The 115,343-nt window shown below is 71.3% G+C and carries 86 protein-coding genes (2 of these 86 running past the window's edge); 42 read left to right on the top strand and 44 right to left on the bottom strand.

Annotated elements, in window-relative coordinates:
* The 4 genes in view from LPC04_RS23195 to LPC04_RS23180 are tightly spaced (at most 16 nt apart) and all read right to left on the bottom strand, a layout consistent with a single transcriptional unit that may run on beyond the window.
* On the bottom strand, nt 1-732 hold the 5' portion of the coding sequence (locus tag LPC04_RS23195) for a peptide MFS transporter (RefSeq protein ID WP_275684677.1). Its footprint begins 555 nt before the window's first position; the window shows 732 of its 1,287 coding nt (coding positions 1-732); the start codon lies at nt 730-732; the stop codon falls past the left edge of the window.
* Between the two features lie 16 nt (nt 733-748).
* Entirely contained in the window at nt 749-2,752 is a 2,004-nt protein-coding gene (locus LPC04_RS23190; RefSeq protein WP_275684676.1) for a serine hydrolase domain-containing protein, read from the bottom strand.
* Between the two features lie 8 nt (nt 2,753-2,760).
* Entirely contained in the window at nt 2,761-3,924 is a 1,164-nt protein-coding gene (locus LPC04_RS23185; protein ID WP_275684675.1) for an NAD(P)/FAD-dependent oxidoreductase, read from the bottom strand.
* 14 nt (nt 3,925-3,938) lie between these two features.
* On the bottom strand, nt 3,939-4,910 hold the full coding sequence (locus LPC04_RS23180) for a dipeptidase (protein WP_275684674.1): 972 nt from the start codon (nt 4,908-4,910) through the stop codon (nt 3,939-3,941).
* Nucleotides 4,911-5,270: 360 nt separating this feature from the next.
* On the opposite strand from LPC04_RS23180, the gene LPC04_RS23175 reads away from it, so the two are divergent.
* The 4 genes from LPC04_RS23175 to LPC04_RS23160 all read left to right on the top strand — a co-directional run bounded on the left by LPC04_RS23175 (nt 5,271) and on the right by LPC04_RS23160 (nt 13,729).
* Complete coding sequence (locus LPC04_RS23175) at nt 5,271-7,496, top strand: TonB-dependent receptor (protein WP_275684673.1); 2,226 nt, start codon at nt 5,271-5,273, stop codon at nt 7,494-7,496.
* A 1-nt stretch (nt 7,497) separates the two neighbouring features.
* Nucleotides 7,498-8,790: an MFS transporter gene (locus LPC04_RS23170; protein ID WP_275684672.1), complete on the top strand. Its 1,293-nt coding sequence runs from the start codon at nt 7,498-7,500 to the stop codon at nt 8,788-8,790.
* Between the two features lies 1 nt (nt 8,791).
* Complete coding sequence (locus LPC04_RS23165) at nt 8,792-10,276, top strand: M81 family metallopeptidase (RefSeq protein WP_275684671.1); 1,485 nt, start codon at nt 8,792-8,794, stop codon at nt 10,274-10,276.
* 354 nt (nt 10,277-10,630) lie between these two features.
* Nucleotides 10,631-13,729, top strand: a complete 3,099-nt coding sequence (locus tag LPC04_RS23160) for a ligand-binding sensor domain-containing diguanylate cyclase (RefSeq protein ID WP_275684670.1) — start codon at nt 10,631-10,633, stop codon at nt 13,727-13,729.
* Between the two features lie 62 nt (nt 13,730-13,791).
* On the opposite strand, the gene LPC04_RS23155 is transcribed toward LPC04_RS23160, so the two are convergent.
* The 4 genes from LPC04_RS23155 to LPC04_RS23140 all read right to left on the bottom strand — a co-directional run bounded on the left by LPC04_RS23155 (nt 13,792) and on the right by LPC04_RS23140 (nt 18,742).
* Nucleotides 13,792-14,514 (bottom strand): ABC transporter ATP-binding protein, encoded by a 723-nt coding sequence (locus LPC04_RS23155; protein ID WP_275684669.1) that lies wholly within the window; start codon nt 14,512-14,514, stop codon nt 13,792-13,794.
* Between the two features lie 11 nt (nt 14,515-14,525).
* Nucleotides 14,526-16,484 carry a branched-chain amino acid ABC transporter ATP-binding protein/permease gene (locus LPC04_RS23150; RefSeq protein ID WP_275684738.1) on the bottom strand — a complete coding sequence of 653 codons (1,959 nt, stop codon included), beginning with the start codon at nt 16,482-16,484 and terminating at the stop codon, nt 14,526-14,528.
* A 76-nt stretch (nt 16,485-16,560) separates the two neighbouring features.
* Nucleotides 16,561-17,436 (bottom strand): branched-chain amino acid ABC transporter permease, encoded by an 876-nt coding sequence (locus tag LPC04_RS23145; RefSeq protein ID WP_275684668.1) that lies wholly within the window; start codon nt 17,434-17,436, stop codon nt 16,561-16,563.
* A gap of 82 nt (nt 17,437-17,518) precedes the next feature.
* On the bottom strand, nt 17,519-18,742 hold the full coding sequence (locus tag LPC04_RS23140; protein WP_275684667.1) for an ABC transporter substrate-binding protein: 1,224 nt from the start codon (nt 18,740-18,742) through the stop codon (nt 17,519-17,521).
* A gap of 263 nt (nt 18,743-19,005) precedes the next feature.
* On the opposite strand from LPC04_RS23140, the gene LPC04_RS23135 reads away from it, so the two are divergent.
* Together LPC04_RS23135 and LPC04_RS23130 are read left to right on the top strand one after the other, a co-directional pair.
* The gene (locus LPC04_RS23135) at nt 19,006-20,385 is read left to right on the top strand and encodes an FUSC family protein (protein WP_275684666.1); all 1,380 of its coding nucleotides are present in this window, start codon (nt 19,006-19,008) and stop codon (nt 20,383-20,385) included.
* 252 nt (nt 20,386-20,637) lie between these two features.
* Nucleotides 20,638-23,199 carry a diguanylate cyclase gene (locus LPC04_RS23130; RefSeq protein WP_275684665.1) on the top strand — a complete coding sequence of 854 codons (2,562 nt, stop codon included), beginning with the start codon at nt 20,638-20,640 and terminating at the stop codon, nt 23,197-23,199.
* A 36-nt stretch (nt 23,200-23,235) separates the two neighbouring features.
* Here LPC04_RS23130 and LPC04_RS23125 read toward each other — a convergent pair whose 3' ends face one another.
* The 4 genes from LPC04_RS23125 to LPC04_RS23110 form a co-directional block, all read right to left on the bottom strand.
* The gene (locus LPC04_RS23125; RefSeq protein ID WP_275684664.1) at nt 23,236-25,371 is read right to left on the bottom strand and encodes a 3-hydroxyacyl-CoA dehydrogenase NAD-binding domain-containing protein; all 2,136 of its coding nucleotides are present in this window, start codon (nt 25,369-25,371) and stop codon (nt 23,236-23,238) included.
* Nucleotide 25,372: 1 nt separating this feature from the next.
* Complete coding sequence (locus tag LPC04_RS23120; protein ID WP_275684663.1) at nt 25,373-26,578, bottom strand: acetyl-CoA C-acetyltransferase; 1,206 nt, start codon at nt 26,576-26,578, stop codon at nt 25,373-25,375.
* A gap of 135 nt (nt 26,579-26,713) precedes the next feature.
* Nucleotides 26,714-27,163 carry a MerR family transcriptional regulator gene (locus tag LPC04_RS23115; RefSeq protein WP_275684662.1) on the bottom strand — a complete coding sequence of 150 codons (450 nt, stop codon included), beginning with the start codon at nt 27,161-27,163 and terminating at the stop codon, nt 26,714-26,716.
* 7 nt (nt 27,164-27,170) lie between these two features.
* Nucleotides 27,171-27,470: an SCP2 sterol-binding domain-containing protein gene (locus LPC04_RS23110; protein ID WP_275684661.1), complete on the bottom strand. Its 300-nt coding sequence runs from the start codon at nt 27,468-27,470 to the stop codon at nt 27,171-27,173.
* A gap of 198 nt (nt 27,471-27,668) precedes the next feature.
* Between LPC04_RS23110 and LPC04_RS23105 the strand changes: the two genes are divergently transcribed.
* The 7 genes from LPC04_RS23105 to LPC04_RS23075 all read left to right on the top strand — a co-directional run bounded on the left by LPC04_RS23105 (nt 27,669) and on the right by LPC04_RS23075 (nt 35,575).
* Nucleotides 27,669-28,595, top strand: a complete 927-nt coding sequence (locus tag LPC04_RS23105) for an SDR family oxidoreductase (RefSeq protein WP_275684660.1) — start codon at nt 27,669-27,671, stop codon at nt 28,593-28,595.
* Nucleotides 28,595-30,205 carry an acyl-CoA carboxylase subunit beta gene (locus tag LPC04_RS23100; protein WP_275684659.1) on the top strand — a complete coding sequence of 537 codons (1,611 nt, stop codon included), beginning with the start codon at nt 28,595-28,597 and terminating at the stop codon, nt 30,203-30,205. The genes LPC04_RS23105 and LPC04_RS23100 overlap by 1 nt, the downstream gene beginning before the upstream one ends.
* 20 nt (nt 30,206-30,225) lie before the next feature.
* Nucleotides 30,226-31,380, top strand: a complete 1,155-nt coding sequence (locus LPC04_RS23095; RefSeq protein ID WP_275684658.1) for an acyl-CoA dehydrogenase family protein — start codon at nt 30,226-30,228, stop codon at nt 31,378-31,380.
* Nucleotides 31,380-32,180, top strand: coding sequence for an enoyl-CoA hydratase/isomerase family protein (locus tag LPC04_RS23090; RefSeq protein ID WP_275684657.1), 801 nt, complete (start codon nt 31,380-31,382; stop codon nt 32,178-32,180). The genes LPC04_RS23095 and LPC04_RS23090 overlap by 1 nt, the downstream gene beginning before the upstream one ends.
* A complete protein-coding gene (locus LPC04_RS23085; RefSeq protein WP_275684656.1) occupies nt 32,177-34,135 on the top strand; it encodes an acetyl/propionyl/methylcrotonyl-CoA carboxylase subunit alpha in 1,959 nt (652 codons plus the stop codon). Before LPC04_RS23090 ends, LPC04_RS23085 begins: the two co-directional genes overlap by 4 nt.
* Nucleotides 34,132-35,007, top strand: coding sequence for a beta-keto acid cleavage family enzyme (locus LPC04_RS23080; RefSeq protein WP_275684655.1), 876 nt, complete (start codon nt 34,132-34,134; stop codon nt 35,005-35,007). Before LPC04_RS23085 ends, LPC04_RS23080 begins: the two co-directional genes overlap by 4 nt.
* Before the next feature lie 88 nt (nt 35,008-35,095).
* A complete protein-coding gene (locus LPC04_RS23075) occupies nt 35,096-35,575 on the top strand; it encodes a VOC family protein (protein WP_275684654.1) in 480 nt (159 codons plus the stop codon).
* Between the two features lie 19 nt (nt 35,576-35,594).
* Here LPC04_RS23075 and LPC04_RS23070 read toward each other — a convergent pair whose 3' ends face one another.
* The gene (locus LPC04_RS23070; protein WP_275684653.1) at nt 35,595-37,106 is read right to left on the bottom strand and encodes an extracellular catalytic domain type 2 short-chain-length polyhydroxyalkanoate depolymerase; all 1,512 of its coding nucleotides are present in this window, start codon (nt 37,104-37,106) and stop codon (nt 35,595-35,597) included.
* Between the two features lie 342 nt (nt 37,107-37,448).
* Here LPC04_RS23070 and LPC04_RS23065 point away from each other — a divergent pair, with 342 nt between their 5' ends.
* Nucleotides 37,449-37,838, top strand: coding sequence for a hypothetical protein (locus LPC04_RS23065; protein WP_275684652.1), 390 nt, complete (start codon nt 37,449-37,451; stop codon nt 37,836-37,838).
* Between the two features lie 139 nt (nt 37,839-37,977).
* Nucleotides 37,978-39,453: a 3-hydroxybutyrate oligomer hydrolase family protein gene (locus tag LPC04_RS23060; RefSeq protein WP_275684651.1), complete on the top strand. Its 1,476-nt coding sequence runs from the start codon at nt 37,978-37,980 to the stop codon at nt 39,451-39,453.
* 46 nt (nt 39,454-39,499) lie between these two features.
* Here LPC04_RS23060 and LPC04_RS23055 read toward each other — a convergent pair whose 3' ends face one another.
* Both LPC04_RS23055 and LPC04_RS23050 read right to left on the bottom strand, forming a co-directional pair.
* Entirely contained in the window at nt 39,500-39,937 is a 438-nt protein-coding gene (locus tag LPC04_RS23055; protein ID WP_275684650.1) for a PilZ domain-containing protein, read from the bottom strand.
* A gap of 18 nt (nt 39,938-39,955) precedes the next feature.
* A complete protein-coding gene (locus LPC04_RS23050) occupies nt 39,956-41,809 on the bottom strand; it encodes an ABC transporter transmembrane domain-containing protein (RefSeq protein ID WP_275684649.1) in 1,854 nt (617 codons plus the stop codon).
* Between the two features lie 132 nt (nt 41,810-41,941).
* Here LPC04_RS23050 and LPC04_RS23045 point away from each other — a divergent pair, with 132 nt between their 5' ends.
* The 4 genes from LPC04_RS23045 to LPC04_RS23030 are packed head-to-tail and all read left to right on the top strand — an operon-like array spanning nt 41,942 to nt 46,990.
* Entirely contained in the window at nt 41,942-42,457 is a 516-nt protein-coding gene (locus LPC04_RS23045) for a MarR family winged helix-turn-helix transcriptional regulator (protein WP_275684648.1), read from the top strand.
* A 9-nt stretch (nt 42,458-42,466) separates the two neighbouring features.
* Nucleotides 42,467-44,083 (top strand): efflux transporter outer membrane subunit, encoded by a 1,617-nt coding sequence (locus tag LPC04_RS23040; protein ID WP_275684647.1) that lies wholly within the window; start codon nt 42,467-42,469, stop codon nt 44,081-44,083.
* 4 nt (nt 44,084-44,087) lie between these two features.
* Entirely contained in the window at nt 44,088-45,425 is a 1,338-nt protein-coding gene (locus LPC04_RS23035) for an HlyD/EmrA/EmrK family protein (RefSeq protein ID WP_275684646.1), read from the top strand.
* Nucleotides 45,422-46,990, top strand: coding sequence for a DHA2 family efflux MFS transporter permease subunit (locus LPC04_RS23030; protein WP_275684645.1), 1,569 nt, complete (start codon nt 45,422-45,424; stop codon nt 46,988-46,990). The genes LPC04_RS23035 and LPC04_RS23030 overlap by 4 nt, the downstream gene beginning before the upstream one ends.
* A gap of 97 nt (nt 46,991-47,087) precedes the next feature.
* Here LPC04_RS23030 and LPC04_RS23025 read toward each other — a convergent pair whose 3' ends face one another.
* On the bottom strand, nt 47,088-49,109 hold the full coding sequence (locus tag LPC04_RS23025) for a GGDEF domain-containing protein (RefSeq protein WP_275684644.1): 2,022 nt from the start codon (nt 49,107-49,109) through the stop codon (nt 47,088-47,090).
* 150 nt (nt 49,110-49,259) lie between these two features.
* Entirely contained in the window at nt 49,260-50,318 is a 1,059-nt protein-coding gene (gene selD / locus LPC04_RS23020; protein ID WP_275684643.1) for a selenide, water dikinase SelD, read from the bottom strand.
* Between the two features lie 85 nt (nt 50,319-50,403).
* Between selD and LPC04_RS23015 the strand changes: the two genes are divergently transcribed.
* The 17 genes from LPC04_RS23015 (at nt 50,404) to LPC04_RS22935 (ending at nt 66,981) form a co-directional block, all read left to right on the top strand.
* Nucleotides 50,404-51,309, top strand: coding sequence for a putative selenate ABC transporter substrate-binding protein (locus LPC04_RS23015; protein ID WP_275684642.1), 906 nt, complete (start codon nt 50,404-50,406; stop codon nt 51,307-51,309).
* Between the two features lie 6 nt (nt 51,310-51,315).
* Nucleotides 51,316-52,122, top strand: coding sequence for a phosphonate ABC transporter ATP-binding protein (locus LPC04_RS23010; protein ID WP_275684641.1), 807 nt, complete (start codon nt 51,316-51,318; stop codon nt 52,120-52,122).
* Nucleotides 52,119-52,946 carry a PhnE/PtxC family ABC transporter permease gene (locus LPC04_RS23005; protein WP_275684640.1) on the top strand — a complete coding sequence of 276 codons (828 nt, stop codon included), beginning with the start codon at nt 52,119-52,121 and terminating at the stop codon, nt 52,944-52,946. The genes LPC04_RS23010 and LPC04_RS23005 overlap by 4 nt, the downstream gene beginning before the upstream one ends.
* Nucleotides 52,943-53,731 carry a phosphonate ABC transporter, permease protein PhnE gene (gene phnE / locus LPC04_RS23000; protein WP_275684639.1) on the top strand — a complete coding sequence of 263 codons (789 nt, stop codon included), beginning with the start codon at nt 52,943-52,945 and terminating at the stop codon, nt 53,729-53,731. Before LPC04_RS23005 ends, phnE begins: the two co-directional genes overlap by 4 nt.
* A gap of 16 nt (nt 53,732-53,747) precedes the next feature.
* Complete coding sequence (mnmH, locus tag LPC04_RS22995) at nt 53,748-54,827, top strand: tRNA 2-selenouridine(34) synthase MnmH (RefSeq protein ID WP_275684638.1); 1,080 nt, start codon at nt 53,748-53,750, stop codon at nt 54,825-54,827.
* Nucleotides 54,828-54,830: 3 nt separating this feature from the next.
* Nucleotides 54,831-55,088 carry a hypothetical protein gene (locus LPC04_RS22990; RefSeq protein WP_275684637.1) on the top strand — a complete coding sequence of 86 codons (258 nt, stop codon included), beginning with the start codon at nt 54,831-54,833 and terminating at the stop codon, nt 55,086-55,088.
* Nucleotides 55,089-55,098: 10 nt separating this feature from the next.
* Complete coding sequence (locus tag LPC04_RS22985) at nt 55,099-56,238, top strand: CaiB/BaiF CoA transferase family protein (protein WP_275684636.1); 1,140 nt, start codon at nt 55,099-55,101, stop codon at nt 56,236-56,238.
* 212 nt (nt 56,239-56,450) lie between these two features.
* Entirely contained in the window at nt 56,451-57,266 is an 816-nt protein-coding gene (gene pepA, locus LPC04_RS22980) for a flocculation-associated PEP-CTERM protein PepA (RefSeq protein ID WP_275684635.1), read from the top strand.
* Nucleotides 57,267-57,429: 163 nt separating this feature from the next.
* On the top strand, nt 57,430-58,635 hold the full coding sequence (locus LPC04_RS22975; protein WP_275684634.1) for an ROK family protein: 1,206 nt from the start codon (nt 57,430-57,432) through the stop codon (nt 58,633-58,635).
* Nucleotides 58,636-58,696: 61 nt separating this feature from the next.
* Nucleotides 58,697-60,193, top strand: coding sequence for a sugar ABC transporter ATP-binding protein (locus LPC04_RS22970; RefSeq protein ID WP_275684633.1), 1,497 nt, complete (start codon nt 58,697-58,699; stop codon nt 60,191-60,193).
* Nucleotides 60,168-61,181 (top strand): ABC transporter permease, encoded by a 1,014-nt coding sequence (locus LPC04_RS22965; protein WP_420854761.1) that lies wholly within the window; start codon nt 60,168-60,170, stop codon nt 61,179-61,181. The genes LPC04_RS22970 and LPC04_RS22965 overlap by 26 nt, the downstream gene beginning before the upstream one ends.
* Before the next feature lie 113 nt (nt 61,182-61,294).
* Nucleotides 61,295-62,209: a substrate-binding domain-containing protein gene (locus LPC04_RS22960; RefSeq protein ID WP_275684736.1), complete on the top strand. Its 915-nt coding sequence runs from the start codon at nt 61,295-61,297 to the stop codon at nt 62,207-62,209.
* Nucleotides 62,210-62,222: 13 nt separating this feature from the next.
* Complete coding sequence (locus LPC04_RS22955; protein ID WP_275684632.1) at nt 62,223-63,254, top strand: sugar phosphate isomerase/epimerase family protein; 1,032 nt, start codon at nt 62,223-62,225, stop codon at nt 63,252-63,254.
* Nucleotides 63,251-64,408, top strand: coding sequence for a Gfo/Idh/MocA family protein (locus LPC04_RS22950; RefSeq protein WP_275684631.1), 1,158 nt, complete (start codon nt 63,251-63,253; stop codon nt 64,406-64,408). The genes LPC04_RS22955 and LPC04_RS22950 overlap by 4 nt, the downstream gene beginning before the upstream one ends.
* Nucleotides 64,409-64,459: 51 nt before the next feature.
* Nucleotides 64,460-64,939, top strand: coding sequence for a hypothetical protein (locus tag LPC04_RS22945; protein WP_275684630.1), 480 nt, complete (start codon nt 64,460-64,462; stop codon nt 64,937-64,939).
* Between the two features lie 89 nt (nt 64,940-65,028).
* A complete protein-coding gene (locus tag LPC04_RS22940; RefSeq protein ID WP_275684629.1) occupies nt 65,029-65,988 on the top strand; it encodes a Gfo/Idh/MocA family protein in 960 nt (319 codons plus the stop codon).
* Between the two features lie 171 nt (nt 65,989-66,159).
* Nucleotides 66,160-66,981, top strand: a complete 822-nt coding sequence (locus LPC04_RS22935) for an alpha/beta fold hydrolase (protein ID WP_275684628.1) — start codon at nt 66,160-66,162, stop codon at nt 66,979-66,981.
* A 42-nt stretch (nt 66,982-67,023) separates the two neighbouring features.
* On the opposite strand, the gene LPC04_RS22930 is transcribed toward LPC04_RS22935, so the two are convergent.
* From LPC04_RS22930 to LPC04_RS22915, 4 genes are all read right to left on the bottom strand, one after another.
* Nucleotides 67,024-69,279 carry a putative bifunctional diguanylate cyclase/phosphodiesterase gene (locus LPC04_RS22930; protein ID WP_275684627.1) on the bottom strand — a complete coding sequence of 752 codons (2,256 nt, stop codon included), beginning with the start codon at nt 69,277-69,279 and terminating at the stop codon, nt 67,024-67,026.
* Nucleotides 69,279-69,758, bottom strand: a complete 480-nt coding sequence (locus LPC04_RS22925; protein WP_275684626.1) for a type IV pilin protein — start codon at nt 69,756-69,758, stop codon at nt 69,279-69,281. The genes LPC04_RS22930 and LPC04_RS22925 overlap by 1 nt, the downstream gene beginning before the upstream one ends.
* 152 nt (nt 69,759-69,910) lie before the next feature.
* Nucleotides 69,911-70,954: a GNAT family N-acetyltransferase gene (locus LPC04_RS22920; protein WP_275684625.1), complete on the bottom strand. Its 1,044-nt coding sequence runs from the start codon at nt 70,952-70,954 to the stop codon at nt 69,911-69,913.
* A 150-nt stretch (nt 70,955-71,104) separates the two neighbouring features.
* Nucleotides 71,105-72,022 (bottom strand): class I SAM-dependent methyltransferase, encoded by a 918-nt coding sequence (locus tag LPC04_RS22915; protein ID WP_275684624.1) that lies wholly within the window; start codon nt 72,020-72,022, stop codon nt 71,105-71,107.
* Between the two features lie 129 nt (nt 72,023-72,151).
* Here LPC04_RS22915 and LPC04_RS22910 point away from each other — a divergent pair, with 129 nt between their 5' ends.
* From LPC04_RS22910 to LPC04_RS22900, 3 genes are all read left to right on the top strand, one after another.
* Complete coding sequence (locus LPC04_RS22910; RefSeq protein ID WP_275684623.1) at nt 72,152-76,609, top strand: DNA glycosylase AlkZ-like family protein; 4,458 nt, start codon at nt 72,152-72,154, stop codon at nt 76,607-76,609.
* A 154-nt stretch (nt 76,610-76,763) separates the two neighbouring features.
* Nucleotides 76,764-77,753 carry a dienelactone hydrolase family protein gene (locus LPC04_RS22905; RefSeq protein WP_275684622.1) on the top strand — a complete coding sequence of 330 codons (990 nt, stop codon included), beginning with the start codon at nt 76,764-76,766 and terminating at the stop codon, nt 77,751-77,753.
* Nucleotides 77,754-77,874: 121 nt separating this feature from the next.
* Nucleotides 77,875-79,434, top strand: a complete 1,560-nt coding sequence (locus tag LPC04_RS22900) for a methyl-accepting chemotaxis protein (RefSeq protein ID WP_275684621.1) — start codon at nt 77,875-77,877, stop codon at nt 79,432-79,434.
* Nucleotides 79,435-79,446: 12 nt separating this feature from the next.
* On the opposite strand, the gene LPC04_RS22895 is transcribed toward LPC04_RS22900, so the two are convergent.
* Nucleotides 79,447-80,130, bottom strand: coding sequence for a dienelactone hydrolase family protein (locus LPC04_RS22895; protein WP_420854762.1), 684 nt, complete (start codon nt 80,128-80,130; stop codon nt 79,447-79,449).
* A gap of 158 nt (nt 80,131-80,288) precedes the next feature.
* Between LPC04_RS22895 and LPC04_RS22890 the strand changes: the two genes are divergently transcribed.
* Nucleotides 80,289-82,373, top strand: a complete 2,085-nt coding sequence (locus LPC04_RS22890; protein WP_275684619.1) for a gluconolaconase — start codon at nt 80,289-80,291, stop codon at nt 82,371-82,373.
* Here the strand turns inward: LPC04_RS22890 and LPC04_RS22885 are convergent.
* The 3 genes from LPC04_RS22885 to LPC04_RS22875 are packed head-to-tail and all read right to left on the bottom strand — an operon-like array spanning nt 82,370 to nt 83,623.
* A complete protein-coding gene (locus LPC04_RS22885) occupies nt 82,370-82,777 on the bottom strand; it encodes a GFA family protein (RefSeq protein WP_275684618.1) in 408 nt (135 codons plus the stop codon). The two genes, LPC04_RS22890 and LPC04_RS22885, sit on opposite strands and share 4 nt — an antisense overlap.
* Nucleotides 82,774-83,241, bottom strand: coding sequence for an SRPBCC family protein (locus LPC04_RS22880; protein WP_275684617.1), 468 nt, complete (start codon nt 83,239-83,241; stop codon nt 82,774-82,776). The genes LPC04_RS22885 and LPC04_RS22880 overlap by 4 nt, the downstream gene beginning before the upstream one ends.
* A gap of 16 nt (nt 83,242-83,257) precedes the next feature.
* On the bottom strand, nt 83,258-83,623 hold the full coding sequence (locus tag LPC04_RS22875) for an ArsR/SmtB family transcription factor (RefSeq protein WP_275684616.1): 366 nt from the start codon (nt 83,621-83,623) through the stop codon (nt 83,258-83,260).
* A 180-nt stretch (nt 83,624-83,803) separates the two neighbouring features.
* Between LPC04_RS22875 and LPC04_RS22870 the strand changes: the two genes are divergently transcribed.
* Nucleotides 83,804-85,303, top strand: coding sequence for a peptide MFS transporter (locus tag LPC04_RS22870; RefSeq protein WP_275684615.1), 1,500 nt, complete (start codon nt 83,804-83,806; stop codon nt 85,301-85,303).
* Between the two features lie 48 nt (nt 85,304-85,351).
* Here LPC04_RS22870 and LPC04_RS22865 read toward each other — a convergent pair whose 3' ends face one another.
* From LPC04_RS22865 to LPC04_RS22855, 3 genes are all read right to left on the bottom strand, one after another.
* Nucleotides 85,352-85,906 (bottom strand): ECF-type sigma factor, encoded by a 555-nt coding sequence (locus LPC04_RS22865; RefSeq protein WP_275684614.1) that lies wholly within the window; start codon nt 85,904-85,906, stop codon nt 85,352-85,354.
* An 88-nt stretch (nt 85,907-85,994) separates the two neighbouring features.
* Complete coding sequence (locus tag LPC04_RS22860; RefSeq protein WP_275684613.1) at nt 85,995-86,147, bottom strand: hypothetical protein; 153 nt, start codon at nt 86,145-86,147, stop codon at nt 85,995-85,997.
* Between the two features lie 109 nt (nt 86,148-86,256).
* On the bottom strand, nt 86,257-88,044 hold the full coding sequence (locus LPC04_RS22855; RefSeq protein ID WP_275684612.1) for a zinc-ribbon domain-containing protein: 1,788 nt from the start codon (nt 88,042-88,044) through the stop codon (nt 86,257-86,259).
* Nucleotides 88,045-88,321: 277 nt separating this feature from the next.
* On the opposite strand from LPC04_RS22855, the gene LPC04_RS22850 reads away from it, so the two are divergent.
* Nucleotides 88,322-90,412 carry a prolyl oligopeptidase family serine peptidase gene (locus LPC04_RS22850; protein ID WP_275684611.1) on the top strand — a complete coding sequence of 697 codons (2,091 nt, stop codon included), beginning with the start codon at nt 88,322-88,324 and terminating at the stop codon, nt 90,410-90,412.
* Nucleotides 90,413-90,466: 54 nt separating this feature from the next.
* Here the strand turns inward: LPC04_RS22850 and LPC04_RS22845 are convergent, their stop codons facing one another.
* The 16 genes from LPC04_RS22845 to LPC04_RS22770 form a co-directional block, all read right to left on the bottom strand.
* Entirely contained in the window at nt 90,467-91,987 is a 1,521-nt protein-coding gene (locus LPC04_RS22845) for a hypothetical protein (protein ID WP_275684610.1), read from the bottom strand.
* Between the two features lie 120 nt (nt 91,988-92,107).
* On the bottom strand, nt 92,108-92,683 hold the full coding sequence (locus tag LPC04_RS22840) for a septal ring lytic transglycosylase RlpA family protein (RefSeq protein WP_275684609.1): 576 nt from the start codon (nt 92,681-92,683) through the stop codon (nt 92,108-92,110).
* An 83-nt stretch (nt 92,684-92,766) separates the two neighbouring features.
* Entirely contained in the window at nt 92,767-93,156 is a 390-nt protein-coding gene (locus LPC04_RS22835) for a hypothetical protein (RefSeq protein ID WP_275684608.1), read from the bottom strand.
* A gap of 133 nt (nt 93,157-93,289) precedes the next feature.
* The gene (locus LPC04_RS22830) at nt 93,290-93,697 is read right to left on the bottom strand and encodes a VOC family protein (protein ID WP_275684607.1); all 408 of its coding nucleotides are present in this window, start codon (nt 93,695-93,697) and stop codon (nt 93,290-93,292) included.
* A 69-nt stretch (nt 93,698-93,766) separates the two neighbouring features.
* The gene (locus tag LPC04_RS22825) at nt 93,767-94,129 is read right to left on the bottom strand and encodes a PspC domain-containing protein (RefSeq protein WP_275684606.1); all 363 of its coding nucleotides are present in this window, start codon (nt 94,127-94,129) and stop codon (nt 93,767-93,769) included.
* 222 nt (nt 94,130-94,351) lie between these two features.
* A complete protein-coding gene (locus LPC04_RS22820) occupies nt 94,352-94,597 on the bottom strand; it encodes a hypothetical protein (RefSeq protein WP_275684605.1) in 246 nt (81 codons plus the stop codon).
* A 114-nt stretch (nt 94,598-94,711) separates the two neighbouring features.
* Nucleotides 94,712-95,851: a lipocalin-like domain-containing protein gene (locus LPC04_RS22815; RefSeq protein WP_275684604.1), complete on the bottom strand. Its 1,140-nt coding sequence runs from the start codon at nt 95,849-95,851 to the stop codon at nt 94,712-94,714.
* A gap of 27 nt (nt 95,852-95,878) precedes the next feature.
* Nucleotides 95,879-99,823: a glycosyltransferase gene (locus LPC04_RS22810; protein WP_275684603.1), complete on the bottom strand. Its 3,945-nt coding sequence runs from the start codon at nt 99,821-99,823 to the stop codon at nt 95,879-95,881.
* Nucleotides 99,820-103,647 (bottom strand): hypothetical protein, encoded by a 3,828-nt coding sequence (locus tag LPC04_RS22805; RefSeq protein WP_275684602.1) that lies wholly within the window; start codon nt 103,645-103,647, stop codon nt 99,820-99,822. The genes LPC04_RS22810 and LPC04_RS22805 overlap by 4 nt, the downstream gene beginning before the upstream one ends.
* Nucleotides 103,635-105,722, bottom strand: coding sequence for an ATP-binding protein (locus LPC04_RS22800; RefSeq protein WP_275684601.1), 2,088 nt, complete (start codon nt 105,720-105,722; stop codon nt 103,635-103,637). The genes LPC04_RS22805 and LPC04_RS22800 overlap by 13 nt, the downstream gene beginning before the upstream one ends.
* 6 nt (nt 105,723-105,728) lie before the next feature.
* A complete protein-coding gene (locus LPC04_RS22795; RefSeq protein ID WP_275684600.1) occupies nt 105,729-107,711 on the bottom strand; it encodes a hypothetical protein in 1,983 nt (660 codons plus the stop codon).
* Nucleotides 107,712-107,718: 7 nt separating this feature from the next.
* Nucleotides 107,719-110,139 carry a porin family protein gene (locus LPC04_RS22790; RefSeq protein ID WP_275684599.1) on the bottom strand — a complete coding sequence of 807 codons (2,421 nt, stop codon included), beginning with the start codon at nt 110,137-110,139 and terminating at the stop codon, nt 107,719-107,721.
* Between the two features lie 26 nt (nt 110,140-110,165).
* Nucleotides 110,166-111,464, bottom strand: coding sequence for a hypothetical protein (locus LPC04_RS22785; protein ID WP_275684598.1), 1,299 nt, complete (start codon nt 111,462-111,464; stop codon nt 110,166-110,168).
* Between the two features lie 27 nt (nt 111,465-111,491).
* Nucleotides 111,492-112,784, bottom strand: coding sequence for a hypothetical protein (locus LPC04_RS22780; protein ID WP_275684597.1), 1,293 nt, complete (start codon nt 112,782-112,784; stop codon nt 111,492-111,494).
* An 8-nt stretch (nt 112,785-112,792) separates the two neighbouring features.
* A complete protein-coding gene (locus tag LPC04_RS22775; RefSeq protein ID WP_275684596.1) occupies nt 112,793-114,430 on the bottom strand; it encodes a hypothetical protein in 1,638 nt (545 codons plus the stop codon).
* A gap of 25 nt (nt 114,431-114,455) precedes the next feature.
* Nucleotides 114,456-115,343, bottom strand: partial view of a phage tail protein gene (locus tag LPC04_RS22770; protein WP_275684595.1) — the 3' end only. It continues 2,160 nt past the right edge of the window; the window shows 888 of its 3,048 coding nt (coding positions 2,161-3,048); its start codon lies off the right edge, out of view; its stop codon occupies nt 114,456-114,458.

Genomic DNA, 115,343 nt, shown 5'->3' with positions numbered 1-115,343 from the left:
GGTCTGCTCGTAGGCCATGCGGTAGACGACGACCGCGAGGCCGATCGCGACGAGCAGGCCCACGCGCGTCGCGGCGTCGTCGTTCGGCACGGCCTCCACCTTGCGCGCGGCGCGCGGCCCCTCCTTGGGCAGCCAGCGTCCACCGGCCAGGTAGATCGCGAGGCCCAGGCACATCCCGACGCCCGCGGCACCGAAGCCCCAGTGCCATCCGTACACCTCGCCGAGCGTGCCGCACACCAGCGGCGCGAGGAAGGCGCCGAGGTTGATGCCCATGTAGTAGAGGTTGTAGGCGCTCGCGCGGCGCGGGTCGTCGTCCGCATACAGCGCGGCGACCTGGCTGGGCAGGTTGGGCAGGAACAGGCCGTTGCCGATCGCGATGGTGATCATCGCGGGAAAGAACAGCACCTCGCTGGCCATCATGAAGTGGCCCAGCGCCATGATCAGCGAGCCGATCACGATCGCGCGGTGCCGGCCCAGCCAGCGGTCGGAGATCACGCCCCCGGCGATCGGCGTCAGGTACACGCCGGCCGCGTACGCGCCGTAGATCAGCGAGGCCGAGCCCTGCGAGAAGTGCAGCTGCTTGGTCATGTAGTAGACCTGCAGCGCGCGCATGCCGAAGAAGGAGAACTTCTCCCACATCTCCGTCAGGAAGAGGACGGCCAGCCCCGGCGGATGGCCGCGGCGCGGCGTCGCGTCGGCCATCGGGGTGGTGGCGGCGATCGAGGTCGACATGCGCGTCCCGCCCGGATCAGTAGTGGCCGCTGAGGCTCAGCAGGTTGTAGCCGAAGGCCACGGCCAGCAGGTAGGCGAAGGCGATCACGCGCACCGCCGTCCACGCGAGCGTGCCGGCGCGCTTGTGTTCGCGCAGTTGCACGACCAGCAGCCAGACGTTGGCCAGCGTGCCGCCCGCGAAGCCGAGGATGGCGATCACCTGCGCGAGGTGCAGCAGCGGATCGAGCCCGGTGAATGTGGTCGAGATGACCGCCGCGAAGAACGCGACCCAGGCGACGACGGCCGCGAGCAGCGCGAAGGCGCTGGCATCCGCGAGTCGACGCGCCAGGCGCAGCGCCGGGCTCTCGGCGCGCGGCGTCTTCAGGCGACGCCGGACGACGGCGGCGATCGGCCACGTCGCGGCGGCCAGCACGACGATGAACAGCGCGAGGCCGCAGGCCGCCTGCTGCAGTCCGGCCGCGGCGAGGCCGCCAGGCGACTGGTAGCTCCACGCGAAGGCCAGCGAGTCCGTGGCCCAGGCGACGACCTTGCCGTCCTGCACGCGGGCCTGCAGCTTGTCGTGGCCGTCCACCTCGCTCCAGAGGAAGGGCGCGGTCTCGACGAAGGTCTGCGGGTCCAGCAACGTCTTGCTCGTGATCGAGCCGTCCGGGTTGGCGGTGACGTGCGTCGGCGACAGCAGGTCGACCAGCTTGAGGAAGGTCGAGTCCGCGCGCCGCGTGTTGACCCAGGTGCCGGCGATCATCGCGGCGTGCGCCTGCCGGGTCGCCTTGTCGATGGGCGCCGGCGTCTCCGGCTTGGGGAAGTAGCGGTCGGCGAAGCTGTTGAACAGCCGCACGCGCAGCATCTCGCCCATGCCTTCCTTGCCCGGCGCGTTGACCGAGATGAACAGGCCGACGTGGTCGTCGATGAACAGCGCGAGGTCGCTGTGGAAGTAGTTCAGGTCGCCGCCGTGCGCGATCACGCGGTGGCCGTTGATGTCCTGCTGGTAGAAGCCGAGCGCGATGCCGTTGAGGTCGGGGAACAGGCGCGTCGGCGTCGTGTGCATCTTCTGAGCGGTCGCGGCCTGCAGGATGCGAGCGTCGCCGAGCGTGCCGTCCTGCAGGTGCGCGATCATGAAGCGCGACATGTCGTCGGCGGTGGAGCTCAGGCTGCCCGCGGGTGGCAGGTTCACGACCTCGAAGCCGTGGCCTGGCTGCCCCGTCTCCATGTAGCCCTGCGCCATCAGCGGCGCGAGCGCGGCCGGCAGCGGCTGGCGGAACGACGAGTGCGCCATGCCCAGCGGCTGGAAGATGTGGTGCTCGATGTAGTCCTCGTAGGGCTCGCCCGAGACGCGCTGCACGATGTAGCCGGCCAGCGCGGTGGCGTAGTTCGAGTAGCCCGCTGTCGTGCCCGGATCGGCGCGCAGCGGCGGCATGTTGGACACGAGCACGTCGCGCAGCGGCGGCGACGCCGTGTCGAACGCGACGAGATCCTTGATGACCTCCTCGAAGCCGCTGGTCTGCGTCATGATGTGGCGCAGCGTCAGCGGATGGCCGTTGCGCACCGGCACCTTGAAGTCGAGGTACTGGTTGACGTCGGTGTCGAGGTCCAGCTTGCCGAGCTCCACCTGCTGCATCACAGCCGTCCACGTGAACAGCTTCGAGGTCGAGCCCGGGCGGAACAGCGTCGACTTGGGATCGACCGGGATGTGCTTCTCGGCATCGGCCCAGCCGTAGCCCTTCTCGAGCAGCACCTGGCCGTCCTTGACGATCGAGACGACCGCGCCCGGCGTGCGCGCGGTCACCAGCGCGGACGGGATCAGGCCGTCGAGCCAGGACTCGAGATCCTCCCTGGTCAGGGCCTGGGCCGTCGTGATCGTGCCCGCGGGCAGCTGGCCGGTCGACGCGGCGACGGCCGCCTTCGGCGCCTCGGTCGCCCCGGGCTTGGGCGCGACGGGCGAGAGCGGCGCGTCGGCCGCGTGGCCGAGGACGCCCGCGCCGGCGAGCGCGGCGCAGACAACGATGTGGCGCAAGGAATGCATGGTCGGTCTCACGAGTTGGAGGATGAGGATGGGTCGGCGGCGCGCAGCGAGGCGCGCGCGGGCGAGAGGTCGTCCGGGTTCACGCCGTGGGCGACGAGCGTGGCGGGCAGGGCTTCGCCGCAGGCCAGCGCGGCGCCTGCGCGCGCGAGGCCCTCGGCCATCTGGATGCCGTAGCCGCCCTGGCCGACGAACCAGAAGAAGCCCGGCGCGTCGGGCGCGAAGCCGGCGACGGGCGAGCGGTCGTCGGTGAACACGCGCAGCCCGGCCCAGCGCCGCAGCACGCGCGCGACGGGCCGGCCGATCGCGCGCTCGAAGTGATCGACCGCGACGGCGACGTCCCACTCGTCGGGCTGTGCGTCGCAGGGCTCGCTGGGCGTCTCGTCGGCCGGCGACAGCAGCAGCCGTCCCGCCTCGGGCCGGAAGTAGAAGCTCTCGTCGGCGGCGATCGCGGCGGGCCAGTCGTTCGGCTGCAGGCCGTCGGGCGCGTCGATGACCATCGCCGTGCGGCGCAGCGGGCGCAGGCCGACCGGCGCGACGCCCGCGGCGCGCGCGACGAGGTCCCCCCAGGCGCCGGCGGCGTTGACGACGATCGGCGCCTCGTAGTGGCCATCGGCGACCTGCACGCGCCACAGGCCGGCGTCGCGCGTCATGGCCAGCACCGGGCGTGCCGTGACCAGCTCGGCCCCGAGGCGCCGCGCGCCGCGCAGGTAGCCCTGGTGCATGGCGTGCACGTCCATGTCGGCCGAGGCGTCCTCGATCATGCCGCCGCCCAGGAAGCCGGGCCGGAACACGGGCAGCAGCTGCCAGGCCTCGGCGGCATCGAGCAGGCGCGTGCCGGCGCGCACGTCCGCGTCGGCGCGCAGCTCGTCCAGCAAGGCGAGTTGATCGGGCCGCGCGAAGAACAGCGTCGGGCGCGGATGCACCAGCGGGACGTCCGAGAATCCGGGCGGCGGCTGGAACAGGAAATCGCGGCTGGCGCGGCTCAGCGCGCGCACCGGGGCGTTGCCGTAGATGGTGGAGAACAGGGCCGCCGAGCGGCCCGTCGTGTGGTAGCCGGGCTGGTCCTCGCCCTCGAGCAGCAGCACGCGGCCGCGCTGCGCGAGGTGGGCGGCCATGGAGGCGCCCGCGATGCCGGCGCCGATGACGATGAAGTCGAAGCTCTTCGGATTCATGGAGCGTGGCGCGTTCACCGCTTCCAGACCTGGCGCGCGATGCGCAGCCAGTTGCCGCCGAGGACGCAGGCGACGTCGTCCGCGGACATCCCGAGCGCCCGCAGCTCGCGCGCGACCTCGGGGATGCCTTCCGGCGCCATGAAGGCCATGCCGGTGCCGTAGCCCAGCTCGGGCGGGAACTGCTCGGGATGCGCGGCGATGGTCGCGTCGATCTCGCTGCTGTCGTGCATGAAGTCGAGGCCGATGCCCACGTGCTGCGGCCCGACCAGGTCGGCGACGTAGGCGGCCGCGCGCGCCATGCGCGCGGGCGAGGCGTCGTTGTCGCCCAGGAACAGGCCGATGCCGTTGATGCCGATCACGCCGCCGCGCGCCGCGCAGGCCACGATGAGGTCGTCGGGGATGTTGCGCGGGTGGTCGGCCAGCGCGCGCGGGTTCGAGTGCGAGAAGATGACGGGCGTCGGCGACGCGTCGATGGCCTCCCGCGCGGTACGGTACCCCGTATGCGAGCAGCAGGCGACGACGCCCTGCGCGGCCAGTTCCTCCAGCAGGCGGCGGCCGAAGTCGGTCAGGCCCGCGTCCTCGTCCTGGCAGCCGCCGGCGGCGCGGTTGTTGCGGTTGTAGGCCAGCAGCATCCAGCGCACGCCGAGGTCGCGGTACAGGCCGACCAGGCTCAGCTGGTCGTCGATCGCGTTGGCGCCCTCGATGTCGAAGCCGATCGCCAGCTGGCCCGCGGCGCGGGCGCGCGAGATGTCGTCGACGGACTCGATCAGGCGAAAGCGGTCGGCATGCGCGGCGATCCAGGCGCGGAAGGTGGCGAGCATGCGCACGTGCTGCTCGATGCCGTCCTGGCCGTAGCCGACGTTGACCATCACGACGTGCGTGCCGGCCGCGCGGTGGCGTTCCAGTTCGGGCAGGAAGGCCAGGTCGTGCGGGCGCAGCGGCAGGCAGGCGTGGTTGTCCCAGACCAGCGGCGTGTAGTCGTTCATGGCTGGCGCTCCTCGGGCGTGGCGGGCATCGGTGGGCGGGAAGGTCGGCTTTGCATGCGATGAAGTGTCAGCGAAATAGAAAAAGTTTCCAATAGGGAAAATTTGATTTCAGGGTTTGACCTGATCCCGCACCGATCACCTGCCGACTCGACAAGGCGATGCGCCTCTTGGCCGGATCGCTTCCTGCTGCTCATCCCGCCTGCGCTGCAGCGACTTTTACGGCCGCGCCGTGAAGGTTCGGGCGATCTCCGCTGATCGTTTCCACCTACAAGACATCGCTTGTCTGATTTGGAACTTTAGTTTCTACTTCGTATAAATCAAGTGAGCTGGAGCCCCAAGATGACCGCACGGAGCCGTTCGATGAGCAGAACCCACCCCTCGCACGCGCCGGCCGTCGGCGCGGCCCTCGTGTCCGCCGTGCTGGCGTCGATGAGCCTGTCGGCGCGGGCGCAGGCCGTGGCGCCGCCAAGCGCCGCCGCGTCGCAGGCGGCGCAGTCGGACACGCAGGTCGTGACCGTCACCGCCAGCCGACGGCGCGAACCCGCGCGCGACGTGCCGGTGCAGGTCAACGCGCTGCCCGCCCAGGATCTCGAGCGCGCCGGCGCGGCCTCGCTCGCGGACTACGTCGGCGGCCTGCCGGGCGTGGACGTCAAGACCACCAACGGCCCCGGCCTCGGCCAGGTCAGCATCCGCGGCGTCACCACCGGCGACCAGACCATCGCGACGGTCGGCATCTACGTCGACGACGTGGCCTTCGGCTCGAGCAGCGCGTTCGCCGCGGGCTCGACGATGGCGCTCGACATGTCGCTGCTCGACCTCAACCACATCGAGGTGCTGCGCGGCCCGCAGGGCACGCTTTACGGCGCCGGCGCGATGGGCGGCCTGCTGAAGTACGTGACCAACGAGCCGGACACGACGGAGTTGTCCGGCAAGCTGACGCTGGGCGCGAGCGCGATCAAGAGCGGCGGCGTGAGCAGCGTCGAGAGCGGCGTGATCAACGTGCCGCTCAAGGAAGGCGTCGCGGCCATGCGCGTGGCGCTGTTCCATGAGCACCAGGGCGGCTACGTCGACGCCGTCGGCCCGGCGGGCGGCAAGAACATCGACCGCGGCGACACCAGCGGCAGGCGCCTCTCGCTGCTGGTCGAGCCCACCTCGAAGCTGCATGTGCGGCTGACCGCCGTCGACCAGACGATCAACCAGCGCGGCAGCAGCATCGTCGACTACGACCTCGCGACAGGCCGGCCCACCGAGGGCGACCTCAAGCGCCAGCTCGACCTTCGCGAACCGTATCTCGTCAACATCGGGCTGGTGTCTGCGGACATCGAGTACGACATGGGCTGGGCGCGCATCAACTCGGTGACGTCGGCGCAGCAGGAGAAGTCGCGCAACCGGCTCGACGCCTCGTTCTACGACGGCCCGCTGACCGGCGCGGTCGGCGCGCCGGTCACCGATTCGCGGCTGGACAGCTCGCCGGGCGTGCGCAAGCACACGCAGGAGTTCCGCCTCACCTCGGCGCCCGGGGCGCTCGAGTGGCTGGGCGGCCTGTATTTCGACAGCGAGGTCGGCCGGAACTCGCAGCTGCTGGCCGGCAACCTGGAGTCGGACGGCTCCGAGATCGACGTCGTCACCGACTCGCAGCCGTCCACCTACAAGGAACTGGCGGCCTACGGCGACGTCACCTGGAACATGGCCAAGGACTGGTCGCTGACCGGCGGCCTGCGCGTCGCGCGCAATCGCCAGGCCTACGACGTCGTCACCAACGGCGTCGCCGGACCGCCGGGCGGCTCGGCCGAGACGTCCAAGACCTACCTGGCGACGGTGCGCTACGCGCTCACGTCGGTCAGCAACGTCTATTTCCGCGCAGCGAGCGGCTATCGCCCGGGCGGCCCGAATCCGCCCGCGCTCGACGCCAGCGGCAACATCATCCCGGGCTCGCCGCTGAGCTTCAAGTCGGATTCGCTCTGGAGCTACGAGCTCGGCTACAAGGGCGACCTGCTGGACAAGCGCCTGTCCATCGAGACCGCGCTGTACGACGTCGAGTGGAAGGGCATCCAGCAGCCGCTGGCAATCGGCTCCGGGACGGTGATCGTCAACGCCGGCCGTGCCCGCGTCACCGGCGCCGAGCTGTTCGCGCGCTACCACGTGACGCCGGCCTGGTCGCTGGACGCGAGCCTGTCGACGATCGACGCCAAGCTGACCGAGGACGCGCCCGCGCTGGGCCCGTCGGGCTCGCGGCTGCCGAACTCCGCGCGCTTCTCCGGCACGCTGGGCACCACCGGCAACTTCGCGCTGGCCGAGCGTCCGGCCTACGCGGGCGTCAGCGTGCGCTACGTCGGCGAGCGCAACTCGGGCTTCGACAGCGCCGAATCGTCGCAGCCGAACTTCAAGATGCCCGCCTACACGCTGGCCGACCTGCAGGGCGGCGTGACGCTCGGCAAGGTCGACATCGGGCTCTACGTTCGCAACGTGTTCGACAAGCGCGCGATCCTCGGCGCCGACTCCGCGCTCGTCGCGTTCGGCAGCCCGCTGCACGCCACGGTGGCGCAGCCGCGCACCATCGGCGCGACGCTGTCGACGTCGTTCTGACGTGAGCGCGACGGCAGTGATCGCCGCGCCCCGCGTGGGCGGGCGCCATGCGGCCATCCTGCTGGTGACGCTGGCCGTGCTCTCCGGCTCCGCCGCGCGCTACGTGCTCAGTCCGATGCAGGAGCTGGTCAGGGCCGACCTCGGGCTCGACGACAACCACGTTGCGCTGCTGCAAGGCATGTCCATCGCGCTGCCGACGACGCTGCTGTCGATCCCGCTCGGCCGACTGGTCGACCGCACCCATCGCTCGCGCCTGCTCGTCGTGCTGGCGCTGGCCTGCGCGATCGGCAGCGCCATGATGGCCTTCGCGCCCGGCTTCGCGACGGCCTTCGCCGCGCGCATGCTGGTCGGCGCGGCGGTGATCGCGGCGCAGCCGACCGCGCTGTCGCTGGTGGCGGACCTGACCGAGGCCTCCGAGCGCGGCCGCATGGTGACGCTCGTGTCCATCGGACAGGCGCTCGGCGGCAGCCTCGGCTACGCGATCGCCGGCCCGTTGCTGAAGTGGCTGCCGGCCGAACTCGCGGCGAGCGGCCTCGTGTCGACGCTGGCGGCGTGGCGCCTGGTGCTGCTGGCGGCCGCGGCCGGCGTGGTGGCCGCGACCGTGCCGCTGCTGTTCCTGCGCGAACCCGTCCGCCGCGAGCTCGGCACCGCGGCGAGCGGCAACTTGCGCGCGGCGTGGCGCGAGCTGGCGTCCTATCGCGGCTTCCTGCTGCCGCTGGCCGGCGGCATGGTCACGGTGGGCATGGCCGACGCCGCCGCCACGATCTGGGCGGTGCCGGTGCTCACGCGCAACTTCCACCAGAAGCCGGAGGACTTCGGCGCCTGGCTGGGCCTGCTCAACCTCGTCGCCAACGTGCTGGGCGCGATCCTGGGCGGCTGGATGGCCGACTGGGGCCAGCGCCGCGGCGGCCGAGCCGGCGCATTGCTCGGGGCGTTGCTGGGCGCGGCGCTGTCGATTCCCGCGGCGTTCTATCCGGTGATGCCCAATGTCGCGATGTTCGCCTGGGCCATGGGGCTGTTCCTGACCTGCGGCGCGTGGGTCAGCATCGCGGCCATCTCGTCGGTGATGGTGGTGCTGCCCAACGAGTTGCGCGGCACCTTCATCGGCGTGCTGGTGGCGGCCATCGGCATGACGGCCTACGGCATCGCGCCGCTGCTGGTGAGCTTCGGCGCGCACGCGGGCGACGGGCGTGCCGACATCGCGCTCTCGCTGACCGTGGTCGGCCTGGCCACGAGCGTGCTGGGCACGCTGTCCTTCGTCGCGGCGCTGCGCGCGGCCCGCGCGCGGGCCTGAGATGCGCGTCTTCATCGCCCAGCTGGTCACCGAGACCAACACGTTCTGCGCGTTCCCGACCGGCCTGGGCGGCTTCGAGCAGTACGGCATCTTCCACGGCGACGCCAGCGCACGCGACCCGGAACAGTCGGGCGCCATCCTCAGGATGATGCGCGACATGATGGAGAAGGACGGCCATGAGGTGGTCGAGAGCCTGTGCGCCTTCGCGCAGCCCGCGGGCCGCACGGTGCGCGAGGTCCACGAGGCCCTGCGCGACGAGATCGTCGCCGACCTGCGCGCCGCGCTGCCGGTCGACGCGGTGCAGCTGATGCTGCACGGCGCGATGGTCGCGGCGGGCTGCGACGACTGCGAGGGCGACCTGCTCGCCCGCCTGCGCGAGGTCGTCGGGCCCGGCGTTCCCATCGGCGTCGAACTCGACCTGCACTGCCATTTCACCGAGCAGATGCGGCGCTCGGCCGACCTCATCATCTGCTTCAAGGAGTACCCGCACGTCGACGTCGAGGCGCGCGCCATCGAACTCTGGAAGCTGCTGCAGGACACCGTCGCCGGCCGCATCCGGCCGGTCACGGCGGTGGTCGACTGCCGCATGGTCGGCCTCTGGCACACCACGCGCGAGCCGATGCGGGGCTTCGTCGAGCGCATGCAGTCCTTCGAGGGCCGCGACGGCGTGCTGTCGGTGTCGCTGGGCCACGGATTTCCCTGGGCCGACGTGGCCGACGGCGGCGCCAGGCTGTGGGTGATCGCCGACGGCGACGAGGCGAAGGCGCGCGCGCTCGCCGGGCAACTGGCCACGGAGTTCTGGAACCTGCGCGAGCAGACGCGCGCGCCGCATCTCCACGTCGAGGCGGCGCTCGATCGTGTCGAGCGCGCCACGGGCGGCCCGGTGGTCATCGGCGACGTCGCCGACAACCCCGGCGGCGGCGCACCCGGCGACAGCACGTTCATCCTGCGTGCGATCCTGGAGCGCGGCATCGGCGATGTCGCGATCGGCGCGTTCTGGGATCTCGGCGCGATCCGGATCTGCCGCGATGCCGGCGTCGGCTCGGTGGTGGACCTGCGCGTCGGCGGCAAGTGCGGTCCGAGCTCGGGCGACCCGGTGGACGTGCGCGTCACCGTGCGCGCGGTCAAGGACGAGCACGGCCAGAGTGCCATGGGCGGCCGCGAGTCGCTGGGCGCGTGCGTCTGGGTCGAGGCGGCCAACGGCGTGCACCTGCTGCTCGCGTCGCTGCGCAGCCAGGTCTACGGCACCGACGCATTCACCGGCATCGGCATCACGCTGGCGGACAAGCGCGCCGTCGTGGTCAAGTCCACGCAGCATTTCCACGCGCAGTTCTCGCCGCTCGCGTCCGAGGTGCTCTACGTGTCGACGCCCGGCGCGCTGTCGCTGGACTTCGCGGCGCTCGACTACCGCGTCCGCCCGCTGGACTACTGGCCGCGCCTGGACGATCCGTTCGGGGACCCGGAGCCGCCCGCCGCGCGACAGTGAGCCCGCCGGGGCGGTCGATTCCATCGGCGGCGTGACGCATGCCTCGAAGCGATGTTCCTCGGCGACGACGGGCCCGGGGCGGCGGACGCCGCGGGGCTTATGCTTCTCGCTTGACCACGCCACGCGCCCGTCCGCCCCGGCTGTCCGGAATTTCCCCGATCGCCGCCGAACGCCTTCAGTTGACGGGCGGGCGGCCGACAATGGGTGGATGCGCCTCGGCGCGCACCGAGCCGTCGCCCGCGCGACTGCACAGTGGTTCAGGGGCCCGCCAGTTCGGGCGACACGCAACCGGACAGCAGCCAGGAGTGCGAAAGAGTGAGTCGGTGGGCTAGCGATCAGGTCGAACGCGCATGCGTGCCCCCCGGCGTCGGCCTCGCGCTCGCCTGCGGGCTCGCGCTGGCCGCGCTCGCGCTGCCGGCTCGCTCGGGCACGCCGGCCTCCGCGCCGGCGGCGAGCACCGCCTCGGCGCCCGTGGCGGCGTCGGCCGCGGCCGCCAGCATCGGCTGGGTCGGCATGGCCAACACCGTGTTCGAACACCTCGGCCAGCACGACGGCCTGCCGCATGCCATCGCCACCGGCGTCACCGAGGACGCGCAAGGCTACCTGTGGGCGAGCACCCAGGACGGCGTCGCGCGCTGGGACGGCTACCGCTTCCGCGTCTACCCGGCGCGGCCGGACGACCCGCACGGCCTGCCGGTGAGCTTCGTGCGCACGATCGCGCACGACAGCCTGGGCCGCGTCTGGGTCGGCATGGACGGCGGCGGCCTGGCCCGCTTCGAGACCGCGCAGAACTGGTTCACGCGCTTCGGCGGCTCGACGGTGGTGCGGCTGGCGCCGGACACCGAAGGCGGCATGTGGGCCGCGAGCACCACCGGGCTGATGCACGTGCGCGCCACCGGCGCGGTCGAGGACGCCTGGCCGCACGGTTCCCGGTCGCCCGAGGCGCTGCCCGACGCCAGCGTCACCGCCGTGCTGCAGGACCACACCGGCGCGGTCTGGGTCGGTTCGGCCTCGGGCGTGGTGCAGCGATACCCAGACGGACGGCCGGGCAAGCGCGTCGACCTGCCGGGCCTGGCCGACGGCACGACCGTGGACTCGCTCTACGAGGACCTGCACGGCCAGGTCTGGATCGGCACCAGCCAGCATGGCGTGTTCGTCCACGATCCCCTCACGGGCAAGATCTCGCGCCTGCAGCCGGCGGGCGCGAGCGACGCCGCGCTGCTGACCGACAGCGTCACCTCGTTCGCGGAGACCGGCAAGGGCGAGGTCTGGATCGGCACGCAGTCGCACGGACTGGTGATCGCCGACATCTCCTCGCTGCTGGCGCGCCGCGTCGAGCGCGACCGCAGCGTGCCGAGCAACCTGCAGGCCAACTGGATCTGGGGCCTGCACCGCGACCGCGGCGGCGAGATGTGGGTGGCCTCGACCACCGGCCTGAGCCGCACGCGACCGCAGCAGGACGCGATCCTGTCGCTGTTCTCGTCCGATGGCTCGAGCTGGACCGACCCCTACGTCTTCGCGGTCGACGCCGACGCCCGCGGCGTGGTCACGCTGGGCCAGAAGAGCGGCATCGAGATCATCGATCCGGCAGAGCAGAAGATGAGCGCGGTCCTGGGCAGCAACGGCGACACGTCGGGCGGGCCAGCGCTGAACAACGTGAGGGCGATGGTGCACGCCGACGACGGCACGCGCTGGATTGGCTCGCTGGACGGCCTGTTCACGGTCGCGCCCGGCGGCCGCCAGATCCGCTCGGTGCCGCTGCCCGAGCGCGGCTCGGTCAAGGCCGTGACGGCGCTGATGCTGTCGGGCTCGACGCTGTGGGTCGGCGGCCGCGGCGATGGCCTCTGGCACATGGACCTGGACTCGCCGAAGCACGCGATGACGCAGGCCGTGCCCACCAGCGAGCTGACCGATTCCGAAGTGACGGCCATCGCGCCAGGTCCGGACGGCGGCGTCTGGGCCGCGACCAACAACGGCCTGAACCTGGTGCGCCCCGGCAAGCCGGTCGACCGCATCCTGCCGGCGGCCAACGATCCGACCAGCCTGGCCTCGGCCGTCATCAACAGCCTGCTGACCGACCGCGCGGGCCGGCTCTGGGTCGGCAACAACGCGGGCATCCAGATCCTCGAGCGGCGCGACGCCAGCGGCCGCGCCTTCTTCCACCACATCGGCAAGGAAGACGGCCTGACCAGCGAGAACATCGACGCGCTGCTGATGGACTCGACCGGCCACGTCTGGGTCAGCACCGACGACGGCATCGTCGTCATCGACCCGAGCAACTACGCGCTGCGCGTGCTGCATCCGGCCGACGGCGCGGCGATCTCAACCTATTGGGTCAACTCGGGCGCGGTCGGGCCGACGGGCGAGGTCTTCTTCGGCGGCCTGGGCGGGCTGACCGTGATCCGCCCGGAGCGCCTGACGCGACGCGAGTATTCGGCGCCGATCGTCGTCACCGACGTCGAGGTCGGCGGCAAGCCGGCCGCGCTGGCGGACCAGGGCACGCGCAAGCATCTCACGGTGCCGGCCGATGCCGGCGGCTTCTCGGTGGAGTTCTCGCTGCTGGACTTCACCGCGCCCGAGCGCAACCGCTACGCCTATTACCTCGAGGGGTATGACAAGACCTGGCGCGAGGTCGACACGACGCACCGCTCGGCCAGCTACACCAACCTGCCGCCGGCCCACTACACGCTGCACATGAAGGCGGCCAGCCGCGACGGCGCGTGGACGGCGCATCCGCTGGAGGTCGACGTCGAGATCCAGCCGGCCTGGTACCAGACCTGGTGGTTCGACCTGCTCAAGATCCTGGGCGCGCTGCTGGCGGTCGCCGCCGTCGTCGCGGTGCGCGTGCGCTACGTGCAGAAGCGCAGCCAGGAGCTGGAGCGCCTGGTGGAGCAACGCACGCACGAGCTGACTCAGCTGCAGCACCAGCTCGAGGAACTGGCCTACAGCGACGCGCTGACGTCGCTGCCGAACCGCCGCATGTTCGGCGACTACTGCCGCCGCATGATCGCCGCCTGCGAGCGCACGGACGGCGGCTTCGCGCTGCTGCTGATCGACCTCGACCACTTCAAGCAGGTCAACGACACGCTGGGCCACGATGCCGGCGACGCGGTGCTGGTGGAGACCGCGCGACGCCTGCGCAACATCGCGCGCAAGGCCGACGTGGTCGCCCGCCTGGGCGGCGACGAGTTCGCGATCCTGCTGGCCGACACGGCCATCCCGAGCGCGGTCGACATCGCGTGCCATCGCATCCAGGAGGCCTTCGAACGGCCGATCCTGCACGAGGGCCACGAGATGCGCACCAGTCCCAGCATCGGCGTGGCGCTGTTTCCGATCGACGGGACGACGCAGGACGAGTTGTACAAGTCGGCGGACCTGGCGCTGTACGAAGCGAAGCGCTCGGGGCGGCACACGTGGCGCTTTGCGCGGCAGAAGGTGGTCGGGCAGGTTTGAGCGTCGCTTGATGCGCCCGCACCGTGGCGCGGGCCAAGGCGCCGCAGGCGACGACTCGAGCCTCAGTGCCCGCCGCCCAGATAAGCCGCCTGCACCGCCGGATCGTTCTTCAACTTGTCGGCAGGGCCGTGCACCGCGATCCGCCCGTTCTCCAGCACGTATCCATAGTCCGACACGTTGAGCGCCGCCGCCGCGAACTGCTCGACGAGCAGCATCGTCACGCCCTCGGCGCGCAGCCGCGAGATGATGCGGAACACCTCGTCGACCAGGATGGGTGCCAGGCCCATCGAGGGCTCGTCGAGCAGCACGACCTCCGGGTTCATCATCATCGCGCGCGCCATCGCGAGCATCTGCTGCTCGCCGCCCGACAGCGTGCCCGCCAGTTGCGCGCGGCGTTCCTTCAGGCGCGGGAAGTATTCCATCGCGCGCTCGACGTCGGCGGCGACGTCGCCCCTGGCGCGTGCGCCGGTGAAGCGCGGGAACGCGCCCAGCAGCAGGTTGTCGTCGACCGACATCGTCGCGAACACGCGCCGGCCTTCGGGCGAGTGCGCGAGGCCCAGGCGGGCGATGCGGTGCGAGTCGCGGCCGGTGATGTCGACGTCGCCCAGCATCACCTGGCCTTCGCGCGGCGCGATCATGCCGGAGATCGCGCGCATCGTCGTCGTCTTGCCCGCGCCGTTGCTGCCGATGAGGGTGACGACCTTGCCCTTGGGCACCTCCAGCGAGATGCCGTGCAGGACTTCGACCTTGCCGTAGCCGGCGTGCAGGTTCTTGATCGAGAGCATGGTGTGGAGACTCAGTGGGCGGCGGAGGCGTCGAGCTCGCCGCCGAGGTAGGCCTTGATGACCTGCGGGTTGGCCTGCACCGCCGCGGGCGTGCCTTCGGCGATCTTCTGGCCGAAGTCCAGCACGGTGACGATGTCGCACACCGACATCACGACGTCCATGTGGTGCTCGATCAGCACCAGGGTGATGCCGTGCTCGCGGATCTTGCGGATGATGACGACCAGGTCCTTGATGTCGGGCGCCGTCAGGCCGGCCGCGGGCTCGTCGAGCAGCAGCAGCTCGGGGTTGAGCGCGAGGGCGCGCGCGATCTCCAGCAGGCGCTGCTTGCCGTACGGCAGGTTGCGCGCCTCCTCGCCGGCGAGCGACTCAAGGCCGACGAACTTCAGCAGTGCGTACGCGCGCGCGCTCGCCGTGCGTTCCTCGCGCACGAAGCGCGGCAGGTGCAGCGCGACGTCGAGCAGGTTGCTGCGGTAGGTGTGGTGCAGGCCGACGAGCACGTTCTGCAGCGCCGTCATCTCGCCGAACAGCTGCACGTTCTGGAACGTTCGCGCGATGCCCGCCAGCGCGATGCGCGCGGACGTCCGGCCGACGATGGACTGCCCCTTGAACGCGATCGCCCCCTCGGTGGGCACGTAGATGCCGGTGAGCACGTTCATCATCGTGCTCTTGCCCGAGCCGTTGGGGCCGATCAGGCCGTGGATGGTGCCGCGCGAGACGTGCAGGTCGACGTCGTTGAGCGCCTTGAGGCCGCCGAACTGCATCAGCACCTTGTCGGCCGCGACGAGATCCTGCGTCGCCGGCGTGGCCGTGCCGACCACCGACGTCGACACCGCCCCCGCCGGGGCCGGCAGCGCCGCGGCGGCCAGCGCGTCGCTCGCGCCGTGGCCGTGCCAGCCCAGCGTCTGGCGGGCGAAGCCGACGATGCCGTCCTGCAGGTAGTAGACGACCAGCAGCGTGATCAGGCCGAAGATCGCGAGCCGCCAGTCGCCGATGTTCTCCAGCTTGAACGACACCGCCGCCAGCGCCACGGTGCCGACCGCCGGCACCGCCACGCGCTGCCAGGTCGACTTGCCCTTGGCGACGAAGATGCCGCCGCCGACCAGCACCAGCGCCGCGAACGTGCACGCCACGTAGCGGAACAGCACGATGTCGTCCAGCAGCTTGGGCAGCATCACGATGATGGCCGCGCCCAGCAGCGCGCCGGAGCGCGTCTTGCGGCCGCCCATGATGATGGCCAGCAGGAACAGCACCGTCAGCTCGAAGTTGTAGGTATTGGGCGAGATGTATTGCTCCGAGCAGGCGTAGAGCGAGCCCGCGAGGCCGGCCAGGCCGGCGCTGACGACGAACGCGTAGACCTTGTAGCGGTACACCGAGACGCCCATGCAGTCCGACGCGACGGGGCTGCCGCGCAGCGCCTCGAACGCGCGCCCGAGGTGCGAGCGCAGGATGCGGTGCACCACCAGCAGCGCGGCCACGAGCAGGAACGCGACCACCCAGAAGAACTCGCGCTCGCTCAGCTGGTGGCCGACCAGCTGGGGCTTGGTCAGGGTGATGCCCATCGGCCCGTTGGTCAGGAAATCCATCTCGTTGATCAGGATCTGGATGATGGTGCCGAACGCCAGCGTGACCATCGCCAGGTACGGGCCCGTCACGCGCAGCGCGGGCAGCGCCAGCACCGCGCCGAACAGCGCCGTCACGGCGATCGCGATGGCGGTGACCACGAGGAACGGCGTGGCCGGGAAGTTGGTGATCATGACGCCGCACGCGTACGCACCGATGCCGAACAGCCCGGCGTGGCCCAGCGACACCTGGCCCGTGTAGCCCACGACGATGTCGAGGCCGAACAGCAGGATCGCGTAGATCGAGATCGTCTCGACCAGGTGGATGTAGTACGCGTTGTCGACGACGACGGGGAAGAGGACGAGCAGCGCGAGGCCGATCGCCGCGAAAAGAAGAGGGCGGGACTTCATCATGGAGTGGCGAGCATTGGGATTGCCTTCGGCCGGTGGCCTTCGGTGCGAGCGCCTTCGGGCGGCCGGGCGTCGCTCATACCTTCTTGATGGCCGTCTTGCCGAACAGGCCGGCAGGGCGGACGGCGAGCACGATCAGCAGCAGCACGAGCCCGGGCACGTCGCTGTAGCCGGTGGAGATGTAGAAGCCGGTCAGCTTCTCGGCGACACCCAGGATGATGCCGCCCACGATGATGCCCATGCCGCTGGTCAAGCCGCCGATGATGGCCACCGCGAAGGCCTTGAGCCCGAGCTGCGCCGCCATGTTGGGCCCGGCCAGCGTCAGCGGCGCGATCAGCACGCCCGCGAGCGCGGCGCTGATCGACGACAGCGCGTACGAGAACGTGATGACCAGGCTCGTGTTGATGCCCATCAGGCGCGCCGCCTCGCGGTCGTTGAAGGTGGCCACGACGGCCTTGCCCCAGATCGTCTTGCGGTTGAACAGCTCCACCGCGGCCATCATCAGCACCGCGCCGACGGCCACCAGGATCTCCATCGGCCGCACGTTGGCGCCCAGGAAGTGCAGCGGCGCCTCGGGCAGCGGCGACGGGAACGGGCGCATGTCGCGGCCCCAGACGTTCTCCGCCACGTTGCGGAAGATGATGCCGAGTGCGATCGTCGACATGATCCAGCCGAACTCGCTCTTGATCTTGATCGCGGGCCGCACGCCGATGCGCTCGACGACCGCGCCCTGGATCGCGCCGAACACGCACACGATGGGGATCATCAGCCAGTAGTTGACGCCCATGCCCACCAGCGTGAGGCCGACGAGCGCGCCCAGCATCAGCGCCTCGCCCTGGCCGAAGTTGAGCGTGTCGGAGGTCGCGAAGGTCAGCTGGTAGCCGAACGCGATCACCGCGTAGATCATCCCCAGGGCGATGCCGCTGAAGACGAGTTGGGTCAGGATCTGCATGCGTGGCCCAGGGTCTCGGAATCGAAAGAAAGACGCCGCCGGGACGCGCTGTCCGCGGCGGCGCCGGCGTGCTGCACGCAGCTTACTTCTTCGCGCCCACCTTGGCGCTGGTGTCCTTCAGCTGCACCTGCGAGGCCTTCTTGAAGTCGTCGGCGTATGCGTACACGACGCGGTTGCCCTTGACCTCGCCGAACACCGGGATGTTGGCGGTGATGGCCTCGTGGTCGGTCTTGGTGAACGGGTGGTTGTAGGTCGTCACCACGCCGTCGACCGGCGTCTTCAGGTCTTCCAGCGCGGCCTTGATCTTCGGGCCGTCGGTGGAGCCGGCCTGCTTGATCGCGGCGGCCAGCAGGTAGACCGAGTCGTAGCCCTGCGCAGCCGACACCGGCGAATCCATGCGGGCGTTCTTCGGATTGAACGTCTTCAGGTAGCTGATGATGAACGACTGGCGCTTGGGCGTCGTGGGCTCCTGCACGAAGGTCTGCGGCATGCGCGCGCCTTCGCCGCCGGGGCCGGCGTTGTCGATGTAGTTGGCCATCGACAGCGTCCAGCTGCCGACGATGGGCACCTTCCAGCCCAGCTTGGTCATGCCGTTGGCGATCTGCGCGAGCTCGGGGCCGATGCCGTAGGTCAGCACCACGTCGGCGCCGGCCTCCTTGGCCTTGAGCAGCTGCGCGGTCATGTCGACGTCACCGATGTTGAACTTCTCCTCGGTGACCGGCTTGACGCCCTTGGCCTCGAGCGCCTTGACCAGGTCCTTGCGACCGAGCTGGCCGTAGTTGGTGGAGTCGGCCATGATCGCCGGCTTCTTGAAGCCGCGGTGCGTGATGGCCTCGTCGACGATCATCGGTGCCTGGATGGAATCGTGCGCCGCGTTGCGGAAGATGTAGTTCTCCGGCTGGCTGTCGAACTGGTGCGTCAGGATCGAACCCGTCGCCACGTTGTTCATCACGGGGATCTTGGCGTCCTGGAAGAAGCGCTCCGAGGCCAGGCCCACGCCGGTGTTGATGTAGCCGACGACCGCGACCACCTTCTCCTTGCTGATCAGCTCCTGCGCGATCTGCACGCCGCGTTCGTTCTTGGCCTCGTCGTCGCGCTCGACGAGCTGGATCTGGCGGCCCAGCACGCCGCCGGCCTTGTTGATCTCGTCGGTGGCCAGGCGCACGCCGTCGCGCATGCTGACACCCATCGAGGACGAGCCGCCGGTGAACGGGCCGTCGACGCCGATCTTGATCGGGTCGGCCGCGAATGCGGTGGCGGCCGTGCAGGCCAATGCAATGGCGGTGACGCGGGTTGCGAGCTTCATGGGTCTGTCTCCGTTTGGGCGCGTGCCCTTGTTGCCTTGCCTCCATCGTTGAAGGCAAGTTGAATGTGGAAGAGATTGTGAGGTCGCCGTAACGATTTGCGCCTACGTAATCCCCGCAGACTCGTGCAAACCCCGAGAGCCATGTCGGTGCAAATAGGAGGTCGGCCGCCTATGGCCACGCGCGGTGTAAGACCGGCGTCAGTTCACGGCGAGAATCGGGGCGCCGCGTCGCGTCGGCGTCCATTTTTTGAACAGGTGCGTGGGTGTCCGAAGTCCTGATCCGCTCGCTGCGCGAAGCCGCGCTGACCTTGCTCGCGATGCTGGGCACGCTGGCCGGCGTGCACTGGATCGAGCCTGGCGCCGCGCCGGCGATCCTCGGCGCGGTGCTGTCGCTGTCGCTCGCGCGCAGCCACCTGGCCGGCGAGCGCCGCGGCGCGCTCGAGGCGCTGCTCGCGCTGCCGCTGGTGGCGCTCGCGAGCGTCGGCGTCGGTGCCTTGCTGCGCCACGCGCCGTGGGCGGGCGCGTCGGTGTTCGTCGCGGGCATGGCGCTCTCGATCTGGATGCGGCGCTACGGCGCGCGCGCGCTGCGCGTGGGCTCGCTGATCGCGCTGCCGCTGGTGACGATCCTCGTCGTGCCGCACCTGCCGCGCAACGAATCGGGCCGCCTGCCGCCGCTGCTCGTGCCGGTGGCCGTGGCGCTGGTGGCGTTGGCGTGGGTGATGCTCGCGCAGGCCCTGGGTCGCCGGCTGGGCTGGCTGGCGCCGCAGGATCCCGTCGATGCCGGGCCTGCGCGCGCGGAAGGCCCCGGCGCGATGCGCGCGTCGCCGCACACGCGCATGGCGCTGCAGATGGCCGTCGCGCTCGCGGCGTCCTTCGCGGCCGGCTATCTCGTCTTCCCGTCGCACTGGAGCTGGGTGGTTCTGACGGCCTTCATCGTCAACAGCGGCAACCGCGGGCGGCAGGACGTCGTCTACAAGAGCGCGCTGCGCGTGCTCGGCGCCGCGGGCGGCACCGTCGTGGCGATGCTGTTCACGGGCGCGGTCGTCGACGGGCCGGGGGCCGCCGCGCTGATCCTGGCCAGCGTGTTCCTGGGCGTCTGGCTGCGCCCCGCGGGCTACGGCTGGTGGGCGCTGTTCGTCACGCTGGCGCTCGCGTTGCTGCAGTCCCTGCAGCCGGCCGCGGCGCCTCCGCTGTTGTGGCAGCGCCTGTTCGAGATCCTGGTCGGCGCGGCCATCGGCCTCGCGGCCGCGTGGTGGGTCTACCCGATCCGGTCGACGGACGTGCTGCGCAAGCGCATCGCCGAGGCGCTGGCGGCGATGTCGGACGCGCTGGATCCGCAGGTCGCCGAGCGGCGCGCGGACGGCGTCATCGCAGCGATGAAGCGCGTCGAGCAGCTGCGGCCGTCGTTCCGGGCGCGGCACCTGGCGCTGCGCCGCTGGCAGCCGCTGCAGCCGGTGGAGTGGATCGATGCGCTGCTGGCGTGTCGGTCCGGCGTCGTGACGTTGGTCGAGCGTCGGGAGACGCCGGGCGCCGTGCGCAAGGCCATCGGCGCGGCGCGCAAGGCGATGCGCGAGCCGGCGGAGATCGGCGCGGCGCTGGCCGCGCTCAGGCAGTTGCTGGAGCGGCCGCCGGCGGTCGCCTGAAGCACTTTTGCACGCGAACCCGGCCGGCGGTGAACGGATGTTCACGGCGAGTCGTACGGCACGTTTACAGTCGGTCCATGCCGATTGCCCCCTCCCAGCTCGCCGTCGCGAGCGGACATGTCCGCGTGCCGCATCCCGGGCACCGGGGCCACCGCATGCGCGTCGGCTGCCGCCGTGCGGATTCGCGCGGCGTGGAGCGGGGGAGCTGAAATAGTGCGCGACGCGGAGCGGAATGCCCTCTCGGCCGCAAGCGTGTCGACACGCCGGCTCGAGGAACAGTCGCCTGACCTGGCGAGCCTGGAGTTCCTCGTCGACGACGACGCGCTGATGGCGCTCGAACTCATGGTGGCGGGTGGCGACGCGTCGCCTGAGGCATTTGTCGCGCTCGCGTGGCAGTTGCGCCAGCGCAATCCGGCGCGCGCGCTGGTGCTGGCCGACGACGCCGAGGCGCGGTTCGGCGGCTGGCCGGCGGACGCCCGCCGGGGCCACGCCGCCCGCCTGCAACTGGTCTGCGCCGAGGCCGACTGGCTCGCGGGCCGTCTCGATGCCGCGGCGAGCCGGGCGCACGATGCGCTGCAGTCCTTCGATGCCGTTGCTGACGCGCGCGGCCGTGCCGATGCGCATTGGATGCGCGCGATGCTCGCGATCGACCGCGGCGACTGGCCGGGGAAGGACGCCGAGTTGCAGGCGATGGCGGAGGCAGCACGCGGGTTGGACGCGTCGCGCGTGGACATCGCGGAGGCCGCGCAGGCCTATTTTGCGGCGTTCCGCGATTCGTCGGCCGCGCACGCGCGCTGGGGCGCGCGCTTCGCCGCAGGACGGGACGGACTGTCGGTGGCGGCGGCCTGCTGGGTCGAGGATTTCCGGGCGGTATGCGCGCACCATGCGAGCGATTTCGTGCCGGCGATCCGCCACTTCGCGCGCGCCTACACGCTGGCGCTCGCGAGCGGGCAGCCGCGGCGCGCGGTGATCGCGGCAACGAACACCGGCGATTCGCTGAACCATCTCAACGACTATCCGGCCGCGCTCGACTGGATGCAGCGCGGACTGGAGCTGGCGCGTTCCGCGGGCGGCCCGGGCGCCATGGGCGTGGCGCTGCTGCAGACCGCTCACACGCTGCGGCTGCTTGACCGCCTCGATGCCAGCCGGGAGATGCTGCAGGAAGCGCTCGAGCTGATGGCGCCGCTCGCGGCTTCGCGCAACCACGCCTATGCGATGTGGCAACTGGTGGAGGTGGAGCTCGCGGCGACCCATTTCGCGGACGCGCTCGCCGTCGCGCGTGGGCTCGTGGAACGCGCGGATGCGTTGCGGCAATCCGACCTGCAGTCGCATGCCCGGTGCGGGCAGGCGAGGGCGCTGCTCGCGCTCGGCCAGCCGGCGCAGGCGCTGGCGGCGGCCGAGGCGGCGTTGCGGCACGGCGAGGGCGCGCCCAACCTGCAGGTCGCCGCGCTGCGCGTGATGGCCGACGTGCACGCGCTCGATGTCGATCGCGCGCTGCCGGCGCCGCCCGGGGTCGAGGCACCGAGCGTCGCGCTGCACGTTCTGCTGCGCGCGCTCGCGCTGGCCGACGGCATCGCTCGCTTCACGGTGCCCGGAGAACTGCTCGACGCCATCGCCCGCGAATACGCCCGCCTGGGCGACTACGTCCAGGCGTATGCCTTCAGCCAGCGGGCGGGCGTGTCGCGCGAGACCTCGCGCAGCCAGGAGGCGCGCAACCGCGCCGTGGCGATGCAGGTGACGCACGAGACCGAGCGCGCCCAGGCGGAAGCCGAGCACCAGCGCAGCCTGGCGCGCGCGCAGGCCGAGCGGCTGGAGACGCTGGAACGCCTCGGCACGATCGGCCGAGAGATCACGCGCAACCTCGAACCGTCGGCGATCCTCGCGGCGCTCGACCTGCACGTGCGCGCGCTGCTCGACGCGACGTCGCTGGTGATCCACCGCGTGTCGGCGGACGGACGCGAGCTGGTCATGATCTTCGGCGTGGAGGCCGGCGCGCCGCTGCCGCCGCACCGGATCGCAGTCGACGACCCGCGGCGCCCGGCCGCACGCTGCGCGCGCGAGCGGCGCGAGCTCATGACGGGCGGCGAGCCGGATGCCGATGGCGGCGAGGCCGCAGGGGTCGGCGGCACCGGGCACTCGCGCAGCGTCATGTGCGCGCCGCTGTCGGACGCCGACCGCCTGCTGGGCGTGATGAGCATCGGCGCGGACCGTCCGCGCGCCTATGCGGAGCGCGAGCTCGCGATCTTCCGCACGCTGTGCGCGTATGGCGCGATCGCGCTTGCGAACGCCGATGCGCAGGCGCAACTGGTGCGAAAGAACGCGCAGCTGGAGCAACTGTCGGTATCGGACACGCTGACAGGCCTGTCGAACCGGCTGCGCCTCGACCAGGTGCTGGCAGACGAGGCCGCGCGAAACGCGCGCAGCGGCGCGCCGGTGTCGGTGATCCTGCTCGACCTGGATCACTTCAAGTCCGTCAACGACCAACATGGCCACCTCGCGGGCGACCGGGTGTTGACGACGATCGGCGAACTGCTGAAGGCGAGCTCGCGGCGCACCGACGAGGTCGGCCGCTGGGGCGGCGAAGAGTTCCTCGTGGTCTGCCGCGATACCGATGTCGTCGGCGTACGCGCGCTGGCGCAGCACCTGCGCGAACGCATCGCCGCGCACGACTTCAAGGGCGTCGGCCACCGCACCGCGAGTTTCGGCGTGGCCCAGCTGGCGGACGGCGAGGATGTCGAGAGCCTCGTGGCGCGCGCGGACGTCGCGCTATACCGCGCCAAGCGCGGCGGGCGCAACCGGGTCGAGGCGGGCTAGGGCCGCGACCCCCGCCGGTACGATTGGCGCGGCGCTTCAATCCTCGAAGACGCCATCCCTCTCCGCCAGGTTCACCACCACATGCGCCGGCTCGAAGCGCGCCCCGTGCGCCCGCGCCAGCTCGCGCGCACGCGCCACGAATTTCCGCGCCCCCATCGCGTTGACGAACTGCAGCGCCCCGCCATGGAACGGCGCGAAGCCCCAGCCGAAGATCGAGCCGATGTTGGCGTCGGCCACCGAGCGCAGCACGCCTTCCTCGACACAGCGCGCGGCCTCGTTGGCTTGCACGAACATGAGGCGGTCGATCAGTTCCCGCTGGGTCGGCTGCTGCGCGGCGACGGGGAACATCTCGGCCAGGCCGGGCCACAGGCTGCGGCCGGCGTCCGTCCAGTCGTAGAAGCCGAGGTTGGCCTTGCGGCCGATGCGGCCCAGCTCGCACATCTGGCGCAGCACCGATTCGCCGGGGTGCTCGACGTAGGCCTTGCCCTCGGCGGCGAGATCCTTGCGGGTCTGGTCGGCCACGTGCAGCGCCAGCGTCAGCGAGACCTCGTCCTGCAGCGCCAGCGGCGGCATCGGCATGCCGGCCTGCAGGCCCGCGGCCTCGATGTGGCGCGGGTGCACGCCTTCCTTGAGCATCGCCAGGCCTTCCATCACGTAGGTCGCGAACACGCGGCTCGTGTAGAAGCCGCGCGAGTCGTTGACGACGATGGGCGTCTTGCCGATCTGGCGCACGAAGTCGAACGCGAGCGCGAGCGTCGCGTCGTCGGTCTGCCTGCCCATGATGATCTCGACCAGCGGCATCTTGTCGACCGGCGAGAAGAAGTGCAGGCCGATGAACTGCGTGGGGCGCACGCTGGCCTGCGCGAGGCTGGTGATCGGCAGCGTGGACGTGTTGGACGCGAACACCGCCTCGTGCGCGAGCTGGGCCTCGGCGCGGCGCGTCACGTCCGCCTTGATCGAGCGATCCTCGAACACGGCCTCGACGACGAGGTCGCAGCCGGCGAGATCCTCGAACTGCACGGTCGGCGTGATGCGCGCGAGCGTCGCGTCGCGCTGCTCGGGCGTCGTCTGGCCCTTGCGCACGGCCTTGTCCAGCAAGTCCTGCGAATAGAGGCGGCCGCGCACGGCGTTGTCGGGCGAGGTGTCGAGCAGCTTGACCTCGATCCCCGCCCTGGCCGCGACGTAGGCGATGCCCGCGCCCATCATGCCGGCGCCGAGGATGCCCAGGCGCTTGACGAGCCGCGGCTCGAAGCCGGCGGGCCGCGACGCGCCTTTCTCGATCGCCTGCAGCTGGTACCAGAGCGTGCCGATCATGTTGCGCGATTCGGGCGACACCACGCAGGCCGCGAAGTAGCGCGACTCGATCTCGAGCGCCGCGTCGAAGCCGACGACGCCGCCCTCGAACACGCACGACAGGATGTGCGTGATCGCGGGATAATTGCCCTGGCTCTTGGCCGACACCATGGACGGCGCGATCGAGAACAGCTGCGCCGCCGCGGGACTGCGCGAGTCGCCGCCGGGATAGCGGAACTTCGGCGTGTCCCACGGTTGCTTGGGCGACGGGTTCGCGAGGATCCATGCGCGCGCCTTCGCGTGCAGCTCGTCCGCCGAAGACGCCAGTTCGCCGACCAGGCCCGACTTCAACGCCTGCGAAGCGCGCACGTCCGAGCCTTCGCCCATCCACTGCAGCGCCTGCTGCATGCCGACGAGCCGCGGCAGGCGTTGCGTGCCGCCGCCGCCGGGCAGCAGGCCCAGCTTGACTTCTGGCAGGCCCAGGCGCGCCCTGCCGTCGTCGAGCACGATGCGGTGATGGCAGGCCAGCGCGATCTCCAGCCCGCCGCCCAGGCACTTGCCGTTGATCGCCGCGACCACGGGCTTGCCGCCCAGCTCCATCGCGCGCAGCAGCTTCTTGAAGCGCATCGATTCGTCGAAGGCCTGCTGCGCCGTCTCCAGCGCGCGCAGGCGGTCGACGTCGGCGCCGGCGAGGAAGTCCTTCTTGCTGGACGCGAGGACGAGGCCCTTGATCGAGGCGTCGGTCGCCAGGCGCTCGACCAGTGCCGCGAGCGGCACGGCGAGGTCGTCGTTGAGCACGTTCATCGAACGGCCCGGGGAGTTGATCGTGGCGGTGGCGATGCCGTCGGCGCAGACGCTCACGAGAAGTGCTTCACTCATTTCAGATCCTCTCGATGATCGTCGCGATGCCCATGCCGCCGCCGACGCACAGCGTGGCGCAGCCGAGCGCTTGGTCGCGGCGTTCGAGTTCGTCGAGCAGCGTGCCGAGGATGATGCAGCCGGTCGCGCCGAGCGGATGGCCCATCGCGATCGCGCCGCCGTTGACGTTGACGCGATCCAGCGACACGCCGAGGTCGCGCGCCGTCTTCATGGGCACCGCGGCGAAGGCCTCGTTGATCTCCCACAGGTCGATGTCGGACGCCTGCAGGCCGGCCTTGGCGAGCGCCTTGCGGCACGCCGGCGTCGGGCCGGTCAGCATGATGGTGGGCTCGGAGCCGATCACCGCGACGCTGCGGATGCGCGCCCGCGCCCGCAGCCCGGCCCGCGCGCCCGCTTCGGCCGAGCCGATCAGCATCAGCGCGGCGCCATCGACGATGCCCGACGCGTTGCCCGCGTGGTGCACGTGCGTGATCTTCTCGACCGTCGTGTACTTGCGCAGCGCGGTGGCGTCGAAGCCCATCGCGCCCATCGCCGCGAACGACGGTTCGAGCCTGGCCATCGCCTCGAGCGTGGCGTTGGCGCGGATCGTCTCGTCCTCGGCCAGCAGCAGCAGGCCGGCGATGTCGTGCACGGGCACGACGGACTTCTTGAAATGCCCTGCCGCCCGAGCCGCCGCGGCCCGCTGATGCGACTGCAGCGCATACGTGTCGAGATCGTGGCGCGTGAAGCCTTCGAGCATCGCGATCAGGTCGGCGCTGATGCCTTGCGGGATGAACGCGATGCCCTGGTTGATGCGCGGATCCATGAACCACGCGCCGCCGTCCGAGCCCATCGTCCAGCGGCTCATCGATTCGATGCCGCCAGCGACGACGAAGTCCTCAAAGCCGCTCGCCACCTTGGCCGCGGCCAGGTTGACGGCCTCCAGGCCCGACGCGCAGAAGCGCGACAGCGTGACGCCGGCGACGGACTCGGCCCAGCCGGCGTCGAGCACCGCCGTGCGCGCGATGTCGGCGCCTTGCTCGCCCACCGGCGTGACGCAGCCGAGCACGACGTCGTCGACGAGCGCGGTGTCGAGATCCAGTCGCTGCTGCAGCGACTGCAGCAGCCCGCGCAGCAGCCACACCGGCGTCGCCTGGTGCAGGCTGCCGTCCTTCTTGCCCTTGCCGCGCGGGGTGCGGACGTGGTCGTAGATCAGTGCGTCTGACATGGTGTTGCGTCTCACATTTCTAGGGTTTGCCGGCCGCAGGCCCGACCAAGCTCTCGGGAAGCGAGGATCACATCCGAGCCGAACCGAGCGCCCCCTCGGGGGGCAGCGACCGGAGGGAGCGTGGGGGTGGTCATGTCACTTTCCCAGGCCACGCTTGACCGTGGCGTTGATGATTCGCAGCTCGGCCAGCGACGCGTCGATGTGCGCGCGCTTCTGCTCGAGTTCGGCGATGGCCTTGGTCGTCTTGTCCAGCACGTACTTCATCTGCACCGTGCGGCCCTCGCCGTGCGTGCCGTACAGGTCGAGGTAGTGCTTGATCTCGGCGAGCGACGAGCCGATGGCCTTGGCGCGCAGGATCAGCTGCAGCCGCGCGCGGTCGCGCCGCGTGTACACGCGCGTGCCGTTGACGCGCCGCGGCGAGAGCAGGCCCTTGTCCTCGTAGAAGCGCAGCGCGCGCGGCGAGATGCCGAACTCCTGGCACAGCTCCGCGATGCCGAACAGCTGGCCGGCGTCGTCGCTGCGATGGTCGGCGACGACCTCGTCCGCGGTCTGCGGGCGCGTGGCGTGGCGGGCCGGGCGGTCCACGGCGGTCTCAGAGAATGCGTTGCAGCTTGAGCGCGACGCTCATGTCGCCCGACACCTTGAACTTGCCCATCATGAAGCCGGTGGTGGGCTCGAGCTCGCCGGCGAGCAGGTCGCCGAGCGTGGCCAGGGCGAGCGCGACGGTGCAGTCGGCCACGATGGACGCGTCGTTGGACACCGTGTTGGGCACCTTGGTGGCGTCGATCACGATCGCGCCGTCGGCGCCGCAGTCGAACTTCAGCACGGCGCCGAGGCCGCAGTCCTCGCCGACCTTGGCGCGCAGTTGTTCGGTGGCGGTCTCGATGTCCATGGGAAGTCCTGAGGGGAATTGGGTTGGGGATGGCGTGCGTCGGCCCCGGAGGGCGTGCCAGACGATCGCGGCCATGCTATGCCCTGGACGTGACGAAGCCATCAGTGTAATTCCCGACGCGGGATGAGGTTGACGTTAACGTCACCCTGAAGCCTAATGCGGCACGCACATCGCTTCGCTGCAAAGAAACGCGTTTTCATGACGACAGCTTCTCCGGATCCGAACGACGCCGCCATCCCTTCTTCGCGCTACCGCAGCGTGTTCGCCACGGGGCTGTTCGCGGGCCGGCGCATCTGGGTCACCGGCGGCGGCTCGGGCATCGGCCGGGCCGTCGCGCACGAGCTGGCGGCGCTCGGCGCTAACGTTGTCATCAGTGGGCGCAGCGCCGACAAGCTCGAGCGCGTGGCCGCCGAGATCCGCGAGGACGGCGGCCAGTGCGCCTGGCGCGCGTTCGACATCCGCGACGACGAGGCCGTCAAGACCAACGTCGCCGACGTCGTCGCGAGCGAGGGCGTGGTGCACGGCCTGGTCAACAACGCCGGCGGCCAGTTCCCCGCGCCGATGATGGCCATCAGCAAGCGCGGCTTCGAGGCCGTGGTCGCCAACAACCTGACCGGCGGCTTCCTGATGATGCGCGAGCTGTTCCTGCAGAGCTTCCAGCAGCACGGCGGCGCCATCGTCAACATGACGGCCGACTTCCGCAACGGCATGCCCGGCATGGCGCACTCGGGCGCGGCGCGCGCGGGCATGAGCAATCTCACGATGACGGCGTCGTTCGAATGGGCGTCGTCCGGCGTGCGCGTCAACGCGGTCGCGCCGGGCTGGATCGCCTCCAGCGGCATGGACACGTACGGCGGCGCGATGAAGGCCATGATTCCCAAGCTCAAGCGCCACGTGCCGCTGCGCCGGCTGGGCCTCGAGGCCGAGGTCAGCGCGGCCATCGTGTTCCTGCTGTCGCCGGCGGCGTCGTTCATCACGGGCGTCACGCTGCAGATCGACGGCGGCGCGTCGCTGGGCTCGCCGCTGTTCCCGTCGGTCGACCACGACCGGTCGGTGCCGTTCGACGGCTTCCATCGCGCGGTCACGCCGGAAGTCCTGCAGCAAGACAAGCCGGACGCCGCCTGATGCCCGCGATCGTCAGCAAGATCGATCCGAGGTCCGCGGCGTTCGTCGCGAATGCGTCGTGCATGGCCGGGAAGCTGGCCGAAGTGCGCAAGCTCGAACAGCAGGTCATTGCCGAGAGCGCCAGCAAGCGCGACAAGTTCGAGCAACGCGGCCAGCTGCTGCCGCGCGAGCGCGTCGCTCAGCTGCTCGATCGCGGCAGCGGATTCCTCGAGCTGTCGCCGCTGGCCGGACTCGGCATGCATGACGACGACGGCAGGAAGAGCGTGCAGGGCGGCGGCTCCATCGTCGGCATCGGGCTGGTGGCGGGCAAGCGCGTGGTGATCTCGGCCAGCGACAGCGCGTTGAAGGGCGGCACCGTCTCGCCGATGGGCCTGCGCAAGGCGTTGCGTGCGCAGCAGGTCGCGCTCGAGAACAGGCTGCCGCTCGTCTACCTCGTCGAGTCCGGCGGCGCCAACCTGATGTACCAGAGCGAGATGTTCGTCGAGGGCGGACGCAGCTTCGCCAACCAGGCGCGGCTGTCGGCGGCGGGCATCCCGCAGATCGCCGTCGTGCACGGTTCGTCGACCGCCGGCGGCGCCTACCTCCCGGGGTTGTCCGACTACGTCGTGCTGGTGCGCGGCCGCTCCAGCATCTACCTGGCCGGCCCGCCGCTGGTGAAGGCGGCGATCGGCGAGGACGCCACCGACGACGAACTCGGCGGCGCGCAGACGCATGCCGAGGTCACCGGCCTGGGCGAGTACCTCGGCGAGAACGACGCCCACGCGATCGCGATCGCGCGCGAGCTGGTCGACAAGCTGCAGTGGGACGCCGCGCCGCCGGCCAACCAGTGCGTCGAGCCGCTCTACGACGCCGAAGAGCTGATGGGCATCGTGCCCGCCGACGAGCGCGAGCCCTACGACGTGCGCGAGGTCATCGCCCGCCTGGTCGACGGCTCCGACTTCCTCGAGTTCAAGCCCGGCTTCGGCGCCGACACGCTGTGCGGCCACGCGCGCGTCGACGGCCAGGCCGTGGGCATCCTCGGCAACATGGGCCCGATCCAGCCGAACGGCGCCAACAAGGCCGCGCAGTTCATCCAGCTGTGCGACCAGACCGGCACGCCGCTCGTGTTCCTGCAGAACACCACCGGCTACATGGTCGGCTCGGCCGCCGAGCGCGGCGGCGCGATCAAGCATGGCGCGAAGATGATCCAGGCGGTCGCCAACGCGCGCGTCCCGAAGTTCACGTTCGTGATCGGCGGCTCGTTCGGCGCCGGCAACTACGGCATGTGCGGCCGCGGCTTCGACCCGCGCTTCATCTTCAGCTGGCCCAACGCGCGCACCGCGGTGATGGGCGGCGCGCAGGCCGGCAAGGTGATGGAGATCGTCGGCGCCGCGAAGCTCGCGCGCGCCGGGGCGCCGGTCGATGACGAGGCGCTGGCCGCGATGGGCAAGCAGTTGCGCGACCGCATCGACCGCGAATCCCATGTGCTGTTCGGCACCGCGCGGCTGTGGGACGACGGCATCGTCGCCCCGCGCGACACGCGCCGCGTGCTCTCGCTCGCGCTGGCGCTCGCGCGCGAGGCCGATGCGCGCACCTTGCGCCCGAACGCGTTCGGCGTCGCGCGCTTCTAGAAGACATCAACGAGACAACCATGAAATTCACGACCGAACACAAGGCCCTGTCCGAGACCGTCACCCGCTTCGTCGAGAAGGAGCTGAACCCCTTCGTGCCGAAGTGGGAGGCCGACGAGCAATACCCGGCGCATGAGGTGATGAAGAAGCTGGGCGGCCTCGGCCTGCTCGGACTGAAATACCCCGAGGAATTCGGCGGCGCCGGCCTGGACTTCAGCTACTCGATGGTGATGGCCGAGGCGCTCGGCAACTGCGGCTGCGGCGGGGTGCCGATGTCCATCGGCGTGCACACCGACATGTGCACGCCCGCGCTGGCCCGCTTCGGCTCCGACGAGCTGCGCCGCGAGTTCCTGGTGCCGTCGATCGCGGGCGACGTCGTCGGCTGCCTGGGCGTGAGCGAGCCGGGCGGCGGCTCGGACGTCGCGGCCGTCAAGACCACCGCGCGCAAGCACGGCGACGACTACATCATCGACGGCAGCAAGATGTGGATCACCAACGGACTGCAGGCCGACTGGTGCTGCCTGCTGGCCAACACGTCCGACGGCCAGGCGCACAAGAACAAGAGCTTGATCATCGTGCCGATGAACCTGCCCGGGATCACCAAGCAGAAGATCCACAAGATCGGCATGGACTCGTCCGACACCGCGCTGCTGTTCTTCGACGGCGTGCGCGTGCCGCAGCGCTACCTGATCGGCCAGGAGGGCATGGGCTTCGCGTTCCAGATGATGCAGTTCCAGGAGGAGCGCATGTGGGGCGCGGCCTCGTCGCTGCGCAGCCTCGACCGCCTGATCGACCTGACCATCGAGTACACGCGCGAGCGCAAGGCCTTCGGCAAGAGCATCCTCGACAACCAGGTGGTGCACTTCCGCCTCGCCGAACTGCGCACCGAGGTGGCCGCGCTGCGCGCGCTGACCTACGACTGCTGCGAGCAATACGTGTCGGGCAAGGACGTCACCAAGCTGGCGTCGATGGCCAAGCTCAAGTGCGGGCGCCTGAGCCGCGAGGTCGCCGACAGCTGCCTGCAGTTCTGGGGCGGCATGGGCTTCACGCGCGACAACCCGATCTCGCAGGCCTACCGCGACTCGCGCCTGATCTCGATCGGCGGCGGCGCCGACGAGGTGATGCTGGGCATCATCTGCAAGCTCGAGGGCACGCTGCCGAAGGGTGGCCATTGATGGACGACGCGACGCTCGCAGTCGCGTCGCGGGGCGGCGTGCTGCACGTGACGCTGAACCGGCCGGCGCAGCGCAACGCAATGTCGCTGCGGATGGTCGACGAGCTGCGTGCGGTGCTGGCAGATGCGGAAGCCTCGGGCGACGTGCGCGCGATCGTGCTGCGCGGCGCCGGCGGACACTTCTGCGCCGGGGCCGACCTGCAGGACATGGCGCAGGCCCGCCAGCGCGAGCTCGCCGGCGACAGCGACGCCATCGCCGCCGTCAATGCGCGTTTCGGCCAGCTGTGCGGCGCGTTCGCGCGCACGGGCCTCGCGACCATCGCGGTGCTCGAAGGCACGGTGATGGGCGGCGGCCTGGGGCTGGCCTGCGTCGTCGACGTCGCGCTGGCCGGGCAGGGCGCGCAGCTGCGGCTGCCCGAGACCTCGCTGGGCATCGTTCCCGCGCAGATCGCGGCCTTTCTCGTCGAGCGGGTCGGCGGGTCGCAGGCGCGCCGCCTCGCGGTGACAGGCAGCAGGCTCGACGCCGCGCAGGCGCTGGCGATCGGCCTGGTGCACGAGGTGCATGAGGACGGCGCCGCGCTCGACGCCGCGCTGGCCGCGACGCTCGCGCAGGTGCTGCGCTGCGCGCCTGGCGCGATCGCCGCGACCAAGGCCTTGATGGCGCAGGCGCTGCACACGCCCGCGGCCGACCTGATCGAGGATGCCGCGCGCCTGTTCGCGCGGGCCGCGCGTGGGCCCGAGGGCGTCGAGGGCATGACGGCCTTCCTGCAGAAGCGTTCGCCGTCGTGGGCGCCGCAATGAACAAGATCCTGGTCGCCAACCGCGGCGAGATCGCGTGTCGTGTGATCCGCACGGCGCGCGCGATGGGCTATCGAACGGTCGCCGTGTTCAGCGAGCCCGATGCCGCGTCGCCGCACGTCGCGCTGGCCGACGAGGCCGTGGCGTTGGACGGCCAGACGGCGACGGAGTCCTACCTCCGAGTCGACGCGATCCTCGATGCCTGCAAGCGCACCGGCGCCGATGCGGTGCATCCGGGCTACGGCTTCCTGTCCGAACGCGCCGACTTCGCGCAGGCCTGTGCCGATGCCGGACTCGTCTTCATCGGGCCGCCCGCGTCGGCGATCGCCGCGATGGGCGACAAGGCGGGCGCGAAGCGACGCATGCTCGCGGCGGGCGTCCCCTGCGTGCCGGGCTATCTCGGCGACGACCAGTCCGATGCGGCGTTGACCGAGCAGGCCAACGTGCTGGGGTATCCGCTGCTGGTGAAGGCCGTGGCCGGCGGCGGCGGCCGCGGCATGCGGCTCGTGCATGCGCAGAACGAACTCGCCGATGCGCTGGCCGGCGCGCGGCGCGAGGCGGCGTCGGCGTTCGGCGACGGCACGCTGATGCTGGAACGCCTCGTCACCGACGGCCGCCACATCGAGATCCAGGTGTTCGCCGACACGCGCGGCAACGTCGTCCATCTCGGCGAGCGCGACTGCAGCGCGCAGCGGCGGCGCCAGAAGGTGATCGAGGAGTCGCCGTCGCCCTTCGTCGACGCCGCGATGCGCGAGGCGATGGGGCGCGATGCGGTGGCCGCGGCGAAGGCGGTGGGCTACGTCGGCGCGGGCACGATCGAGTTCATCGTCGACGCGCAGCGCCGCCATTTCTTCCTCGAGATGAACACGCGGCTGCAGGTCGAGCATCCCGTCACCGAGTGCGTGACCGGCCTCGATCTCGTCGAGTGGCAGCTGCGAGTCGCCGCGGGCGAGCCCTTGCCGCTGCGCCAGGACGAGATCCGCTGGGCCGGCCACGCCGTCGAGGCGCGCCTGTATGCCGAGGATCCGTACGAGCACTTCGCGCCGCAGGCGGGCCGCATCGCCCATTGGCGTCCCGCGCGCGCGTCACGCGAGGGCGCACGCATCGACGACGGCATCGCCGAAGGCGGCGCCGTCTCGCCGTTCTACGACGCGATGGTGGCCAAGCTGATCGTGCACGGCCGCGACCGCGCCGACGCGCTGCGCCGCCTCGGCGCCGCGCTGGAGGCCGTGCCGTTGCTGGGCCTGCGCACCAACGGCCGCTACCTGTGCGACCTGCTGCGGCATCCCGAATTCGTCGCCGGCGCCGTCACGACAAGGCGGCTCGACGACTGGGCCGCGCAGGGCGAGGCGATCAACGTGGCGCCCGTGCCCGACGACGCGGACTGGGCCATCGTCGCCGCGCTGCGCATGCGCGCGCCGGGCGACGCACCGACCAGCGGGCCGGTCGCACTGAGCGTCGCCTCGCGCCGCATCACGCTCGCCTGCGCGGGCGTGACGCGCGCGCTGGCGGTCGCGGGCACGCGCGTGAGCGAGGGCGGGCGCGACGTCGACGTCGTGCTGCACGCGCCCGATGCCGACGGCTGGCGCGCGGTCGACATCGACGGCGTGCGGCGCCAGTGCCTGCTCGTCGACGACGGCCGGCGCGTGCACCTCGCGCGCGACGCCGCGGTGCACGTGTTCGAGGAGCCGTCGCCGTTCCCGCAGCCCGACGCGAGCACCGCGGCGCGCGTGGCGCGTGCGCCGGTCGCGGGCGTCGTCGCGCAGTTGGCCGTCGAGGTCGGACAGCGCGTGGTCGCGGGACAGCCGCTTGTCTGCGTCGAGGCAATGAAGATGGAGATGTGGCTCAACGCCGCGGCCGACGGCGTCGTCAGCGCGGTGCGCGTCGTGCCGCGCGACACGGTGGCCTCGGGCGCGGTGCTGGTCGAGCTCGATCTCGACGCCAGGGAGACGACATGAACGAAGCGATCCTGACCTGCGCGCTGACCGGCGTGCTGACCGATCCGGCGCAGCACCCGGTGCCCGTCACCGCCGCGCAGATGGCCGCCGAGGCGCGCGACGCGTTCAACGCGGGCGCTTCCATCATGCACGTGCACATCCGCCGGCAGGAGGACGGGCAGGGCCACCTGCCGTCGTGGGATCCGGAGGTCGCGGCCGAGGTCTGCGACGCGATCCGCGCGGCGTGCCCGGGCGTGATCATCAACCTGACGACCGGCGTCATCGGCAAGGACATCAGCGGCCCCGTGGCCTGCATCGCGCGCGTGAAGCCCGAGATCGCCGCCTGCAACGCCGGCAGCCTCAACTACCTCAAGCTGCGCTCGGACGGCCGCTGGGCCTGGCCGCCGATGGTGTTCGACAACCCCGTGGCCAAGGTGCAGCAGTTCCTCGACGCCATGGAGGCCGCGGGCGCACATCCGGAGTTCGAGTGCTTCGACGTGGGCATCGTGCGCTCCGTCGGCATGTACCTGAAGTCGGGCATGTTCAAGCCGACCATGGGCACGCCCGAGTACAACCTGGTGATGGGCGTGGCGTCGGGCATGCCCTGCGACGCCGACCTGCTGGCGCTGCTGCCGCGCTGGATCGCACCGGGCGCGGTGTGGCAGGCGACGCTGATCGGCCGCGAGGAGATCTGGCCGGTGCACCAGAAGACGGCCGAGCTCGGCGGCATGCTGCGCACCGGCCTCGAGGACAGCTTCTACCTGCCGGGCGGCGAGCGCGCGAGCGGCAACGGCGCGATGATCGAGGCGCTGGCGGCGTGCGCGCAGCGCGCGGGGCGACCCATCGCCTCGCCTGCTCGAGCGCGCGAACTGCTGGGCCTGGGCGCGAGATAGCGCTGCTGCGCTCGACGTGAAATCCCGGAGTCGCGCCGCGAGATCGCGCGCGTAGGATGCGCGCATCCTTCAATCTCGGAGCGCCTTCATGATCCCGAAGAACACGATCTGTGTCTGGTATGACAACGACGCCCTCGGTGCCGCGCAGTTCTACGCGAAGACCTTTCCCGACAGCAGCGTCGGTGCCGTGCATCGCGCGCCCGGCGACTTTCCGTCGGGCAAGGAAGGCCAGGTGCTGGTGGTCGACTTCGTCGTCTGCGGCATCCCCTGCATCGGCCTGAACGGCGGCCCGATGTTCAAGCACAGCGAGGCGTTCTCGTTCCAGATCGCGACCGACGACCAGGCCGAGACCGACCGCCTGTGGAACGCGATCGTGGGCAACGGCGGCAAGGAGAAGGACTGCGGCTGGTGCGAGGACAAGTGGGGCCTGTCGTGGCAGATCACGCCGCGCACGCTGACCGAGGCGATGTCCGGACCCGACCGCGCCGCCGCCAAGCGCGCGTTCGAGGCGATGATGACGATGCAGAAGATCGACGTCGCCAGGATCGACGCGGCGCGGCGGGGCTGAGTCGCCGCGCCGCCGGCGCTCAAGGGCAGGTGCCGATCACGTAGTAGTTGGGCCCGGTCATCTTGAGCGTCGTCGTGACGAAGAGGTTCCACAGGCCCATGTTCTGGTTGGAGCCGTTGGCGTACGCGTAGCCGCCCGACTGGTGCGCGCGTCCGGCCTGCACGTGCGCATAGTTGCTGGCGGTGGTGCAGGTGGGCGCCGTGCCGGTCGTGGTGCCGCTGGCGGCGGTCGACGGGGCGCTCTCGACGCCCGAGCTGTTCAGGTCGGTGACCGTCCACGAGTAGGTCGTGGCCGGCGCGAGGCCGGTGTCGGTGTAGCTCGTCGCGCTGACCGTGGCCGGGTTGACCTTGCCGCCGTTGCGGTAGACGTTGTAGCCGCTCGCGCCGCTGACCGCGCCCCAGGCGACGACCATCGAGCTGCTCGTCGCGCCGGAAGTCCCGACGCCGGTGGGCGCGGGCAGCGCGCCGCCGCCACCGCCACCACCGCCGCCGCTGCCCGTGCCGGAGGCGACGTGGTCGACCATCGCCTTGATCGCGGTGGCCTGCACGCCGGCCTTCTGCGCAAAGCTGGTGCCGTACCAGCCGATCCAGTCCCAGCAGCCGTTCGGATTGGGCAGCGAGCCGCTGGCGGACGTGGCGCGGCTGGTGTTGTCGACCTGGGTCTGCGGGAACAGCACGATGATGTGGTTGGTGTCGGCCCAGCGCGTGTAGCCCGTGTTCTGGATGAAGTCGGCGCCGACCGTTGCGTAGTTCTGCAGGCAGCCGTGCAGCGCGACGTGCAGCTTGCACTGCGTGCCGGACGCGCAGTCGGCTGGCACGTAGATCCAGCCGGTGGACGCCATGCCCGGGTTGCCCGCGGTGTAGGGCGTCTGGTCGAACTGGATGTAGTTGGCCGACGCCGGCGCGTTGTTGCGGGCGGCGAGCGTGCCGTAGAACTGCTTGAGCATCGCGCCCGCGCCGTCGTAGCTGCAGTTGCTGATGTAGGGCGACGCGGCGGTCCCGCAGGCGTTGTCGCCCGAGCCCGCGAAGTCGGTGGGGAAGGTGTGCGCGGCGCCGGAGAGCTCGTTGAAGCTGAGGTTGGCGGCCGTCACGCCGTTGTTGCCGTACTGCGTCTTCACGGCCGCCATCGGGTTCGGGCCGACGGTGGTGTCGCTGCTGCCCACCCACAGGAAGACCTTCTGGCGCGCGACGTTGGACAGCGCGTCGTTCTTGTTGCCGCTCCAGTTGGTGAGGTCGGTCTGCATCGTGCTCAGCTGGCCGCTGCTGATCGTCGCGTTGTACATGCAGGCCGTGTAGTTGCTGTGGCCCGCGCACATGTATGGGCCGCCGGCGAAGACGCCCACGCCCATGAAGGTGGACGCGTACGCGTAGCCGAGCTGGTTGGCCATGAAGGCGCCGGACGACAGGCCGGACACGCTGATGGCCGTCTTGTCGACGTTGAGCGCCGGCAGCGACGTGGCCGCCTGCGCGCCGAGGCCGGCGAGCGACGCCAGCGCCGCGAGCGCGAACGCGCGCGAGTTCTTCGGGTTCATGGGTTTGTCTCCTGGGGTTGGTCGATGAAACTTCCACCCTCCGGAAACCCGTGTGGGCCGGGTTCTATCGATGGGAAACCAGGAACGCGAGCGCTGCGCGAGTCGGCCGAATATAGGCTTCGAGGCGGCCTGTCGACAGTCGCAGAATTGCATAAGGATTAGCCACTAGCGCCACCTCATCGGGACGCGGTGGCGCAGACGACGTTTCGCGGTCGCGCGGGAACGGGCGTCTTCGGAGGCCGTCAGCGCAGTTCCGTCCGGCCAGGCAGGTCGGGTCATCGATCTTGCCCGATCGCCGGCCCGCACCTATGCTCACTGTCTGAGCTTCGGGAGACCAACACCATGATCGCACTCGCAGGCGGCCTCCTCGCCGCATTGGGCATCCTCGCCGGCGCGCTACTCGCCGCCGCGCCGTTCGGGCTGGTGGCGGCCGAGCCGGGGCTGTCGCTGTGGATCCTGTTTCCGCTGCTGACGATCGCGGGCTGGTTCCTGCTGGTCGTCAGCGACCTCGACCCGCTGCGCGGCACCGCCACGCGCTTCGTCGCGACGCCGCTGCTGGCGCTGGCGCTGCTGGCCGCGGTCGGGCTGGTCCTGGCCGGGGCCGGGCTCGTCGCCGTGCATGGCGTGGCGGCGACGATGTCGCTGTGCTACGTGCTGGTGGTGGGCGGCGTGCTGGGTGCGACCGGCACCGCCGCCTACAGCCGCAAGGCCGGGCCGCCGCCGACGTTCTGAGGCGCGTCGACGGAGTCGGGATTCCACTTAGGTGAATTGACGCACGGTGCCTTCGTGCGATTGCGCCGGCCACGGTGCGGCAGTAGTCTTCGCGGGCCATGAGAGCGGCGCCTGCCGCAAAACCAAAGGAGACTGACCGATGACGACCTCGCTGCGCCGTCGGGCGCCCTTGTTGGCGCTCGCCTGTTTGACGCCTCTCGCCGCCAGTGCCTCCACGGCCTGCGACCACCTGCTGCGGCAGTTCGGCTCGGCGCTTGCCGATGCGACCTGCGTCGACAGTGCCGACCTCACCACCACCAACCCCGCCACCACGCCGGCCAACGATTCGATCGCCGGCCTGCCGCCGTTCGCGTTCACGCCGCAGACCGACCGCGCGACGATCGCGCCGAGCGCGGGCAAGCGCGATCCGATCACCAAGGTCGTGCCGGGACTGCAGCTCGATGCCCGCATCGCGTCCGACCCGACCGGCCAGGCGCGCTTCCTCCTGCGCCTGCCCAAGGACTGGAACGGCCGCCTCGTGGTCGCCGGCGCGTCGGGCACGCGCAGCGAGTTCAACGGCGACTTCGCGTGGAGCGACTACGTCCTGCAGAAGGGCTATGCGTACGCGTCGCAGAACAAGGGCGTGCTCAACCTGCAGCTGTCGGCGGCGACCGATCCGCTCGCGTGCCGGCTCAATCCGGTGTCGCCGGTGTTCGTCAACTTCTTCGACAACGGCCCCAACCAGCAGTTCACGCGCTGGACGGAAACCATGCTCAAGGCGGCGCAGCTCGCGCGCCAGGGCCTGGTCTCCAACTACGGGCGCCTGCCGCGCTTCACCTACGCCGTGGGCACGTCCAACGGCGGCTACCAGGTGCGCCGCGCGATGGAGACCGCGCCGGAGCTGTTCGACGGCGGCGTCGACTGGGAAGGCACCTTCGTCGACCCGCACGCGCCGAACCTGCTGACCGACCTGCCGGCCGGCGTGCTCAACTTCCCCGACTACACCGCCGGCGGGCTCGACCCGAACAGCACCGCCGCGAAGAACATCCGCGCGGCCGGCTATCCGCCCGACATCGTCAACAGCCCGACGCAGTCGCTGTGGACGAGCTACTGGGGCCAGTTCTGGGAAGTGACGCAGTGCCAGTGGCAGAAGCGCCTCGACCCGACCTACGACACCTACGGCGCGGGCACCGGCACCTACAACTACGTGGCGCGGCTGTCGGCGTCCGATGTCGGCGCCAACCTCGCCGCGTTCGAGACGACCGGGCGCATCCAGCGGCCGCTGGTCACGGTGGCCGGCACGATGGACGGCCTGCTGCCGATCGACCACCACGCACGCGCCTATGCGCGCAAGGTGGCGTCGGCGCAGTCGCGCGACGAGGGGCCGCGCCACGACGAGCGCGACGCGCCGTACCGGCTCTACGAAGTGCAGAACGGCAACCACATCGAGACCTTCCAGGACACGTTCCCGCAGCTCGCGCTGATCGAGCCGCATGCGCACGAGGCCTTCGACGCGCTGGTGGCGCATGTCGAGACGCGCGCGCCGCTGCCGGCGAGCCAGTGCGTGGCCAAGGGCGCGGCGATCGCGCGGAACCCGGCGCAGCCCGGGCACTGCGCGGCGTTGTACGCGCCCTGAACGAGAAAGGCCGCCCACGGGCGGCCTTCTTCATTGCGCGCCGCGGCTACTTGCGCAGGCGGCGGATCCACTTGTCGAGGATGTCGCGGCCTTCGGCCGGCAGCGACACCCACATGCCGCCGCAGCACAGGTCGCGGCCCTGCACGACGACGTAGGTCGTCTTGATCGTGCCCGTCACGGGCGTGATCTTCGTCGGCTCGTGCAGGCCGGGAACGCCGACGACGAAATTCAGCACCGTGCTGGGCGGAATGTGAAATTCGGTCAGCAGGCCGACGCCGCTTTCCGACAAGTCCCGCACGCGCAGCTCGATCACCTTCCCGCTGGGCAACTGCACGCGCGCCGGCCAGGACACCTTGACCCGGTGCTCCTTGCGGCCGTCCGCCGATGGCGCGCCGCCGAGGATCGGATTGGTCGGCAAGACGGGCGCGGGCGGCGCAGCGGGCGCGTCGAACAAGGCGTCGACGTCTTCGGGTGGGGTCGTCATTCGTCAGGCGGGGTGAGATCAGGCTTCCTGCGATTCGGCCGTCTCGGCGAAGGGATCGAGCGGAGCGGTGTGGAACTGCATTCTGGCAAGTTTGGCGTAGAGGCCGTCGCGCTGCATCAATTCCTGATGGTTTCCCTCTTCGATGATGCGGCCTTGTTCCATCACGATGATGCGGTCGGCCTTCTGGACGGTGGCCAGGCGGTGCGCGATGACCAGCGTGGTGCGGTCGGCCATCGCGGCCTCGAGCGCCGCCTGAACCATCCGTTCGCTCTCGGCATCGAGCGCGCTGGTGGCCTCGTCGAGCAGCAGCAGCGGCGGATTCTTCAGCATCGCGCGCGCGATCGCGATGCGCTGGCGCTGGCCGCCGGACAGGCGCACGCCGCGCTCGCCGAGGAAGGTCTCGTAGCCCTCGGGCAGGCGCAGGATGAACTCCTCGGCGAAGGCGGCGCGGGCCGCGGCCTTGACCTCGTCGTCGCTGGCGTCGGGCCGTCCGTAGCGGATGTTCTCCAGCGCGTTGGCCGAGAACACGGTCGAGTCCTGCGGCACGATGCCGATGCGCGAGCGCAGCTCGTGCAGCGCGGTGGCGCGCACGTCGACGCCGTCCACCATCACGGCGCCGGCGCCGGTGTCGTAGAAGCGCAGCAGCAGCTGGAACACCGTGCTCTTGCCGGCGCCGCTGGGACCCACGAGCGCGACGGTCTCGCCCGGCCTCACGCGCAGCGTGTAGTCGCTGAGCGCCGCGTGCAGCGGACGCGACGGGTAGTGGAACTGCACGTGGCTGAGTTCGACCGCCGAGCCCGCGCGCGTGGGCGGCAGCGGCTTCGGCGATGCGGGATCGGTCACCGGCGACACGGCGGCGAGCAGCTCCATCAGCCGCTCGGTCGCGCCGGCGGCGCGCAGCAGGTCGCCGTAGACTTCGGACAGCACCGCCACGCTGCTGACCAGCAGCATCACGTAGACCACCGTCTCGCCGAGATGCCCCGCGGTGATCTTGCCGCCAAGCACCGCCTGCGTGCCTTGATAAAGGCCCCACAGCAACGCGCCGAAGGTCGCGCTGATGATGAAGGCGACCAGGAACGAGCGCATGCGCGTGCGCCGCTTGGCCGTGTCGAACGCGTTCTCGGTGGACACCTCGAAACGCGCCGCCTCGCGCGCCTCCTGCGTGTAGCTCTGCACGACGGGAATCGCGTTGAGCACCTCGGCGGCGATCGCGCTGGAGTCGGCGACGCGATCCTGGCTGGCACGGCTGAGCTTGCGCACCCGGCGGCCGAACACCATGGTCGGCGCGACGACGAGGATCAGGATCCCCAGGACCTGCGTCATCACGTACGGGTTGGTGACGATCAGCATCACCATCGCGCCGACGCCCATCACGCCGTTGCGCAGGCCCATCGACAGGCTGGAGCCGACGACCTGCTGCACCAGCGTGGTGTCGGTGGTCAGGCGCGACAGCACCTCGCCGGTGGCGTTGGTCTCGAAGAAGGCCGGGCTCTGCCGGACGACGTGGCGGTAGACGGCACTGCGCAGGTCGGCCGTGATGCGCTCGCCCAGCCAGGTGACCGAATAGAAGCGCAGCGCCGAGAACACGCCCAGCGCGACGCCGACGCCGAACAGCGCGAGGAAGTGGTCGCGCAGCGCCATCACGCGCTCGCCGTTGGCGGCTGCCGAGCCGGCGCCGGCGGCGGACGACGCGCCCAGGCCGCCGTCGATCAGCTTGCGCAGCGCGACCGGGAACGCCAGCGTCGTCAGCGACGCGGCCACCAGGAACACGATCGCCGCGACGATGCGCCAACGGTAGGGGCGCAGGAACGGGAGGAGGCCTGACAGCGAGCGCGGAGTCGCCGCCTTCGCGCGTTCGGAAGCTGTAGTCATGGGTGTTCAGTCTACGGGGTGGCTCTGACCTGCGGCTTTTTCCGGCGTGACAAAGGGTATTCCCCCACACAATAAAAGCCTATTCAATCATTGTCGATGCATTGACTGCCTAAGCAAGTATATTCGCATCCCATGTCATCCACCAACGATCCCCTCGTGCGGGCCGACTTCTACTCCGCCGAGGCCTACACCACGGAAGAGAGCGTCGGCTCGGTGATGAAGGGCGTCATGGCCTCCATCACGAACCAGGTCGACCGCCGCCTGGTCGACCACGATCTCACGCACGCCCAGTGGGTGCCGCTGTTCAAGCTGGCCCACGGCGAATGCCAGACCGTGGCCGAGCTGGCGCGCACGCTGCAGAGCGACCCGGGCGCGATGACGCGCGCGCTGGACCGCCTCGAGGCCAAGGGCCTGGTCGCGCGCGTGCGCTCGAGCGAGGACCGGCGCGTGGTGAACCTGGAACTGACCGACGCCGGCCGCGAGGTGGCGGCGGTCGTCCCCGCCGTGCTCGCCGAGGTGCTCAACCTGCACCTGGCCGGCTTCTCGAAGGAAGAGTGGCGCGCGCTGCTGAGCATGCTCAAGCGCATGCGCGCCAATGGCGACGCGTTGCGCGCCGCCACTGCCAACAATTCAGCGACCCCAGACTGAAAGACTCCCATGCCCGCCAACCAACAACAAGAATGCCCCCGTCGCGCCGGCGCGGCGCCGCAGACCGGTGAACCGGCGCAGCGCGATTCGCGCGTCGCCAAGCAGACGCAGCACCGCGTCCTCGACCTCGACATGCCGCGCATGCTCTCCGCCGGCACCGTCGCGCTGGCCGTGGCGTCGGCCGCCGTGCTGATGCTGGCCGGCTGCGCCGACTTCGGCCACCAGAGCGCGCCTGCCGTGCAGCGGACCGCCGTCTCGATGGGCCTGCCGGCCGACCAGCAGACGACCGCCGTCGACGCGCAATGGTGGAAGCAGTTCGGCGACGCCCAGCTCGACGCGCTCGTGGCCAAGGCCCTCGAAGGCTCGCCCAACCTCGCGGCCGCGCAGGCGCGCGTGACGCGCGCGCAGGCGGTGGCCGAAGCCGTGCACGGCACCGAGCTGCCGCAGGTGCAGGCGAGCGGCTCCGTCACGCGCGAGCTGCTCTCGCGCAACGGCATCTTCCCGCCGCCGTACGGCGGCAGCGTCGTCAACCAGTCCGACCTCGGCCTGGGCCTCACGTGGGACGCCGACGTGTTCGGCCGCACGCGGCACGAGCTCGACGCGGCGCTGGGCCAGGCGCGCGCCGCCAGGGCCGACGCCAACGTCGCCGCGCAGCAGCTCGCGGCGCAGGTCGTGCGCACCTATTTCTCGCTGGCGCGCCTCGAGAGCCAGCGCGTCGTCGCGCAGCGCACCTACGACCAGCGCTCGCAGATGCTGACGCTGATCAAGCAGCGCGTGGGCGCGGGCCTCGACACCGTCGTCGAGCAGAAGCAGGGCGAGGGCGCGTTGCCCGACACCCTCGCGCAGATCGAATCGCTCGACGAGCAGATCGGCCTGACGCGCCACATGCTGGCCGCGCTCACGGCGCAGCCGATGGATGCGACCGCCACGCTTGCGCCGACGCTGGACCAGCTGCACGTCTCGCCGCAACCGCCGGTGCTGGGTGCCGACCTGGTCGCGCGCCGTCCGGACGTCGCCGCCGCGCTGGCGCGCGTCGAGGCGGCCGGCCAGGAAGTGGCGTCGCAGCGTGCGCAGTTCTACCCGGACATCAACTTCTCGGCGGCCATCGGGCTGGACGCGATCCACCTCGACAAGCTGCTGCAGCTCCCGAGCAAGAACTGGTCGTTCGGCCCGGCGATCCACCTGCCGATCTTCGAGGGCGGCACGCTGCGCGCGCAGTTGAAGGGCAAGAACGCCGACCGCGACGCCGCGATCCAGGCCTACAACCAGCAGGTGATCGACGCCGTGCGCGAGGCGGCCGACGCCTCGACCTCGGCGGCCTCCATCGGCCGCCAGCTCGCGCTGCAGCGCCAGGCGCTCGAGGCCTCGACGGCCAGCTACGACTTCTCGCAGTCGCGCTATGGCCAGGGCCTGGGCAACGCGCTGATCGTGCTCAACGCCGAGACGCAGATGCTGTCCGAGCGCCGCCTCGAGGTCGACCTCGAATACCGCGCGCTGGACGTCCAGGCCCAGCTGATGAAGGCCCTGGGCGGCGGCTGGACCGCCGGCACCCTCGCCACACCACCGGCCGCCGCCGCGTCCGCACCGACGACGACCGCCAAGAACGACAACCTCACGCCCGCCTAAGATCATGAACGCACCTGCCAACGACAACGCCGCCCCCGTCACCACGCCGCCGGCCGGCAACCCCAAGCGCCGCACCGCGCTGACCGCGATCGCGGTGGCCGTGCTGGTGATCGGCGGCGGCTACGGCATCTACTACTGGATGACGGGCCGCCACTCCGAGTCCACCGACAACGCCTACGTGCAGGCCAACGTCGTGCAGATCACGGCGCAGGCCGGCGGCACGGTCACGGCCATCAACGCCGACGACACCGACTTCGTCAAGGCCGGCCAGCTGCTGGTCAAGCTCGATCCGGCCGACGCGCGCGTCGCGCTGGACCAGGCCGAGGCCGCGCTCGCGTCGACGGTGCGCGAGACGCGCATCCTGTTCGCCAACAACTCCACGCTGCAGGCGCAGATCGACGCCCGCGCCGCCGACGCGACGCGCGCGAAGGCCGATCTCGACAAGGCGCAGGACGACGTCACGCGCCGCCAGCCGCTGGTGCAGAGCGGCGCCGTCGGCAAGGAAGAATTCAGCCACGCGACCGACACGCTGGCCTCGGCCAAGAGCGCGTACACGGCGGCCAAGTCCGCGCTCGACGCCGCCAGGGAACAGCTCAGCTCCAACCAGACGCAGACCGAAGGCACCAGCGTCGCCGAGCACCCGAACGTGCAGCGCGCCGCCGCCAAGGTGCGCGAGGCCTGGCTCGCGGTGCAGCGCGCCGACGTGCCCGCGCCCGTCAGCGGCACCGTCGCGCGCCGCAGCGTGCAGGTCGGCCAGCGCGTGCAGGCCGGCGTGCCGCTGATGTCGGTCGTCACGCTGGACAACGCCTGGGTCGACGCCAACTTCAAGGAAGGCCAGCTCGAGCGCCTGCGCATCGGCCAGCCCGCCACGCTCGAGGCCGACGTCTACGGCAAGCACGTGGTCTTCCACGGCAAGGTCGAGGGCCTGGGCGCGGGCACCGGCGCGGCGTTCTCGCTGCTGCCGGCGCAGAACGCCACCGGCAACTGGATCAAGGTCGTGCAGCGGGTGCCGGTGCGGATCTCGCTCGATCCGAAGGAGATCGCGCAAAACCCCCTGCGCGTGGGCCTGTCGATGAACGTCAGCGTCAACGTGGCCGACGAGAGCGGCCGCTCGGTGTCCGACACGCCGCGCACGCAGGCGCAGGGCGCCATCGCCTCGACGACCGTGTTCGACTCGCTGCAGCACGACGCCGACGCCGAAGTCGCGCGCATCGTCGCGGCCAACGGCGGCGGCCGCATCAAGGTGCAGGACGCGCCGGTGGCGGCCTCCGCGCCGACGGCGGCGGCCTCGTCGGTCAAGGTCGCTTCTGCAACCAGGCACCATCACCACAAGCAATCATGAGCTCTCCCGCACCAGCGGCGCGCGCGCCCCTGAAGGGCGGGGCGCTCGTGATGGGCACGTTGTCGCTGTCGCTGGCGACCTTCATGAACGTGCTCGACTCGTCGATCGCCAACGTGTCGCTGCCGTCGATCTCGGGCGACCTGGGCGTGAGCATCTCGCAGGGCACGTGGGTCATCACGAGCTTCGGCGTCGCCAACGCGATCTCGGTGCCGCTGACCGGCTGGCTGACGCAGCGCTTCGGCGCGGTGCGCCTGTTCACGATGAGCGTGATCCTGTTCGTGATCGCGTCCATCCTGTGCGGCCTGGCGCCGTCGATCGAGCTGCTGATCGCCTTCCGCGTGCTGCAGGGCTTCGTCGCGGGGCCGATGATCCCGCTGTCGCAGACGCTGCTGCTGTCGACGTATCCCCCCGCGAAGGCCGGCACCGCGCTGGCGCTGTGGGGCGTGACGACGCTGGTCGCGCCCGTGGCCGGGCCCTTGCTGGGCGGCTACATCACGGACAACTGGACGTGGCCCTGGATCTTCTACATCAACATCCCCGTCGGCATCTTCGCCGCGGGCGTGACGTGGAGCATCTACAACAAGCGCGAGACACCCATCGTCAAGCGTCCCATCGACGGCGTCGGCCTGGCCATGCTCGTGCTGTGGGTCGGCTCGCTGCAGATCATGCTGGACAAGGGCAAGGAGCTGGACTGGTTCAACTCCTCTACCATCGTCACGCTGGCCGTCATCGTCGTCATCGCGCTCGCGGTGTTCATCGCGTGGGAGCTGACCGACGACCACCCGGTGGTCGACATCCGGCTCTTCGCGCGACGCAACTTCCTGTTCGGCGCGGCCACGCTGGCCATCGCCTATGGCCTGTTCTTCGGCAACGTCGTGCTGCTGCCGCTGTGGCTGCAGCAGTACATGGGCTACACCGCCACCGACGCAGGCATGGCGCTCGCGCCGGTGGGCGTGCTCGCGATCCTGCTGACGCCCATCGTCGGCCGCAACGTCGCGAAATGGGATCCGCGCTGGATGGCCACCGGCGCGTTCGTCCTGTTCTCGCTGGTGCTGTGGATGCGGTCGAACTTCACGTCCGACACCGACTTCGTCACCATCCTGCTGCCGACGCTGATCCAGGGCGGCGCGATGGCGTTCTTCTTCATCCCGCTGACGACGCTGACGCTGGCCGGCCTGCCGCCGGAACGCATCCCCGCGGCCGCCGGCCTGTCGAACTTCGTGCGGATCATGTTCGGCGCGATGGGCACGTCGATCGCGACGACGCTGTGGGACAACCGCGCCACGCTGCACCATGCGCGGCTGGTCGAACAGATGGGCCTGAACGGCAACGCGCTCAACGGCGCGACGACGTTGCTGAACCAGGCCGGCATCGCGGGCAACGGCGCGTACGCGAGCATCAACCGGCTGGTCGACGTCCAGGCCTTCACCTGGGCCGCCGACGACGTCTTCATCGGCTCGGCCATCACGTTCCTGTTCCTGATCGTCACGATCTGGTTCACGAGGCGCCCGCCGAAGATCGCCGGCGGGGGCGGACCGTCCGTGGACGCCGGCGGGGCGCACTGAGCGCCTGCACCCACGACAAGGGCCGCACTCGCGGCCCTTTCTCATGGCGTCGACGCGACCCCGGATCCGGACGCCATCGACATCGCTCCTCCGGAATTCAGGTCGGCGAAGCCGTCTCCGCGGGCCGATGCACGTCGAGGATCGCGCGGCCGTCGGCGGCGGCCTGCGCCAGCGTGGCGGGCAGCGACGAGATGTCCAGCGGCAGCACCGGATCGAGCGACCGGATGCACGTGGCGCAGTCGCGGCCCTGATTCTTCGAGTGGTACATCGCGGCGTCGACGAGCGCGAAGGCGGCGTCGAACGCGAGGCCGGGCGGGGTGCCGTGCAGCGGGAAGACGGCGAAGCCGATCGACGCGGAGATCGCGATCTCCTGGCCGTCCGCGACCACCGGGCTGTCGACGAACGCGTGCATCAGGCGCTGCGCCAGCACGACCGCCTCGGCGACGGGCATCGCCTCGACCATCACCAGGAATTCCTCGCCGCCCCAGCGCACGACCACGTCGCGCTCGCGCAGCACGGCCTCGAGGCGGCGCGCGATCGCGACGAGCACGCTGTCGCCGGCCGCGTGGCCGTAGCGGTCGTTGATGGCCTTGAAGTGGTCGGCGTCGATCAGGAACAGCGCGCCCTCGAACGGCGCGCCGGCCGCGGCCACGCGCGCCTGCAGGTGCGCGCGATTGGCCAGGCCAGTCAGCGGATCGTGCTCGACCTGCAGCCGCAGCGCGTCGTTGCGGCTCGCGAGCTGGCGGTTGCGCGCGATCTGGCGGCGGGCGACGAAGCCGATGACCAGCGCCAGCAGCACGCCCGCGACCGCGGCGCCGCTCCAGCGGGCCGCGCGCTGCGCCTGCAGGCGTTCGTTCTCGTCCTTGATCAGCTTCTGGACGTCCTGCATGTCGCGGTCGTAGCGCGTGTCGTTGCGCGCCTGCAGCAGGCGTTGCTCGCGCGTGTAGAGCTCCAGCGCGCCGGCGCGGTCGCCCGCGTGGGCCAGGGCGGGGCCGAGGTCGCGCAGCACGCCGATGCGCGCGTTCGGGCCGGTCTCGCTGTCGTAGCGCGCCAGCACCTCGGCCAGCTTCGCCTTGGCCTCGGCGACGCGCCCCAGCGCCAGCAGCGCGAGCGTCTCGTCGCGCAGGCGCTCGCGTTCCAGCGCGGGCTCGTTGTGCGTCGCGAGGAAGGGCTTGGCGCGGTCCAGCGCGGCCAGCGTCTCGGTGGGATGGTCGAGGCGAAGCTCCTCGGCGCCGAGCGATATCGCGTACTGCGTCGCGCGGCGCTGCAGCCCGGCGGCCTGGGCGATCGTCATGGCGTCGCGGTAGGCGGCGCGCGCGGCCTCGTACTGCTCGCGGCTGTCGAGGACGTCGCCCGTGAACGACATGACGTAGGCCTTGAGCGCCGGGTCGGCCTCCGCCTCGGCGAGTTCATGGGCCCGCGCGATGAGGCGTTCGGCCAGCTCGGCGTCCTTGTCGTCCTGCGCCAGCGAGGCGAGGATCGCGGTGGCCTTGGTCTCGAGCCGCCGGCTGCCCGACTGCACCGCGGCGTCCAGCGCCATGTGCAGGTAGATCCCGGCGGCCGCCGTGTTGCGCTCGCCCTGCGCGCCGTAGGCCGCGAACAGCAGCGCGTAGAACCAGTTGAAGCGGTCGCACTGCGCGGCCAGCGCGGGATCCTTCGAGTCGCAGTACGGCGAATAACCGGCGACCGCGGCGCGCGCCTCGACGTTGCCGTTCTCCTCCTGCCGCCCGCCGAATTCGAGGTCGGCGTTGACCAGGTGGGCGTCCGCCTCGGCGATGGGGCCGGCGGTCGCGGCCAGCGCGCGCAAGGCCTGGGCCGCCGCGGCGGTCTCCTTGGGCAGGTAGCTGTCGGCGGCCACGAGGCCGAAGCCGACCAGCAGGGCACGCGTGTCGTCGGGCGTGGCCGGCGTCGTCGCGGCCTGCAGCGCCTGCAGCCCGGCCCGGGCGCCTTGCGGATCCTCGTAGCCCTGCACGACCAGGCGATCGACGGCCGTCGCCAGTTCCGAGGCCGATGCCGTGGCCAGGGCCAGCAGCCATGCGGCGGCCGTGGCCGTGCGCCGCAGCGCGTTGCGTGGTCGGGCGACGCGTGCGCGGCGTCGCAAGAGGCGGTCCCTGCTCATGGTGGTCGTTGTCGCGATGGTGACAGTGCCGAGCCGTGTCTGCCCGACCCGATTCTTTCGTCACGCGATCGCGTCCTTCGAGCATCGCACCGGTGCTTTCGCACGGTCCGCCCGTGTTTGTGCGCAAATGTTACCGGCGCAGGGGCGCGCTCAGGCCTCGACCTGCAGCCCCGGCGCGCCGTCCAGCATGCGGCCGATCACGGCGGCGTCGCCGAAGCCGCCGTCGCGCAGGCAGGCCAGCACGTCGTCGAGCGCGGCGGGACTGCACGACACGAGCAGGCCGCCCGAGGTCTGCGGGTCGGTCAGCAGGTCGCGCGCGTGCGGCGGCAGCGCCGCGCCCAGTTGCACCTCGGCGCCATAGCCCGCCCAGTTGCGGCCCGACGCCCCGGTGACGAAGCCCTCGCGCGCCAGCGCCTCGACGCCGTCGATCAACGGCACGGCCGACCAGTCGACCCGCGCCCGCAGTCCCGCGCCGCGCGCCATCTCGAGCGTGTGGCCCGCGAGGCCGAAGCCGGTGACGTCGGTGATCGCGTGGACGCCGTCCAGTTCGGCCAGCTTCGCGCCCGGCTTGTTCAGGCGCGTGGTGGTCGCGATCAGGCGCGCGTAGCCGGCGTCGTCGAGCCGGCCCTTCTTCAGCGCGGCGGACAGCACGCCGACGCCCAGCGGCTTGCCCAGCACCAGCACGTCGCCGGCGCGCGCGTCGGAGTTGCGGCGGACGCGGTCGGGATGCACCAGGCCCATCACGACGAGCCCGTAGATCGGCTCGACCGAGTCGATCGTGTGGCCGCCCGCGATCGGGATCCCGGCCTCGGCGCAGACGGCGTTGCCGCCGGCGAGCACGCGGCCGATCACGTCGACCGGCAGCTGCGCGATCGGCATCGCGACGATGGCCAGCGCCATGATCGGCGTGCCGCCCATCGCGTAGACGTCGCTGATCGCGTTGGTCGCGGCAATGCGTCCGAAGTCGAACGGATCGTCGACGATGGGCATGAAGAAGTCGGTCGTCGCGATGAGCGCCTGCGAGTCGTTGAGCTTCCACACCGCGGCGTCGTCGGCCGTCTCGATGCCCACCATCAGCTGCGGCGGCAGGAAACCGGGCGCGCTGGATTTGAGGATGTCGGACAGCACGCCCGGCGCGATCTTGCAGCCGCAGCCGCCGCCGTGCGAGAAGCTGGTGAGACGGAGCGGGGCGGGCGGGGCAGCGGTCATGGTCGGCGGTCGCGGTTCGAACGGGCAAAATGCGGGGTTGCACCGGCGGCGAGTCGCCACCGGCACCCATTCTCACCGGATCGCCATGAACCTGCCGAACGTTTCCCCGTCCTCGCGCCAACGCCGTTCGTTGCTGCAGTCGCTCGCCGCGCTGTCGTTGGCCGGCGTCTCGCTGCTGGGCGCGCCCGCCGTGCATGCCCAGGCCAACGTGCTGCGCGTCTCCGCGATCCCCGATGAGGCGCCGAGCGAGCTGCAGCGCAAGTTCAAGCCGCTGGGCGAGTACCTGAAGGCGAAGACGGGCATGGACGTGCAGTTCACGCCGGTGACCGACTACGCCGCCGTCGTCGAGGGCCTGGCGTCGAAGAAGATCGACCTCGCGTGGCTGGGCGGCTTCACCTTCGTGCAGGCGAAGCTGCGCACCGAGGGGCAGGCCGTGCCCATCGTGCAGCGCGCCGAGGACGAGAAGTTCACGTCCAGGTTCATCGTGCCGATCGACAGCCCGATCAAGACCGTCGGCGACCTGAAGGGCCACACCTTCGTCTTCGGCGCGCCCTCGTCCACGTCGGGCAGCCTGATGCCGCGCCATTTCCTGGAGCAGCAGGGCATCGTGCCGGAACGCGACTTCAAGACGGTCGCGTTCTCGGGCGCGCACGACGCCACCGTCGCCTTCGTCGCGTCGGGCCGTGCCGAGGCGGGCGCCCTCAACGCGTCCGTGATGGACAAGCTGGTCGAGGCGAAGAACCCCAATGCGGCCAAGGTGCGCGTGCTCGCCACGACGCCGCCGTTCTTCGACTACAACTGGACGGTGCGCCCCGGCCTCGACCCGGCGCTCACGAAGAAGCTGACCGACGCCTTCCTCGCGCTCGATCCTTCGAAGCCGGCCGACAAGGAGATCCTCGACCTGCAGCGCGCGTCGAGGTTCATCCCGACCAAGGTGTCGAACTACGACGGCATCGAGGCGGCCGGCAAGTCGGCCGGCCTCATCAAGTAAGGGCCGATGAGCCTGCGCCTGGACCAGGTCGGCGTCGTGCACGCCAACGGCCGGCGCGCCCTCGCGGCGGTCGACCTGCACGTGGCCGCGGGCGAGCGCGTCGCGCTGATCGGGCCCTCGGGCGCCGGCAAGACGACGCTGCTGCGCGTGGCGGGCGCGGCGCTGCGGCCGACCGAGGGCCGCGTGACGCTGCTCGATGCCCAGCCTTGGACGCTCGCGGCGCGCGCGCTGAGAGCGCTGCGCGCGCGCATCGGCTTCGTGCACCAGGCGCCTCCGATCCCGCCGCGGCTGCGCGTGGTGAGCGCGGTGCTGGCCGGCCGTCTCGGCCAGTGGGGCCTGGGCCGCGCGCTGCGCTCGTGGCTGCTGCCGGTCGACGCCGCGGGCGCGCGTGACGCGCTCGCGCGCGTGGGGCTGGCCGAGCGCCTGTTCGACCGCTGCGACCAGCTGTCCGGCGGCCAGCTGCAGCGCGTGGCCGTCGCGCGCACCTTGTACCAGTCGCCGTCGCTGCTGCTGGCCGACGAACCGGTCTCTGCGTTGGACAACACGACCGCCGACGCCGTGCTGCGCGAGCTGGTCGGCTACAGCACCGCGGCGGGCGCCACGTTCGTCGCGTCGCTGCACGCGGTGGAGCTGGCGCTGCGCTGGTTTCCGCGCATCGTCGGCGTGCGCGAGGGCGTCGTGATGTTCGACCTGCCAGCGGCCGAGGTCACGCCCGAACGTCTGGCGACGCTGTACGCGGACGAGGTGGCGGCCGAGCCCGAGCGGCCGGTCGAGTCGCTGCCGCACTTCACGCTGCCGCTGGGCTCGGCATGAACGTGGCCGCGGCGACGCGCGATCCGCTGGCCGGCCGCCGCCTGGCGTGGGCCATCACAGCCCTGGTCCTGCTGTGGCCCTTGGCGCGGCTGGCGGAGTTCCATCCGGCCGTGCTCTTCGATCCTGCCAACGCCCGCGTGATGGGCAACTTCGTCCGCGGCTTCCTGCCGCCCGCGATCGACGCCGAGTTCCTGCACGAGCTGCTGGCCGCGACGCTGCAGACGCTGGCCATCGCCACCGCGGGTGTCGCGCTCGCGTTCGTGGTCGCGCTGCCGCTGGCCTTCGTCGCGACGCGCTCGCTGTCGATCGCCGCCATCGGCCCGGCGAGCGGACGCTGGCGCGGGCGCGCGCTGCGCCAGGGCGTGCGAACGCTGATGGTGCTGCTGCGCTCGATCCCCGAGATCGTGTGGGCGCTGCTGTTCGTGCGCGCCTCGGGCCTCGGGCCGGCCGCGGGCGTGCTGGCGCTGGCGATCACCTACGGCGGCATGCTGGCCAAGGTCTACGCCGAGATCCTCGAGTCCGCGGACGTGCGGCCCGCGCGTGCGTTGCTGCAGGCCGGCAGCGGACGCGTCGCGGCGCTGTGCTTCGGGCTGCTGCCGCTGGCGGCCGAGGAACTGGTGTCGTACACGGTCTATCGCTGGGAGTGCGCGATCCGCGCCGCCGTCGTGATGGGCTTCGTCGGCGCCGGCGGCCTGGGGCAGCTGGTCGATCTCGCGGTGAAGGGCTTTGCGCCGGGCCAGGTCAGCAGCATCTCGCTGGTCTTCCTGGCCCTCGTGATGCTGGCCGACGCGATCAGCGCGCTGCTGCGCAAGGTGCTGGCATGACGGCGCAGCGCGGCCACGGCCTCGCCGGCCTCGCCTGCGTGGCCGCGATCGCCATCGCGGTCGTCGCGAGCTTCCGCTACCTCGCGGTGGACTTCGGCGGCCTGTTCGAGGCCGAGGCGCGGGGACGCATGGCGCGCTTCGTCGTCGAGTTCTTCCCGCCGGACGTCTCGCCCGCGTTCCTGCGCCAGGTCGGCGCCGCGTCGCTGCAGACGCTGGCGGTCTCGTTGCTGGGCACGCTCATTCCGACGATCGTCGGCGGCGTGCTTGCGCTGCCCGCCGCGGGACGCTTCGGCGCGGTGCCCAAGTGGCTCGCGCGTTCGCTGCTCAACGGCCTGCGCAGCGTGCCCGAGCTCGTGTGGGCCGCGCTGATGGTGCTGGCCGCGGGGCTCGGCCCGTTCGCGGGCACGCTCGCGCTGGCCCTGCACACCACGGGCGTGCTGGGACGGCTGTTCGCCGAGAGCCTGGAGAACGCGTCGCCGCTGCCGGAGACCGCGCTGCGCGACCTCGGCGCCGGCGCGGTCGCGCGCTTCGTCCACGGCACGCTGCCGCTGATCGCGCCGCAGTGCCTGGGCTACGTGCTGTATCGCTGGGAGATGAACATCCGCATGGCCACGATCCTGGGCTTCGTCGGCGCGGGCGGGCTGGGGCAGTTGCTGTACTTCCACCTGTCGCTGTTCCAGCAGGCGCAGGCCGCGACCGTGCTGGTCGCGATGACCCTGCTCGTGCTGGGCGACGACGCGCTGAGCGGCTGGGCGCGCCGGTCGCTCAGCGCGCAGGCGCATTGAACGCACAATGTCCGCCATGCATCCCGCGAACGAATCCCCGCCGGTCGACACTTCGTCGCTGGCCCCGCTGCCGTTCGACCAGTACGCGCTGATCATCGACGCCCGCTCGCCGCACGAATATGCCGAGGATCACGTACCCGGCGCGGTCAACCTGCCGGTGGTCGACGACGCCGAGTTCGCCGAGGTCGGCATCCAGTACAAGACGGACCAGCACGCGGCCTACCTGATCGGCGCGCAGCATTCGTTCCGCAACCTGGCGCGCCACACGGCCGACCTGATCTCGCGCTACAAGCCGAGCGATCGCTTCCTTGTCTACTGCTTTCGCGGCGGCAAGCGCAGCGCGCTGTGGGCGAGCAACCTGCGGCTGATCGGCTTCCAGGTCGACGTCGTGCCCGGCGGCTGGAAGCGCTATCGCGCCTGGGTGCGCGAGTCGCTCGCCGCGCTGCCGCAGCGGTTTCAGTACAGGGTGCTGTGCGGCCCGACCAACTGCGGCAAGACGCGCCTGCTGCAGGAGCTCGCGCACCAGGGCGAGCAGGTGCTCGATCTCGAAGGCCTGGCCGTCCACAAGGGCTCGCTGCTGGGCGACGTGCCGGGCCAGCCGCAGCCCACGCAGAAGACCTTCGACAGCCTCGTGCTGGACGTGCTGCGCCGCTTCGATCCCGCCCGGCCGGTGTGGATCGAGGCCGAGAGCAGGAAGGTCGGCCGGCTGCTGGTGCCCGAGGAACTCACCGCCGCGATGCGACGCGCGCCGACGCTCCACCTGAGCGTGCCCATGGCCGAACGCGTGCGCCTGTGCCGCGAGGACTACGCGCACTTCGCGGCCGATCCGCGCGCGATGGTCGCCCGGCTCGCGCCGCTCAAGCCGCTGGTCGGCGGCGAGGAGCTGGCTCGCTGGCAGGCGCTCGCCGACGCGGGCCGTGTCGACGAGCTGTTCGAACGCCTGATGACGCAGCACTACGACCCGGCCTACCTGCGCTCGACGACACGCGAGTTCGGGCCGGGCGACGCCGCCAGCCGGCTCGAGCTCGAATCCCTGCAGCCTGACGCGCTGGCCGACACCGCGCGCCGACTGATCGCACGTCCCACTTCGGAGTAATGGATGTCCCTCGCCATGAAGATCGCCTGCCTCGTCGCCTACGCGCTGGGCCTCGCCGCGCTGGTCGGCCTGATCCACGGGCCGCTTGCGTCCATCGCGGCCATCGTCACCATCGCCTTGCTGGGCGTGCACGCGCTCGAACTGCTCTACGCGTTCAGGTTCCTGCATCGCTACCGCGGCTCGATGGGGATGAGCGTGCTGCTGGCGATGCTGTTCGGCGTGCTGCACTGGGCGCCACTCGCGCGCCAATCGAAGACCTGAGGCCACGGCAATGGGCGTGCTGTCCGGACTTCGCGTCATCGAGATCGCCGCCCTCGGCCCGGCGCCGTTCTGCGGCATGCTGCTGGCCGACATGGGCGCCGACGTCGTGCTCGTCGAACGCGGCGGCGGCAAGGGCGGCGACCCGTTGTCGCTCGGGAAGCACGCCATCGTCAATCGCGGCAAGCGCTCGATCGCGCTCGACCTGAAGGACGCGGCCGCAGTGGACGCGCTGCTGCGCCTGGTCGATGGCGCCGACGCGCTGATCGAAGGCATGCGGCCCGGCGTGATGGAGCGCCTGGGCCTCGGCCCGGACGCGTGCCTCGCGCGCAATCCACGGCTTGTCTACGGCCGCATGACCGGCTGGGGCCAGGACGGCCCGCTGGCGCAGGCAGCGGGGCACGACATCAACTACATCGCGCTGTCCGGCGCGCTGTGGTTCTCGGGTGCGCCGGGCGCACCGCCGATGGCGCCGCCGACGCTGGTGGGCGACCTCGGCGGCGGCGCGCTGTATCTCGCGATGGGCGTGCTCGCGGCGCTGCTGTCGGCGCGCAGCACGGGCGTCGGCCAGGTCGTCGACGCGGCCATCGTCGACGGCACGGCCAACCTGATGAACCTGCTGCTGTCCGTGCACGCCGCCGGCCAGCAGCCGTTCGAGCGCGGCCGCGGCCTGCTCGACGGCCCGCACTGGTACGGCAGCTACGCCTGCGCGGACGGCCTGTTCGTCAGCGTCGGTGCTGTGGAGCCGCAGTTCAACACGCTGTTGTTCGCCAAGCTGGGCCTCGCCGACGACCCGGACTTCCGCGACGCCTACGACCCGCGCCGCTGGCCCGCCTTGCGCGAGCGGCTGGCCGCGCTGTTCGCGACGCAGCCGCGCGCGCACTGGACGGCGCTGCTCGAAGGCAGCGACGCCTGCTTCGCGCCGGTGCTGACGCCGCGCGAGGCCCTCGCGCACCCGCACCTGGCCGCGCGCGAGGTCTATGCCGATCTGGACGGCCTGCTGCAGGCGGCGCCGGCGCCGCGCTTCTCGGCGACGCCGTCGGCCACGCCCCGAGGCGTGCCCGGGCGCGGGGAGCATGGCGCGGAGATCCTGCGCGGCATCGGGATGGACGAGGCCGCGATCGGTCGGCTTCTACGCCGCGGACCCCCCTAATTCATTGATGAGCGGCTACCCCGCATGGGTCGGCCGCTTCGCCTGGTCGAACCTTCCGCGCTGGGATTCTTGCCACATGGGGACGAGCGAACGACAGGTTTGCGACACCAATTGCGGTAATGATTGCGACATTCTTCACGGACGACGTGTTGTTGCTCGGCCGTGGGTTCGCGTCCGCTGCCCGCCGTGGTAGCCCAGGAGGAGTCAAAATCATGAAATCGTTTCCCTTTGCCCGTTCGGTGATCGCCGCGGCGCTGGCCGTCGTCTCTGGCCTGGCATCCGCGACGTCCGTCTACCCCGACTTCACGGTCGACACTTCCGCGCTCGGCGGCGGCGGCAAGCTGGGCACGTTCACGGCGAACGACATCAGCGGCCAGTACCACGAGCAGCTGACCTTCACCTCCGCCACCACCTTCGTCGTCACGCTCGACTTCGTCGCGCAGGGCTTCAACCACGACGACACCGACCCGGCGCTGTCGACCAGCCTGAACGGCGGCCAGACCGGCCTGGGTGTGAACTACGGGCTGCTGGCCATCCTGAACGCCACGGGCACCTACAGCACGTCCGGCGGGGTCACCACGTTCGCCCTGACGCCGGGTGGCAGCCTGACCCTGACCTACGACGACGGCGCCGCCGCCTCGTTCGTGGCACCGGCCTCGCCCGGCGGCTCGTACACGATCGCTGCCAACGGCGACACGCTCACGACGCTGGCCACCGGGGCCGCCATGATGGGCAACGGCTCGGAAAATTGCACGGCGCCCAACCTGTGCGGTTCGTTCGGGCAGCAGGACTCCTTCGCGTTGACGGCCGCCGGATCGACCTTCTTCGTCGGCCCGTCTCCGTTCTACGACCTGAGCCTGCAATCGGGCCAGTTCGAAGGCTTTCCGGTCACTGTCGGCGGAACGGTGACGGAGTCGGGCTCGCTCAACGCTGTCTTCGCGAACTCGGTGCCTGAGCCGGGGTCGTGGGCGATGATGGGCCTGGCCCTGGCCGGGATCGTCGCCGTGCGGGCGCGCAAGCGCACCTGAGCACGCGCGGGGCGCCCCGGCGCCTCCAAAACCCGGACTTCCGATTCCTGGAAACCCACTTCGGCCTTTAATAGGTCGAAGTCGACTCTTGTGCGGCCGAAGTGGCCGCTCTACATTCGCGCCATCGACCCGAAGAGGTCGTGAACGGATGGAGACAAGCCGAATGAGTCGATGGGCCCAGCTGTCCACGAACGAACTGAGCGTGCTCGAGGGCGTCTTCTGGCTGCACGGGCCGTCACGCGAGGCCCTGTCGCAGCGGCTCGCGTTCTCGCGCACGCATGCCAACGCGGTCATCGCCGGCATGCTGGAGCAGGGCTGGCTCGATCGCGCGGGGCAGCGCGAGTCGTCCGGCGGTCGTCGCGCCGAGACCCTGTGCCTGCATCCCGCGTTGGGCGTGCTGCTGTGCGCCGACCTGGGCGCGACCAGCATCGAGGTGGCCGTCCTGTCGCTGGACCTGCAGGTGTTGGCGCGCCACGGCGAGGCGATCGACGTGCGCCTCGGGCCAGGTCTCGTGTTGTCGCGCATCCGCGCGCTGATGCGCGAGGTCCTCGCCGCCCGCAAGCTCAAGCCGCGCGACGTGCTGGCCATCGGCATGGGCGTGCCCGGGCCGGTGGACTTCGCGACGGGCCAGCTCGTCGAGCCGCCGCTGATGCCGCAGTGGGACAGCTTCTCGATCCGCGACGACCTGCGTGCCGAGTACGAGGCGCCGGTCTGGGTCGACAACGACGTCAACCTGATGGCACTGGCCGAACTCTGGCGCCTCAAGCGCGAGCTGCCCAACTTCCTCGTGCTGAAGGTCGGCACGGGCATCGGCTGTGGTGTCGTCTGCCATGGCGAGGTCTATCGCGGCGCGAACGGCTCGGCGGGCGACGTCGGCCACATCTGCGTCGATCCGGCCGGGCCGCGCTGCCATTGCGGCAACGTCGGCTGCGTCGAGACGATGGCCGGCGGCCCGGCGATCGCGCGCGAGGCGACGTCCGCGGCGCAGGCCGGGCAGAGCGCGATGCTGGCCGAGCGCCTCGCCGCCAACGGCATGCTGACGCCCGAGGACGTCGGCAACGCGAGCCGCGCGGGCGACGCCACCGCTAACCAGATCGTGCAGCGGGCAGGCACGCAGATCGGCCAGATGCTGGCCTCGGTCGTCAACTTCTTCAACCCGTCGCACGTGTTCGTCGGCGGCGGGCTCACGCGCATCGGGCCGCTGTTCCTCGCGTCGCTGCGCCAGTGCGTGTACCAGCGCTCGCTGGCGCTGTCGACGCGGCACCTCGAGGTCGGCTACACGCCGCTGGGCGACCAGGCCGGGCTGATCGGGGCGGGCGTGCTCGCGCTGCAGGAAACGCTGCGCGGCCGCGCGAAGGTGCTCGCATGAGCGTACGCACGGCCGCTCCGAAGGGAGCTCGCACCGCAGCCGCCAGGCGGAGGGTCGCCTTGTGACCGACCACCGCCGGGTCAGCGTGAGCTTCGACGGCGTCGTCAAGGCGTTCGGCTCGGTACAGGTGCTGCACGGCGTCAGCTTCGAGCTCGCGCCTGGCCGCGTCGTCGGCCTGCTGGGCGAGAACGGCGCCGGCAAGAGCACGCTGATGAAGATCCTCTCGGGCTACGAGCCGGCCACGTGCGGCGACGTGCGCCTCGACGGCGTGCCGGTGAAGTTCGATGGCCCGCGCGCGGCCGAGGCGCGCGGCATCGTGATGATCCACCAGGAGTTCGCGCTGGCCGAAGACCTCACGATCGCGCAGAACGTCTTCCTCGGCCACGAGCGCACGCGCGGCTGGTGGCTGGACGACGCCGCGATGCGCGCCGAGACCGCGCGCGTGCTGAAGCTGGTCGGCCTGAACGCCAGCCCCGACACGCCGGTGCGCCAGCTGATCGTCGCCGAGAAGCAGCTGGTCGAGATCGCCAAGGCGCTGCAGCGCGACGCGCGCGTGCTGGTGATGGACGAGCCCACCGCGACGCTCACGCCCGGCGAGACCGAGCGCCTGTTCGCGCTGATCGCGCAGCTGAAGGCCGAGGGCGTGACCGTCGTCTACATCTCGCACAAGCTCGACGAGATCGAACGCATCACGGACGAGGTGGTGGTGATGCGCGACGGCCGCTTCGTCGCGCGCGAGCGCACGAGCGAGCTCACGCGCCGGCAGATGGCCAACCTGATGGTGGGCCGCGAGCTGAGCGACCTCTATCCCGCCAAGGACGCGCGGCCCGACGCCGCGCCGCTGCTGCGCGTGCGCGGCCTGAGCGTGCCCGGCTGGGCGCACGCGGTCGACTTCGACGTCGCGCCGGGCGAGATCCTCGGCTTCGCCGGGCTCGTGGGCGCGGGCCGCACCGAGATGTTCGAGGGCCTGCTGGGACTGCGGCGGCACGACGTGGCGTCGCTGGAGATCGCCGGCCGCGCGGCGCGCATCCGCAGCCCGCGCGAGGCCGCGGCGCTGGGGCTCACCTACCTCAGCGAGGATCGCAAGGGCAAGGGCCTGCACGTGCGCTTCGGCCTGGCCGAGAACCTGACGCTGATGGCGCTGCGGCGCTACGCGACCCCGTGGCTGCATCCGTCCGCGGAGCGCGCCGCGTTGAAGACGGCGGTCGACGAGTTCGGCATCCGCACGGGCTCGCTGGACATCCCGGCGTCGTCGCTGTCCGGCGGCAACCAGCAGAAGCTCGCGCTCGCGAAGGTGCTGCATCCGGCGCCGCGCGTCATCGTGCTGGACGAGCCCACGCGCGGCGTCGACGTCGGCGCCAAGCGCGACATCTACTTCCTGATCCAGCGGCTGGCGCGCGAAGGCAAGGCCGTCATCGTCATCTCGTCCGAGCTGATCGAGCTGATCGGCATCTGCCACCGCATCGCCGTGATGCGCGCCGGCAGGCTGCAGGCCACGCTGGCCGCGGACCAACTCACCGAAGAGGCCCTCATTGCCCACGCCACCGGACTCCACTGAAGCCGCCGCGAGCGCCGGCGCGCGGGCGCGTCACGCGTGGGCGCGCCTGCACGGGGTCGGCCCGGTCGTCGGCCTGCTCGCGCTGTGCCTCGCCGGCTTCGTGCTGAACCACGACTTCGCGACCATCGACAACGCGATGAACGTGCTCACGCGCACGGCGTTCATCGGCATCATCGCGGTGGGCATGTGCTTCGTCATCATCAGCGGCGGCATCGACCTGTCGGTGGGCTCGATGGCGGCGCTGATCGCCGGCGGCGTCATCCTGCTGATGAACGCGCTCGGCGCGCACCACGTCGCGCCGTGGCTCGCCGTGGTGCTGGGCGCCGTCTTCGCCGTGCTGCTGGGCGCGGTGTTCGGTCTCGCGCACGGGCTGCTGATCACGCGCGGGCGCATCGAGCCCTTCATCGTGACGCTGGGCACGCTCGGCATCTTCCGCGCGACGTTGACCTGGCTGTCGGACGGCGGCGCCATCACGCTCGACAACGATCTCGCCGACGCCTACGCGCCGGTCTACTACGCCGCCGTGCTGGGCATACCGGTGCCGGTATGGGTGTTCCTCGTCGTGGCCTTGCTCGGCGCGGCGATCCTCAACCGCACCGCTTACGGTCGCTACGTGCAGGCGATCGGCTCCAACGAGCAGGTGGCGCGCTACGCCGCGGTCGATGTCGACTTCACCAAGATGATGACCTACGTGCTGCTGGGCGCCTGCGTGGGCGTCGCGACGCTGCTGTACGTGCCGCGCCTGGGCTCGGCCTCGCCGACCACCGGGCTGCTGTGGGAGCTGGAGGCGATCGCCGCGGTGATCGTCGGCGGCACCGCGCTCAAGGGCGGCGCGGGCAGCATCACCGGCACGGTCATCGGCGCGATCCTGCTGTCCGTCATCAGCAACATCCTCAACCTCACCAGCATCATCAGCGTGTACCTGAACGCGGCGGTGCAGGGCGGGGCGATCATCGTCGTGGCGTTCATGCAGCGGCGCAAGAAATAGGCAGGGTTCCATCGCGGCCGAGGCCGCAGTCGTTCGTTCCATAAAACCAGGAGACTCGCATGAAACCGATCCAACGCAGACTCGTCCTCGCTCTTGCCGCGGCCACCGTGGCGATGGCCGCGCCGTCCGGCGCGTTCGCGGCCGACAAGGTCAACCTCGGCGTGGCCATCCCGTCGGCCGACCACGGCTTCACCGGCGGCATCGTCTGGTGGGCCAACGAGGCCAAGAAGGAGCTCGAGAAGAAATATCCCGACCTCAAGGTGACGGTGAAGACGTCGGCCAACGCCGGCGAGCAGGCCAACCAGTTGCAGGACCTGGTGACGGCCAACAAGATCAACGCGCTGGTGATCTTCCCGCACGAGTCGGCCGCACTGACCAAGCCGGTGGAGCAGGTGCACAGCAAGGGCGTCTACGTGACGGTGGTCGACCGCGGCCTGACCGACGAGAGCGGCCAGGACGCCTACGTCGCCGGCGACAACACCGCGTTCGGCAAGGTGCCTGCGGAATACATCGCCAAGGCGCTGAACGGCAAGGGCGACATCGTCGCGCTGCGCGGCATCGCCACGACGCTGGACACCGAGCGCATGGACGCCTTCAACAGCGTGATGAAGAACTACCCCGACATCCACCTGCTGGACGCCAAGTACGCGAACTGGAACCGCGACGACGCGTTCAAGACCATGCAGGACTTCCTCACCCGCTTCAAGCACATCGACGCGGTGTGGGCGGCCGACGACGACATGGCCGTCGGCGTGCTCAAGGCCATCGACCAGGCCAAGCGCACCGACATCAAGCTCGTGTTCGGCGGCGCCGGCGCCAAGGGCATGATCAAGACGCTCAAGGACGGCACCGACCCGCGCATCCAGGCCAACGTGTCGTACTCGCCGAAGTTCATCTACGACGCGATCAAGATGACGGCCGAGGCGCGCCTGAAGGGCGAGAAGCTGCCGGCCAAGACGATCATCCCGTCGGTGCTGATCACCAAGGCGAACGCGAAGGACTTCTACTTCCCCGACAGTCCGTTCTGACCGGAGGTTCGCCATGGCACGCCCCATCACGCTCTTCACCGGCCAGTGGGCCGACCTTCCGTTGGCCGAACTGGCCCCGCTCGCCAGGAAGATGGGCTACGACGGCCTGGAGCTGGCGTGCTGGGGCGACCACTTCGACGTCGCGCAGGCGCTCGCTTCGCCGGCCTATGTGCGCGACAAGCGCGCGTTGCTGGACGGGCACGGCCTGCAGTGCTTCGCGATCGGCAACCACCTGGTCGGCCAGGCCGTGTGCGACCGCATCGACGAGCGCCACGAGTCCATCCTGCCGGCGCGCGTGTGGGGCGACGGCGATCCGGAAGGCGTGCGCCGGCGCGCCGCGCGCGAGCTGCAGGACACCGCGCGCGCCGCCGCGGCCTTCGGCGTGAAGACGGTGACGGGCTTCACGGGCTCGTCGATCTGGCACGCGATCTACGCGTTCCCGCCGACGACGCAGGCGTTCTGGGACGCCGGCTTCGCCGACTTCGCGAATCGCTTCCTGCCGATCCTGGACGTCTTCGACGAGGTCGGCGTCGACTTCGCACTCGAGGTGCATCCGACCGAGATCGCCTTCGACATCGCCAGCGCCGAACGCGCGATCGCCGCGGTCGGCGGCCATCGCCGCTTCGGCTTCAACTTCGACCCCAGCCATCTCGGCTACCAGGGCGTCGACTACATCCGCTTCATCCGCCAGTTCGGCGAGCGAATCTTCAACGCCCACATGAAGGACGTGTGGTGGGGCAAGGGCGACGGCACAGTGGGCACCTTCGGCGGCCACACCAGCTTCGGCGACGCGCGCCGCACATGGGATTTCCGCAGCGTCGGCCGCGGCATGATCGACTTCGAGTCGCTGATCGTCGCGTTGAACGACGTCGGCTACGCCGGCCCGTTGTCCGTCGAATGGGAGGACAGCCGCATGGATCGCGTGCACGGCGCGACGGAGAGCGCCGCGTTCTGCCGGCGGCTGGACTTCGAGCCGGCAAAGGGCGCGTTCGACGCGGTCTTTGACAAATCGAAGCAGGGCGGCATGGCGGGGAGCGCGCGATGACCCGCCGCCTGCGCTACGCGATGGTCGGCGGCGGGCGCGATGCCTTCATCGGCGCGGTGCATCGCGCGGCGATGGCGCTCGACGGCCAGTACGAGATGGTGGCGGGCGCGCTGTCGTCGACGCCGCAGCGCTCGCGCGAGTCCGGCCGCGACATCGGCCTGGCCGACGACCGCAACCACGGCACGTGGCAGGAGCTGCTGGCCGACGAGACCTCGCGTCCCGGGGATCAGCGCGCGGACATCGTCGTGCTCGTCACGCCCAACCACCTGCACTACGAGCCGGCGCGGGCCTTCGTCGACGCCGGCTTCCACGTCGTCTGCGACAAGCCGCTCGTGCACACGACGGCGCAGGCGGAGGATCTCGCCGCGCTCGTCGCCGCGCGCGGCACGCTGTTCGCGGTGACCTACAACTACACCGGCTATCCGATGGTGCGCGAGGCGCGCGAGCTGGTAAGCGCCGGCGCGATCGGCGCGGTGCGCAAGGTGGTCGTCGAGTATCACCAGGGCTGGCTCGCGGGCGCGCTGGAGTCCTCGGACAACAAGCAGTCGGAATGGCGCAAGGACCCGGCGCGCGGCGGCCCGGCCGGCGCCATGGCCGACATCGGCTCGCACGCGGAGAACCTCGTCGCGACCGTCACCGGCCTCGAGATGGAGAGCCTGTGCGCCGACCTGACCGCCTTCGGCGCGGGCCGCAGGCTCGACGACGACGCCGGCCTGCTGCTGCGCTTCGTCGGCGGCGCGCGCGGCGTGATGTCGGCCTCGCAGATCGCCGCCGGCCACGAGAACGACCTGCGCCTGCGCGTGATCGGCGAGCGCGGCCTGCTGGACTGGCGCCAGGAGGAGCCCAACCTGCTGATCCACGCGCCGGTCGATGGCCCGCGCCGCACGCTGACGCGCAATTCGCCCGGCCTCAGCGAAGCCGCGCGGCGCGCCTGCCGCCTGCCGCCGGGCCATCCGGAGGGCTTCATCGAGGCCTTCGCGAATCTTTACCAGGGCGTCGCGACCGACCTGCGGATGCGCGAGGCGCACGGTCGCGCGGCGACGACGCAGGAGGCCGAGTACCCGCGCATCGGGGACGGCGTGCGTGGCGTGCGCTTCATCGAGAAGACCGTGGCGTCGTCGGCCAGTCATCAGAAGTGGACGCTGCTGCGTTGAGGAGGCATGCGCCTTGCTGCGCAGCCCGTCCACTCCCGCCACAATGCGCCGATGCTTCTCGCTCACCGACTCACGATCGCCGCCACGGCGCTGACCCTGCTGGCCGGCCTGGCCTCGCCCGCGCGGGCCGACGACGCCCAGGACGAGGCGTTCTACCACCGCGCCTCCGAATGCGCCGCGGCGATGCAGGTCGACCAGTACGCGCTGGTCGGCCGCGCCCGCGCCGGCGACAAGACCGTGCGTCCCGCGCTGTTCGACATCACCAGGCTGGGCTTCGCCTACGTTGGCGAGGCCTACCTGAAGGGCCTGCGCGACCCGCGCGGCGGCGAGATGCTCAAGGCCGCCAGCGCCGAGCAGAAGGACTGGCCGGCCGATCGCCACGCCGCGATGGTCAAGCAGTGCCGCGTCGAGGCGCAGCAGATCTACGACGCCTCCGGCATGTGGAAGCTCCTGGTCGACAACAAGGCCAACAAGCGCGTCGACCGCTTCATGTCGATGCCGCCGCTGCCGGCGTCGGGCGCGAGCAACTAGCGCGATCCAGGGGCTCTTGCCGCGAGGCCCGCGCGCCCGCATGCCCCAGGGTATCCTGCCCGATCGAGCGGTTCGGGGAGGCGCGGGTCATGTCGGAAGTGCGTTGGGGAATCCTGGGCGCCGCGAAGTTCGCGCGCGAGTTCATGGGGCCGGCGCTGACGCTGGCGCCAGGCGGCCATGTCGCGGCGCTGGCGACGTCGGACCCGGCCAAGGCCGACGCGTTCCGTGCCTTCGCGCCGGGCCTGCGCGTGCATGACAGCTTCGACGCGCTGCTGGCCGATCCCGCGATCGACGCCGTCTACATCCCGCTGCCGAACGGGCTGCATGTCGAATGGAGCCTCAAGGCCATGCAGGCCGGCAAGCACGTGCTGTGCGAGAAGCCGATGGCGATGCAGGCCGGCGACTTCGACCGGTTGATCGCCGCGCGCGACGCGGCGGGCGTCGTGGCGGCCGAGGCCTTCATGATCGTCCATCATCCGCAATGGCAGCGCGCGCGCCAGCTGCTGGCCGACGGCGCGGTCGGCAAGCTGTGGCGCATCGACGGCGCGTTCTCGTTCAACAACCGCGATCCCGGCAACATCCGCAACCGGGCCGACATGGGCGGCGGCTGCCTGCGCGACATCGGCGTCTACGTCCTGGGCGGCGCCCGTTTCGCCACCGGCCTGGAAGGCACCGACGTGCGGGCCCGCATCCAGTGGGAGGACGGCGTGGACGTGTACGCCGCGATCAGCGCGAAGTTCGGCGATGCCGACTACGTCAACTTCACGTCGATCCGGATGCATCCGCGCCAGGAGATCACGTTCCACGGCGACGAGGGCGTGCTGCGCCTGCCCGTGCCGTTCAATGCGCGCGTCTTCGGCGAGGCGCGGCTCGAGCTGCACCGCGGCACGTCGACCAACACCGAGCGCTGGCCGGCCGTGAACCACTACGAGCTCCAGGCCGCGGCGTTCAACCGTGCGGTGCTCGACGGCGCGGCCTATCCCTGTCCGCTGGAATTCTCCCGCGGCACGCAGGCGATGATGGACGCGGCGTTCGCCAGCGCCGGCTGAATCGCGCCGGAGCGCGACAGGGCTCGCGAGACCCTGGACGCCTCCCGGAGATGCGCCTCTCGCGCGGGAAAAGGCGCATCGTCGGTGCCCCGTGTCCCTGCCGGCGGCTCGCAGTCCTGCGGCGCATCGAAGGGCGCGTGTTCCTCAACTCCAGTTCATCAAGGAGCAGCCATGAGCTTCGTCAAGACCAAGGACGGCACGCAGATCTTCTACAAGGATTGGGGCAGCGGCCAGCCGCTGTTCTTCCACCACGGCTGGCCGCTGTCGGCGGACGACTGGGACTCGCAGATGATGTTCTTCGTCAACAAGGGCTACCGCGTCATCGCCCACGATCGCCGCGGCCACGGACGTTCGACCCAGACGTCGAAGGGCCACGACATGGACACCTACGCCAGCGACGCCGCCGCCGTGGTCACCGCGCTCGAGCTGACGAACGCGATCCACATCGGCCACTCGACCGGCGGCGGCGAGGTGGCTCGCTACGTGGCGAAGTTCTCGGACGGGCGCGCCTCGAAGGCGGTGCTGATCAGCGCGATCCCGCCGCTGTTCATGAAGACGGCGGAGCACCCCGAAGGCGTTCCGATGGAGGTGATCGACGGCATCCGCAAGGGCACCGCCGAGAACCGGGCCCAGTTCTACAAGGACATCACCATCCCGTTCTACGGCTTCAACCGGCCTGGGGCGGTCGTTTCCGAAGGCATCCGCGAGAACTGGTGGCGGCAGGGCATGATGGGCAGCGCGCAGGCGCACTTCGAGTGCGTGCGGGTGCTGTCCGAGACGCCGTTCTACGACGACCTGAAGGCCATCAATGTCCCGGTGCTGGTCATGCACGGACTCGACGACCAGATCTGCCCGTTCGAGGCCACCGGCGCGCTCTCCGTCAAGCTGCTGAGGCAGGGAACGCTGAAGACCTACCCGGGCTTCCCGCACGGCATGCCGACGACGCATGCGGACGTGATCAACGCCGACCTGCTGGCCTTCATCCAGTCCTGAGGGGGCATCGCTGCCCACGCGAGCAACCCGGCGCGGCGCTGCTCAGCCGCGCTCGGTGGCCGTGAACAGCGCCTCGAACTCCGGCGCCGCCATCGGCTTGCCGAACAGGTAGCCCTGGAACTCGTCGCAAGCCATCTCGCGCAGCAGCCTGGCCTGGCCGGGCGTCTCGATCCCCTCGGCCACCAGGCGCAGCGAAAGCGATCGCCCCAGCGCGACGATGGCGTGCGCGATCGCCACGGCGTTCGGGTCGGTCTCCAGGTCCCGCACGAAGGTGCGGTCGATCTTCATGACGTCGATGGGCAGGCTGCGCAGCAAGGCCATCGACGAGTAGCCGGTGCCGAAGTCGTCCATCGCCACCGTCACGCCCAGCGCTCGCAGGCCGTCGAGCTGCCGCGTGACCTGCGTGACGTCGCCGCTGAGCACGCTCTCGGTCACCTCGAGCTCCAGGCAGGACGGATCGACGGCGTGCCGCCGCAGCGCGCCACGCACCTGGTCGGGCAGGGCGCCGCTCTCGAACTGGCGCGGCGAGACGTTGACCGAGACGCGCTTCAGCGGCAGGCCGGCCTGCGTCCAGCGCGCCATCTGCGACATCGCCTGGTCGAGCACCGCCTCGCCGAGGGCCGCGATGAGGCCCGAGGCCTCGGCCAGCTCGATGAAGTCGTTCGGCGGCACGAGGCCGTGGCCCGGGCGCTGCCAGCGGGCCAGTGCCTCGGCGGATTCGATCCGGCCGCTGCGCGCATCGATCCGGGGCTGGTAGTGCACGACGAGTTCCCGGCGCTCCAATCCGAGCCGCAGGGCGGCCAGCGTGTCGTGGCGGCGCCGGATCCCGGCGTCCAGCGCCGGATCGAACACGGTGAAGCGGCCGCGGCCGGCGCGCTTCGATTCGTAGAGCGCGATGTCGGCGCAGCGCAGCAGCTCCTCGGCCGCGTCCGCATGCGCCGGGCACAGGGCGATGCCGATGCTGGCGCCGCAGACGTGGCTGCTGTCCCGCAGCACGTAGGGCTGCGCCAGCGTGGCCAGGATGTCGCTCGCGACGCCGCGTGCGCGCGGTTCGGCGGCGGAGCCGCGCACGATCACGACGAACTCGTCGCCGCCTTTGCGCGCGACGACCAGGTTCTCGTCGACTTCCGTCAGCCGCCGCGCCGCGAGGCACAGCACCTGGTCGCCAACCGCGTGGCCGTGGCGGTCGTTGACGTCCTTGAAGAAGTCCAGGTCGATGAACAGCACGGCCAGTTCGCCGCGGCCGCCGTCCAGGCGAAGCAGCGACTCGAGGATCCGCATCAGGCCGAAGCGGTTGACCAGCCCGGTGAGATCGTCGTGCGCCGCGCGGTGCTCCAGCAGCGCCGCGCGCTCCTCGAGCTTGGCGGCCATGTCGTTGAAGGCGAGTGCCAGCGAGCCGATCTCGTCGTCGCCGCGCACCTCGACGCGCGTCCTCGACTCGCCGCGCGCCAGCCGCTGCGTGCCGGCGGTGAGGCGTTCCAGCGGCGCCAGCGCACGCCGGATCCGGCTTTGTCCGACCAGGCCGACGATCAGCAGGGTCGCGATCGCGACGGTCGCCAGCCAGGCCGTCACGGGCTGGTGATGCCAGTCCACGCGCGGCGCCGGCGCCGATTGCGCGAACGTCCATTCCTGGTCGACACCGTCGCCGCCCAGGAAGAGCCGGGCGGTGTAGGTCCGCCATTCGTCGGTGCGCTCGCCGGCGCCTTCGGCATCGGCGCCGCGCACCTGGGCCAGGATGTCGCCCTGCGGGTCGCGCACGCTCCAGGCGGCGTCGTCGCCGCTGTTGCGCAGCGGTTCCCAGAGAAAGTCCTCGGCGAGCGTGGCCACGCAGAGGCGGCCGTCGGACGCCGTCGCGGCGACGAAGATGCGCACCGGCGACTCGGCGCCCAGCGCGACGCGCGCATGATCCGGCGCCGGCGCGCGGGCGTCCAGCGCTCGCCATTGCGCGACCGTCGCCGCATCGCCGGCGATCGCCGCGGCGGTCTCGCCCGGCGCGACGCAGCCGACGTGGGCCAAGGGCGAGCCCGCCGGCGCGCTGCCGACGCTGCCGGCTTGCGCCAGCGATTGCAGCACCCTCTCGCCAAGCTTGATGCGATCCAGCACCTGGCGGCTGGCGGCGCGCACGGCCTGCGTGCGGTGATCGCCGTCGAGCTTGCTGGCCACGCCGTCCATCACGGTGATGACCAGCCAGTCCGACAAGGCCACCGGCAGCAGGGCGCCGGCCACGAACAGCAGGCACAGGCGCCAGGCGAGCCGGCGTCGCAGCCAGTGCCAGGCGAGGAGCGGCTTGGTCGACATCAGAACGCCGAGGCGAGCCCGATGTAGCCGCCGTTGCTCGCGCGGATGACGTCGTCGAGGCTCAGCTTCTGGGTGATCTGCGGCTTCGACTGGCCGTCCGCGCCCGAGCTGTAGATGTCGAAGTCCGTGTTCAATGGATTGAGCGCGTGGTCCTTGCGCGCGCCGCCCTTGCCGTTGGCGTCGATGTTGTAGTAGACGTAAGGATTGCCCCACGGATCCAGCTTGCCGGCGAGGCCCACGTCCGACAGCGACGACGGATAGCCGCGGTTGTCGATCCAGTAGTTGTTCACGGCGGCCGACATCGCGGTGATGTCCAGCACCGCCTGGTGCACGCGCACCCGCTCCTGGTAGCCCTTGTAGAACGGCAGGGCGACCGTGGCGAGCACGCCCATGATCAGGACGATCAGCATGAGCTCGATCAACGTGAAGCCGCGCGCGCTGCGCTGAGGGAAGGAGTTGTGGCTGGGCACGAGGGGCATGGTTTCGCTCGCCAGTATGAAGGCGGCACCTGTCGGTTCGGTCTCGCCCGGAGCACGGCGGGCGCCCAGCGTGAAGTGATGCACTGAATCGCGAGTGTGCTTCAGTTACTGCCGAGTTGTCGCCGGCCGACAGTCGGCACCCGCGGGCGGGCTCACGCCCCTGCTGGACGCGTGTTCGGTGCTGCCGGGCCCGCTTGCGGGGAAGGCACGGGCTCGGCCGGCTGCGGCGGGAGGTCCTGGAGCTGGCGCTGCCACCAGCTCACGTCGCGCCAGGCGCCGTTCTTGAAGGCGGCACTCTTGAAGACGCCGACGGATTCGAACCCGAGCGCCCGATGCAGGCGGATGCTCGCCTCGTTGGGCAGCACGACGCGGGCGAACGCCTGGCGGTAGCCTCGCTGGACCAGCTGTTTCAGCAGTTCGTCCCCCAGCCGGCGGCCGATGCCCTGCTCCCGGCAACCCTGGCGCACGCAGATCGAGGTGTCGACGGTCCAGCGGTAGGCCGCCCGTTCGCGATGCCGGCTGGCGAAGGCGTAGCCGCTGACCGTGCCGCGTTCGTCGTGCGACACGAGCCAGGGCAATTCCGGCAGCGCCCGTTCGATGCGGGCGCGCATCTCGTCGACGGAGGGCGGCTCGGTCTCGGACGACAGCGCCGTGTGGCGCACGATCGGGCCGTAGATGTCGAGGATCGCGTTGGCGTCCTCGCCGGTGGCCGAGCGGATGTGCGCGGCGTGGTTCGCGCGGCCGTCCAGGCGCAGGGTCATGAACACCGCGGTGTCCGGGTTGCCCGCCTGGAATGCCGGAGTGGCCTGGACGGCGGCGGGCGCGTCGGCGCGGTTGTCCACGCGATAGCCGCGAGCGGCGAAGAACGGGACCGCGGCCGTGGTCAGCAGGCACAGCTCGTTCATGCCCTTGGAGCGCGCGAACGACTCGACCGCGGCAGCGAGCTCCTTGCCCAGGCCGGCGCTCCGGTGCCTGCGGTCGACGGCGACGCAGCGCAGAAAGCCGATGTCGCCGACCGGTTCGAGCTCGACGGCGCCGACCACCTCGGCGCCGGCTTCGCCGAGCAGCCAGGTCTCCAGCCGTTCGGGCACGTCGGTCGTCCGCGGGCAGCAGCCCTGCGTCAATGCGGCGATGGCCGGCCAGTCGGCGGGGTCGGCGGGACGCAGCGTCATCTGGTGCAACGGGGCCTCAGCCATGGGCCGGATGCTCGACCAGGTCGGCCGGCGATGCACTCGTGGGGCCCGTCATCGGGAGGTCGTTCGAATCGTCACAACCCTCGAAGGTAGGTCACGATTCTTAGCCGAGAGTTAGGCGCGGGTGCCTGGCGTGCACCGCGCCTTCGCCCGTCACGGCTTGACGAACTTCAGCACGAACTCGTCTTTGGGCTGCGGCGGGTTCGGCGTGTTCTGGTCGCGCGGGTCGTTCGGGTTGCGCAGGAAATCGCCCTCGGCGGCGAGCCGGAAGCCGGCGGCCTCGACTTCCGAGCGCAGGAACGACTCCTCGATCCGATGCAGCGAGCCGGACTCCGAGATGCCCGTGCCGGGCCGGCCCGCATGGTCGGCGATCACGAAATAGCCGCCCGGCTTGAGCGCGTTGAAGATCGCGCGGTTCATCGCCGGGCGGTCGGTGCCGATCCAGCCGAGGTCGTGATAGTTGAACATCAGCGTCACGAGGTCGAGCTTGCCGATGGCCTCGGGCGGCACCGGGTTGTCGAAGGGCAGCGCGGCATAGGCGATGGGCGCGGCTGCGACGCCAGCCGCCTTCATCTCGGCACTGCGGTCGGCCAGCACGTCGGCCGTGGAACGCGGCGCGGGCGCGACCGCGGGCATCGGGGCCGGCGCGCCGCCCTCCGGCGCGGCCGGCCTGGCGGCGGCGGCGGCCGGATTGCGCGGGCGGCTCTGCGCCCACACGAGGCCGCTGGGGCCGATCACGCGGGCCAGCAGCTCGGTCGTGTAGCCACCGCCGGTGCTGACGTCCAGCGCCGTCCAGCCGGGCTTGGCGCCCACGAACATGAGCATGTCGACGGGATGGCGGCGGATGTCGTTGGTGCGATCGGCGGCGCTGCGGTCGGGGCTGTTGACGATGGCCTCGATCTGGGCGCGCGACAGCGGGGCGAGCGGCGGCGTCGAGACGGTCGAGGTGGCCGTCGACGAGCTCGTCGTGGTGACGGGCACCATCACCGGCGGCTTCTCGCTGGCGCAGCCGAGCAGGCCGGCGGCGATCAACGTTGCAATGCCGACCGGAAGAAGTTGCTTGTTGTGCATGGCTTGTCTCGTCGTCGTTGTTGAGTGCGGGCGATGTTGCCAGAGCGGGGCGGATTTCGTGCCCGCGACCGACCCCACTGGCGTGTCGAACAGTCACACGATCGTCAGCTGAGCCCCGAAGGCTTGAGAATGACGATCCGGACGCCATCTGTCCGGGTCGCCATGTCCGCCCTGCAAGACTTCCACCCCGCCGTCGCGCGCTGGTTCGAGCGCCGTTTCGGCACGCCCACGCCCGCGCAGGTCGCGGCGTGGCCGCACATCCGCGCGGGTCGCGACACGCTGGTGGCCGCGCCCACCGGCTCGGGCAAGACGCTGACGGCCTTCCTCGCCGCGCTCGACGACCTGGTGCGCCGCGGCGTCGCGGGCGACCTGCCGGACGAGACCGCCGTCGTCTACGTCTCCCCGTTGAAGGCGTTGTCCAACGACATCCGCGCCAACCTCGACGAGCCGCTGGCGGGCATCCGCGCCGAGCTGGCCGCGCTGGGCCTGCCCGACGTCGAGATCCGCACCGCCGTGCGCACCGGCGACACGCCGCAGCGCGAGCGCCAGCAGGCGATGCGGCGGCCGCCGCACATCCTCGTGACGACGCCGGAGTCCCTCTACGTGCTGCTGGGCTCGTTGTCGGGCCGGCGCATGTTGTCGACCGTGCGCAGCGTGATCGTCGACGAGATCCACGCGCTGGCCGCCAACAAGCGCGGCAGCCATCTCGCGCTGTCGCTGGAGCGGCTGCAGATGATCGTGGACGAGCCGCCGTGCGACCCGGCGCCGGACGAGGACGGCGTCGTGCCCGACCCGAAGGCCGTCGCGCCGCGCGCGCAGCCGCGCCACGTCGTGCGCATCGGGCTGTCGGCGACGCAGAAGCCGATCGCCGAAGTAGCGCGCTTCCTCGTCGGCGCCGGCAGCGTCGTCGAGGGTGTCGCGCAGTGCGAGATCGTCGACATCGGCTACAAGAAGCAGCGCGACCTGGCGCTCGAGGTCCCGCCGACGCCGCTGGCGGCGGTGATGTCCAACGACCAGTGGGAGCAGGTCTACGAGCGCATCGTGCAGCTCGTCGCCACGCATCGCACGACGCTGGTCTTCGTCAACACGCGCCGCATGGCCGAGCGCGCGGCGCGCCACCTGGCCGACCTGCTGGGCAAGGAGGCCGTCGCCGCGCACCACGGCAGCCTGTCGCGCGAGCTTCGTCTCGATGCCGAACAGCGGCTCAAGCGCGGCGAGCTGAAGGTGCTCGTGGCGACGGCGTCGCTGGAGCTGGGGCTGGACATCGGCGATGTCGACCTCGTCTGCCAGCTCGGCTCGCCCAGGTCGATCGCCGCGTTCCTGCAGCGCGCCGGCCGCGCCGGCCACGCGGTGGGCGGCACGCCGAAGGCGCGGCTGTTCCCGCAGTCGCGCGACGAGCTGGTCGAGTGCGCGGCGCTGCTCGACGCCATCCGGCGCGGCGAGCTCGACACGCTGCACGTGCCGCCGCAGCCGCTGGACGTGCTCGCGCAGCAGATCGTCGCCGAGACCGCGTGCCGCGACTGGGACGAGGATGCGCTCTACGCGCTGATGTGCCGCGCGTGGCCGTACGCGTCGCTGCCGCGCGAGCGCTTCGACGCCGTGCTGCGCATGCTGGCCGACGGCTACACCACGCGCCAGGGCCCGCGCGGCTCGTACCTGCATCGCGACGCCGTGCACCACCAGTTGCGCGAGCGCCGCGGCGCGCGCATGACGGCGCTGACCTCGGGCGGCACGATCCCGGAGACCGGCGACTACACCGTCATGCTGGAGCCGCAGGCCGACCGCATCGGCACCGTCAACGAGGACTTCGCCGTCGAGAGCCTGGCCGGCGACATCTTCCAGTTGGGCAATACCAGCTACCGTATCCTGAAGGTCGAGCCGGGGCGCGTGCGCGTCGAGGACGCCAAGGGTGCGCCGCCCAACATCCCGTTCTGGCTCGGCGAGGCGCCGGGGCGCAGCGACGAGCTGTCGTTCGCGGTGTCGCGGCTGCGCGCGGAGGTCGGCGAGCACGTGAGGCGCGATGGCACGACGGCCGCGATCGCGACGCTGGTCGAACAGACGGCGAACGCCATCGACGCCGAGGCCGCGCGCCAGATCGTCGACCACCTCGCGAGCGCGCAAGCGGTGCTGGGCGCGCTGCCGACGCAGACGCGCATCGTGATGGAGCGCTTCTTCGACCAGTCCGGCGGCATGCAGCTGGTGATCCATTCGCCGTTCGGCAGCCGGCTGAACCGCGCGTGGGGCCTGGCGCTGCGCAAGCGCTTCTGCCGCCAGTTCAACTTCGAGCTGCAGGCCGCCGCGACCGAGGACGCGATCGTGCTGTCGCTGTCGACCAGCCACAGCTTCCCGCTGGACGAGGTGGCGCGCTACCTGCGCTCGGCCACGGCGATGGACGTGCTGATCCAGGCCCTGCTCGACGCGCCGCTGTTCGCCGTGCGCTGGCGCTGGAACGCGACGACCGCGCTGGCGCTGCCGCGCTTCGTCGGCGGCCGCAAGGTGGCGCCGCAGCTGCAGCGCATGAAATCGGAAGACCTGCTGGCCGCCGTGTTCCCCGACCAGGTGGCCTGCGCCGAGAACATCGGCGGCGATCGCGACGTGCCCGACCATCCGCTGGTCGCGCAGACCATGCACGACTGCCTGCACGAGGCGATGGATTCCGACGGCTGGCTGGACGTGCTGCGCGGCATCGAGTCCGGCGCGATCGAGGTGATCGCGCGCGACCTGCCGGCGCCGTCGCCGCTCGCGGCCGAGGCGCTCAACGCACGGCCGTATGCCTATCTCGACGACGCGCCGATCGAGGAGCGCCGCACGCAGGCCGTGCAGAACCGCCGCTTCGGCGATGCGAGTAGCGTCGACGAGATGGGCGCCCTCGACGCCGACGCCATCGCCGGCGTGCGCGAGGAGGCCTGGCCGCGCGCCCGCAGCGCCGACGAGGTGCACGAGGCCTTGATGACGCTGGGCGCGATCACCGAGTCCGAGGCGCGGGCCAACGACCATTGGGAAACGGCGCTGGCGATGCTCGCGAAGAGCGGCCGCGCGACGCGGATGGTTTCCGAGGAAATTATTCTGTGGGTCGCGGCGGAGCGCCTCGCGCCGATGCGCCAGCTCTATCCGCGCGCGGCGCTGCGGCCGGACATCGCCTCGCCGCAAGGCTACGAAGCCGGCTTGGCCACGCCCGAGGAAGCGTTGCGCGAGCTGCTGCGCGCCCGGCTGGGCGGCCTCGGCCCGGTCACCGTCGACGAGCTCGTCGCGCAGCTGGGCCTGCCTCGCGCGGAGATCGAGTTCGCGCTGGCGGCGCTGCAGGCCGAGGGCAGCGTGTTCCAGGGCCACGTCACGCCGAACCTGGCCGACGTCGAGTGGTGCGAGCGCCACCTGCTCGCGCGCATCCATCGCTACACGTTGAAGCGGCTGCGGCGCGAGATCGAGCCCGTCGAGCCGCGCGACTTCGTGCGCTTCCTGTTCGAGTGGCAGCATGTCGCGACGTCGACGCGCGTCAGCGGGCCCGAGGCCTTGCCTGCGGTGCTGGCGCAGCTCGAGGGCTTCGAGGCGCCGGCGTCGCTGTGGGAGGCCGAGGTGCTGCCCGCGCGCGTCCGGGACTACGCGTCGTCGTGGCTGGACGATCTCTGCACCTCGGGCCGCACGATGTGGACGCGCCTGCGCCCGCTGGCCAGCGGCACGCAGGGCGGCGGCCGTTCGTCGCTGCGCACGACGCCGATCCTGCTGCTGCCGCGGCGCGCGGCGCCGACCTGGTCGCGCCTGGCCTCTGCCGCCGCGGACGACGAGGCGCTGGGCGGGCGCGCGCAACGCGTGTTCGATGTCCTCGAGGCCAACGGCGCGTCCTTCTTCGACGAGATCGCCGACGGTGCGCGCCTGCTGCGCGCCGAGCTGGAGGACGCGCTCGCCGAACTCGTGGTGCGCGGCCGCGCCAACTGCGACAGCTACGCCGGCCTGCGCGCGCTGCTGGTGCCGGCGGCCAAGCGCGCCACGGCCGTCTCGCGCTCGCGCCGGCGCGTCGCGCTGTTCGGCATCGAGGATGCCGGGCGCTGGAACGTGATCCGCGCGCCGCATCCGAGCGCCGACGGCAAGGTCGCGGCCGAGGCCATCGAGCACGTCGCGCGCACGCTGCTGCGCCGCTACGGCGTCGTGTGCTTCCAGCTGCTCGAGCGCGAGGCCGCCTGGCTGCCGCCGTGGCGCGAGCTGGTGCGCGTCTATCGCCGGCTCGAGGCGCGCGGCGAGATCCGCGGCGGCCGCTTCATCGCTGGCGTGACGGGCGAGCAGTTCGCGCTGCCCGACGCCATCGCGACGATGCGTGCCGTGCGCCGCCAGCCGCCCGACGAGGCGATGGTGTGCCTGTCGGCGTCCGATCCGGCCAACCTGCTGGGCACCGTGCTCGCCGGCCCCAAGGTGCCGCGCGTCGCCGGCTCGCGCGTGCTGTATCGCGACGGCCTGGCGATCGGCACCAGCATCGGCGGGCAGATCGAGTTGCTGGTGCCGCTGTCGATCGAGGAGACGCGCGCGGCCACGCGCGCGCTGGCGCTCGATCCGCAGGTGCGGTTCCTGGAGATGGCGGCGACGGCATCGCCCTGAGGGCCGCGTGGGCACCGGCCCGCTGGCGCGTAAATTGGCGACACTCCGCCCGGTCGAGCAACCCTGAGGGGGTATCGCCGACACCCCGTCGATCGCAGGACGACCGCCGTGCCGCTCCTGCGAGCGCCCGCTTGAATCTGCCAGGGAGTTCGCCATGAACATCGGATCGTCGCTTCGAGTCCTCGCCAGCGCGTGCCTCGCCCTCCTGTCGTCGGTCGCCAGTGCCGACGACGGGTGTCGTGGTGCCGTCGACCAGCCCTCGATCTCCTTCATCACGTACCCGTCGCCCAACCTCGCCGCGACCTCGCCCGCAAACGCGACGCTGACGATCGAAGGCAAGCTGAGCCTGCCGGCGGCGCTGGTCGCGCCCTGGCGCTGCGAGACGGGCAGGCATTCGCGCAAGATGCCGGCCGTGGTGATCCTGCACGGCTCCAGCGGCGTCGACTCGCGCGGCGACTTCTACGAACGCGCGCTCAACGCCGAAGGCATCGCGACGCTGCAGATCGACATGTGGCAGGCGCGCGGCGTCACCGGCATCGCCGACCGCCCCGCCGCGCCCATCCTCACGTACCCCGACGCCTTCAACGCGCTCGCCTTCCTGGCCGCGCGCCCCGACATCGATCCCGACCGCATCGGCGTGCTCGGCTTCTCGTGGGGCGGCGTCGTGAGCCTGGCGGCCGCGGAACAGCTCTATTCCGGCGAATTCGGCGGCGGCCGCAAGTTCGCGGCCCACGTCGCCAACTATCCCGTCTGCTGGGGCGCGAACGACACGTCCATCCCGGCGCTCAATCCGCCGGCCCAGAAGGGCACGCAGTTCCTGCACCTGACCGGGGCGCCGGTGCTGATCCAGATCGGCAGCAAGGACAGCTATGACAACGGGACGGCCCATTGCGTCGCTCTGGCGGCCTCGGTCAACCCGTCCAACGGCAACGTCGTGTCGGTCAACCAGTACATCGGCGCGACCCACGCGTGGGATCGCCTGATGGTGCCCGAGACCGCGCTCGATCCCTTCGCGGACGAGGGCAGCTACTTCCGAACGGGTGTCCTGCCGACCGTCGTCATCACGCCGGACGTGGCGCAGGCCTACCTGTCGCGCGAGCGCGTGGCGCGTTTCTTCGCGAAGCACCTGATCGAGAAGCGCTGAGGAGGGCGCAGGGCGCCGGGGCGAATGTCCCTGCGCTCAACTTGGCCGCGCGGAAGGCCGATATGGGGGACGACGGCACCCGCGTTCCGTCGCCTCCATCGTCGCTTCCACCGGACCAGACATGCTCGAATCTCTCAGTTTCAAGAAGAAGATAGCCACGCTCATCGCCGTGTCCCTGGCGGGGCTGTTCATCTTCACGGCCGTGTCGTTCGTCAAGCTGCGCGCCAGCATCATCGATGGCCGCACGTCGCAGCTGGTCACCGCGGTGCGAACCGCCCGCAGCATCGCGGCGTCCTACCAGGCGCTGGCCGCGGCCGGCAAGCTGCCGGAGGCCGACGCGAAGAAGCAGGCGATGGATGCCCTGCGCGGGATCCGCTACGGCGACATCGCCAAGGACTACGTCTACATCTTCTCGAACAAGTTCGAAGGCGTGATGCACCCGTTCAAGACGGAGTGGGACGGCACCAACATGCTGGGCAAGGTGCGCAACTCCAAGGGCGTCGACACCATCGAGGAGCTGATCACCTCGGCCAACACGAGCCCCGACGGCACGGCCTTCGTCAACGGCGAGTTCCCGCGCCCGGGCAGCACCGTGCCGGTGCCCAAGCTGCAGTACGTCACCAGCCTGAAGGAATGGGGCTGGGTCGTCGGCTCGGGCGTCTACATGGACGACGTCGACGCGGCCGTGCGCACCGCGCTGTTCGAGACGCTGGGCATCGCGGCCTGCGTGTTCGTCGTCATCGGCGGGCTGGGCTTCGCCATCGGACGCAGCGTGCTGCGCCAGATCGGCGGCGACCCGCAGGAAGCCGTCATCGCGATGAAGCAGGTGGCGCAGGGCAACCTCGCCACCATGGTGCGCGAGCCGGTGCCGGGCAGCCTGCTGGACACGCTGGCCTTGATGATCGCGTCGCTGCGCAACACGGTCTCGCAGGTGCGCCACACGACGGAGTCGATCGCCACGGCCTCCGGCCAGATCGCCGCGGGCAACCACGACCTGTCCGCGCGCACCGAGCAGACCGCCTCCAACCTGCAGCAGACCGCGGCGTCGATGGAAGAACTCACCGGCACGGTCTCGCAGACCGCCGACTCCGCCTCCAAGGCCAACGAGCTGGCGTCGTCGGCCTCCGGCGCGGCGGCCCGCGGCGGCGAGGTGGTCGAGCAGGTCGTCTCGACGATGGCCGACATCAACGCCAGCTCCAAGCGCATCGGCGACATCATCGGCGTCATCGATGGCATCGCCTTCCAGACCAACATCCTCGCCCTGAACGCCGCCGTGGAAGCGGCGCGCGCCGGCGAGCAGGGCCGCGGCTTCGCCGTCGTGGCCACGGAAGTGCGCAGCCTGGCCAAGCGCTCGGCCGACGCGGCCAAGGAGATCAAGGCGCTGATCGGCGCCTCGGTCGAGCGCGTCGAGTCGGGCTCGGCGCTGGTCACGCAGGCCGGGGCGACGATGAAGGACATCGTCACCAGCGTGCGCCACGTGTCCGACATCATCGGCGAGATCACCAACGCCGCGAGCCAGCAGTCCAGCGGCATCGGCCAGGTCAACGGCGCCGTCGCGCAGCTCGACCAGATGACGCAGCAGAACGCGGCGCTCGTCGAGGAGTCGGCGGCCGCCGCTGAGAGCCTGAAGGACCAGGCGAAGCGGCTGTCCGAGGTCGTCGAGGTGTTCCGCCTGTCGTGACGTCGTCGCCGGTCAGCGCAGCCGCTGGCCGAAGAACGTGAACGTCCGATCCCAGGCCTGCTGCGCCCACACCGGGTCGTAATGCGTCTCGGCGATGCGGCCGGTGCCGACGGCCTGCTCGTTGCCGAAGGCGTGGTGGGCGAGGTACTGGTGGAAGTCGAAGGCGACGCCGGCTTCCTTGAGCCTTGCGGTGAGGCCCTCGACCTGCGAGATCGGGAAGAACTCGTCCTGGGTTGCCCAATGGCCTTGCAGCGGGATCCTGATCTTCGTCGCGTCGATGTACTCGAGCGGCGGGCAGCCGTACCACGTGACGGCGGCGTCGAGCTCGGGCACGTTGACGGCCGCCAGCAGCGTCAGCGCGCCGCCCATGCAGAAGCCCACGCAGCCGACCCTGGACGCGCGCGTCTTCAGGAACTGGACGGCGCCGCGCACGTCCTGCGTGGCGGCGTCGCCGAAGTCCAGGCCCGTCATCAGGTGGTGCGCCTCCTCCTTCTCGACCGTGCTCTTGCCGCGGTAGAGGTCGGGCACCAGCGCCAGGTAGCCGGCGTTGGCCAGGCGGTCGGCCACGCCGCGGATCTGGTCGTTGAGGCCCCACCACTCCTGGATCACCACCACCGCCGGCGCGCCGTTCGGCTGCGCCGGCTCGGCGAGATAGCCTTTCAGTTCCTGGCCGTCCGGGCGCTTGAAGCTGACCATGGTTCCCATCGAGATCTCCTGAAGTTGTCGGTTTGAGCGTGCCGGGCTGCAGCCGGCGAGGCCCGAAGCTTAAGTCGCCGGCGATGACGGGCCGGGGCGCAGGGGAATGCGCGGCCGGGCAGGTACCATGCGCGGCCCTGCAGATCCGGACGACACGCGTGAAGCGACGCAAGAACAACACGAACCGCCGAATGGCCCTGGGCGGCGCGCTCGCGGCCATCGGCGTCGCGGCCTGGATCGCCGTGCGCCACCTGGGCGCGCCCGCCACATCGCCGAGTCCTGCCGCGCCCGCGCCGCCGTCGCACGACTGGCCCACGCACGTGCAGCCGCTTGCGGGCGACGGCCGCGTCGGCTGGCGCGACGGCGCCGCCGCGCAGGCCCGGTTCGCCGATCCGTACGGCCTGGCGCTCGATCCGCACGGCACGCTCTACATCAGCGACGGCGGCGACAACGACCGCATCCGCATGCTGCGCCCCGACGGCAGCGTGGCCACGCTGGCCGGCGGCGTCGAAGGCTTCCAGGACGGGCAGGGCGCCGCCGCGCGCTTCGACACGCCCTCCGGCCTGGCGCTGGATGCCACCGGCAACCTCTACGTCGCCGATACCGGCAACCACGCGATCCGCAAGGTGACGCCCGACGGCGTCGTGACGACGCTGGCCGGCAACGGCAAGCCGGGATATCGCGACGGCCCCGGCGCGCAGGCGCAGTTCGACGGCCCGATGGGCCTGGCGGTGGACGCCGCCGGCCGCGTGATCGTGGCCGATGCCTACAACGACCGCATCCGCGCGATCGCGCCCGACGGCACGGTCACGACGCTGGCCGGCGGCGCGACGTTCGGCGATGCCGACGGCCCGGGCGCGCAGGCGCGCTTCGACACGCCGTGCGCGGTGCTGGTCGACAGGACGGGCCGCCTCCTCGTGGCCGACACGCGCAACGACGCGTTGCGCGCGATCGACGCGGCCGGCAACGTCACCACCGTGGCGCGCGGCCTGCCGGGCAAGGCGTTCGAGAAGGCCTTGCACCGGCCGGTGTCGCTGGCGCAGGCGAAGGACGGCGCGCTGGTCGTCGGCACGCTGGCGGGCGGGCTGTCGGAGATCGCCGCCGACGGCACGCCGCACGCGCTGTTCGGCCTCGACGAGCCCGGCCTCGTGCGGCCGACAGGCCTCGCGGTCGGGCTGCAGCGGCGGCTGCTGGTGGCCGACGCGGCGTCGTCCCGGCTGCACCTGCTGACGCCCGCGGGCGACGCTGCGGCCACGCGCGTCGACGGCGCGATCGGGCCGGCGCCCGACCGTCCGCTGCCCGACGCCGGCGGCCGCTGGCCGGTGCGGCCGCAGCTCGCCTGGCACGAGGTGGTGGGCACGATCGGCGAGGACCGGGGCGACGGCAAGGGCGAGTCGCGCGACCACTTCCACGACGGCCTCGACGTGCGCGGCGACGTCGGCCAGGAGGTGGTGGCGATCGTGGCGGGCAAGGTGTCCAACCCGCTCGCGACCTACGGGTTCGGGCAGATCAACGAGGGCCTGTCGATCGGCCCGCTGGCCTACGTGCACATGCACGTGGGCCGCGGCGCGCACGGCGCGGCGATCGACCCGGCGCGCTTCGTGCCGGTGCACGACGAGGCCGGCAAGCTCGCCCGCATGCGCGTGCGGCGCGGCGCGCGCTTCGCGGTGGGCGACGTGCTGGGCACGATCAACCAGATGGCGCACGTGCACCTGTGGATGGGCGTGTCGGGCCATGGCCTCAATCCGCTGGCGCTGGGGCTGCACGGCTTCGTCGACACCGTGGCGCCGTCGATCGGCTCGATCGAGATCCGCGACGCGGCCGGCACGCGCTTCGTGAAGCGCGACGCAGGCCGCCTGCTGGTGCCGCGCGGGAACGTCGAGCTGGTGGTCGACGCCTGGGACCAGGTCGACGGCAACCTGCCGCGCCGCCGCCTCGGGCTATACAGCCTGGGGGTTCAGTGGCTGCGCGCCGACGGCACGCCCGTGCCCGGCTTCGAGCAGGCGCGCACGGCCATCGAGTTCGCCCGGCTGCCGGGCGACGAGCGCGTGAAGGATGTCTACGCCGACATGAGCGGCATCACCGTGCAGGGCAGCAGCGAGACGCATTTCCGCTACCGCGTCGGCCGCGCCGAGGGCGACGCGCCGCTGCCGCCGGGCGACTACACGCTGCGCATCGTCGCGAAGGATTTCTCCGGCAACGAGGCGACGCGTGGCCGCGACGTCGCCGTGCGCGTCTTCTAGAGTGGCGGCACCGGCACGGGTGCGTGCGCCCAATCGTCGTGCCGGCCGTCCTGGTACTCGACGCGCAGGCCCGCCTTGACGTCGTCAGACATGTCGTCGAGGCAGGCGATGCTGACGACGTCGAAGTCCTGCGGGAAGTGCTCGCCCTTGGCGCCGTGGCCCCCCAGCTTGACGCCGCAGCGCATGCAGAAGCGGTGCTCGACCCGGTGGCCGCCGAAGCGATAGGCGGCGACCGCGTCCTCGCCCTGCACGAACGCGAAGCTGCCCGGCTGCGCCATCGTCTTCCACAGGCGCGTCTTCGTGCACATCGAGCAGTTGCAGCGGCTGGTGGGCTGCGCGAGGTCGATGTCGCAGCGCAAGCGCACGGCGCCGCAGTGGCACGAGCCGTTGAAGGTGCGGATCATCGAGTTGCTCCGCGTGCGACAGCTTCGGCCAGGCGGTCGAGCACCGCGCCCCAGCCGGCCTCGTGGCCGTCGCGCATCTGCTCGGACGCGAACGGCGCCTGCGTGAACGTGAGCTTCGTGCCGGCCTTGCCGTGCGGCTCGAACGTGACCGTGATCAGCGTCTCGTCCGACGGCTCCGGCGCCCACTCCCACTGGAACGTGAAGACGAGGCGGCGGTTGGCGTCGATCTCGCGGAACGTGCCGTGCGCCCAGGTGTCCTGGCCGTCGGGCGAGCGGATGCAGTAGCGGTAGTCGCCGCCGGCGCGGAAGTCCATCGCGAACGAGACGCAGGCGAAGTCCTTGCCACCCTGGCGCGGATACCACCAGCGCCGCGCGTGTTCGGCGCTCGTCCAGCACTCGAACACGAGCTCAGGCGGGGCGTCCAGCGTGCGCACGATGGTCAGGGACAGGTCGTCGGGATTCATGGTCGTTCCTCCGCGCTCAGCGCGTGCGTTTGCGGGCCGGGGTGGGCGTCGTCCCGCGCTCGGCCTTGAGCTCGCGGACGTAGTCATCGAGGTGATCGAGCGTCGACTCCCAGAACGGGCGGTAGTGCGCCAGCCACTCGGTGGCCTCGGCCAGCGGCTTCGCCACCAGCCGTCGCGGACGTGACTGCGCGCTGCGGCCGACCTCGACCAGGCCCGCGCGCTCCAGGACTTTCAGGTGCTTCGAGATCGCTGGCGAACTCATCGCGAAAGGCTCGGCGATCGTGGCGACGCTGGCCTCGCCGGCGGCCAGCCGGACGAGGATCGCGCGACGCGTGGGGTCGGCGAGGGCGCCGAAGGCCAGGCTCAGGGGATCGTCGGTCATGTTGATAACCATTTGGTTGCGTAACCATTTAGTTTTTAACAAAAGCCGCGCGGAACGTCAACTTCCTCAGCTTGTCTAGGGGATTGACCTGCCGGCCCGGAAACATGCGCCGGCTATCATTTGACGCTTCCCCGCCGGCCGCGACGGCCCGCGCGGCTCCCTCCCGTCGAAAGCAGTCCCATGTCTTCCCTGAAAGCCCGGCTGGACAAGATCCCCGAAGGCTCGGCCGCCCTGTTCTTCATCCAGATGTTCTCGACGCTGGGTTTCGCCGTCCTGCAGACGTCGCTGGTGCTGTACGCCACCAAGCAGCTGCACTTCGCCGACAAGCCGGCGCAGTCGCTGATGAGCCTGTTCGGCGCGTTCAACTACGGCCTGCACCTGTTCGGCGGCTACCTGGGCGGGCGCTTCATGAGCAACCGCAACCTGTTCGTCGGCGGCATGGCGCTGCAGGTGCTTGGCTGCGCCTGCATCGCCAGCGGCAGCGTCGCGATGCTCTACTGGGGCCTCGCGCTGTTCCTCACCGGCAGCGGCCTGAACGTGACGTGCATCAACATGATGCTGACGCAGCGCTTCACGCCGGACGATCCGCGCCGCGAAGGCGCGTTCCTGTGGAACTACGCCGGCATGAACCTCGGGTTCTTCATCGGCATCAGCGTGGCGGGCTACTTCTACGAATCCGGCCGCTGGGGCGCGATGTTCACGTTCGCCACGGTCGGCAACTTCGTCGCCATCGTGCTTGCCTTCCTGTGCTGGCGCCTGCTGACCGATCGCAACACGCCGCTGTCGACCGCCAGCGCGCAGCAGTTCCGCACGCGCGGCATCGCCGGCATCGCGATCCTGGTCGGCCTGGTGCCCATCGTGTGGTACCTGCTGCAGCATCCCGATTCCACGACGGTGTTCGTCGAGGTCGTGTGCGCATTGGTGTTCATGGCCATCGGCTGGGTGGCGGCGCGCCATCCGATCCGCTTCGAGCGGCGCAACATGGGCGCCTACCTGGTGCTGGCCTGCGGCTCGCTCGTCTTCTGGTCGCTGTACCAGATCCAGACCAACGGCCTGACGCTGTTCTACGACCGCAACGTCGACCCCGTGGTGCTAGGCATCACGATCTCGCCGCAGTGGGTGCAGAACATCAACACCGTGGTGATCGTCATCGGCGGCCCGCTGCTCGCGGCGCTGTTCTCGTCGCTGCGCGCGCGCGGCTGGCGCATCGACATCCCGATGCAGTTCTCGGCCTCGCTGGTGATCATGGGCGCGGGCTTCCTGTTCCTGCCGCTGGGCATCGGCCTGGCCGACACGGCGGGGCGCTCGTCGTTCCTCTGGATCGCGCTGTTCTACGTGATGCAGACCATCGCCGAACTGCTGATCTCGCCGGTGGGCTACGCGATGATCGGCAAGCTCGCGCCGCGCCAGTACCAGGGCGTGATGATGGGCGCGTGGATGCTGCTGACCGGCCTGGCGTCGATCTTCGCGGGCGAGCTGTCGAAGTCGATCCCCACCGCGCAGGACGCGGCCCCGCAGCTCACCAACCCGTTCTACGCGATGCTGTTCGGCCGCCTCGGCTGGGCCACCGTGGGCGTGGGCATCGTGCTGGCGTTGCTGATCCCGTTCCTGCGTCGGCTGATTTCCAGCCAGGACACGCCGGACGTCGACGAACTCGCGCCGGCCGTCGTGCCGCACTGAGCGCGCGGCCGCGTCAGCAGGGCGAGGGCACCGGCGCGACCACCGCCGTCACGACTTCAGCATCGCCATCAGCAGCAGCCGCGCCTTCTCCCAGTCGCGGCGGACGGTGCGATCCGTCAGTTCGAGCGCCTCGGCGATCTCGGCTTCGGAGTAGCCGCCGAAATAGCGCATCTCCACGACGCGCGCCAGCCGCGGCTCGGCCTGCTCGAGGGCCAGCAGCGCGTCGTGCACGCGAAGGATCTCGTCGGAGCCGGAGGGCAGGCCGTCGCCGACCTCGGTGTTGAGCGTGACCTCCCGCAGGTTGCCGCCGCGGCGCTCGGCGCGGCGTTCGCGCACGGTGTCGATGATGACCGAGCGCATGATGCGCGACGAGTACGCGAAGAATGCCTTGCGGTCGTCGGCGCGCAGCTGGCCGCCCTGCATGAACTTGAGGTAGGACTCGTGCACCAGCGAGGTCGTGTCGAGGACGGTGTTGCGTCCGCCATCGCGCAACCGGGCCCGGGCGAGCTTGCGAAGCTCGTCGTAGGCGGCGGCGAACAGCTGGTCGCGGGCGTCCTGCGCGCCTTCCTGGGCCTGACGGATGAGCGCCGTGAGAGTCTGCATGGCAAGGGCTCCCGCCTCTGGATGGATCGCCATTGCAGCGGAAATCCTGCCCGACCGCCATCCCTGGATCGATCGCCGCGCCCGAGCGCTAGGCGCACGGGCTGGGCTGGGCGCTGCAGGTGATCGGCTCGAAGCCGTTCTTCGGCGCGTCCTGCGCGTCGCCGCCTCCGCAGCCGGACAGCGCGGCCAGCAGCAGCAGCGCGAACGTGGTGACGACGTGGCGGGAAGCAGGGTGGTGCATGGCGATCTCCGTCGGCGAAGGGCGGGCGGCGGCGTCGCCTCGATTTCCCCTCGCCTGCCCGGACGCAGCGGGGCGGCCGAACCGGACATCGCCCGTTCAGGCCATCGCGTCAGGCCCCGGCGGGCTGCGGCGGCAAGGCCGTGCCGCACGCGCTGCAGAACCTGGCGTCCGCGCTCGCCGGTGTGCCGCAGGCCGTGCAGAAGCGTCGCGCGGGCGCGCCCGCGACGCGCGGCGCGTCGGGCGCGCCCGCGAGGGCGTCCGCGCGCGCGGGCGCTTGTCCGCCGAGCAGGGCCTCGGTGGCCTGCAGCGCGTCGATGCGGTGCCGGTCCTCGGGCGCGCGCGGCGCGACGAACACGCTCTGGCGCGCGGCGAAGGCCTCGAGATCGTCGGCCAGGCGCGACGCCTCCTGCGAGGTCGCGTACATCGCCGTGACCTGGCGCGCGCCATCCTTGCCGAACACCACCGACTCGACGCGCGCGCGCCAGATGCGCAACGTCATGGCCTCCACGCGCACGACATCGTTCTCGGTCTGCAGGCGGCTGTTCAACTGGTTGCCGGTGCCGATGCGCGACGACTGCCAGGTGCCCTGCAACTCCACCCACACCAGCTCCGACTCGAAGTTGAAGCGGCCCCAGATCGCGCCGGCGGACTGGAAGCAGAATGCCGCGATCGCCAGGCACACCGCGGCGTAGCCGACGGTTGCCGTGTTGCCCCAGCCGTCGACGAGGACGCGCGACGGATCGAAGCCGTGCACGTAGGCGAGCGCGCAGACGACGCCGAAGACGGTCAGCAGCGCGGCGTAGAAATCGAGCATCACGAGCCAGCTGTGGCGCGGCCCCCGCAGCGCGCTGTTCAGCGTCACCGCCGCGGTGCCGGGCATCGGCATGGGCTGCGTCTCCTCCAGCAGCTCGCCCGCGAACTGGCCCGAGCCGGCCGCGCCGTGCGTCACCGGCTCGATGCGCGTGTAGCGGCGGTTGGGGATCTTCTCGACCCACTGGTTCTGCAGCGTCCGATCGAGCTCGGTGACCAGCGACGCCGGCGGCCCGTTCATCGACAGCGTGCGCTGCTCGCAGCTGCGCTCGGTCTGCGGCGAGGCGTCGAGCTGGGCGTGCAGCGCGCACAGGATCAGCACGACCGCCACCAACGCGCACACGAGCAGGAACGTGGCTTGGCCCGTCATCGAATAGCGCACCGACGGCAGCGCCGTGCCGAGCAGGTTGGCCGCGACGGGCCCGACGATGGCCGCCACGACCAGCGCGATCAGCGCGCCCGTGCCGAGCTGCGCCTGGCTGCCGCTGACCAGCGGCCGCAGCAGCACCACCGCGCCGAACACGAAGTAGACGATGGAGATCAGCGGCCGCGACTCCTCCGTGCCGAACAGGCCCCACGCGAACAGGAAGCTGGCCAGCGTGACGAGGAAGGACAGCGCGTTGAAGAAGTGGCGCTGCGCGAGCTCCTGCACGACGACGGGCGCCGTGATCAGCCGCGGCACCGCGTGGTAAAGCAGGCCGTTGAGCGCGCCCTGCGGCTCCGGGTATTCGAGGCCGCCCTGGCGCAGCGTGGCCTTGTAGAAGTCGGCGCGCGCCGAGTTGCCCGTCGCGCCGATCGCGACCTCGGGCGCCAGCGAGCGCGGCCGTCCGCGGCCGAAGAAGAAGCGCAGCCGGCGCGCGGCGATCACCGCGAACGACAGCCCCGCCGCGAGCAGCGCCACGCCCACCAGCAGCGGCGCGACGCCCAGCCGCGTCGAGTGCGCCTGGATCGCCTCGCGCGCCCACAGCAGGCCGACGAGGCCGCCCAGCAGCGTGATCGCGGCGCAGGCGAACAGGAAGCTGTTCTCGACCCGGAACGGGTTGGGCAGTTCGAGCCGCTTGTTGTCCGAGCTGTAGTCGTAGGCCAATCGTCGCTCCCCGTGGGTTTGCGGCGATTCTAGGAGGCCGGGCCCTGTCGGCCGGATCGTTGCCGCCGGTCGGCAGCAGCTTCGGCTTGCGCCCGCGCCGCGCGAGGGCCTCGCGCCGGGGTGTACGCGTTGCGCACGGGGTGGCTGCTGGTCATGACGACGTCCTGAAGGAGATCAAGGCGATATCACGCCGGGACCGGCCGCGCCGGCTGTCGATGCCCCTGCCGCGCGCCGCCTAACATGGCGGCCTGTTCGATCAGCCGATGGAAGCCCGCCCGTGAACCTGCCGCCAGCCTTGCACCGCCCGTCCGCGCTCGCGTGGGTGGCCGCAGTCCTTTGCCTGCTCGGTGTCGCGGGTTGCGCGAGCAGGCACCTCGTTGCCACCGCGAAGCCCGCGGCCCCCGAGGCGCCGGCACCGGCGGCCTCGGTGGCGAGCGGCTATCCGTTCGCCGCCGCGCGCACGCGGACGCGGGACTATTTCGGCGTGACGGTCAGCGACGACTTCGCGTGGCTGGACGACGCGCACGACCCCGCCACCCGCGCCTGGATCGCGGCCGAGAACGCTTATGCCCGGCGCCATCTGGACGCCATGCCCGTGCGCGCCGCGCTGCGCCAGCGTTTGCAGTCGCTGGCCGGGTCGACGGCCAACGTCTACTCGTCGCTGGCCGAGCGCGGCGGCGTCGTCTTCGCGCTGAAGGCCGCGTCGCCGCAGCGGCGTCCGGTGCTGGTGGCGTTGAAGTCGCTGGACGACGCCGGCAGCGAGCGCGTCGTGTTCGATCCCGCCAAGGCCGCGCCGGACGGCGCGCTCGCGATCGCGTTCTTCCGGCCATCGTCGGACGGGCGCAAGGTGGCGCTCGGGCTGTCGTCCGGCGATGGCGTGACGCTGCGCATCCTCGATGTCGCCAGCGGGCGCCTGCTGGCCGACGAGATACCGCATGCTGTATCGCCCGATGCGGTCGGCGACGCGGCCTGGAGCGCGGGCGACGCCGGCTTGTTCTGCTTCCGGACTTCGGCTGCGGGCACGCCCCAGGTTGTCTTCCACGCCATCGGATCCCCGGCGTCGCAGGATCGCGTGGAGCTCTCCGACGGACTGCCGCCCCGCGCGCGCATCCGCCTCGAGAGCACGCGCGACGGCCGCCACGTGCTCGCGCTGGTGGAGGATGTGCGCGGCGGCGAGGCCTCGCTGTTCCTGAAGTCGGCCGACGCGGGCGGCTGGCGCCGGCTCGCGTCCGGATCCGACGGCGTGCGCGACGCGCTGTTCGGCGACGACGACACGATCTGGGTGCTGTCCGTCGCCAACGCGCCGCGCGGCAAGCTGCTGCGCCTGCCGCTGGCCGCGACGAAGACGATTGCGTGGGACAAGCTTGCCGGCGTCGCCGTTCCGCAGCAAGGCGCCGTGCAGCGCTTCGCGGTGTCCGGCGGCACGCTTTACGTGGTCGAAGGCGAGGGCGGCGTGGCGCGCCTGCGCACGATCGACCTGCGCAGCCGGCGCAGCTCGGTGGTGGCGCTGCCGGCGACGAGCGGCGTCGCGGCGCTGGCGCGCACCGGCCGCGGCGAGGTGGTCGCGCAGGTCGTGAGCGAGCTCGAGCCGCCGCTGTGGCTGCGCGTGAGCGCCGGCCGCGCCCGGCGAACCTCGCTGGTGGCGAGTTCGGACGCCAGCTTCGGCGACAGCGAGGTCGTGCGCGAACTCGCCACCTCGCGCGACGGCACGCCGGTGCCGCTGTCCATCCTGCGCCGCAAGGGCACGCGGCTGGACGGCCACAACCCGGTCTTGTTGACGATCGCCGGCGCGACGCCCGAGTTCGACCCCGCGCGCCGCGTCTGGCTCGATCGCGGCGGCGTCGTCGCCCGAGCCACGCTGCGCGCCGGCAGCCAGGACGGGCTCGACGACTTCATCGCCGCGGCCGAGCGGCTCTTCGCGCTCGGCTACACGCAGGCGTCGCTGCTGGGCGTCGACACGCGCGGCGACGGCGCGCTCGCGGCCGCTGCGGCGATGGCGCGGCGGCCCGCGCTGTTTCGCGCGCTGGTCGGCGTCGACGGACGCTTCGACCTCCTTCGCGCCGGGCGCGCCCCGGACAGCGAAGACGACGTCGGGGATCGTGCACGCTTCGACGCGCTGCTCGCCGGCTCGCCGCTGCAGGCGGTGCGCGACGGGGTCGACTATCCGGCAGTGCTGCTGCGCGCCGGCGTGGATGGCGCGCAGTCTCGCGAGATGGCGGCGCGCCTGCAGCAGGCCGATCCGCATGGCCGGGCCATTCTCTTTCTAACCGATGGATCGAGCGGAAATCATCCGAACCTGGGCGATGCCGTCGACCGGGCGGCCGATGAACTCGGCTTCCTCCTCGACGAGGTGGTCGCCGCGCAGTAGCGGGTCGAAAAAAAGAGGCACCGCGGTGCCTCCCTGTCGAACGGCGCGAGCCGATCAGCGATCGCGCTCGCCGTTGTTCTTCTCGCGATCTGCCGGATGCTCGTGCTCGGTCTTCTTGCGCTCGTCCTTTTCCTTCGGCTCCTTGGCTTCCTTGCCCTTGGCCTGCGGCGGCTGCTGGCCCTGCGCCGCGGGTTGCGCGCCGGGTTGCGCGGCGGGCGGCTGCCCTTGCGGGTTGCCGCCACGGTGACGCGGATCCTGCGGGTTGACCGGCTGCGGCTGGCCCGGCTGCGGAGTCGGCTGCTGCACCTGGCCTTGCGGCGGCTGGCCGTTGCCCGGGTGCTGCTGCCATGGCTGGCCTTGCGGGGCCTGCGGCTGCGGGTTCGGAGTTTGCGGCGGCTGGCCGTTGCCCGGGTGCTGTTGCCATGGCTGGCCTTGCTGGCCCGGCTGTCCTTGCGGCTGCTGGCCCGGGTACTGCGGCGGCTGGCCGTTGATGGTCGCGGGCGTGCGCGGCGGCGGTTCGAACTCGCGGCCCGGGACAGGACGCGCCGGTTGCTGGCCTTGCATCGCCGGCGCCTGGGCCGGTGCCTGCGGGACGCCCGAATGCGCGCCGTTCTGCACGTTGAAGCGATCGTTGCGCTCGGTGCGCACGGGCTGGCCCGCGGGCAGGGCCATCGGCGGACGGCCGGACTGGTAGGTCGGGATCGCCTGCTGCGACGTCGGCTGCGGCGCCGCGGGACGGCCCGCCGGAGCCAGGCCGGCCGCCAGGTGGGCGCGCGCGGGCACCGAGTTCTGGAACGCCTGGCCGTTGGCCGTGGCGCCGGCGGGGGCCTCGATCGTCACGTTGGTCACATTCGTGACGTTGGTGACGTTGTTGACCGTGTTGTGGCTGTTGACGTCCACGTTGCCATGCACGCGCATGCCCACGTTGACGACGGCCGGCGCGCTCACGACGACCGCCGGCGGCGTGCCCAGCGGCGCGGGCACGATGATGCCGGCGCGCGAGCCTGGCGGCGGCGGCACGAACACGCCTTGCGGGCCCATCGGCGGGTGACCCATGCGCACGCCCGGCGCGACGATCGCGACAGAGATGCTCAGCCCCGGGGGCGGCGGCACGAAGTGGCGCTCGGGCGCGCACCAGAAGCCGGGCACGAACACGACGACGTCGGCGCGGTGCTCGTAGTACGGCTGCACCCACACGAAGCTCGGGCGCGGCGGCGGCGCCCAGCGGCCCGCCGACCAGAACCAGCGGCCTTCCCATGCCCAGTAGCCGCCGGTCCAGACCGCGTCGGGATAGGGCTGCGGCGGCGGCACTTCCACCAGCATCGGCGGCGGCGCCCACTGCACGGCGATCGGCGCGGGCTGCTCGAGCGGCGGATCGACGTAGACGCTGACCACCGGGTCGTTCTCCGGCACGTAGTCCGGCGCGGGTTGCTGGTAGACCGGCGCGGGACGGGGCGGCGCCTGGACGTAGCGCGGGGGCGCCTCGACGACGCAGGCGGACAGGAGAGCGGCGGCGCCGAGCGCGGCGGCCAACGCGGCCAGGCGCGGGACGGCCTGGTTTCTTGGTGTCGTCATGTGCTGTGATCCTCAGGGATTCGCCCCGGCCGTGCGGGCTGGACGCGCCATTGTCATGGCACCTGGGGAGTCAACGCTCGAGCACCGGAGTCGGTGCGCAGGGGACACGCAAATTTACATCTATCGGTTGGCTTTCAAGACGCGATCCGATCGGCGATGTCCGGCCGCGACGGAGGCCGCGGCGGGCGCGTCCGGCACCGTGTCAGGGGTCGTCACGTGCTGGTCGGACGGCGGCACGCTGATCGGCGTGACCGCGACCTTCGACACGCCTTCGTGTCGATCGAGGCCCACCTTCTCGGCAGTCGCGGGCGTCAGGTCGACGATGCGGCCCTTCACGTGCGGCCCGCGATCGCGGATCGTCACGACGGCGCTCTCGCCGGTCTCGAGGTTGGTGACCTTCGCGGTGGTGCCCAGCGGCAGCGTCTTGCTGGCGGCGCTGTCGTCGCGCGGATCCATGCGGCTGCCGTCGGCCATCTTGCGGCCGTTGAACTTGCCCGCGTAGAACGAGGCCTTGCCGACGCGCGTGCGTCCGCTGAGGTCGAGCCGGGGCCTGGCATGCGACGCCGCCTGCTGCGGCGCGCTCGCCGCGACCGGGCGTGCCGCGTCGCGCGGCGGCAGGTTCGACGTGGCGTGCGCGCACGCGGCAGCAGCGATGGCGGCGCAGGCCGCCGCGGCCGTCCTCGACCTTGCGGACATGTTGGTTCCCGTCGATGCGCGCCGCGAACTGCCGCGGCCCATGAGCGGCTGCGGCAACCGCTGTTCCTGTTCGAGGCCGGCGCTCAGTCGTCGGTGTCCTCGGCACTCAGCTTCGCCAGGTGGAGACAGGCCACGCCGATGGCCGTGGACAGGACCAGCAGCGTCCAGGCCAGCCGCGGCGGCCTCAGCATCGATCGGAGGCCGACGTCGAATTCCGCGAACCACAGGCCCATGTCGCCGTCCATGCGTTGCACGAACTGCCGCTCGCGGCGGGATTGCGCCAGCGTGATCGGAAAGACGTGGCCCTCGACGATCTGGTACTCCACGGCATCCGCGTCGGGTGTCGTCGACGCCTGGCCCAGCACGACGGCCGCGGCGATCCAGCCCGCCACCAGCGTCGGCGCGCCGATGCCGCGCAGGACGGCCGGCGCCGAGCCCGGCCGGCGCCGCGGCACGGGCGTGCTCCTGCGCATCGGCGCACGCCAGCGGCGCGCGGGCCGGGACGCCGCGGGGGCTCGGGAGCTGGACGGTGCGGATCGCATGACGGCAATGCCTGTGCGCCATGCTCCTCCCGGAGGCGTGTCGCCGTCGATGCGACACGCTCGCTCACGCGAAGGGCGGCCCCTTCAGCTCGACGACGTTGCCCTCCGGATCGCTCAGGTAGATCGACGGCCCTTCGCCTTCGGCGCCGTAGCGCGGTTCGGTGGGGCCGGCGGCGATGTCCAGCGATGCGAGATGCGCGCGCAGCGCCGGCTCGTCGAAGGGGTCGACGCGAAAGCACAGGTGGTCGAGGTTGCGGCCCTCGCGGCCGGGCGCCGCGCCGCCGGCGCGGCCCAGCTTGCCGTCGACCGGGACAAGATCCAGCATCGAGCGGCCCGCGCGCAGCTGGATCAGGCCGATCTCGTCCTGGCGCCGCTCGATGCGGCAGCCCAGGCCGTCGCAATAGAAGCGCAGCATGGCGGGCAGGTCGACCACGCGCAGCACGAGGTGGTCGATGTCGCGGATCTGGATCATCGTGGGAGCTCTCCTTGGCGCGAGTGTCCCACGCGACGCGGGCGCCGCGCGGGGCCTGCGCACAGGCACTCAGCCCGCGTGCATCGTGTCGCTGGGGGCCGGCAGGTACAGCTGTTCCTGCGGCACCAGGATCCACAGCAGGACGTACAGCGCAAGGCCGCAGCCGGCGAAGACGATCCCGAACGTGAAGACCAGGCGCCAGACCCACGACGGCACGCCCGTCGCCTGCGCAATGCCGCCGCAGACGCCGCCCAGCCAGCGGTCGCTGAGGCTGCGGCGGAACTGGTTCAGCGCGCTGACCGGCGGGCTCGTGCGGGCCGACGACGGCATGCCGTTGAGGACGCGCGCCTTGGCGCGCGCGAACTCGTCGTCCGAGAGGACGCCGCGTTGATGGAGGTCGGCCAGCTTGCCGAGTTCGTCGCTGTCTGACATGGTGTGCTCCTGTGAGGGGAAGGCGTTGATCGATGGCTGCAGATTACGCCCGCGATCGACGCGCCGCCACGGGCGTGCGACGGTCTGCGGCGCGGGCCGACAGGGCCGCGCAAGTCGACGACAGGGAGCTGTTCATGGTCTCGCCGCACACCCGACGCGGCCACCGATGCACGACGCTTTCCGGCCGGCGGATGCCGGCTTCGGCATCGCCCGCCTCGGCGGTCAATGTTTCGCGTTGTCCTTGTTGAAGCCGCGCGTGGGCACCATCGTCGGCCGCGGGCCGTCGTTGGAGTCGCTGCAAGGGGCCTGCCATTCGCGCAGCTCGGTCGCCAGCAACTGGTTGCCATCCTTCTGCGCCAGGGCCATCAGTTCGAAGACGTTGCCGTCGTTGACCAGTTCGTGGCCGAGGCCCAGCTTGAGCTGGCGGTAGATGTGTTGCGGATCGGTCGAGTTGTCCTGCGCTTTCATGGGTTCTCCTGCAAAGTGGATCCCGTCGCGGCAACGCCTGTGCCCATGGCGTGCCGGCGCGCGCGACACGCGCCGTCCCCGGCAGTGTGCCGTGTCGCGAATAGCCCCGCGTCGCTACAGGCGCAATTTGCCGGAGTAGCCCGTCAATTCGAGATAGCCGTAGCCGGCGACGCTCCCGGCGTCGTCGTGCAGCGCCGAGATGCCTTCCCAGTAGACCGAGCCCGTGGAATCGCGACTGTCGAGTTCCTGGTCGTCCTGCAACGTGACCACGCGCCAGCGTCCTGCGGGCGTCGCCAGCGTCCACTCGACGGGGTAGGCGGCCTGCGTGCGCGGGCTCGTCCATCGTCGCAGCGGCTCGAAGCGCACGTCGCCCGCGCCGAACACGCGCAGCCTGCCGGCCGCGTCGCGCAGCGAGCCCCCGGCCCACAGCGCGCTGCCGTCGGCGCGGCGCAGGCGGAAGGCCATCAGCGCGGCGCCGTCGAGAAGGTTGAAGCCGACCCAGTCCCAGCCGACGGCCTCGGAGGGCAGCAGCTCGTTGCTCCATTCGTGGTCGAGCCACGCACGCCCGCGGACGTCACGCACGGGCGCGCCCGCGCGCTCGACGCGTCCACGCACCGCCAGCTGCGGTTCGCTGTAGTAGTGGCTGGCCTGTCGCGGATCGGGGCCCTTCTGCGAATAACCGGCGTCGCCCTGGAGGAGGATGGGCTGCGTGCCGGCGAGGTCGAGGGTGAGCGCGAAGCGATCGCTGCGCACGGCGATGCGCAGGGCGGTGGCGGCGTCCGGCGTGGCCGCCGTGGGACGTTGCAGCGACCAGTCGCGCAACTGCACGACCTGCGATCCGGCCGCCGCCGGCGTCTGCACGAGGCCAAGGCCCTCGCGGGCGGCGCGCTGGTCGTGCATCAGGCCGCCGCCGTGGGCGCCGGCCGCGAGGTCGGTCAGGGCGACGTGCGCGAACACCAACTGGCGCGCGGCGAATCGGCTGGCCGAGGTCTCGGCGAGTCCGGTCCGGGTGCGGAAGAAGGTGACCTGGAAGCCGAACTCGGGCTTCGGCGCGCCGGCCTGGCCCGCGCCCGCGCCGAGCCAGCCCGTCACGTACCACCACTCGATGTGCGTGTCGGGATGCGCGCCGTGATCCGCCGGAAAGCGCAGCGCGCGGTGCGTCACGCCCAGCGGTGCGGCGTCCGGCACCGCGGCGCCGGTGCGCGCGGCAAGCAGGGCGAGCGGCAGGCTCGTGAGGAAGGGGCGTCGGCGCATGGGCGGTCTCGCGCCCATTCTCTCCTGTCAGGCAGGGTGGTCGACGACGGCGCCTTCGGCCATGGACGCCAGTTCGCATTCGACGGGCGACCAGATGGGCAACTCGTCGAGCCGCCAGGCCGCGATGCTCTTGTCGCGATAGGCGCCGCCGACCTCGCTGCAGCGCTCGTCCAGCAGCAGCGTGGGCGCGGGGAAGCCGAAGGGCGCGAGCGCCAGGTTCAGCGTGCGCCAGTTGCAGTCGGAGGTGTCGACGTTGGGCCGCGGTCCCGTGAAGGTCGTGGTCAGCAGCCAGGTGGCTCCGCTGCGGCGGAAATTCGCGAGCACCTGCGCGATCTCGGCGAAGGACAGGTGCGGCAGCAGGTCGCGGCAGAAGATGGCGTCGGCGCGCGGCAGGGCGTCGCGCGTGACGTCGCAGGCGACGAAGCGGCGCCGCGGCGAACCGTGCGCGCGTTGCAGCTCGGCGACCGTCCGCGCGTCGACATCGACGCCGACATAGCTCGCCACGCCGGTCGCCACGTGGCGCATCCAGTTGAAGTCGCCGCACGGCGCGTCCAGCAGCGACTCGATGCCCAGATGCTGCAGCGCGAGCGGCAGGCGTTCGCGCAGCTCGCCCGTCTGCGCCAGCGTCGACCCGGGCCCGGAGGCCGATTCCAGCCGATGGCGCGCATAGATCGCGGCGTGCGCGGCGAAGGTGCGGGCATACGCGTTGTCCTGCGGCGGCGCGGTCGACGGGCGCATCGAACGCCCGCGCACGTACGAGAAGAACGTGTCGGCGGCGTCGAGCCGCGCGCCCGGATGCGCCGCCTGATGGCGCTTGATCGACGTGTTGGACAGCATGTAGCACAGCGCGCTCTCGTCGAAGGCGCGGCGATGCGCCTGCGCGTCGGCGCGGACGAAGAACTTCTCCGGCGTGCTCCAGCACACGGGCTGCACGCGCTCGCACGGCAGCTCGTGCCAGTCCTGCGGCTGTTCGGCCAGCACGGCGTTCAGCGGCTCCGAGCCGATGGACGTCCAGCCCAGCGGGTCCGGCTGCCGCAGGCGCTGGCTCACGCGGTCGTAGAAGCGCGCGGCGATGCGGCTGCCGCGGCGCGCGCCGATGAAGCCGTTCGACGCCAGCCCCGAGCGCTCGCGGTGCCCGACGAAGTCATGCCCGGCCACGAGCGCGAGCACCGGCTGCAGCGGCTGCATCACGAGGCAATCGGCGTCCACCCACAGCCCGCCGTGGCGCTGCAGCAAGAAGGCGCGGATGAAGTCGGCGCGGTGCGCGGGCTGCAGTCGCGAGAGGTCGATGTCGCGATCGGCGTCCCACAGGAGGTCGAAGCTCTCCGGCGTGAGCACGCGCGCGTGGGGCGCGGCGGCGACGATGGAGGCCTGGCAGTCGGCGATCCAGTCCGGCAGCGGGCCTTCCCAGTATGTCCAGACCGGCGGGTCGGCGGAGGTCGACGGGTCGGGCACCGCATCGAAGCGCGCAAGTTCGCCGGGGGCCGGCGGCGTGGCCGGGAAGTCGCGCGCGAACCGCGCGGCGTCCCGCGTGGCGCACACCCGCTGCATCAGGGCGACGTTGGCGGCGTAGTGCGGGTTGGCCGCCGCCGCGCTGCCCGTCTCGGTGCCGTTGGAGCGCGCGTGGTGCAGGTGGACCAGGTGCTGGTCCCTGCGCGAGGTGCGCGCGAAGCGTCCGAGCAGCGAGGCCTTGTGGACCCAGGCGTTGTCCTCGCCGCCCCAGCCGCGGAAGCCCTCGACGAGGCCGCCGTGGCGCTCGAGGAACTCGCGCCGCACCAGGCACGCGCCGCCGGAGGCCGACGTGGCCGAGGCCATCACGTTGCGCGGGACGCATTGCTGCGGATCGGCCGCGCCGCGCATCACGGCCGCCGAGTCGGGCTCGCGCAGGTAGCGCACCGCCGTGTACGGCAGCAGCACGTCGAGGCCGCGCGCCCGCAGCTCCTGCGCGGCGCGCGGCACGAAATCGGGTGGCGGCAGCAGGTCGTTGTCCAGCCACAGCAACAGGCGGCCACGGGTGACCGGCAGCGCCGCGTTGAGCGCGCGTGCGCGTTCGAAGGCGCCGTCGTGGCGGACGAACAGGTGCGCGACCTGCCAGCGGCGCGCGAGGTCGGCCACCAGCGGCACCGGCCCCAGTTCGACGACGATCACTTCCGCGATGCCCGCGCGCTGTCGCAGCGTCGCCAGCACCGCCGCGAGATGCGGCAGGCGCTCGCGGCCGCCGTGCGGGATCACCACGGAGACGCTCTCCGCCGCGCTGTTGTCGGTCGTCATCGCAGTTCCTTTCGCGAGGCGCACGACGGCCGGCCGTGCGGGTTGGCGCGCGATCGCGCGCGCGGCGGATGGGGCGGGCAGCGCCGCGGGCCGTGTCGCTGGCCGGCAGGCCGCGCGCCAGGACGCGGCCCATTGGTCGCCGAACTGCCAGTGACGCTCCATCCAGGCGCGGTTGAGCGCGCCTGCGGCCTGCAGCGCCTGCGGGCCCTGGTCGACGAGAGCCGCCAGCGTGGCGGGCAGCGCGGCCAGCCCGCATCGCACGAAGGGCGCGGGTGGCGCGCCCGGCGCGCAGCGCGCGAGCGCGTGTTCGACGCCCGGCAGCAGGCCGAGTCCGTTGACGACCACGCAGCCCGCGGCAAGTCCCTCGAGGCTGTTGCGGTGGTAGCTGCCGGTGGCGCACTCGTCGATCACGATGTGCGCCGCGCGCTTCATCGCGAGCGACTGCGCGTGGCTCACCTCGCCCTGGCGCGTGGAGAGCACGCTCACGCCGGGCCGGCCGGCGAGGCGGTCGAGCGCGCGCATCGTCGTGTCGTAGCCCTTCGCGTGCCAGAACAGTCGATGGCCGGCCGGGTAGCGCTCGTGCTTGCCGGACGGCGTGTACGCGATGACGATGCCGTCGCCCTTGGCTTCCGGCGAGAAGCCCGGTTCCCACAACGGCAGGGGGTTGGGCACCACGTGCCAGCCGACGAACTCCGGCAGCGTGGCCTGGTACTGGCCCACGACGACGCCCGGCTGGCCCTGGCGCACGAACTGCATGTCGACGTTCCAGCCGTAGTTGTGCGCCATCGTCACCACGCGCTTGCCGGCGAGCAGGCGCTGGTGCGACGGGTCGACCTTGCCGTTGTGCACGATGACGACGTCGGCCTCCGCCAGCAGGGCCGTCGCCTGCGCCGGCGCGCGGCCCCAGTTGACGTCGCCGTCGAACACGACGCCGTTGCCGTAGCCGTCGGCGGCCCAGACGCAGCGCGCGGCATGCGGCGTCGCGTGCGCGATGCAGCGGGCCAGGATCGCGGGCACGCCGGCCACGGGCGTGGTGGCGTACGAGACGATGCGCAGGCGCGGCTCGCCGCTCGCATTCGGGGCCGCGGCGGCGTCCTCGTGCCGCGTCGCCCAATCCGCGCCGACGCGCGCCAGCGACTGCAGGCGGCTGCGCGCGCTCATGTTGACGAGCTCGACGCCGCGCCCCCGCAGCGCGGCGGCGAGCCGGCCGTACTGCTCGTCGATCTCGCGCAGCCGCGGCGCCAGCGCATGCCGGCCGGTGCGCGCGAAGAAGTGGTCGTCCACGAAGTCGACGCCGATCAGCCCGATGCGCCGCGCGCCCATCAGCGCGGCCAGGCACACCGCGACATAGGGCGAGTTCTGCGTGTAGTGCAGCGTGTCGGTGCCGGCGTCCTCGGTGCCGCCGAACCTGCCAAGCTTGAAGCGCACCACCGGCGGCTGCACCGGCCCGAGATCGAGCTGCGTGAACAGCGCCTGCGCCCGCGACGCCTGCACGTGGCGGAAGCGGTCCGCGGTGAACTGGTTCGGCGGATTGACCACCACCAGCCACGTCGGATCGAACAGGCGGCCGACGTCGTTGACGCCGATGGTGAGCAGCGCGCGCGGGTCGGGGAGGTCGTTCAGCGAGGGGCCGCAGCCGCAGACGACGATGGTCGAGCCGGGCTGGCTGCCGGCGAAGGCGTCCAAGGAGCGGTCGCTCATTGGCTGTTCTCCGTGCCCTTGATCATGACGCGCAGGCCCTGCGAGCGCTTCTCGCGCTTGGCGTCCTTGGACCTCGCGGCATTTCCGATGCCCTTGAACTTCAGGTCGCTGCGGCCCTCGACCGTCGTCTCGCAGTTCTTCTCCAGCGACAAGCCATGGCGGTTCTCGCCCTTGTCGAGCGGCCACATGTTGGGGATCTGGTCGGCCTTCGCCTTGCCGATCAGCTGGGCCTCGAGGATGTGGTCGCCGTCCGAATCCTCGCCGCCGTCGACCCTGCCGAAATAGCCGAACTTCTTGAGGGCATCGTTGAGCTTCTTGCCACCGGGCGTGCCGCCCTGGTCGTAGTCGAAGCTCGTTCCGGCCTGCGTCAGGAACTGCGCCGCGACACCGAGCGTGGACGATCCGCCGTAGCTGCCGCCGTCCGGCCAGGGGTGGCTCTCGAAGGGCTTGTACGCCTTGACGACACCGCCCTTGTCCAGCCATGCGTTGAGTGCGTTGCCATGCGCGGGGATCTCCTCCTTCGGATCGAATCCCGCCGCGACCTTGGCCCGCTTGTGGCCCATCGCATCCTTCAGCAGCGACTGCTTCAGGCGTCCGCTCACCCGCGGCCCCAGATAGAGGGTCCGGTAGATCGAGGCCGACTTCTTCGGATAGACGATCGTCGCCGGGTTCGTCTCGGAGCCCCACTTGTCGCCGGACATCAGCAGGGGCAGGTTGTCGGCGATGAGCTTGAAGTTGTCCTCGATCTTCTGGTCCACGACCGGGTCGCGGCCGTCCGGCGTCGGCGGCTTGCGCTGGCCGCGCAGCGTCTTGATCTCGTTGTTGGCCTTGGTCACCGCCTTGTGCGCGGCCTTGGTCTTTGCGCTCGCCTTCGTCGCCGGCTTGTTGTCGGACAGGAAATCGTCAAGGCTCTTTTCGGTGCTGGCCACCTTGAGCTGGGCGCTCTTGGCATCGCCGGAGAAGAACAGCCGGTGCGACTCGCCGTCGGCGGTGAACTTCGCCTCCTGCTTCCACCAGCCGATGAAGGCCTTGACGCCGGCCTTGATGTTGCCGAACACCGCCTTCGCCTTCTCCCAGATCCACTTGACCACCTTCTCGATCGTCGAGTCGACCTTCGCGCGGATCTTCTCGATGCCCTTGCGGATCTTGTCGGTGATGCCGTTGAGCCGCAGCAGCCTGGCCAGGAAGTTGATGACCAGCACGAGGCCGCGCGCCAGGCCGGCCTCCATCGCGTCGGCCGCCGCGCCGATGTTGCCCGCGGCGATCTCGCCGATCGAGCCGAGGAAGCGCCCGACCATCTCGATGATGTCCTTGGCCTTCTGGACGAAGAAGACGACCGTGTCGTAGATGCCGATCACTGCCTTCACGATGCCGGCGCCGGGCACGAAGATGCCGACGACCCACTCGATGGCGGCCATGATGATCTTGTCGCGGATGAAGTCCTTGAGCGCCTGCACGAACGCGTCGCGCATCTCGGCGGCCATCTCCTGCAGCTGCTCCCACGCGGCCATCGGGCCCTCGGTGACCAGCGTCTTGACCAGCTTGAACGACTTCTCGAGGCCGACGACCACCGTCTCGCCCATCACGGCGACCATGTGCCTGCGAACGTTGGCGTACGAGACGCCGATCATCTGCAGGGCCACGCCGATGATGCCCTTGAAGTCCCACGTCGACGGCAGCACCAGCCCTTCGATGGCGCCGGTGAGCCACTCGAACAGCGCGTCCTTGAGATGCTTGAGGAAGTTCGCGCCGAACTGCCTGAAGCCCTGGATCGCGGCCGCCATCAGGTTCTTCACGAACACGATGGGCTTGGTGAAGATCGCCTTGAGCACCGCGGCGCCCTTGCTGATGATCCCCTCGATCTCCGACAGCGAGTAGCCGAACTGCTGCAGCGCCCAGGTGAAGAACTTCTTGGCGGCCCACAGCAGCAGCTTGCCCAGCTTGGACAGCGCGCCCGACATCGCGTCCTTCATCTTCTCGATCTTGTCGTCGATCGCCTTGATGGCGGCCTGTTGCTTGTCGGCGAGCTTCTGCTGGAGGTCCTCCTCGCGCTTGCGGATGAAGCCGTCGAGCTGCTCGAGCTTGCCGTTGACGTCGTTGGCCGTGGCCTTGCCGATGTCGCGCAGGCTGGGGCCCAGCTTGGCGACGTAGTCGGCGATCTCGGTGCGGGCGCGGGCCAGTTCCTCGCGGCACTCGGCGATGGTGCGCTGGTTGTCGGCGGTGATGTCGGCCACGAGGTGGTCGATCGTCGAGACGAAGGTCGCGCGGTTGCGGTCGAAGATCGCCTTGACGCCGGGCAGGTCGTCCATGCCCAGCAGCCAGTCCTTGGCGCGGCGCGCCCAGCCGAACCAGCCGTCGTAGCGGTCGTCCTTGAACGCCTCGATCTCGCGCTTGACCGTGTCCTCGAACACGCGCGAGGCGCGCTCGTTGCCGTCGTCGAAGCGCTTCATCGACGACTGCTCCAGCGCGTCGAGCCGGGACTTCACCTTCGCCTGGGCGCGCGTGTAGACGCCGTTGATGTGCGCGGCGACCTCGTCGCGCTTCTTCTCGAGCGCCGACTTGGCGTGCTTCTGCTTCTGCGACGCTACGCCCAGGCCCTGCTTGCGATGCGCGACGATCTTGCCGCGCTGCTCGCGCTCCTCGTTGGCGAGCTCGGTGTCGACGCGCTTGGCCTCCTGCTGCACCTGCTTGCCCATCTCGCCCGGCGCGGCGCGCACGTCGCGGTCGAGCTTCTTCTTGTCGGCGTTGGCCGTCGCGAGGTCGCCGCTGTCGACCATGTCGAGCTGCTCCTGCGTGACGCCTTCCTCCTTCAGCTTGCCGTCGGCCTCGCGCGAGAACGTCGACATGTCGGTGTGCTCGGGCTGCAGCGGCGCGATGGCGTCGCGGCCCAGGTTCATGTTGCCGGTGCCGGGTGCCGACTCGGGCGCCGGCAGCGCCTCGGGCGCGTGCTCGGGCGGCACCGGTTGAGGCGTGTGCTCCATCTCCGAGAACGTGCCGACGACCGCGTTCTTGTCGACCTGCATGGACTGCAGCACGTCGGCGCCCGTGTGCTGTGCCTTCATGTCGCGCTTGAAGTTGTCGACGTCCTCGATCGTGCGCGGCACGTTCTCCTGCAGCGAGGCCTGCAGCGTGCTGTCGCCCTTGGACGGATCGATGCGGGGCTCCGGCCTGGCCTTGACCGCGTCCACCTGCACCGCGTTGCCGCGCGACTGCCCCTCGCTGGGCGGGATGACGACGGCCTTCTCGGCCTCGTGCACCTTCTGCGCCGCGTTCTCGTGCGTCTGTTCGTGGCGGCTCAGCACGCCCAGCGCCGCGGCCCCGCGCGCGAACACGGGACGCGCCTTGCCCACCAGGTATTGCGCCACCTTGCCGCCCGGAACGTCGACGCGCGCGGTCACGCGCGCCGTGCGCGGCGCGGCGCCGCCCTTGCCGCCCGGCCCGTGCTTCGGGCGCTCGCCCTTGCCGGCGTTCTTCTTCGGCTTCTTGTCGGCCGGCTTGCGCACCTCGGGCACGGGCTGCGGCGGCGGGCCCTTGCCGAGATGGGCCTGCGCCGACAGCGCGTCGCGCTCGAGCTGCGCGGCCTGCTCGTAGCTCATGTCGTCGGGCAGCTCGATGTTCTTGCCGTCGCGACTGCGGAAGACGCGCTTGTCGCCGGCGGGCGTCGATGCGACGTTGCGCGACGTCAGCAAGGTGCTCGCACGCGGGTCGGCGAACGACGGCGCCGGCCTCGCCTGGCCCTGCGCCTGCGCCTGTGCGCGCGCCGACGCCGCGATGCGCACCGTCTCGACCGGCCGCGGCTGGCGCGCGTGCGTCACCCCAGCCATGGCCGGGCCGGGCAGGCGGCGCCCGTCTTGCGGTATTCGCGCACCAGCGCGTCGTGCAGGTGCCGCGTGGCAACCTCCGCGCCATCCTGCAGCGCCAGCAGGCGCGCGTGCAGCGCCACGTTGGCCCACTGGCCGCCGGACAGCGCGCAGCGGCGCGCGGTGTCCTGCATCCAGGCGTCGTCGACCAGCGACGTGGCCGGCAGATGCCGCCGCAGCAGGCGATAGCGCTGGCGCTCGTCGGGCAGGCGGAAATGCAGCACCGCGTCCATGCGGCGCGAGAAGGCGCCGTCGATGCGATCGGGCGCGTTGCTGGTGACGACCAGGATGCCCTCGAACTGGTCCAGGCGCTGCAGCAGGAAGTTCGTCTCCAGGTTGGCGTGGCGATCGTTGGACGAGCCGACGTCCGTGCGGCGGGCCATCAGGGCGTCGCCCTCGTCGAACAGCAGCACGACGTCGAGCTCCTCGGCGGCGTCGAGCGCCTGGTCGAGGCGCTTCTCGGTCTCGCCCAGGAACTTGTCGACGGTCGCGGCGAGGTCGATGCGGAACAGCGGCTTGCCCAGCTCCGCCGCGAGCAGCCGCGCTGCCAGCGTCTTGCCGACGCCGCTGGGGCCGGCGAACAGCGCGCGCACGCCGAGGCCGGCCGCCGGCGCGCCCGTGATGGCGCAGGCGAGCTGTTCGCGCCAGCGGCAGCGCGCCGCGAACGACAGCAGTTCGCCGCGCGTCAGGTCGTCGACCTCGAGGTCGGCGAGGCCGCCCTTGGCCTCGAGCCGCGTCGCCAGCATCTCGAGACGGCCCGCGGGCAGGGCGCGCCGCGCCTCGCGCACGTCGTCCTCGCGGATCTCGCGCCGGCCGTCCAGGCGCGCGAGGTCGGCCGCGCCGCGCGCGAGGCGCCGCACATGGCCGCCCGACAGCCGCATCGTCGCGGCGGCATCGATGCTGGCCGCCGCGATCGCCTCGGGGATTGCTTCGCGCCAGTGGCGGCGGCGCGCGTCCTCGTCGGGCAAGGGCAGGTGCAGCGCGATCGTGGGCGCGTCGTCCTGGCGCGTCCAGGCGCCGTGCCGGCCCGTCACGACCAGCAGCGGGGCGTCGCACCATGGCAGCGGGGGCAGCACGCGGTTTTCGCCGGCCGCGAGCCCGGCCTCGACGACCGGCACCGCGCCGGTGACGCAGGCCAGCGCGCCGAGAAGCTGCCAGCGCGCGTCGTCCTCCCACACCGCGCCGCGCGCCACCAGCAAGTCGCGGCCCTGCGCCGCCGCGAGCGCGCCGGCGAGCGTCTTGCGGCCGTTGTGCAGCGGGCCGCGCAGCAGCAGCGTCGGCGCAGGGCGCTCGCGCAGCAAGGCCTGTAGGCCGTCCGACACCAGCTGCGCCGCGCGCGCGTCGGGCACGATGTAGGCCGCGAGCGGCGTTGCGCCCGCGCAGGCGCGATGCTGCAGCCAGGGCAGCGCGGGGGCGTCGCCGCGCAGCGCGTCCCAGACCGGCAGGGTGGCTGCGAACGCCCAGTCGGCGCGCGGCGCCTCCGGCGTCGTCACGCGCAGCAGGCCGCCGTCGACGAGCCGGGTCGCGGCCGCACGCACGTCGTCGACGCGATCCTCGCCGCTGCCGTCGTCGCGCCACCAGGCGGTCATCAGTCCGAGCGTGGGACGGCGGCCGCCGTCCTGCAGGCGTCCGAAGACGTCGCCGAAGCGCGCATCCTCCTCGACGAGGCCGGCGGCCAGCAGCAGCTCGATCTCGAGCGCCCCGGCGCCCGCGCGGCGCAGGGCCGCCAGCGGCAGGTGGACGCCGGCCTGCAAGGCCTGCGCCTCCCATTCGGCGAGCACGAGGCGCCAGCGCAGGGCCAGTTCGTCGCCGAGGCCCGCGCGTTCGTCGAGCTCGACGAGGTAGTCGACCAGGAACGGGTGCGCGGCGAGCGTCGCGTCCAGGTCGCCGTCCGCGCAGGCCTCGACGATGCGCGCGATGACGCCGAACAGCGCCAGCCGCAGGTGCTGCGCGGCGTGGAATGCGAGGCCCGCGAAGGGATGGTCGCCGCGCAGGCCGTCGCCGGCGTCGGGCTGCAGTGCGCGCAGGGGGGCGTTCATGGCGGCTCACTCGAAGTGGAAGCGCACGTCGCGCCCCGCGGCCGGGATCCAGCCCGGGTCGCGGTCGAGACCGGCCAGCCGGATCGCCAGCGGGAGCGCGGCCAGCGAGAACGTCACGTCGACCCATGTCGGCCGGGAGGACACCCGCGCCTCGCTGCGGCACACCTGGTCGATCGGCGCCTGGTCGTCGGCGACGCCCAGCGCACGCGCCAGCCGGGCCTGCATCAGCGGCAGCAGCCAACGCTGCCAGCGATCGCCCGTCGGGCGCGGCGCGTGTCGGTCGATGCACACGCTGGCGGACGCGAGCAGGACGCGTTCGCGGCACAGCGCCGCGGCCTGCGCGGCCGGCGCCGCACCGGAGCGCGGCACGTCGAACAGCACGAAGCCCGCCGGATGAAGCAGGCGCAGGCGACGCGCCGTCGCGCGGTAGCGCACCACGCTCGGGTGGCCCCAGGGCTGCAGGGCAGCGTCGGGGACGGCCCACGCCCGGGGTCGCGCGACGGGGGGCTCGGCACCGCCCATGCGCGCCAGCCAGGGCGCGAGCGCATCGCGCGCGAACTCGTCGCCGAACCAGGCATCGCCCGCGATCGCGAGCAGCCTCCAGGGCGACAGCGCGATGCCGTGCTGGGCGGGCGCCGTGAAGTCGCCGTACAGACCGAGGCCGATCGCGGCGTTGAGCAGGTAGAACAGGCCGCCGAATGAAGTGGCGGTCGGCCTTGCGTCGGGCAGGGCGGCGAGGGTCCGTGGGCGCGGGCTCGCGACCGCCGTCTCGGCGCGGTGGAGCGAGGACGCCGGCGCGGTGTCGCCCGCGTCGCGCATGTCGTGACCGGTCGGCGGCGCGGTGCGTTGCCCGCGCCGCCGCTCGCGCAGGTGTGCGTCCGGCTCGCGCACCGGCGGACGTGACGACGGCGGCATCACGGCGTCGTGGTGGCTCGGCGGTGCATTTGCCAGGTCGTCAATCGCGTCCGAGACACGTGCGGACAAGTCGCGTGTGGGCTGCCGAAGCGCTGTCGGCGCGCCGCGCGGAATCGAGTCGATCGCGGAGGCATCCGCGCCTCGCAGTTTCGACGGCGGGCCGCAGGGCCGCGGCGCGAGCTCGGCGCTTTGGTCGGTACCTGGCTCCTCGTCGACGAGATCGACACGTCCCCGCCCGGTCTCGACGAGCGACGCCGCCGACCTGGGCGACACGGCGGTCCGCCCATCACGCACGACCTGCGCGAAGCCGTCGCTCCTGAGCAGGACGGGATCGCGCGCCGCGACGAGCGCGACGACCATCAGGCGCGCCCCTGCCGGCGTCGGCGGCGGGGTGTTCAACTCCGGCACCGCGGTGACGACGCGGTGGACCGTCGCAGCCACAGCACTCGCGCGCATACAGGGGTGGTGTATCGGCGATGTCGCGTTGCGACCCGTCGCGCCATCCAATGCCGAGGCGACCGCCGGCGCGGCGTGGTCGCGCGCGATCGCGCGAACCGCGGCGTCGGCCGTCGCGTCGTCCAGGCGCGCGATCCACGCCGCGGCCAGTCCGATCGAGGCCAGTTGCGCGATCACGGGGACCAGGCGGTCGCCGTGGCCCGTCACGCGCCGCGCGAGCCAGCGCGAGAGCGGCTCGTCGCCGAGCGCCGCGCGGCACCACCACGGCTCCTGCGCGCGCCCGCGCAGCCACTCGCGCAGCAGGCAGGCCGCCAGCTCGTCGTCGTCGGCGAACCAGACGGCGCCGCCGCCAGCCGCCGTGCCGTCCACCCACGGACGCCGTGCCTCGCGGGCCTGCGCGCGCAGGGATTCGGCGATGCTGCGGCCCAGCGCCGGCGTGCGCTGGCCCGTCGCCACCAGGCGGCGCACCAGCAGCAGGGCGCGCCACGGCAGGCCCGGCGGCGCCCAGTCCAGCGACCCGAGCGCGCGCTCCAGCCGCTGGCGGGCCAGCAGCGGATCGCGCACGGGCGCCCGCAGCGTCACGCGACGCAGCGCGGCCCCGTCGGACGGCACGCCCATGGCCGCCTCAGAAGGCCTTGCGGACGGCGACCTGCAGCGTCGACCAGGTCGTGTCGGGCGCATTGCTGGTGACCGACTGCAGGTTGTAGCGCCCCTCGATCGCCCAGCCGTGGCCCAGCCCAACCTGCACGCCGCCGCCGATCGTGCCGCCGAAGCGCGTGCTGCCCGGATCGAAGGCGTAGATGCCGATGCCGCCGTCGACGAACCAGCGCAGCGGCGCCGGCGTGACGTAGTACTTCGCGTCGACGCCGAACGCTGTCACGTCGATGGCGTCGGCGCCGCCCTTGCCGTCGAAGTGATGCGCCGCGAGCGTGGCCTCCACCGACAGCTGCGGGTTGATCGCGTATTCCAGCCCCAGCGTGCCGGCGAAGCCGCCGTCGTGGGCGTTGGAGAAGCTGCCGTGGGGGATCGTGGCGCCGAGGCCGAGCCAGGCGGCCCAGGGGCCGTTGGCGCCACCGTTGCCGCCTCCGCCGGGCTCGATCGCGTCGACGACGGTGTCCAGGTCGACCGACTCGTTCTCGGGAATGCTCAGCTCGTAGCCCGTGGGCGTCCTTCTCACGCAGCCGTTGCCGCCGCCCGGGCAGCTCTTGGGAGTCATGTCGAGCGCCCATCCGTCGATGGGACCGTCGTGGCCTACCTGCATCGTGAACGCGCCGGCATAGCGCGCGCGCCGGTACTTCTTGTTGTCGATGATCAGCACGTCGCCGGTCTCGAGATAGCCGCGCGCCACGACATCCAGCTCCTGCGTGACGCGGCTCCCCAGCGCGAGGGGCGGGAAGTTCGCGAAGGTGCTCGCGCGACTGGATGCGTTCGCCTTCGGCGGCATGCGCAGACTCCAGTTGCCGTCGGGCGAAAGTTGCGACGCCTGCTGGTCGAGCGCCAGGATCACCTTGTGCCTGGTCTCGCCCGCCGGCGGTGGTCCGTAGCCTCGGGTGCCGACGTGTGCGCTGGTCGTGGCATGCGATGCCTGCAGCACGTTGTTGTTGAACTGGATGCTCCTGTGCAGGAACTTCAACGCGGGGTCGGTGGACTGGATGGCGGCCTGGACGCAGTGGTGCCCCAGGAAGCCGGTCAAGCCGGTCAGCGAGTATTCGCAGGACTCCTTGTAGCTCAGGCGCCAGTCGGTCTGCTGCACGAGCGACTGGGCGGCGGACAGGGCACCGGCATTGAGGCTGGTGACATCGATGTTGTCGTTCGGCGTGGCGGAGGCGTCCGGATCGTATCGACGGCCGATCGCGTCCCATTCGTCCGGGCTGCCCAGGCCCCAGGGCGCGATGCTGAATTGCGTCGAGAGCGTGTGCGCCGCAATGTCGGCCGCCGTCTTGTTGGTCAACTGCGCGCGATAGTAGTTGTCGGCGCTGCGGGTGCCGGTCGGCGCGCTCTGCGTGCCGCTCCACAAATAGTCGTTCGCCAGGCTGTCGCACTGAGCTTGCGTCGTCTGGCTCACGTGCAACGCAGTGGTGGTGTTGCCGAAGCCGCTCACCGGATCCTGCGAGACACCCGCCTGGACGATGTCGACGCCGACGCATTCCGGCCGCATGAAGAACGACGCATTGGCCCAATGCGCCTTGTCGGGCGTGGCCTGCGTGATCTGCACGCCCGCTGCGCCGGCGTTCATCACGCTGGCGACCGGGAACGCGTCCTCGAAGAAGTGCGAGGTGGTGCCCGTCGTCTCGATGTTGACCAGGTCGGCGTAGAAGCCGAACGTGGTGCTCATCGAGGGAAGGAACCTGCAGAAGTTTCCGCCGTCGTTGAAGGGGATGCGGGCCTCGAACGAAATGTGTTTTCCGACGACGTTGATCACGTACTGCGCCGCGGACGGCCCTGCGCTGGGGAGCGTGCAGTCCTGGTTGGCGGCGGTCACTCCCGAGACGTCGAGCGCCAGCGGCGTGCTGCAGTTGGCCCACGCGCCATAGTCGGCGATCGCCGGGCAGGCCGGGTTGCCCGAGGTGTTGGTCTGGACCTGGTTCCAGTGGGTGCTGCCGTGCCAGATCTGCACGGTGGGCACGCTGCTGGCCGCCGAAGACGCCCCGACCGCTCCGAAGCCTGTGATGTGCAGGCGGATGTCGTTCTGCGGGTTGGACGGCTCGGGTGAAATGACGAGCACGAGCGTCGTTACGGCCGGATCGATCGTGAAAGCTGGATTGTCGTAGTCCACCGCGAGGTACAACGCCTGGTTGGCGATGCCGTAGCGCAGGAAGCCGGCCCGTCCCGCGCCGGTCACCTCGGACAGTCCGACTTCACCCGCGTTGTTCCATCCCGACTCCGTCGGCACGCCGTCGATGGTCGGGAGATGGCCCAGGACGTCGCCGATCGCCGGCACGAAGATGTCGTCGAGCTGGGCATGGCACGCACCGGCCTGCAGGGCCGAGGCCACGCCGACGATCGCTGCGAAAAGATGTCGCTGAAGGAATGTCTTGAGACTCATGGCATGACTCCCTGGATGGAAAGTGCTCAACCCGCACGCAGCGGAACGAGGAAGCTCGCATTCACGGCGGGCTGGCCGGCAGGGGCGCCGGTGATCGTGAACAGCAGTCCCGTGCTGGACGCCGTCGAAGGCGGGTGGACTGTCAGCCCGGTCGTCGTGAACCCGCTGGGGCCGTTGACCAGCACGCCCGACTGCGTCAGCGGATCGGCGGTCCACGACGCTGCATCGCCACCGCTCAGTGACGCGTTGAGCGCCATGTTGGTGAACGTGCCCGCCGCGACGTTCAGGTTGCTGATGTCGACGCGGAAATTGAGCAGCCCCGCCTGCCCGACCTTCAGGACTTCGGTGCCGCCGTCCAGCGTCACGTTGGCGCCGCCCCCGAGCAGCGTGAGCGCGACCCGGTTTTCCGGCTCGGGGATCGGGCCGCCGAAGGTCAACGAGTAGGGCAGCGTCGGCGCAGGATTGACCTTGGTGCCCGGTGTCGTCTCGACGGCCGAGAGCGTCAGGTTGCTGGCGCCCGATCCGGCGGCAGGGACCGTCAGCTCCACCAGGAACGTGGTCTCGAAATGCGTGCCGTTCGCGCGGTCGAGCTTGACCGGGTTGGCAAGCGGGCCCCCGCTGGTCGGGTCGATGAGCGTCGCGGTCCAGTCGGCGGCGCTCGATTGCGCCCCGATCTGCACGGCCGCGCTCTGGGTGACGTCGGCCGACATCTTGAACGTGAAGCGGTACTTGCCGGCGGTCAACGCCGCTCCGCCCGGCGGCGTCAGGTACTGCAGCGAGAGTTGGCCCGAAGGAACCACCGACGGCGGCTGCAGGACGAAGCTGAGGGACGCGGAACTGCCGTCGACGTTGGAGACGCTCAGCGTGACGGTGCGGGCGATGCCGTTCAGGCCGGGGTCGGGCAGATCGAAGACCAGCGCGGTCGCCGTGCTGACCCCGTCGACGGGCTGGACGGAGACCGCATCGATCTTCACGCCATTGCGCGACCCTGGCGTGCTGAATCCCGATCCCACCGCGGTGACGCGATCTCCCACTCGAAACGGCGGGGTGCCGTCGATGCGGATCAGCGTCACCTGGGTCGGCACCGTCGTCGACGAACCCGCCTCCAGGTTGGTCAGCCGCACCTCGATCTGCGCGATCTCGGTGAGGATCGAGTTCATGAAGTCCGCCGTGATCAGGTCGCCCGGCCTGACGGTCGGCGAACGCGCGCCGATCAAGGTCGTGGTCAGGCTGTTGAGGTCGGCGGTGCTGAGCTTGCCCTGCAGCTGATCGAGGATCGCCTGCAGCGGAACGACGATGTTGCCCGTGGTGATGGAGTTGGCCATGAAGGCTCCTTGACGATTCGAAGCAGGTCAGCGCGCCAGCGCGTAGTTGGCGTAGTTCCAGTAGGCCCCGTCGTAGCGCGCGTCCGCGCGATAAGGCATCTGGCCGGACGAGAACACGACGTAGGAGCGCGGCAGGCTGCCCGAGCTGCCGGCGAAGTCGATCGCCTCGCGGTTCTCGCGCACGCGGTAGAGCCAGACGAACTCGCCCGACTGGGTGTCGATGGGCGGATAGGCCAGGCTCTCGCGCACGAGTCCCTCCAGCCTGGCCGCGTTGATGAAGGCCGGGCCGCGCACCGTCATGCCGGCGAAGAACGCGAGCGCCTGCTGGTCGGTGCCGCCGGTCTCCTCGGCGATGGGGATGATGCCCACCGGCGGCAGGTAGCGGCACAGGCCTTGCGCCGTCGCCGAGGCGGGCAGCACGCGCGGGCTGGCGAGGTCGGCCACCTGCCGCTGGAACTGCATGAACATCGCATGGCCGACCGCCAGCCGGCGCGATTGCGCGAGGCCGGAGAACGCGTCCGTCCCGGACTGGTGCAACGGACGCCGGACGGCCCAGGCGTCGATGAAGTCGAGTGTCGACGTTCCCTTGAACGACAGCAGCGCGAGTGGCACCTCCGCGTCGCCGAGGCGCGTCTTGCGCAGCGCCTCGAGCAGGTCGTCGGCGCGCGGCGGGGCGTCGAACAGCGATGCGAACCAGGCCGGCTGGATGCCCTGGCCGAAGGCGCGGTAGGCGATGTCGTTGCGCAGCGTCGCGGCGCCGAGGTCGAGTCCCGCGAGCAGTTGCGCGTCGAGCTGCAGCAGGCGGAACTGCACGGCCTCGACGTTGACGTCGATCGCGCAGCGCACGTTCAGCGGATCGAGGCCGTTGCTGGCCGCGCGCCCTTCGGTGGTGGCACTCGGGGCCAGTGTCAGCAGGTACAGGCCGGCGCCCGCGACGTAGGTGCCGCCGACCAGCGGCGTGCAGTTCGTGAAGGTGCAGGTGCAGGACGCGTCGGTGCCGCCGTCGAACTGGCGCTGCAGCGCCACGCTGGTGTCCTGCGCGAGGTAGAGCGTCTGCCCGGCGCGGTTGACGGCCAGGCCCGCGGCGATGCGAACGACGGCGCCGGTCGCGCCCGACACGCTGGTGTCGCGCACGACGTCCAGGCCCCACGCGACGCCTTCGCCGAGCGCCAGCCCGAGGCGCGCGTCGGCGGTGTCGCGGGCGTCCTGCTCGCGCGCGAGATCCTTGGCCGCCAGCAGTCGTCCGTTGAAGAAGTTCACCGAGCGGATCGCGCCGTCGGTGACGGGTTGCTGCAGTTGCAGGAGATCGTTGGCGTTCATGATGGGCCTCAGGGCGCGGTGGCCAGCACGTGCCACGTGGTGCCGCCGTCCGACAGCAGCGTCGTCGTGGTGGCCTTCTTGACGGTCGCCGCGTTCGTCGTGGGGCCGCTCAGCGTGTCGGCCGCGTCGACCGCCAGCTTGGCGTCCGCGTCGACGGCGCGCACGACGTAGACGCGGCCGCGGTTGCCGGCGCCGCACTTGGGCAGCGTGACCGTCGGGCCGCCGCTGCACAGCACGACATGGTGCGTGGCGTCGAGCGCGAGGTCGGCGTTGGTCGCCGCCAGCGCGACCTGCACGGCACCGGTGGTGGACAGGCCCGCGAACTGCGGCACGCTCGCGGGCGCGAGCGGCTGCGGCCCCGACAGCACGATGCTGCCCGCGGCCTGCGTGACGATCACCTCGTCCGCGGTGCCCGCCAGGCTGGCGACGGCGTAGCCGCCGGCGTCGCCGACCAGGATCTGCCCGTCGCCGGGCGCGCTGCCCAGGCCGGTGCCGCCGTCGGTCACGGCGACGATCGCAACGCCGGGCGCATAGGGCTCCGCGCTGGCGGGTGCGCCGTCGTACAGGCTCCATTCCTGCAGCAGGCGGACGTTCGCGAGCACGGGCCGCCGGCTCTCGTCGATCTGCAGCGCGACCGGACTGCCCGCGATCTGCCACGCGCCCTGCGGCGATCCGCCGATCCACGCGACGTCGAACGTCACGCTCGCGAGCAGCACGCAATCGAGATCCGGCGCCTGCGCGACCTGGCAGCGCATCGCGGCCCACAGCGGCCGCAGCTCGGTGACCCAGAAGCGCAGCGCGACGCGCAGGAAGTCCGGCCACTGGCTGGGCGCGATATCGACGCCAGGCGGCGACAGGTCGAACAGGTAGTCGCCCAGCGTGCTCACCGAGGGCGGTGGCGACACCGGCGGCGACGCCGCGGCCGCCTGCAGCCAGGGCTGCACCGCGATCCGCAGCGCGGCGAGCCAGGCCGCCTCGTCGGGCGTCACGGGCGGGCTGGTCGTCGAGAAGGCGACGTTGCTGCGCAGCCAGAGCACGAAGTCGCGCAGCGCGTCCTCCTCGACCTGCGCGGGCGGCGCGCCGAGCAGGTCGAGGCGGAAGTCGTCGGCCACGCGCGACGGCTGCATCAGCTCGTCCTCCGACCGGCACGGCGCGCCCGGAATCGGCACCGGCCGCGTCGTGCAGTCGGCGTAGCACAGCGTGAGGTGCAGCGTGATGCTGCCCGCGGTCACGGCGGGCGGCGACGACGACGGCGGCGAGGTGGGCGGCGACACCGGCGGCGAGCCGCCGGTCAGCAGCGCGTTGACCAGCGCGGCATGCGCGGCCTTCGCGAGCCACTGGTTGATGACGGCGCACTGGTCGGCGCCCACGCACACCAGCTTGCCGCTGGGCAGCAGCGCGGCCCCGGGCGAGACGTGCAGCCGCATGCCGGCGCTGCCGTCGGCCTCCGCGTAGACCTGCAGGCCGCTCACGGTGCCGTAGCCGACCGCGTCGCGCGCGAGCCACTGGTCGCGTCCGGCGAGCCAGGCGTGTTCCTGCTGGAAGTCGTCGACACCCAGCACCATGCCGCGCGTGTAGTTGACGTACTGGGTCGGGTCGAGCGGCAGGCCACCGAGGCTCGAGACAGGTTGGTTGCAGCATCCCATGGTTGGCTCCTGATGACCGCGCGGGTCAGCCCTCGATCGACAGCCGGTCGCCGCCGGCGTGGCGGCGCGCGCCGCCGACGAAGCTCGCGCCAAGGTAGGCCGCGCCCACAACGGCGTCCGGAATCAGCTCGGGCGCGCGGCTGCCGGCGCCCAGCTGCGTGTCCAGGCCCAGCCGCGCCTCGCCCACGCGGTTGAACGCCCAGTAGAAGCGCACGTCGAACGTCGTGTGCGCGGGCTTTTCCAGGTCGACGATGCGGCTCGCCAGGCCCAGCCACGTGCCCAGCTCGCCCGGGTCGGCCTGCACGCTGTCCAGGGGCAGCAGCACCGAGAAGCGATGCGCGCTGCGCACCATCGCCAGCACCTGGCGCTCGAACTGCAGCCAGTCGGCCTGCGCGGCGGCCGTCGGCGGCAGCACGTCGGGAATCGGCACGAGGTCGAAACCGGGCCAGCTCGTGCGATGCGCGGCCTGCAGGCGGTCGATGCGGCGGTAGCGGCGCGCGAGGAAGTCGGCCCACAGCACGCGCTCGCGCACCGACTGGCTCTGCGCGCAGAACGCCTGCCAGTCGGCCTGCTCGATCGCGCCCGCGGGCCAGTCGGTCGGCAGCGCGATCGCGGCGAAGCCCGCGACGTTGCGACCCCAGGCGCCACTCAGCGCGTCAACCTGATTCGCGTAGCGCGCGGCCACGAAGCACTGCCAGCGCACGCGCTCGGCCGCGCCTTGCGCCGGCACGAAGCCCAGCGCCGACTGGCAGAACGCGGCCCACGCCTGCGCCACCGTCGCATCGGCGGGCGGCACCAGCGAGAACGGCGCCAGCTCCTCGTTGGCCGTCGCCGTGCGGCCCTGCGATCGCGCGAAGCGGTCGACCAGGCCGCCGTTGCCCTCGTCCGGCGTCCACAGCGCGCCCTGGACGAC

Source organism: Scleromatobacter humisilvae, assembly GCF_023231945.1.
Lineage (GTDB): Bacteria > Pseudomonadota > Gammaproteobacteria > Burkholderiales > Burkholderiaceae_C > Scleromatobacter > Scleromatobacter humisilvae.
Note: the sequence above shows the minus strand (reverse complement) of the source record. Positions and strands in the feature narration are given on the sequence as shown.

Excerpts from the sequence above, each read along its gene's own strand:
- LPC04_RS23190 (WP_275684676.1), bottom strand. The coding sequence starts at position 2,752 with ATGCATTCCTTGCGCCACATCGTTGTCTGCGCCGCGCTCGCCGGCGCG.
- LPC04_RS23185 (WP_275684675.1), bottom strand. The coding sequence starts at position 3,924 with ATGAATCCGAAGAGCTTCGACTTCATCGTCATCGGCGCCGGCATCGCG.
- LPC04_RS23180 (WP_275684674.1), bottom strand. The coding sequence starts at position 4,910 with ATGAACGACTACACGCCGCTGGTCTGGGACAACCACGCCTGCCTGCCG.
- LPC04_RS23175 (WP_275684673.1), top strand. The coding sequence starts at position 5,271 with ATGAGCAGAACCCACCCCTCGCACGCGCCGGCCGTCGGCGCGGCCCTC.
- LPC04_RS23165 (WP_275684671.1), top strand. The coding sequence starts at position 8,792 with ATGCGCGTCTTCATCGCCCAGCTGGTCACCGAGACCAACACGTTCTGC.
- LPC04_RS23155 (WP_275684669.1), bottom strand. The coding sequence starts at position 14,514 with ATGCTCTCGATCAAGAACCTGCACGCCGGCTACGGCAAGGTCGAAGTC.
- LPC04_RS23150 (WP_275684738.1), bottom strand. The coding sequence starts at position 16,484 with ATGAAGTCCCGCCCTCTTCTTTTCGCGGCGATCGGCCTCGCGCTGCTC.
- LPC04_RS23145 (WP_275684668.1), bottom strand. The coding sequence starts at position 17,436 with ATGCAGATCCTGACCCAACTCGTCTTCAGCGGCATCGCCCTGGGGATG.
- LPC04_RS23140 (WP_275684667.1), bottom strand. The coding sequence starts at position 18,742 with ATGAAGCTCGCAACCCGCGTCACCGCCATTGCATTGGCCTGCACGGCC.
- LPC04_RS23125 (WP_275684664.1), bottom strand. The coding sequence starts at position 25,371 with ATGAGTGAAGCACTTCTCGTGAGCGTCTGCGCCGACGGCATCGCCACC.
- LPC04_RS23120 (WP_275684663.1), bottom strand. The coding sequence starts at position 26,578 with ATGTCAGACGCACTGATCTACGACCACGTCCGCACCCCGCGCGGCAAG.
- LPC04_RS23110 (WP_275684661.1), bottom strand. The coding sequence starts at position 27,470 with ATGGACATCGAGACCGCCACCGAACAACTGCGCGCCAAGGTCGGCGAG.
- LPC04_RS23105 (WP_275684660.1), top strand. The coding sequence starts at position 27,669 with ATGACGACAGCTTCTCCGGATCCGAACGACGCCGCCATCCCTTCTTCG.
- LPC04_RS23100 (WP_275684659.1), top strand. The coding sequence starts at position 28,595 with ATGCCCGCGATCGTCAGCAAGATCGATCCGAGGTCCGCGGCGTTCGTC.
- LPC04_RS23095 (WP_275684658.1), top strand. The coding sequence starts at position 30,226 with ATGAAATTCACGACCGAACACAAGGCCCTGTCCGAGACCGTCACCCGC.
- LPC04_RS23090 (WP_275684657.1), top strand. The coding sequence starts at position 31,380 with ATGGACGACGCGACGCTCGCAGTCGCGTCGCGGGGCGGCGTGCTGCAC.
- LPC04_RS23085 (WP_275684656.1), top strand. The coding sequence starts at position 32,177 with ATGAACAAGATCCTGGTCGCCAACCGCGGCGAGATCGCGTGTCGTGTG.
- LPC04_RS23080 (WP_275684655.1), top strand. The coding sequence starts at position 34,132 with ATGAACGAAGCGATCCTGACCTGCGCGCTGACCGGCGTGCTGACCGAT.
- LPC04_RS23075 (WP_275684654.1), top strand. The coding sequence starts at position 35,096 with ATGATCCCGAAGAACACGATCTGTGTCTGGTATGACAACGACGCCCTC.
- LPC04_RS23070 (WP_275684653.1), bottom strand. The coding sequence starts at position 37,106 with ATGAACCCGAAGAACTCGCGCGCGTTCGCGCTCGCGGCGCTGGCGTCG.
- LPC04_RS23065 (WP_275684652.1), top strand. The coding sequence starts at position 37,449 with ATGATCGCACTCGCAGGCGGCCTCCTCGCCGCATTGGGCATCCTCGCC.
- LPC04_RS23060 (WP_275684651.1), top strand. The coding sequence starts at position 37,978 with ATGACGACCTCGCTGCGCCGTCGGGCGCCCTTGTTGGCGCTCGCCTGT.
- LPC04_RS23055 (WP_275684650.1), bottom strand. The coding sequence starts at position 39,937 with ATGACGACCCCACCCGAAGACGTCGACGCCTTGTTCGACGCGCCCGCT.
- LPC04_RS23050 (WP_275684649.1), bottom strand. The coding sequence starts at position 41,809 with ATGACTACAGCTTCCGAACGCGCGAAGGCGGCGACTCCGCGCTCGCTG.
- LPC04_RS23045 (WP_275684648.1), top strand. The coding sequence starts at position 41,942 with ATGTCATCCACCAACGATCCCCTCGTGCGGGCCGACTTCTACTCCGCC.
- LPC04_RS23040 (WP_275684647.1), top strand. The coding sequence starts at position 42,467 with ATGCCCGCCAACCAACAACAAGAATGCCCCCGTCGCGCCGGCGCGGCG.
- LPC04_RS23035 (WP_275684646.1), top strand. The coding sequence starts at position 44,088 with ATGAACGCACCTGCCAACGACAACGCCGCCCCCGTCACCACGCCGCCG.
- LPC04_RS23030 (WP_275684645.1), top strand. The coding sequence starts at position 45,422 with ATGAGCTCTCCCGCACCAGCGGCGCGCGCGCCCCTGAAGGGCGGGGCG.
- LPC04_RS23025 (WP_275684644.1), bottom strand. The coding sequence starts at position 49,109 with ATGAGCAGGGACCGCCTCTTGCGACGCCGCGCACGCGTCGCCCGACCA.
- selD (WP_275684643.1), bottom strand. The coding sequence starts at position 50,318 with ATGACCGCTGCCCCGCCCGCCCCGCTCCGTCTCACCAGCTTCTCGCAC.
- LPC04_RS23015 (WP_275684642.1), top strand. The coding sequence starts at position 50,404 with ATGAACCTGCCGAACGTTTCCCCGTCCTCGCGCCAACGCCGTTCGTTG.
- LPC04_RS23010 (WP_275684641.1), top strand. The coding sequence starts at position 51,316 with ATGAGCCTGCGCCTGGACCAGGTCGGCGTCGTGCACGCCAACGGCCGG.
- LPC04_RS23005 (WP_275684640.1), top strand. The coding sequence starts at position 52,119 with ATGAACGTGGCCGCGGCGACGCGCGATCCGCTGGCCGGCCGCCGCCTG.
- phnE (WP_275684639.1), top strand. The coding sequence starts at position 52,943 with ATGACGGCGCAGCGCGGCCACGGCCTCGCCGGCCTCGCCTGCGTGGCC.
- mnmH (WP_275684638.1), top strand. The coding sequence starts at position 53,748 with ATGCATCCCGCGAACGAATCCCCGCCGGTCGACACTTCGTCGCTGGCC.
- LPC04_RS22990 (WP_275684637.1), top strand. The coding sequence starts at position 54,831 with ATGTCCCTCGCCATGAAGATCGCCTGCCTCGTCGCCTACGCGCTGGGC.
- LPC04_RS22985 (WP_275684636.1), top strand. The coding sequence starts at position 55,099 with ATGGGCGTGCTGTCCGGACTTCGCGTCATCGAGATCGCCGCCCTCGGC.
- pepA (WP_275684635.1), top strand. The coding sequence starts at position 56,451 with ATGAAATCGTTTCCCTTTGCCCGTTCGGTGATCGCCGCGGCGCTGGCC.
- LPC04_RS22975 (WP_275684634.1), top strand. The coding sequence starts at position 57,430 with ATGAGTCGATGGGCCCAGCTGTCCACGAACGAACTGAGCGTGCTCGAG.
- LPC04_RS22960 (WP_275684736.1), top strand. The coding sequence starts at position 61,295 with ATGGCCGCGCCGTCCGGCGCGTTCGCGGCCGACAAGGTCAACCTCGGC.
- LPC04_RS22955 (WP_275684632.1), top strand. The coding sequence starts at position 62,223 with ATGGCACGCCCCATCACGCTCTTCACCGGCCAGTGGGCCGACCTTCCG.
- LPC04_RS22950 (WP_275684631.1), top strand. The coding sequence starts at position 63,251 with ATGACCCGCCGCCTGCGCTACGCGATGGTCGGCGGCGGGCGCGATGCC.
- LPC04_RS22945 (WP_275684630.1), top strand. The coding sequence starts at position 64,460 with ATGCTTCTCGCTCACCGACTCACGATCGCCGCCACGGCGCTGACCCTG.
- LPC04_RS22940 (WP_275684629.1), top strand. The coding sequence starts at position 65,029 with ATGTCGGAAGTGCGTTGGGGAATCCTGGGCGCCGCGAAGTTCGCGCGC.
- LPC04_RS22935 (WP_275684628.1), top strand. The coding sequence starts at position 66,160 with ATGAGCTTCGTCAAGACCAAGGACGGCACGCAGATCTTCTACAAGGAT.
- LPC04_RS22930 (WP_275684627.1), bottom strand. The coding sequence starts at position 69,279 with ATGTCGACCAAGCCGCTCCTCGCCTGGCACTGGCTGCGACGCCGGCTC.
- LPC04_RS22925 (WP_275684626.1), bottom strand. The coding sequence starts at position 69,758 with ATGCCCCTCGTGCCCAGCCACAACTCCTTCCCTCAGCGCAGCGCGCGC.
- LPC04_RS22920 (WP_275684625.1), bottom strand. The coding sequence starts at position 70,954 with ATGGCTGAGGCCCCGTTGCACCAGATGACGCTGCGTCCCGCCGACCCC.
- LPC04_RS22915 (WP_275684624.1), bottom strand. The coding sequence starts at position 72,022 with ATGCACAACAAGCAACTTCTTCCGGTCGGCATTGCAACGTTGATCGCC.
- LPC04_RS22910 (WP_275684623.1), top strand. The coding sequence starts at position 72,152 with ATGACGATCCGGACGCCATCTGTCCGGGTCGCCATGTCCGCCCTGCAA.
- LPC04_RS22905 (WP_275684622.1), top strand. The coding sequence starts at position 76,764 with ATGAACATCGGATCGTCGCTTCGAGTCCTCGCCAGCGCGTGCCTCGCC.
- LPC04_RS22900 (WP_275684621.1), top strand. The coding sequence starts at position 77,875 with ATGCTCGAATCTCTCAGTTTCAAGAAGAAGATAGCCACGCTCATCGCC.
- LPC04_RS22895 (WP_420854762.1), bottom strand. The coding sequence starts at position 80,130 with ATGGTCAGCTTCAAGCGCCCGGACGGCCAGGAACTGAAAGGCTATCTC.
- LPC04_RS22885 (WP_275684618.1), bottom strand. The coding sequence starts at position 82,777 with ATGATCCGCACCTTCAACGGCTCGTGCCACTGCGGCGCCGTGCGCTTG.
- LPC04_RS22880 (WP_275684617.1), bottom strand. The coding sequence starts at position 83,241 with ATGAATCCCGACGACCTGTCCCTGACCATCGTGCGCACGCTGGACGCC.
- LPC04_RS22875 (WP_275684616.1), bottom strand. The coding sequence starts at position 83,623 with ATGACCGACGATCCCCTGAGCCTGGCCTTCGGCGCCCTCGCCGACCCC.
- LPC04_RS22870 (WP_275684615.1), top strand. The coding sequence starts at position 83,804 with ATGTCTTCCCTGAAAGCCCGGCTGGACAAGATCCCCGAAGGCTCGGCC.
- LPC04_RS22865 (WP_275684614.1), bottom strand. The coding sequence starts at position 85,906 with ATGCAGACTCTCACGGCGCTCATCCGTCAGGCCCAGGAAGGCGCGCAG.
- LPC04_RS22860 (WP_275684613.1), bottom strand. The coding sequence starts at position 86,147 with ATGCACCACCCTGCTTCCCGCCACGTCGTCACCACGTTCGCGCTGCTG.
- LPC04_RS22845 (WP_275684610.1), bottom strand. The coding sequence starts at position 91,987 with ATGACGACACCAAGAAACCAGGCCGTCCCGCGCCTGGCCGCGTTGGCC.
- LPC04_RS22840 (WP_275684609.1), bottom strand. The coding sequence starts at position 92,683 with ATGTCCGCAAGGTCGAGGACGGCCGCGGCGGCCTGCGCCGCCATCGCT.
- LPC04_RS22835 (WP_275684608.1), bottom strand. The coding sequence starts at position 93,156 with ATGCGCAGGAGCACGCCCGTGCCGCGGCGCCGGCCGGGCTCGGCGCCG.
- LPC04_RS22830 (WP_275684607.1), bottom strand. The coding sequence starts at position 93,697 with ATGATCCAGATCCGCGACATCGACCACCTCGTGCTGCGCGTGGTCGAC.
- LPC04_RS22825 (WP_275684606.1), bottom strand. The coding sequence starts at position 94,129 with ATGTCAGACAGCGACGAACTCGGCAAGCTGGCCGACCTCCATCAACGC.
- LPC04_RS22820 (WP_275684605.1), bottom strand. The coding sequence starts at position 94,597 with ATGAAAGCGCAGGACAACTCGACCGATCCGCAACACATCTACCGCCAG.
- LPC04_RS22815 (WP_275684604.1), bottom strand. The coding sequence starts at position 95,851 with ATGCGCCGACGCCCCTTCCTCACGAGCCTGCCGCTCGCCCTGCTTGCC.
- LPC04_RS22810 (WP_275684603.1), bottom strand. The coding sequence starts at position 99,823 with ATGAGCGACCGCTCCTTGGACGCCTTCGCCGGCAGCCAGCCCGGCTCG.
- LPC04_RS22805 (WP_275684602.1), bottom strand. The coding sequence starts at position 103,647 with ATGGCTGGGGTGACGCACGCGCGCCAGCCGCGGCCGGTCGAGACGGTG.
- LPC04_RS22800 (WP_275684601.1), bottom strand. The coding sequence starts at position 105,722 with ATGAACGCCCCCCTGCGCGCACTGCAGCCCGACGCCGGCGACGGCCTG.
- LPC04_RS22795 (WP_275684600.1), bottom strand. The coding sequence starts at position 107,711 with ATGGGCGTGCCGTCCGACGGGGCCGCGCTGCGTCGCGTGACGCTGCGG.
- LPC04_RS22790 (WP_275684599.1), bottom strand. The coding sequence starts at position 110,139 with ATGAGTCTCAAGACATTCCTTCAGCGACATCTTTTCGCAGCGATCGTC.
- LPC04_RS22785 (WP_275684598.1), bottom strand. The coding sequence starts at position 111,464 with ATGGCCAACTCCATCACCACGGGCAACATCGTCGTTCCGCTGCAGGCG.
- LPC04_RS22780 (WP_275684597.1), bottom strand. The coding sequence starts at position 112,784 with ATGAACGCCAACGATCTCCTGCAACTGCAGCAACCCGTCACCGACGGC.
- LPC04_RS22775 (WP_275684596.1), bottom strand. The coding sequence starts at position 114,430 with ATGGGATGCTGCAACCAACCTGTCTCGAGCCTCGGTGGCCTGCCGCTC.